Below are 86,440 nucleotides of genomic sequence, written 5' to 3'. Positions count from 1 at the left end.
TGCCGCCAGCGGCCGAACCGGCGCGGCTACCGCGGGCGGGACTGTGAGGACACGACCTAGTGCGCGTCCTGGCGGCGCACCATCTCGTTGATCCAGCTGGGTGCGAACGGCGAGGTGCAGTTCGGCGGGGTCGGGTAGTCCTTGAGCACCTCAAGACGCTCCCCGATGTCCAGCGCGCGGGCGCGGTGCTCGGCGTGCTCGATGCCGATCTGGGCCAGGCAGTGGTTCATCGCCCACTGCAACCGGTCCGGGGCGTCCTTCATCCGCGCCTCGATAAGGTCGAGCAGGCCGGACAGGTCGAGGCCCTCGGGCTTCTTGACCACGCGTTCGCTGGTCAGCGCCCAGCCCGCGCTGGCCACCACCGGGTCGGGGTCGGCGAACCAGGCCTGGCGCAGCCCCTCGGCGTGCGGGCCCTTCTTCACCACGTAGTTCACCAGCCAGTCGTGCACCTTGGGGGTGCGCGCCTCGCGCAGCATGGCGTCCAGCTCGTCCCGGCCGAAGGCCTTCGGGCGGCAGATCAGCAGCGCCAGCAGCCTGGCCGCGGTGTCGCCGGTGGCCCAGAGCTCGCGGGCCAGGTCCTGCTGGGTCTTCAGCCGCTTGGCGATCGCGCGCAGCTTGCCCAGGTTCACCCCGTGGTCGTCGCCGTGCTTCTCGTTCACCGCGCGCATCTTCGGGTCCTCGAGCGCGGCCAGCTCGGCTCGCAGCTCGGCCACCGTCGTCTCCGCCACCGCTGTCTCCTCGCCTCGCCAGTGGCCGCCAGCCTACGAGCAAGGCCCGACAAACCAGGTGATCAACGGGGGCGCGGCGTGGCTCACATCCTGGGAAATGGCTACGGCCCGGCCGACCGGCCGGTCGAGGATGACCGGGTGACGCTCACCAGCGAGACCCCCGTACCGCTGACCTTCCGCTCGCTGCTCCCGCTGGCCTCGGTGAGCATCTCGGTGGGCCTGGCCGTCGCGCTGGCGATGCCGTTCTTCGGGCTGTTCCTGACCACCCAGGTCGGTGTCGGCCCGGTGGGTCTTGGCGGCTTCCTGCTGGTCATGCCGTTGGCGGGGCTGGTGGTAAGCGCGTTCCTCGGCAGGCTGTCCGACCGGCGGGCGATCCGGCGCAACCTGCTGGTGGCCGGCTCGCTGGCGGGCGCGCTGGGCTCGCTGGCCTTCGCCGTGGTGCGCGACTACTGGGTGCTGCTCGGCATCTCGGTGACCCTGCTCGCGGTGGCCTCCTCGGTGCTGGCGCAGATGTTCGCCTACGCGCGGCAGGCCGTGCAGCGCAGCGGGTCGGCCAGGGCGCCGGTGGTGATCAGCAGCCTGCGCACGGTGATCTCGCTGGCCTGGGTGGGCGGGCCGCCGCTGGCCGCGCTGCTGGTGTCCTGGGCCGGGTACACCGGGCTCTACCTGGCCAGCGCCGGGTTCTACCTGCTGGTGGCGGTGTTCACCCTCCGGCTGCCGGAGCTCGGCGGCAGCACACCCGCCCGGCCGGCCGGTGGGGCAGGCGGTCCGGCGCGGCCGCAGCTGGTGTGCGCGGTGCTGGCCGTGGCCGCGTTGCAGGGCGCGCTGTCGCTGGGTGGCAAGGCGCTGCCGCTGTACGTGACCACGGACCTGGGCGGCACCGAGGCCGACGCCGGCCTGATCCTCGGGCTGTGCGCGGCCCTGGAGATCCCGCTGATGCTGGGCTTCGGGCTGCTCGCGGTGAAGCTGGACCAGCGGCGGATCATGCTGCTCGGCGCGGTGGTCTCGGTGGTGTACCAGGCTGGCATGGCGGCCACCGTGGCCACCTGGCAGGTCGCCGCGGCCCAGGCGCTCAACGCGGTGGTGGTCTCGGCGCTGATGGGCGTGGGCATCTCCTACTTCCAGTCGCTGGCTCCGGACCGGCCGGGGTTCACCACCACGCTGTACTCCAACACGCTGACCGCCGGTGGCATGCTCGCCGGTCCGCTGCTCGGCCTGGCCCACCAGCTCGGCTACCGCACCGCATACTTGATGAGCCTGGCCCTGGCCGTGCTCGGGGTGGTGCTGCTGGTCATAACCGGGATGATCGCGCGAAGGGCCGGTGTTGTGCCTGGTGGCGAGACGAGCGAAGAGAGCGGAGCGAGAACATGACCGCGGCGAGTGAGAAGGCCGTGCTGGCCGGTGGCTGCTTCTGGGGCATGCAGGACCTGTTCCGCAGGCACCCCGGCGTGCTCACCACCCGGGTCGGCTACACCGGCGGCGACGTGCCCAACGCGACCTACCGCAACCACGGCAGCCACGCCGAGGCCATCGAGATCGTCTTCGACCCGGCCCAGCTGAGCTACCGGCAGATCCTGGAGTTCTTCTTCCAGATCCACGACCCGAGCACCCGCAACCGGCAGGGCAACGACATCGGCGCCAGCTACCGCTCGGCCATCTTCTACCTGGACGAGGAGCAGAAGCGCGTCGCCGAGCAGGTCATCGCCGAGGTGGACGCCTCCGGCAAGTGGCCGGGCAAGGTGGTCACCGAGGTCACCCAGGCGGGGGACTTCTGGCAGGCCGAGCCGGAGCACCAGGACTACCTGGAGCGCTACCCGAACGGCTACACCTGCCACTACGTGCGGCCGGAGTGGCAGCTCGGCGAGCGCTGACCCTGGGATTACCCTGATCTTTCTGGCGGTGCGCCGCCCTTGTGGGCAGTATCGGGTCGTGTGAGACCTGCTACCACACGTAATCGGACCCTGTTGACGTTGGTCGCCGGCGCGCTGGCCGTATCCGGCGCGGTCGTGGCGCCGGGCGTGGCCTCGGCCGCACCGGCGCCCTCGGTCAACTGGCAGCCCTGTCCGGACGCCGCGGGCGTCGACTGCGCGACCATCGACGTCCCGGTGGACTGGGCCAAGCCCGCCGGTGACAAGATCCAGATCGGGCTGGCCCGGCGCAAGGCCAAGGACCCGGCCAAACGCATCGGCGCGATCCTGATGGACCCGGGCGGCCCCGGCGGCTCCGGCGTCGGCTCGGTGAAGTCGAGCGAGCAGTTCACCGAGGCCGCCCGCGAGCGCTTCGACCAGGTCGGCTTCGACCCGCGCGGGATCAACACCAGCAGCAAGCTGCTCTGCGACCGCGACCTGGCCAGCCAGGCCACCGCGGCGCGGCACCCCACCAGCCAGGCCGACTTCGACAAGTTGGCCGGGTTGAACCGCCAGCTGCACGACAGCTGCCGGGCCAACTCCGGCAAGCTCGCCGACCACGTGGACAACCTGAACACCGTCCGGGACATGGACGCCATCCGGGCCGCGCTGGGCGAGCAGAAGCTGACCTACGTCGGCTACTCCTACGGCAGCCTGATGGGCCAGCAGTACGCGGAGAAGTTCCCGCACCGGGTCCGCGCGCTGGTGCTCGACGGCAACATGGACCACAGCCTGAAGACCGCGTGGGACTTCATGCGCAGCGAGACCGCGCCGGTCGAGCTGGGCTTCGTCAAGTTCGCCAACTGGTGTGACACCACCGCGACCTGCGCGCTCCACGGCCAGGACACCAAGAAGGTCTACGCCGAGCTCAAGGCCAAGGCCAAGGCGGGCACGCTGATCGGCTCCGGCGGCAAGCCGGTGGACTTCTACCAGCTGGCCGGTCAGGCCTTCGGCGTCACCCGCCCGGCGAACTGGAGCCACCTGGCCACCGCGCTGCGCAACCTCAAGGACGGCTCCGGCTCCGAGGCGCTGGAGGCCCTGGCCGGCCCGGTGGCCAACGTGCCGTACCCGTCGATCTGGTGCAGCGACTGGAGCTACCCGGTGCGCGACTACGCCGAGTACCAGCGCCTGCGCGACCGGCTGTCCCGCCAGTTCAGCAACGTCGAGTGGACCCCCTACGTCGACCACGCGCTGACCTGCGTGAACAGCGGCACCAAGACCACCAACCCGCAGCGCCGCCTGGAGATCCGCAACGCGCCGCCGCTGGTGATGATCGGCAACATCCACGACCCGGCCACCGTGTACGAGTGGAACGTGACCGCGGCCAGGCAGAGCGGCGCCCACCTGATCACCTATGAGGGCTGGGGCCACACCGCCTACCGGCAGACCGGTCCGAGCCCGTGCGTGAACGCGGCGGTGGACGAGTACCTGATCAACCTCAAGCCGCCGAAGCGGGGCCTGTCCTGCCCGGCGACCGAGAAGCCCGGCGCGGCCGAGACGGCCAGCCAGGAACCGATGGCCGGCCCGTACCAGGCCGCCTGACCAACGCGGTGGCCACGGACTCGCCAAGCGGGTCCGTGGCCACCGCGGTCACGCAGGCGGACCGATCGGCAGCCGCAGCACGAGCTCCCCGTCGTCGACCTCGCCGGTGAGCTCGAAGCCGAACCGCCGGTAGAACGGCCACGGCTCCCCCTCCCTCGGCAGGTAGCTGGTGAGCAGCTCGGTGCCCCTGTCCGCCCGGACGAGCGCCACCACCAGCCGCAGCACCTGCTCGCCGTAGCCGCGCCGCTGGTGCCGGTGGTCGATCAGCAGCCGCCACAGGAAGTACCGGCCGAGGACGCCGGGACGGCCGGGCGGCACGTCCCAGCTGAGCATCACGAACCCGACCGGCTCGTCCCCGGCGTAGACCGCCCGGTACCAGGGCTCGGCCTCCGGGGCCGCGGCGGCATCCGCCAGCGACTGGGTCACCGAGGCGACGAACTGCTCCTGGTCGGGCCGCACGCGCAGCGCGCACACCGCGTCCCGGTTCTCCTCGGTGATCTCGCACAACCGCACCTCGGTGGTCCCCATGGGGCTACCTTCCCACGTCGGGCGCGCCGGGTTCGCAGTTGCTCAGCGGCCTTCCCGCTCATTGAGCCTGGCGCGGTAGGCCACCCGGTCCGGGCTGTCCGGGCGCAGTGCGCGGTCGTCGCGGAACAGCCCGCGGATGGCGTTGAGCACCGGTTCGGGGGTGATCGAGGCGGCCGCCGCGAGCGCGCCGACGTAGCGGGGCACCGCGATCTCGGCCCGGCGGGTCCGCACCGAGCGCAGCACGGCGGCGGCGATGGCCTCGGGGGTGACCTTGGGGATGGGCTTCATGTCCAGACCGCTGGACAGGGCGGTGTCCACCGCGGAAGGGAGCACGGTGCTGATGCTGACGCCGCGGCTGGCGTACTCGCGGCGGGTGGCGGCGCTGAGGCCGACCACGGCGAACTTGCTCGCGTTGTACATGGCCAGTCCCGGCACCGGGAACTTCCCTGCCAGCGAGGCGATGTTGACGATGTGGCCGCGGCCGCGGGCCAGCATGCCGGGCAGGGCCAGGCGCATGCCGTGCACCACGCCGAACAGGTTGACCTCCACCATCAGCCGGTTGACCCGCTCGTCCAGGTCCAGGAAGCCGCCGTTGGGCATCACACCGGCGTTGTTGACCAGCACGGCCAGCTCGCCGTCGGCGGCCTCGGCCAGGAAGGCGCGGAAGGAGTCCTGGTCGCGGACGTCAAGGTGGTGCGCGGTGCCGCCCAGCTCGGCCGCGGTCTTCTTGGCCAGCGCCAGGTCCAGGTCGCCGATGGCCACCCTGGCGCCCTGGCTGGCGAACGCTGCCGCGGTGGCACGGCCGATGCCCTGCGCGCCACCGGTGATCGCGACCGTGGCCCCGCGCAGGTCCAGCGGCGGGTAGCGGGTCACGCCGCGACTCCCCTGGTGATCGCCGCGCGCACGCGGTCGGGCGCGTGTGAGCGGGCAGCGTCCACTGTGGACTGGACGCGGCGCGGGTCCATGAAGTTGAAGCCCATCGCGGCCAGTTCGGCAGGTCCCGGTTCGACACGGATCACCTTGGTGCCGCGCAACTTCCGGAGTTCGCGGTTGAGGCCGAGGGTCATCCGGCGGCGCAGCAGGCGTTCCAGGCGGGACAGGCCGGTGGCCGGGGCCGGCTGTTCGCTGGTCATCGGGGCCAGCACGACCAGCTCGTCCAGTTCGAGCGGGGCGAGCAGGTCGGCGGAGACCGAGGAGACCGTGCCGCCGTCCAGGTAGTGCCGGCCGGCGATGAGCACCGGCGGGAACCAGCCGGGGATGGCCCAGGACGCGGCGATCGCCTGCCCCAGACCGGCTTTGGGCGCTTCCGGCGAGCCGAAGGCGACCCTGGCGCCGGTGCTGGCGTCGGCGGCCACGATCCAGGTGGCCGGGTGCGCGACCCAGTCACCGACGCTCGCGCTCTGCTCGTCCGCGCGCCGTTCGTCGGCGAGCCGGGCCCCGAGCTCGCGCAGCCAGCCCGCGTCACCACCGCCTCTGGGCAACAGTCCGGCCAACCGCGCGGTCGGGTCGAGCTCGCCGCGCGCCAGCAGTCCGCGCGCGGGCCAGCCCAGGCGGGGCAGCGGTGGCCGTTTTCCAGGGTGGTGGGCCAGGTGCCGGGCGAGCACCGGGTCCTCGGTGCCGCCGTCGAGGGCGGCCACGATGTCGTCGGCGGAACGGCCGGAACCCAGCAGCGCCACCATTTCCGAGCCTGCCGAGGTGCCGAGCAGGACCTCGGCGGTGCGCGGGTCCCAGTCGAGTTGCCGTTGCACCGCTTGCAGTGCGATGGCGGTCCAGGCGAAGCCGAGGGTGCCGCCGCAGCCGATCGCGAGTCCGCGCCTAGGCATAGGAGTAGTCCGAGAGCGGGAAGCGGGAGGCTTCGCGGTGCGCGTTCACGGTGGAGGTCGGGCGGAGCAGGGTGGCCTCGCCGTGCTGGTTGAAGTAGTAGCTGTTCGCGGTGGCGCACTGGCCGAGGGCGAACACCGAGTCGCCCACCCGGTCGGTCATCCGGGCCAGGAACCGCTCGTTGGCCTGCTCGGTGACCTCGAAGACCTGCGCGCCGCGCTTGCGCATCGCGGTGAACAGCCGGTCCATGTGCTTCATCTGGCACTCGATGGTGGTGAAGTAGGACAGGCCGCTGTAGGAGTACGGGCTGTTCAGCGAGACGAAGTTGGGGAAGCCGGGCACGGTCACGCCCTCGTAGGCCTGGAACCGGTTCTCCCGCCACCACTTGCCCAGGTTCTTGCCGTCCCGGCCGATGATCTCGATGGCCGGGAAGTTGACGTCCCACAGGTTGAAGCCGGTGGCCAGCAGCAGCACGTCGATGTCGGTGCGGCGGCCGTCCGCGGTGACGATGCCGCGCTCGTCGACCCGCTCGATCCTGGTCGTCTCCAGGTGCACGTGCGGGCGGGTGAAGGCGCGGAAGTAGGTGTTGGAGAAGGTCGGCCGCTTGCAGCCGAAGGAGTAGTCCGGGGTGAGCTTGCGGCGCAGCTCCGGGTCGGGCACCTGGCGGCGCAGGTGCGCGCGGCAGGACCGCTCGGCCAGCCGGTTGGCGATCCGCAGCCGCCGGTAGTGCACCACGCCGGTGATCATCAGCAGTTCCAGCACCGCGCTGCCGATCAGCCGCACCGCGCGCTGGGCAGGCGGGAAGGCCGCGAACAGCCGCCGGACCGCCGCCGGGATGCGGTAGTCGGGCTTGGCGCTGACCCAGATCGGGGTGCGCTGGTAGACGGTCAGCTCGGCGGCGAGCTTGGCCACCTCGGGGATCAGCTGCACCGCGGTCGCGCCGGTGCCGATGATGGCCGCCCGCTTGCCGGTCAGGTCGTAACTGTCGTCCCAGGCGGTGGTGTGGATGACCTTGCCGCCGAAGGAGTCGATGCCCTCGATGTCGGGCACCTTCGGCTGGGAGAGGAAACCGGTCGCGGTGAGCAGGTACCGGGCCGTGACGCTCTCCCCGCCCGCGATCGTCACCCGCCAGTGGGTCTCCGCGTCCTCCCAGTACGCGCCGGTGACCACGGCGCCGAAGCGCATCGCGGAGCGCAGGTCGTACTTGTCGGCCACGTGCTCGGCGTAGCGCTTGAGCTCGGCGCCGGGGGCGAACAGCCGGGACCAGTGCGGGTTGGGCTCGAAGGAGTAGGAGTAGGTGGAGGACGGGATGTCCACCGCGAGGCCCGGGTAGCGGTTGACGTGCCAGGTGCCGCCGAGGTCGTCCTCCCGCTCCAGGATCAGCAGCCGGTGGAAGCCGAGCCGTTTCAGCTGGATCGCGGCGCCCATGCCGCCAAAACCGGCTCCCACGATCACGGCGTCGTACTGCGCGGCCATAGGTGACCCTCCGTAGCGGAATGGGATGTCACTAGCGGAACGATATGTCATTCCCGCGGTGGCGACAATAGACTGCGACCATGACGTCCAGTGCCACCTCGCCCAGCCGGGCCGAGCGGAAGAAGCAGGAGCTGCGCCGCGAGATCATCGACGCGGCCTTCGACTGCTTCGCCGAACGCGGGTACCACGCGACCGCGATCGCCGACATCGCCACCCGCCTCGGCATCGGGCACGGCACCTTCTACCGCTACTTCCAGAACAAGCGGGACATCGTCGACCACGTCATCGACGACCTGATCGACCGAATCAAAACCGCGCTCACCGAGGAGAACGCGCCCGATGCGGTGTCCACTTTGGACGGTTACCGGGCGCAGACCGCGCGGATCGGCGAGTCGCTGGCCCGGATCTTCCAGCAGGACTCCCGGGTGCCGCGCCTGCTGCTGTTCGAGGCCGCGGGCATCGACAAGGCCATGGCCGACCGGGTGCTGGACTTCTTCGACCTGGCCACCGCGCTGACCGCCGGCTACCTCACCCACGGCGTCGAGCTGGGCTACCTGCGCGCCGACCTGGACGTGGACAACACCGCCAGCGCGATCACCGGCATGATCCTGGCCTCCGCGCTGTCCTCGCTGCGCAAGCCGGAGGGCGAGCACCAGCGCAAGCTCAGCGAGGCGGTGCGGCGGCTGATGTACGACGGCATCGCCGCTCAGCCGGCCGAGCGCTGACCCGAGGTCCGCAGCAGGTCCGCCGCGGCCGAGGGCCAGTCCGGGAAGTCGAACTCGAAGCCCGCCGCCAGCAGCCTGCCCGGCACCACCCGACGGCTCTTGAGCAGCAGCTCGGTGTCGGAGCGGATGGCGAAGGCGCCCAGCTCGGCCATCCACCGGGTCGCGGGCAGCCCGACCGGGATCCGCTGAGCGGCGCGCAGCTCGCGGATGAACTCCCGTTGCGGCAGCGGATGCGGCGCCGCGAGGTTGACCGGGCCGCTCAGCTCCGGCCGGTCCAGCAGGAACCGCACCGCGCGCACCAGGTCCCGCCCGTGGATCCAGGACAGCCACTGCCTGCCGCCGGCGACCGGGCCGCCCAGGCCGAGCTGGGTCATCCGGCGCAGCGCGTGGAAGGCGCCGCCGCGGCCGGGGCTCATCACGATGGCGGTGCGCAGGGCGAGCTTGCGGGTGTGCGGGGTGTCCGCCTCCCGCTGGGCGGCCTCCCAGCGCTTGGCGATCTCCACGCTGTAGGCCCAGTAGCCGGGCACACCGGGTTCGGCGCCGCCGATCTCGCCGGTGGCCTCGTCGTTGGCGCGGTCGAAGCGGTGCGCGTAGATGGTGGCGGTGCTCATCTGCAACCAGACCGGCGGCGGGCTGGCGGCCTGCGCGATGGCCGCGCCGACGGCCCTGGTGGAGTCGATCCGGGAGGCCATCATCTCGCGCAGGTTGGCCGCGGTGTAGCGGCAGCTCACGCTGCGCCCGGCCAGGTTGACCACCGCGTCGCAGCCGTCGATCTCCCGCGTCCACGGGCCTGGCGTGCGGCCGTCCCAGCGCACCTGACGGATGCCGGGAACGGCCACCGGCCGCCTGCTCAGCACCACCACCTCGTGCCCGAGCGCGGCCAGGTCGCGACCGAGGAACTCGCCGATGTGACCGGCTCCGCCGGGGATCACGATGCGCATGCCGCAACGGTAACCGAGTCTTTGAGCACTCGCTCAATATTCCCCTCGGCTGTGACCGGTGACTCGTTTCCGCCGGCCGCTTAATCAGGGGATTGCCACCGCGAAACCGGTTACCCTAACTGAGTGAAGCTGGGGGGCCGAACACGCTTGCCTCCCCAGCCGCTGTCCTGATCGCCACTGGCTCAGACCCGCCGGGAGCCCCACCGATGTCAAGCAGTACCGCCATTTCCGAACCGCGCCAGGAGCAAGCTCCAGCGCGCACCGGGCTCCTGATCGGAGTACTGGTCGCCTCGGCCTTCGTGATGATCCTCAATGAGACGATCATGAGCGTCGCGCTGCGGGACCTCACCGTCGACCTCAAGGTGCCGACCACCACCGTGCAGTGGCTGACCAGCGGCTTCCTGCTCACCATGGCCGTGGTCATCCCGACCACCGGCTTCCTGCTCGAACGCTTCACCCCGCGCCAGGTCTTCCTGGTCTCGCTCTCGCTGTTCAGCCTCGGCACGCTGCTCTCCGGTGTCGCGCCCGGCTTCGAGGTGCTGCTGGCCGGCCGGATCGTGCAGGCCATGGGCACCGCGGTGATGATCCCGCTGCTGATGACCACGGTGATGCGCCTGGTGCCGCCGGAGCGGCGCGGCGCGACCATGGGCACCATCAGCATCGTGATCGCAGTGGCCCCGGCCATCGGGCCGACCATCGGCGGCGCGGTGCTCAACTGGCTGGGCTGGCGCTGGATGTTCCTGATCGTGCTGCCGCTGGCCATCGCCGCGCTGGTGACCGGCGCGCTGCTGCTGAAGGTGGAGAGCGAGACCCGGCTGGTGCCGCTGGACGTGCTCTCGGTGTTCCTGTCCGCGATCGGCTTCGGCGGCGTGCTGTACGGGCTGTCCTCCTCCGGCGAGTCCGCCGGCGGGCACGCGCCGGTGCCGCCGTGGCTGTCGGTGGTCATCGGCGTGATCTCGCTGCTGATCTTCGGCTGGCGGCAGCTGCGGTTGCAGCGGGAGGACCGGGCGCTGCTGGACCTGCGGCCGTTCACCCACCACCGCTACGTCATCGGGCTGGTGCTCTCCGCGCTGCTGTTCATCTGCCTGATCGGCGTCGGCGCGATCATGCTGCCGCTGTACCTGCAGACCGTGCTGAAGACCTCGACCTTCGTCAGCGGCCTCGCGGTGCTGCCCGGCGGCCTGGTCCTCGGCCTGCTCGGCCGCCCGGTGGGCAAGCTGTTCGACAAGGTCGGCGCCCGCCCGCTGGTCATCCCCGGCGCGGCGGCCATGGCGGTGGCCATCTGGCTGTTCTCCGCGCTCGGCCCCGGCTCGCCGCTGGTCGCGGTGATCGGCATCCACGTGCTGCTGATGATCGGCCTCGGCCTGATGATGACCCCGCTGATGACCGAGAGCCTGTCCTCGCTGCCCGAGCAGCTCTACTCGCACGGCAGCGCCATCCTGGCCACGCTGCAGCAGGTCGCGGGCGCGCTCGGCACCGCGGTGTTCATCACCGTGTCCACCCTGGGCAGCGCGCCCGGCTCGACCAGCCCGGACGTGGACGGCCTGCACCTGGCGTTCATGGTGGCAGGCGGCATCGGCGTGGCGGCCTTCGTCGGTGCGCTGTTCGTCCGCTCCTCCGGCAAGAGCGCGGCGGCCACGCCCGTCCACTGAGCGCTTGACCAACCAGAACGGCGGTGGCCACTCGGCCACCGCCGTTGTTGTTTGCGGGCAAAGGTCTGTCGAAAGGCAGACGCGCCGGCCCGAGCCGGGTGATCGAATCGGGGCATGAAAGCGCTGTTCAAGCTTGTGGTCGCAGCCGGTCTGTTCGCCGCGGGCGCCGGGACCGCCACCGCGGACGAAGGACCGGCGTGGCGGGAGTGCCACGACGGGTTGTGGTGCGCCGAGGTCCAGGTCCCCGCCGACTGGACCAGCCCGGCCGACGGCTCGCGGGTCGCGATCCCGCTGCTCAAGATCCCAGCCCGGGACCGGAAACTCGGCGTTCTCCTGGTCAACCCCGGCGGGCCCGCGGCGGTCATCCCGAACTTCGGGTTTCCCGGGTACCGCGACCAGTTCGCCGACCTCGCCGCGCGGTTCGACGTCGTGGTGTTCGACCCGCGTGGCATGGGCGTGCGGTGTCCGACCGCGAACCCTGCCCCCATGCCCGCGCCGGTGACCGAGTCCGCCCACCGTGAGCACACCGCCGCCAACGAGCGGTTCGCGGTGGACTGCGCGGATGCCATGGGCGCGTACCGGGGCCGGCTCAACGCTCGCCAGGTCGCACACGATCTGGACGCCATCCGGGGCAGGCTGGGTGAGCGCAGGCTCAACTACTTCGGCAGTTCGTACGGCACGGTGTACGGGCAGGCCTACGCCGCGCTGTTCGGCCACCGGGTCGGGCGGATGTACCTGGACAGCGTGCTGGACCACACCCGGCGCGACCCGGCTGACTGGGCGCGAGCCGGTGCCGTGACCGCCGAGCACAACCTGCACCGGATGGCGCGGTGGTGCGCCGGGAACGCCGGCTGCGCGCTGCACGGCCGGGACGTGCTCGCCGTGTGGGACCGCGTGCTGTCGATGCCGGCCGTGGACGCGTCCGCGGTCCTCAGCTGGGCCGGGGCCCGGATCGGCGACGACCGGATCTGGCCCACCTTGACCGCCGGGCTCGCCCAGGCCGAGGCCGGCGACCTGTCGGCGCTGACACCGCGGCCCGGTCCGCCCGACTTCGGCCTGGCCCGCACGGCGTTCTGCGCGGACTTCCCGCACCAGGACGACTTCGCGACGGTGCGGCGGCTGGAGGACCGGTTGCGGGCGGTCGCGCCCCGGCTGGGCTGGGCGAAGACCCCGTGGCAGGTCACCGGGCACTGCTCTGGCGTGCCCCGGGTGGGGCTCAACCCGCCGGCCGCGCTGTCCGCGATGCCCCGGGTGCTCATCGCCAACGGCGAGCACGACCCGTTGACGCCCGCCGAGCACGGCCGTCGGGTCGCGGCGCAGCTGCGCGGCACGTACCTGCCCACCGCGGGCAACCACGCGCTCTACCTGCGGGGCAACGCCTGCGTCCGGGACCACGTGCACCGCTACCTGTGGACCGGGGCGTTGCCGGCGCCGGACGCGCGGTGCGGCGCGCCGGGCTGATCAGGACGTGTACAACGGTGGCATGGCTGACCGCCGGGTGCTTGGGCACGCCGCGGGGACCCCGGAACGGGTTCGCGACACCATCGGAGGCGATGCGCTCTTCGCCGGCGCGGCGGCGGTCGTCGTGCTGGTCCTCGGGCTGATCGAACACAGCTCGACGAGCCCGCTCGCCATGCTCACCGCATCGGTCGTGGTGGCCGCTCCCCTGCTGCTGCGCCGCCGCTTCCCGCTGACCGCCGCGCTCGCCTCCGCCGCGCTCGCCGTCGTCATCGCCCAGCCGGACTGGCCCGGTCGCCTGGTCGCCATGGCCGCGTTCGCCTCCGCCGCCTACCACCGGCCGCATCCGCTGGTGCTCGGGTGCTCGGTGGGCTGCTCCCTCGTGCTGTCCGTGGCCGGGGTCCGGCCGCCAGGGGCCACCGCCACCTTCACCGACCTGGTCCTGCTCTGCCTCGCCCCGGTCGCCGTGGGCTATGCCCTGCGCCTGCACCGCGACCGCGCCGAGGCGGCCACCCGCCTCTACCAGGAGGAGACCCGCCGCGCAGGCGCCGAGGAGCACGCCCGCATCGCCCGCGAGGTGCACGACGCCGTCGGCCACCACCTCACGGTGATCCGGATGCAGGCCACCGCCGTCCGGCACGTCACCCGTGATCTTCCCCCGGTCGCCGACCAGGCGCTGGCCTCGATCGCCGAGTCCTCGGCCACCGCGCTCACCGAGATCCGGGACGTCCTGGCCACCCTGCCCAGCAACGGCGCCGCACTGGCCGACCTGGACGCCCTGGTGGACCACGCCACCGGCCCGAACCGCACTGTCACCCTCACCAGAGACGGCGCGGCGCCCCTGCCACCGCTGCTCGACCACGCCGGCTACCGGCTGGCCCAGGAGGCCCTCACCAACGCGCTGCGGCACTCCGACGCGACCCACGTGGACCTGCGCGTCCAGCACACCCCGGACGCCGTCGTGATCACCGTGGCGGACAACGGCTCCAGCACACCCGGCGCCCCGGCCGAAGGCGCCGGGCTGCGCGGCATGCGCGAGCGGACCCGGCTGCTCGGCGGCACCCTGGAGATCGCGCCGAACCAGCCGAGTGGCTGGCTCGTCCAAGCCCGGCTGCCACTGCGGGAGCGGCCATGATCCGCACACTGATCGCCGACGACCAGGAACCGGCGCGCTGGGCCCTGCGCCTGGTCCTCGACGCCGAACCGGACATCGAGGTGGTGGACGAGGCCGGCGACGGCGCCGAAGCCGTCGAGAAGGCCCGGTGGCTAGGGGTGGACGTGGTGGTGCTCGACCTGCGGATGCCCCGGCTGGACGGACTGGCCGCCATCCGCCGGATCGCCGAGTCGGTCAATCCAGCGCCCGCTGTCGTCGCGCTGACCACCTTCGACGTCGACGAGTATCTTTTCGGCGCGCTCCAGGCCGGCGCGGCGGGGTTCGTGCTCAAGGACAGCGAACCAGCGCTGCTCATCGACGCGGTCCGCGCGGTGGCGAAGGGACAGGGGCTGATCGACCCGCAGGTCACCCGCCGCACCATCCGCCGGTTCGCCGAGATCGCGCCCCGGCGCGCACCGGCTGGGCTGGACCTGCTCACGCCTCGTGAGCACGAGGTGCTGCTGCACGTGGCGCGCGGGCTGAGCAACGCCGAGATCGCCCGTGCCCTCACCGTCGGCGAGGGCACGGTGAAGACCCACGTGGCGCGGGTGCTGGCCAAGCTCGGCCTGCGCACCCGGGTGCACCTGGTGATCTACGCCTACGAACACGGCCTGCTGAACGTGCCCCGATGACGTGGCCGAAGATCTGTCGAAAGGCAGACGCGGCTCCCCTCCCGCACCGACAGGCTGGGGGCATGCAGAAGATGATCAAGGCGGCCTGCGTGCTGCTCACCGTCCTTGGCGCGGTGGCGGGAACGACGCCGGCGGCTGCCCAGGAGTCCGGTGGTGAGCTGTCCTTCGTGGACTGCGGGGACGGCTTGCGGTGCGCTGCGATGACGGTGCCGTCGGACTGGGCTCGTCCGGACAGTGCCCGGATCACCCTCGGCCTGGCGAAGCTGCCCGCCCGTGACGACGCGCGCAAACGCGGTGTCCTGGTGATCAACCTCGGCGGCCCGCAGGCGCAGATCTCCGCGTTCCGCCAGCCGGGCCTGCGGGACCGGTTCGCGGAGTTGACCGAGTTGTTCGACGTCGTCCTCTTCGATCCGCGTGGGTTCGAAGCGAGCAGTGGCATTGTGTGCCCGCTTCCGGCGCCCGCCGAGGCCGACTACGTGTTCCCGGACCAGGTCGCCTACGAGGCACACGCCGACCGCAACGGCCGCTTCGGCCAGGAGTGCGCCCCCGCGGCGGGACCGCTGGCCGGCAAGCTCAACGCCTGGCAGGTCGCACACGACCTGGAGGCGATCCGCGCGGCGCTGGGCGAGCGGAAACTGCACTACTTCGGCAACTCCTACGGCACGGTGTACGCCCAGGCCTACCTGGAGTTGTTCCCGCGCCGGGCCGGCCGGATGTACCTGGACAGCGTCATGGACCACACCAACACCTCGCTGCCGGACTGGCTCGGCCAGCGCGCCGCGGCGAATGAGCGCAGCCTGCACCGGTTCGCCGACTGGTGCGCACGGGAGTCGAACTGCGCGCTGCACGGCCGCGACGTGCTGACCGTGTGGGACGAGGTCATCGACCGAGCCGCGCGGCAGCCGATCCCCGCACCCGGAGCCGGACCGGGCAGCACGGTCAGCGCCACCCAGGTCGTCGCGCGAGCCGACGTCAAGTCGGCCCGACGATGGCCGGCGTTCGCCGCGGCGCTCGCCGAGGCACATGCCGGCGACGCCACGAAACTCGCCCAGAAGCTGGTGTTCCCGCCCGGCCCCGGCGCGATGCGGATCGCCACCTGCGCGGACTTTCCCTACCCCGGCGACTACCACGCGGTGCGAACGCTGGAGACCTCGCTGCGTGCGGTGGCGCCACGACTGGGCTGGCGGCAGGCCTGGATCTGGGCCATGAACTGCGCGCGGCTCCCCCAGGCCGGGACGTTCCCGCCACACCGCCCGCACTTCGACGGGGTGCCGCCGGTCCTGATCGCGGGCGGCGAGTACGACGACAACACCCCGCCCGAGTGGGGACGGCACCTCGCCGGCCAGCTCCCCGGTGCCCGCTATCTCACCGCCGAGGGCGACCACGCGCTGTACGTGGACGGCAATCCCTGCGTCCGTGCCCACGTGCACCGCTACCTGACCACCGGCCACCTGCCACCGAAGAACACCACGTGCGCGGGCGCACTGGCCTAGTAGGGCTTTGTTAGGTGTTGGCACAGGTGTGATCTTCTGGGTTGGTGACGCCGGAGGAGATGGCCGAGGTTCGCCCAGTGATCGAGGGATTCGCCGCAGAGATGTTCGGCGGGTTCGACCGCCGTGACCAGCGCGGGAAGGGCGAGCTGTATCTGCGCGGGCTGCTGCTGGACGGCAAGCGCAAGTCAATGCAGCCCATGGCCGGGCGCCTGGGTGTCGACCACCAACAACTCCAGCAGTTCCTCACCACCTCGACGTGGTCCCCCATCGAGGTCCGGCGACGGCTGGCGGTGTGGGCCGCAGGGTTCGTTGACCCGGATGCGCTGGTCATCGACGACACCGGCTTTCCCAAGGACGGGACGTCATCGCCGGGTGTGGCCCGGATGTATTGCGGGGCATTGGGCAAACGCGGCAACTGTCAGATCGGGGTCAGCGTGCACGCGGTCACCGACTGGGCCTCCACGGCGGTGGACTGGCGGTTGTTCCTGCCCGTCTCCTGGGACGAGACCCAGGCTGAGGACGAGTACGCGGCGGCGGAGATCTCGCGGAAACGGGCCCGCTGCGCGATTCCCGATGAGGCGCGGCACCGGGAGAAGTGGCGGCTGGCGCTGGACATGATCGACGAAACCATCGACTGGGGCATGCCGCCGCGGCCGGTGGCCGCCGATGCCGCCTACGGCGATGCCACCGCCTTCCGCCACGGGCTGACCGACCGCGGCCTGACCTACGTGCTGGCGGTCTCGGCCTCCACCAGCGTCCACCCGGGCGAGTCAGCTCCGGTCCCACCGACCTGGTCCGGCACTGGCCGCCCGCCGGTGAAGACGACCTACCCGGACAAACCCGTCACCGTCAAGACCCTGGTCACCCGTGCCGGGCGCTCAGCAGGGCGGTTCGTGCTCTGGCGTCACGGTTCCCGCAAGACCAGCGGCAACCCGACCGCGGGCATGCGCTCGCGGTTCCTCGCGCTGCGAGTCCGCCCGGCCAACCGCAACATCCCCCGCGGCCCCGACGGCAGCCTCCCGGAGTGCTGGCTGCTGGCCGAGTGGCCCACCGGGGCCGCCGAGCCCACCGACTACTGGTTGTCCACCCTGCCCGCCGACATCCACCTGCGGGACATGGTTAAGCTGGCCAAGATCCGTTGGCGTGTCGAGCACGACTACCGCGAACTCAAAGACGGCCTGGGCCTGGACCACTTCGAAGGCCGCTCCTGGCTCGGCTGGCACCGGCACGCCACCCTCGCCTCGGTCGCACAGGCGATCTGCACTCAGCTGCGCCACAACCCAAAAGCCCCTGCGCGGGCATGACCCTCTATGGCGTCCTGCGCTACCTCCAACGATTACTCGCAGCCTGGACTGGCCACTGCTACACCTGCCGACAACCCGTTCCGGCCAGCGCACACCAGATCAACGACACCTAACAAAGCCCTACTAGGCACCGCCGCGTGCCATTCCGGAATCTGCCGATCAGGTCGGCCACCGCCTCCGCAGGAGTTCCCGCGGAGGCGGTGGCATTGATCTTTTCAGCGCACGGGCGCCGGACGGCAGGCCGCGAACCACTGGTTGATGTCGAAGTCCGGCGTCGTCACATCGATGAGCTTGTCCTGGCCGAGGTCGCAGCCGGGCGAGGTCAGCCGGTAGCGCCCGGTCGGACCGGTCACCCGCGACTTCCCGGCAGCGTCGGTCCTGGCGGTGAACTCGTGCCCGTTGTGCACATCGGTCAGCCGCAGCTCCCGGTCCGCCAGCCCCTCCCCCGGGTCCGGCGAGCCGTTGCCGTTGGCGTCCTGGAACAGCTCGCCGGTGGCGCTACCGTCCAGCCCGGTCACCTTGGCCTGCGGGTCTCCGCTGGGCTCGCCGTCGTTGTACTCCTCGCCCTGGCTGAAGTCACAGGCCTGGTGCACGAAGCCGCGCCCGGCGCTCTTCGGCCGCACGGCCCCCCGTGCCCGGTACTCCCTGGTCTGGCCCGGCTGCACGGTGGTCCCCGCGTCGTGGGCGAGCTCGCCCCACGCCTGGTCCGAGATGTCCAGGGCGAGCCCGTTGTCGCCGCGGTCGCAGGCGATGGTGACGCCGGTCAGCGGCCGCGCGCTGATGTTGGTCAGGGTGACGGTCACCTCGCCCTCGCTGCCTGCCGGGTAGCTCGCCTTGTCCAAGGTGAGCTTGGCTTGCAACGACTCCGACAGTGGGCGCAGCGCCCGGACCGGCACCACCGTGTCGGGCACCGAGCCGTCCAGGCGCAGCGCGGTCGAGAAGTTGCTGACCCAGCCGTCCGGCAGGCTCGCCGTCGACAGGCCGTGCGTGCCCACGGGCACCTCGGGGAAGGTGTAGCGGCCCTCGGCGTCGGTGACCGCGGTGCGCACCGCTAGCTCGTCCTGCACGCGCAGGGCCATGGTGGCCCCGGCCAGCCCCTCCCCCGGCGTCGGCGAGCCGCTCCGGTCGGCGTCGCCGTAGACCTGTCCGCTGACCGACACCTTGGTCTCCGCCGGAACCACCCGCACCAGCGCGGTTCCCTGGTCATCGGCGGGGTTGACGTCGCGCGGCGAGAGCGGGCCCAGCGCGAAGTGGGCGTCGCCGTTGAACTGGCCGAGCCTGCCCCGCAGCGTGTACTCCCTGGTCTGCCCCGGCAGGTAGCTCGCGCCCAGCCCGGTGGGACCGAGGTCGCCCCAGTCGGCCATGTTCTCGATGTGGAACCCGGTGCCGGAGATCGCGCGTTCGTGCTTGCGCAGGTAGTAGGCGCCCTGGTCACCGACGTTGGTCACGGTGAGCTTGACGGTCAGCGGGTCCCCGGCCAGGTAGGTACCGCTCGGCACGGTGACCGTGCTGCGGATGTCCGGCCCGGACGCCGCGCTCGCCGTGCCCACGGCCAACCCGTTGGCCAGCAACGACAACACGACCGCCCCGGTCAGGATCCGGGCGGGTGAGAATGCCATGCGATGCCCCCTCGTTCGCTTCTGCCACTCACACCCCGGCGATGCGACCGAGGTTGTCCACAGTGACCCACGTCACTCCCCCGGTTCCGGGTAGACCATCACCAGCACGGCCCGGTCCGCGCCGGTGCGCCCCTGGTAGAGGTGCGGACGGGCGGCGTCGAAGCGCACCGAGTCGCCCGCGTCCAGCTCGACCGGCGCGTCGGCCGGACCGGTGGTCAGGCCACCGCTGGTGAGCACCAGGCACTCCTGGACCCCGGCCGCGTGCGCGCGCGAGTCCTGCCTGGCCTGGGCGACCTCGATGTCGTAGATCTCCACCGTGCCGCGGGCCCGCAACCGGTGCAGCAGCCGGGCGCTGACCGCCTCGCCCAGCACCTCCGGCCGGTCATCCGCGGCGCGCACCACCTCCACTGCGACGGCAGGCCGGTCCAGCAGGTCGCCGAGCGGCACCCGCAGCGCGGTGGCCAGCGCCCACAGCGTGCTCAGGGTCGGATTGCCCTGCCCCTGCTCGATGCCGTGCAGCGTGGTCTTGCTGATGTCGGCGGCCGCGGCCAGGTCCGCCAGCGAGATCCCGGCGGCCGAGCGCAGCCGCTGCACGTTCCCACCGACGACTTGCGTCAGCTCCATGCGTACCAGCATAGTGGTATCCACGTACCAGCACAACGAACGGAGGAGTGATGACGGTGAGCCGGCTCCGGGAGATCCCCGGCATCGGGGTGGACCTGCTGGCCGACGCGGCGGACGCCACCGCCGACCCGGACCTGCTGCGCCTGGAGAACCTGGACACCGACCTGCGTCCACCGGCCATCGCCTTGGCGCACACCAGATCGGCGATCGAGGAGGACGCCGCCAACAGCTACCTCCCGTTCCAGGGCAGGCACTCCTTACGCGCGGCCGCGGCGGCACACGTCGGCCGCCTCGCCGGCCGCGAGTACGACCCGGACACCGACTGCGTGAGCGTGGTCGGCGGCCTCAACGGCATCCTCAACACCCTGCTGGCCACGGTGGAACCGGGCCAGGAGGTGGTGCTGTGCGACCCGGTCTACGCGGGCCTGGTCAACCGGGTCCGGCTGGCGGGCGGCCGCCCCCGCTTCGTCCGCACCGAGCCCACCCCGGCAGGCTGGCAGGTCGACCCAGCCGCACTGGCCGCCGCGGTCGGCCCGGACACCGCCGCCGTGCTGATGATGGCCCCGGCCATGCCCAGCGGCCTGGTCCTGGACCACCGGCACTGGGCCGCGCTGGCCGAGGCCTGCACGCGCCACAACGCCTGGCTGATCTACGACGCGGCCATGGAACGCATCCGCTTCGACGGCCTGCCACCAAGCCACCCGGCCGCACACGAGGGCCTGGCCGACCGGGTGATCACCGTGGGCTCGGCCTCCAAGGAACTGCGGATGACCGGCTGGCGGGTGGGCTGGGTGGTCGGCCCGGCCCCGATCCTGGCCGACATCCGCCTGGTGGGCCTGACCAACGTGGTCGCCCAGGTCGGCCTGGCCCAGGAGGCAGTCGCGGCCGCACTGACCGCCCCCGACGCCGAGTCCGACGTGGCCGCCGCGACCGCCGAGTGGCAACGCCGCTGCGAGACCATGCTCGCCCAACTCGACGGCTACCCGGTGATCCGCCCGCACGGCGGCTGGTCCCTGTTACTGGACACCCGCCCCCTTGGCCTCACCCCAAAGGAGCTCTCCGGCCGCCTGTTCGAACACGGCCGGATCGCGGCCACCCCGATGAACTGGTGGGGCCCCAGCGGCGAGCACTACTTACGCCTGGTCTTCGCCAACGAGCCCGTGGCCCGCCTCAGCGATCTGGGTGAGCGGTTCCGCCGGTCCCTCTAGCCCCACCGCCGTGTTGTGGGGTGTGTAGCGGGAGCCCCGGCGACGCGCGGAGGGAACGGCTGCCCGAAGCCGACCTGTCCAACGTTCACAGCACCATCAACCAGTGGCCCGGCCGATGGCCTCCCTGGGATGCCGTATCGCCACCGGGCGCACCGATCCAGGACTGCGGCACCTAGAGGCGCGGTGGTTCGACACGGCCACCCCCGACAGTGGCGCAGCGCGCCGACGCCAAAGCCGTGCCCGCCCAACGGGTCGCGGTCGCCCGACACCGCTGGGCCGAACCCTCCGCGTGCCGCCCGGCCGGCGCGCTACCGCAGCGCGCCCGCGGTGGTGCCGGCTTGGATCTGGCGCTGGAACACCACGTACGCGATCAGCACCGGCAGCATCGCGATGGTCAGTCCGGCGAACAGGCCGCTCCAGTCGCCGCGGTAGCCCTGGCTGGTGGACAGCGCGGCCAGGCCCTGGGCCAGCACGTAGTCGTCCGGGTCGGGGTTGAGCACCAGGGGCAGCAGGTACTGGTTCCACAGGCCGAGGAAGTTGAAGATGGCCACCGAGACCAGGCCCGGCTTGGCCATCGGCAGCATCACCCGGAAGAACACCCCGGCGTGCGAGCAGCCGTCCAGGAAGGCGGCCTCGGCGATCGCGGTGGGCAGGCCACGGAAGAAGGCGTGCAGGAAGAAGATGGTGAACGGGGTGGCGAAGGCGGTGTAGACCAGGACCAGGCCGAGCTGGGTGCCCAGCAGGCCCAGCTGCTGCACGGTGAAGAACAGCGGCACCAGTGCCAGGAAGGTGGGGAAGAACATCGAGGCGACGAACAGGTAGTAGACGAACCGGTTGCCGGGGAAGGGATAGCGGGCCAGGGCGTAGGCGGCGAGCGAGCCGAGCAGCATGGTCAGGGCGAGGGCGCCGCCGACCACGACCGCGGAGTTGAGGAAGTAGCGGCCGATGTCGGCCTCGGTCCAGGCCCGGCCGAAGTTCGTCCACTGTGGACTCTCCGGCAGCGACCACGGGCTGGACAGGATCTCCCGGTCGGTCTTGAGCGCGCTGAGCACCGCCCACAGCAACGGGAACGCGGTGACCAGCGTCCAGGACAGCAGCGCCAGGTGCAGCGGGATCCTTCTCATGCCACCTCCACCCGGTCCCGGCGGCCCGCACGCAGCGCCAGCACCGCGAAGACCAGGGTGCCGAAGAACAGCGCCACGCCCATCGCGGCCGCGTAGCCGAACTTGCCGTAGCTGAAGGCGGTCCGGTACAGCGACAGCCCGATCACCTCGGTCGCGCCGTCGGGCCCGCCCGGTCCCACGGTCATGATCTGCACCAGCGCGAACCCGTCCAGCGCGGCCATGCCCAGGTAGACAAAAGCCACCTGCACGTTCTCCCGCAGCAGCGGCAGGGTGATCCGCCAGAACGAGGTCCACCGGCCGGCCCCGTCCAGCAGTGCGGCCTCGTAGTACTCGCGCGGGATGCCGTCGATGGCCGCGCTGAACAGCACCAGGTAGAAACCCACGCCGGACCAGATCAGCACCGCCAGCACCGCGAACAGCGCCAGTCCCGGCTCGGCCAGCCAGCTGCGCGCCAGCCTGTCCAGGCCGACCGCGCGCAGCGCGCCGTTGATCAGGCCGCTGTTCGGGTTGTAGGCGAAACCCCACAGCACGGCCACGATCGAGACCGACAGCAGCTGCGGGAAGAAGAACACGATCGAGTAGAACCGGGCCCCGCGCACCCCGGAGCGCCCGCTGCGGCCACCGAAACGGAGCAGGGTGGCCAGGAACAGTCCAATCGCGACAGTGGCCACCGGCAAGGTCAGCAGCAGCACCAGGTTGTTGCGCACCCCGGCCAGGAACAGCGAGTCCTCGGCCAGCTGGGCGAAGTTGGCCAGGCCGACGAACCGCGCGGTGCCGCCGACCCCGTTCCAGTCGGTCAGCGACAGGTAGAACGCCTGCGCGTACGGGGACAGCACGAACACCACGTGCAGCACCAGCGCCGGCAGCAGGGCGCAGGCGAGGAAGCCCAGGGCGGGTCCGCCCGGCCGCGCCCGCGAGAGCCGGCGGACCTGCCCTGAGCCCCGCCGCCGGAGCCGCGGGCCCGCCATCAGCGGGTGTACTTCTTGACGCTGCCGTCCTTGGCCAGCGCGTCGGCCGCCTGCTGCACCCGCTCGGTGAAGGCCACCGGGCTGAGCCTGCCGGTGATCAGCTCACCCACCGCGTCATCGGCCGCCTTGCGCAGCACCGGATACCAGCCGCGGTGCCGGAAGCTGACCAGTTCGGCGCCCGCGGCGTTGACCGCGGCGCTCACCGAGCCCAGGCCGCTGGAAAGGGTCAGCCCGTCGGTGGCGCCCGCGACCGAGGGCAGGGTGCCCGCGGTGCGCGCGAACTCCCGGCAGGCGTTGCGGGAGAACAACATCCGCAGGAACTCCAGGCCGCCGGCCACGTTCTTCGCCTTGGCCGGGACCAGGTAGGACTCGGTGCTGGAGGCCTCCACCGCGGCCGGTTTCAGCTTGTCCGACGTGGTGCGCGCGGGCACCACGCCCATGGTCATCTGGAAGCCCTGCGGGGTGACCGCCTGCTGTTCGCTCTCCAGCCAGGACCCGGACGGGATGAACGCCGCCTTGCCCTGGCACCAGGCGGCCTGCGCCTCGGTGTGCGACAACGCTTCCGAGCCGGGCATCAGGTAGCCCCGCCCGGCCAGTTCGGCGAAGGCCTCGGCCGCGCCGCGCACCGCCTCCTGCCGCCAGGCCCCCGGTTCCAGGTTGTCCAGCGCCTTGATCAGGTCCATGCCGCCGGTCTTGGCGGCCATGGTGAGCAGCGGGTCGGTGACGTAGTCGGGGTACTTGCCCTGGTAGGTCCACGGCGCGACACCGGTCTTCTTGATCTCCGCGCAGAGTGCGAGCATCGCGTCCCAGGTGGCCGGGTAGGTCCAGCCGTGCTTGTCGAACAGGGACTTGGAGTACCACAGGCCCCACACGGTGAAGGTGTAGTTGAGGTGCACGCAGGTCCCGTCCCGGCTGCCGTCCTCCACCACTCCCGGCAGCAGGGTGGCCCGCACGGTGGTGTTCGGATCATCCCAGGACGGGGCGTCGAGCAGCTCGGCCAGGTTGGTCAACTGTCCGGCGGCGGCCAGCGCGGAGAGGTCCAGTGCGCCCGCGCCGGTGTTGTCCACCACGTCCGGCGGGGTGTTGGCCACGAACCGGGGCCGCAGCGCGTCGCCGACCTGCTGGATGCCCTTGTGGTCGATCGCCGCGCCCGGATACCGCTGCCGGTAGACTTGCTCGGCCGCCTTGACGTAGTCGTCGCCGTAGCCGCCCTTGAAGACCACCACTTCCAGCGGCGCGTCCGCCTTCACCCCGAACGGGTTCTGCGGACTCCGCTCCCCGCGTGCAGCCGGCCCGTCCCCGGTGCCGCCGCCGGTCACGCAGGCGCCGAGCAGGGGCGCGGACACCCCGAGCGCGGCGGCGGCGCGCAGCAGGGTCCGGCGGGAGATGTTGCTCGTTGTCATCTCGGGCACCCTTCTGGTGGAGGGATTTCCGGCTCTGATCGTGACCCAGCCCGCGCGCGGTGTCGATGGCCCAACCGGTCAGGATTCAAGAAGCGCGGCCACCCGCCCGCTACCTATGGTGACCAGCATGAACACCAAGTTGCAGGTCAGCGCCATCATGCTCGGGATACAGGACGTGGAGCGCGCCAAGCGCTTCTACGTCGAGGGCCTCGGCTGCACACTCGAACTGGACCACCCCGGCTTCGCCACCTGCCTGCTCGGCGACGGCGGCATCAAGCTCGCGCTCTACGAATGGGATGCCGTGGCCAAGGACGCCGGCGTTCCCGCGGCGGGCTCCGGGTTCCGCGGGTCCTCCTTGCACTTCATCACCGACTCCAGGGAGGTGGTGGACGAGGTCATCCAGGCCGCGGTGGCCGCCGGTGGCGCGGTGGTCAACGAGCCGACCGCGGCCGAGTGGGGCGGGTACTCGGGGTACTTCAGCGATCCGGACGGGCACCTGTGGAAGGTCGCGACCGCGTCCTGAGCGCCGGCGGAGGCAAGGCTGCCGGGGCTGTCGCCGATCGGCCCCGGCCTGCACAATGGACCCATGTCGAACACTCGAAAGGGACATGGCGCGTAGATCGCCTGCCCAGGTCAGAGGAGACGCACCGCGCCGCAGGCCCGGTGCAGCCGCCACACCCATGCCGCCAGGCCTGTCCCGGCGTGGCCGGGCACAGCTCGCCCGGCTCGAACGCACCCGGCTCTGGCCGGAGGCCACCGTCGAGGCGTTGCGCGCCAAGCGGAACTTCGTCCGCGACCCCACGCACCGGTTGTGGGATCCCCAGTACGGCTGCGGATTCCAGGAGTGCTGCCCGGATCCGGCCGAACTGCGCCACGTCCTGAACCTCGTCGTCGCGGTCCTGCCGCCACGGGACGCCAGGCTCATCCGCAAACGCCTGGCGGCGCTGGACGAGCTGTGGTGACCGGCCGGGACTGTCCTGCTTGGACAGTCCCGGCCGCTCGTGATCACACCGATCCTAACTGTTCGAGCACACCAGCCGACCGTCGAACCGGTCGGCATTTTGGCGACCCGTGGGTATGCTCCGGCAACATCAAGACGACGTCCGCGGACTTTGTTTCCTAAGTCCTGTCGGCATTCGAGTAAGAAAGTCGGTCAATGCTGCAGATTCATCGGGACTCGCGTTCGGTCGAAGATCTGCCCTACGAGCTGGTGGAGCGGAAGGGTGTCGGTCACCCGGACACCATGTGCGACGCGATGGCCGAGCGCATGTCGCGCTACTACTCCCAGCACTGCCTGAAGGAGTTCGGCGGGGTCGCGCACCACTGGTTCGACAAGGTGACCCTCTACGGCGGCGGCGCGGACATCGACTACGGCCGTGGCGAGATCACCGCGCCGTACCGGGTGAAGGTCTTCGGCAAGGGCGCCTACCGGGTGGGCAGCACCGAGATTCCGGTGCAGGACATCATGTTCCGGGCCGCCTCCGATGTGCTCTCGCAGGTCACCACCGGCTTCGACCCAGCCAAGCACCTGGTGGTCGAGCTGGGCGTCGTGGACCACCACGGTTCCGGCCGCGGGGTCTCCCGGTACCAGCCGCAGTCCATCGATGACCTGGTGAAGGTCCGCTCCGGCGGGCTGGTCTCCAACGACACCAACCTGCTGCACGGTTTCGCGCCGCTGTCCCGGCTGGAGAACCTGGTGCAGGGCCTGGAGCACCTGATCAACGGCTCCGACTTCAAGCAGCGGCACCCCGACAGCGGCTGGGACGTCAAGGTTTTCGGCAGCCGCCGCGGCGACAAGTTCAGCCTGGTCGTGAACATGCCGTTCCTGGCCGCGCACATCGAGTCGATGGACCAGTACTGGGCGCGCAAGGCGGTCATCCAGCAGGAGCTCAACGAGTTCATCCAGGGCCTCGGCATCGCCGACTACGAGCTGCTGATGAACGCCACCGACCGCAACGGCCGCCCCTACCTCACCGCGCTCGGCTCCGTCGCCGACACCGGTGACGTCGGCGTGGTCGGCCGCGGCAACCGGGTCAACGGGTTGATCACGCCGATGCGCCCGATGAGCATCGAGGCGCCGGCAGGCAAGAACCCGCTGGACCACACCGGCAAGATCTACAACGTGATGGCCATGCGGCTGGCCCAGCAGGTGCACGAGAAGTGCGGCGGGGCGACCCAGGTGCACATCTTCACCTCCAAGGAAGCGCCGCTGGAGAGCCCCGACGAGGTCGTGGTGACCGCGCCGGACCCGGACGAGGCCGTGGTGACCGCGCTGGTCGAGGAAGCCATTGCCAACACCGGTGAGCTGACCGTCGAGCTGATCGAGAAGGGCATCACCCTGTGGTGAGTCCCGCCCAGGTGCGGCCGCTGCTCGCGGAGGTGCTGCGCACGGGCCGCCGCCAGGACACCGGACCGCTCGGCGGGCCGGTGCCGGGCGGCGGCACGCACTTCGTGACCATGGTCAAACCTGAGGTGCTGCAAGGGGAAAACGCCACCGAGGTGCTGGGCGAGGTCGTCCGGGTGCTCGGTGACGGCAAGGTGGACATCCTGCGCTGTGCGGTGACCACGGCCAGGGAGTTCGGCGAGCGGGGCTACCTGCTCCAGCATTACCCCCGCCTGCACCGGGTGGCCGCTGACGGGTCCGCCGCGCTGAGTTCTGGTGCCAGCCGGGCACTGGCCGCGCTGCTGGACTCCTCGGCGGCCACCGGCGCACTGGGGGCCTTCGAGGCGATGACCCTGGACCCGGAGCTGGACCCGGCGGCGCTGGAGGCCCGGTGCCGCCAGGCCGGGATCCACAAGCTGGGCTCGGGCTCCTACGCCTCGGTGGTCCAGCTGCACGGGCGCGCTGTGGTGGTGCTCAACGGGTTCCTGCCGGTGCTGGCCGCGGGCTACCGCGGCAGTGCCGGGCTGGTCGGCCTGCTGGAGTGCCACAGCGAGCGCGAGATCGAGGACCTGCGGGACAACCTGCTCGGCGAGCTGCACCCCGGCAAGGCCGATCCGGCCTCGCTGCGCGGCGCGGTGCACGCGCTGGTCGGCGGGCCGGGCGGGATCGCGCTGTCCGAGGGCCGCAACGCGGTGCACCTGTCCGCGGGCCACCTGGAGGGCATGTTCCAGAGCTGGCGGTACTTCAGCGCCGCGGACGGGCAGGGCCTGGACGCCACCGTGCTGGGCCGCGCGCTCGCCGGGCTCGGCCTGCCGATGGAGGCGGTGGCGGCGCTGGCCGGGGACCACAACGTGGCCGAGCAGTCCGGGGAGACGGTGTCCCCGCACGGCGCCACCGAGGGTCTCAGCCGTGAGCAGACCCTGGACGCGGTCCGGCGCTGGACCGCTAGCCGCGGCTGACCAGGTCCAGGTTCGCCGGGAACCGCGCCCAGAAGCGGGAAACCCAGCCGAGGTACCACGGGATGAACTGGGCGTCGCGCTGCGCGAGCAGCGTCACGTGGTGGTACCTCGGCAGGAACCAGATCGCGCCGAGCCTGGCCAGGTCGGCCGGGTCGGCAAGCGGGAGCGCCGGGTTGGCGCGCAGCAGCGCCAGGAACCGGCGCACCGCGGGCGGATCCAGCTCGAAGTCGCCCCGGCCCTTGCGGCAGGACAGCCACAGCGCCTTGCCGAGGTCGGCGGGCCGGTGGGAGAACCCGGTCTCGTCCCAGTCGATCACGGTCAGCGGGCGGGACTCGTGCCAGATCAGGTTCCGGCCGTGCAGGTCACCGTGGTACAGCGCGGGTTCGCCGGTCCCGGTCAGCCGGAGCGCGCCGGCCAGCAGGTCGCCGAGGTGCTCGTCCATGGCGCGCAACAAGGTGTCCCACTCGCCGGTGAGCATCTCCTTGGCCGCCAGGTGTTCCCGCTCGCCCTCGGTCAGCCAGGGCGTCGCGTAGTCCCAGACCAGTTCGGCCGGGACCGCCGCGGTGCCTGCGGCCAGCTCGCCGAGCACACCGGCCAGCACGTCCAGGTGCCGGGCCGCGTCCTCGGAGGCAGCGCCGGGCACGAACGGGCGGATGACCACCAGCCGATCCGGTGCGGTGTGACCGATGTCCAGCACCGGCGGGTACCAGTCGGCGCCCCTCAGCGCCTCGTCCACCCGCTGGATCCGCTGGTGGTCGGTCTCGGCCGAGGTGGCCGCACAGTGCACCTTCACCGACAGCACGCGGTCGCCGTCAGCGAGCCGGTAGGAGCGGTTGACGCCCCTGCCCTCCAGCTCCACCGCCCCGCCCGCGTCGATGAGCCGCACCGCGCGCTCGATCACGGGCCGGACTCCCCCACCACCAGCTCCGCGCTGGTCCACCGCTCCACCGCGGCCACCAGGTCGGCCACCGGTTGCGCGCTGTCAAGGCGCAGCACCGGGCAGGTCAGTCCGGCCAGCCACTTCTCGTCGCTGGCCAGGCTGCGGCTGGCGGTGTCGTCGTCGTATCCCCTTGCCCAGTCGAGGAACTCGTGGTGCGCGGCCTCGTTGCTGCCGCCCGGCTTGATGCTGTCGCCGTAGCGCAGCACCTCCCGCTCCAGCAACCGCGCCATCCGGGCCTGCTGGTCGATGGTGAGGAATACCACGCCCTCCAGCCGGGCCGGGATCACCTCGCCCCAGCCCTTCACCGAACCGGAGAGCACCCAGGAGTCCCTCGGCAGGAACACCGCCCGCATCAGCGCGATCCGGTCCTCCATCGGCCGCTTGTGCAGATAGGGCGGGGAGGTCGGCAGCCAGAGGTAGTCATCGGCCTCGGCGTGCGGCACCGAGTGCAGGGAGGCCAGTGCCCGGCCCAGGGTGGTGGTGCCCGCCCCGCTCGCCCCCGTGATCAGCAGCCGATGCCAGCGCATGTGCCGTCCCTCGTCCCGTCCTGGTTCGCTATACAGCCTCATCCGGCCCGTGCTAAGGATAGATCACCAGGCCGGAAGGGCCGAGGCCGTCGCGCTTTCCGTTCGCGGACAACCACATCGTTGGGGGCAACACTATGTGCCGGATCTACGGCTACTTCGGACATGGGTTCCACCCCACCGCACTAGACGGCGCGCGGGACGCCCAGCTCTCCGGCGGACCGGACGTCCAGCGGCACACCAGCGGCGCGGACTGGGGCATCGGCTGCAACCGTCTGTCCATTCAGGACCCCAGCACCGGCAGGCAGCCCTTCCGCAACGCCGAGGGCACGGTGCACGCGGTGTTCAACGGCGAGATCTACAACTTCCGGGCCATCCGGGCCGAGCTGGCCGCGCGCGGCGTGCACGTGGACGGCGACTCCGACGGCTCGGTCCTGGTGCCCTACTACGAGCTGCACGGCGACCGCTTCGCAGAGCGGCTGGAGGGCATGTTCGCCATCGCCGTGGTGGACCTGCGCCGGGGCCGCGAGCTCAAGCTGTGGTGCGACCACCTCGCGGTGAAGAGCCTGTACTACGCGCTGACCCAGGACGGCATCGCCTTCTCCTCCGAGCTACGCGGCCTGACCGCGCTGGTGGAGAAGCCCCTGGACGTGGATCCGCTCGCGGTCGACGACTACCTCAACTGGCAGTGCCAGCCCAACGGATCCTCCTGGTACACCGGGGTTTCCGCGCTGCACCCGGGCGAGGCGCTGGTCTACGACGGCCAGACCGCGCGCACCCGGCGGTGGTGGCAGGAGACCGAGCCGGTCACCGACGAGGGCAACGATCCGGAGCGCCTGGCCGCGTTGCTGGCGCGCGAGGTGGCGCAGATGTCGTTGCAGTCCGCGCCGATCGCGGTGCAGGTCTCCGGCGGCCTGGACTCCAGCGTGCTGGCCACCCTGCTCAAGCAGCGCCGCGGCGACGTGACCGGCTTCCACGTCACGCACGAGGGCACGCACGACTCCGACGAGCTGGCCTATGCCAGGGATGCGGCCGCCTTCGCCGGGATTCCCCTTGAGGTGGTGGAGATCCGCGAGGCCGAGCTGCCGGAGCTGATCCCGGCCACGGTGGCCGCCCTGGGCGCGCCCAACGCCACCCCGCACGCGCTGAGCGCCTACGCGCTGTTCCGGGAGATCTCCGCCGGCGGCTTCCGGGTCTGCTTCGTCGGTGACGGCGCGGACGAGCAGTTCGGCGGCTACCGCCGCTACAGCACCGCGCTGGCCGCCGACGAGGACAGCTGGGCCGCCCGGTACCTGGACCGGCTTTCCCTTGTGCCGGAAGCGGAGTACCGGCGGCTCTACACCCCGGAGTACCGCGAGCTGCTCGACTCCAGGGGCAGCAGCAGGCAGCGCGCGCTGGAGCTGCTCACCCTCCCTGCGCCCTCCCGGCTGGAGCAGCTGCTCAGCTTCGACCGGCTGCACAAGCTGCCCAGCCTGAACCTGCGCAAGCTGGACCACCTGTCCATGGCGCACGCGGTCGAGGGCCGGGTGCCCTACTGCCAGCCGGAGGTCACCCGGTTCGCCCGGCGCACCCTGGATGCGTGGAAGGTCAACGGGTCCAGCCGCAAGAAGATCCTCTGGGACGCCGGCGCCCGGTCCATCCCGGCCTCGGTCTCGGCCAGGGAGAAGCAGCCGTTCACCTTCCCGGTCAGCGCCTTCATGGCCCCCGGCGGCACGCTGTGGGACTTCGCCCGCGAGGTGCTCGCCCGGCCCCGGCTGTGCTCCTCGGGCTTCCTCAGCGAGGCCGCCGTGCGCCAGGTGATCACCGAGCACGGCGCGGGCCAGGACCACTCGCGGCTGCTGTGGGGCCTGATGGTGCTGGAGATCTCCCTGCCCTGACACAACAAAACGGGCCGGGCAGTAGCGACAACCGCCACTGCCCGGCCCGTTTTGCCGTGCTGGAACTACTTCCGGCCAAGCTCCGGGATATTCAGGTCGCCCTCCAGCTCGCGCAGCCGGTGCACGTCGAACATCCGGCGCACCATCGGCGTCTGCCAGCGGTGCACCACGGTCTTGCCGTCGTCCACCTCGTCCAGGTAGGCGAGGTCGTTGGGGCGCAACGGGTCCAGCAGCTCGGTCGGCACCCGGCCGGGGAAGATCTCCGCGCAGTGGTGCAGCGCGAAGTAGGCCTCCTTGGTGAAGCCCAGCTGCCCGGCCCGCGCGGCCAGGTCGCTGAAGTCGTGGTCCCCGGCCAGCAGCGCCAGGATGTCGACCAGCTTGTAGAGCACCAGGTCCTTGAGCGCGAGCACCTCGTTGCGGTGCGCGGCCTCCCTGGCGAAGTGCAGGCAGCTGAAGATCAGCATGTCGGTCGGGGAGATCACGCTGAGCCCGTTGAGCTCGATCCGGTTGTCCAGCAACGCCGATACCGCGGCGTCGCTGCGGTTGCCGGTCATCAGGTCGATGGAGAAGTGCACGTCCAGGCGGTGGCACTCCAGCACCGAGGCTTCCGGCGTGGGCTTCATGTAGGAGTAGGTCTGGTGCGAGTGCATGGCCATGAACATGACCTGCCGCCGCGCCGCCGGGCGCACCGAGCTGGTCTCGTAGTCCCAGCTGCCCTGCACGTACCCGGCCTCCTGCAACGCCGCGGTGGCCGCGGGCAGCTGTTCCCGGTCCACCAGCAGGTCGTTGTCGTGGAAGGCGCGCATGCCCGCCGAGGGGTAGGCCATCGCGGCCACCGCGGCGCCCTTGAGCACCGCGCTGCGCACCCCGGCCGCGCTCAGCGCCGCCTGCACCTGCGCGGTGCGCGAGCGCTGCTCCTCGGCCATCAGCTCCTGTCCGGCCGCGGTGACCTTGAGCGACTTGATGAAGTAGGAGGAGCGCAGGGTCTGCCGGTGCGCGATGACGAAGCGCAGGATGTTGTGCCAGGCCACGCCGATGACGCGGTGCACGGTCAGCATGCCCAGCACCTGGTTCCAGTCCAGCGGGGTGTTGAGCAGCTTGAGCATCGCGTCGGCCTCGTCGGGCCGCGGATCCGGCAGGGACAGCAGGAGGACGAGCTCCGTCTCCTGGGACACCGGTTCGGTCACGGTCTTACCACCCTTCGGGACGGAAGTCGTGCAGGAATGCGGCGAGGTCGCCGTCGAGCTTGCGGTCGGCGGCCGCGCTGGCCGCCTCGTCGGCGTGCTGGGTGGCGATGCCGAGCGCGCAGGCGGCCAGCATCGAGGCGTCGGTGGCGGTGTCGCCGATGGCCATGGTGGCGCTGAGGTCCGGCTCGTTGAACCGCCGCCGCAAGTGCCTGCGCAGCGCGGCGGCCTTGGAGGTGCCGCGCGGGCGCACCACGTGCGCGCCGAACGGGCCGATGGTGACCGCCTCGCAGTCCAGCCCCGCCACCAGCTCGGGCACCGGGACGCGGCTGCGGAAGATGGTCACCGCGGTGAACCACGGGATGTCCGCGGTGCCCTTGCCGGTGACCTCGATCTGCCGCCTGGGCACCCGGTAGGCCATCGCGAACTGGGCCGCGGCCCGCGCGCTGCTGGCGTAGAACTCGCCGGAGCACTCCGCCACCAGGTCGGTGGCGGAGTCCTCGGCCAGTGTGCGCAGCACCTCGTTCGGGCAGCTCAGCGAGAAGGACAACTCGTTGACGCCCAAGGCGATGCGCACGTTGCCCTCGCTGAGCAGCACCTCGTCGTCGACCTCGGCGAACAGGTCGTCCAGGTGCCGCAGGTTGCGGAAGGAGCGGGCCGCCCTGCCGGTGATCACCAGCGGCAGCACCCCGCGCTTGCGCAGTGCCCGCAGGCCGGCCACCACGCCCTCGTAGGGCTCGTCGGCCTCGTCGATCAGCGTGCCGTCCAGGTCCAGCGCGGCGTACCGGATCCTCACGTCGCCGCGACGGTGGTCGGGACCCGGTCCGCCCCGCGCACCGCCTCCAGCCAGTCCCGCAGCTCGGGCACGCCCGGGATGTTGAAGTGCCCGTGCAGGTAGTCCGGGGTGCCGACGATGTACGGGTACTCATCCGGCACGCCGACCCGCCGGAACGGGACGCCACGGCCGGTTTCCGCGATCGCCTCGGCCACCGCGGTGCCCAGGCCGCCGATCACCGAGTGGTCCTCCAGGGTGATGATCGGCAGTCCCTCGGCCACCAGCCCGGCCACCGCGGCGGCGTCGAAGGGCTTGATGCTGGGCATGCTCACCAGCCGCACCCGCAGCCCGGACTCGGCGAACTCGTCCACCCAGTCCCTGGCCACCGGCAGCATGTTCCCGGTCGCGATCAGCGCCGCGTCCCCGCCGTCGGTGACGGTGATCGCCTTGCCCAGCTGGATCTTGGTGCCGGGGGCGTGGATCTCGGGCAGGGCGTGGTTCTCCAGCGCGAAGCGCACGTACACCGGGCCGTCCACCTCGTGCGCCTGGGCCAGCAGCTGCCGGGTCTCGGCCAGGTCGCCGGGGCAGAGCACGGTCATGTTCGGCAGCGCCCGCATGATCGCCAGGTCCTCGATCGCCAGGTGCGCGATGCCGGAGGCGCTGCGGGACAGGCCGGAGCTGGTGCCGATCAGCCGCAGCCGGGTCTTGGCGAACGCGGCGTCCACCCGCACCTGGTCGAAGGGCCGGTAGAGCAGGAAGGTGCTGCAGTTCCACAGGTAGACCTGCTTGCCTGCCGAGGCCAGCCCAGCGGCGACCGAGATCGCGTTCTGCTCGGCGATGCCCACGTTGAGGAACCGCTGCGGGTAGGTCTCGATGAACGGCTCGGTGCCGTTGAGCTTGCCGTCGGCCACGATCAGGTAGGTGTCCCCGAACTCGCGGCCCTTCTCCAGCAACAGGTCTCCGACCGCCTGGCCGACCGTGGTGGTCATCGCAGGCCTCGCAGACTCACGACCAGCTCGCTGAAGGTCAGCCGCCGGTAGTGCCAGTCGGGCTCGTGTTCCATCATGGCAACCCCCTTGCCTTTCACGGTGGTGGCCAGGACGACCTTCGGCCGGTCCTGCGGCGCGCGCAGCGCCTCCTCCAACTCCTCGACCGAGTGCCCGTCTACCCGGTGCACCTGCCAGCCGAAGGCGGCGAACTGCTCGTCGAGCTTGCTCTCGATCACCTCGCTGGTGACGAAGGAGCCCTGCAGCCGGTTGTCGTCCACGATGACCACCAGGTTGTCCAGCTTCAGGGTGGGCGCCAGCATGGCCGCCTCCCAGATCTGGCCCTCCTGGCACTCGCCGTCGCCGACCAGCACGTAGGTGCGGTAGTCCCGGTTGTCGTGCTTGGCCGCCAGCGCCACCCCGATGCCGATGGAGATGCCGCGGCCGAGCGGGCCGGAGTCGGCTTCCAGGCCGGGCAGGCCGTAGCGGGCCAGGATGGCGGGCACCTCGCCGCCGTCGACGTTGAAGGCGTCCAGGCGCTTGCGGTCGAAGAGCCCGGCCGCGGCCATGGCCAGGTAGATCGCGGCCGCGCAGTGGCCCTTGCTCGGGATGAAGCGGTCCCGGTCCGGCCAGTCCGGGCGCTCCGGATCCAGCTTCAGCACCCGCATGAACAGGGTGTGGATGATCTCGATCGCGGACAGGTTGGACGGGATGTGCCCGGTCTCGGCGTGCGCGGTCATCCGGATCGCCTCGCGCCGGAGCTGCTGTGGCGTGGTCATCGCCCGTTGCCTCCCGCTCTGGCCTCGTGGCCCTTGATGCCCTGGCTGGCCCGGCGGCGGCGCATGGTCTCGGCCAGGGAGAGCGGGTGCGCGTCGTCCCAGGCGATGGTGTTGGCCATCATCTCCCGCACCACCGGCGTCATCCGGTCCAGGTAGCCCTCCTGGCGCATGAACCGCCAGGAGGTGTGCCCGCCGGTGGGCTCGTCGGCGGCCTGCAGGTTGACGTGCAGGGTGCGGCGCTCGACCCCGGCCGAACCGGAGCCCCGGTGCAGGGCGTGGTGGTTCATGAACAGCACGTCGCCCGCCTTGGCCCGCACCACCTTCTCGCCGGGCAGCGTGCCGGTGCCCTTGCTCTCGGCCTGGGCGCGTTCTTCCTCGGTCAGCGGCCGCTTGTGCGAGCCGGGGACCACCCGGAAGCAGTCGTCGTCGGTGAGGCAGACGTTGAACTGGACGTGGGTGCTGCGGCCGTCCGGTGAGTACCGGTCGGTCTCCATGTTGTCCTTGTGCCAGTTCAGCTCATAGTCCACTGTGGACGGTTCCCACAGCGCGTGCGCGGTCCAGAAGCGCAGTCTCTCACCCAGCACCGCGTGCACAAAACCCATCACGCCGGGGTGCTCGAACACCTCGGCGAAGACCGGGTCGTACAGGCTCGGCTCGAAGATGTGGCTGACCCCCCAGGTATCGGTCTCCTGCTCGGTGCGCAGGGTGTACCTGGTGTCGTAGTCCCCGGGTTTGGCGCGCACCGCGGCCGCGGCGCGGTCCACCGCGGCCCGCCAGGTGGCGCGGGTGGACTCCTCGATCACTCCTGGGACTAGGACGAATCCTTCGTCCACGAATCCGTGAACGTACTGGTTCATCTTGCCTCTCCACAGTGGACACAATCCTTGGGTGCGTCGTTCGCATCCTGCCAGTCAGCCCACTGTTTTCCCACCGTCGCGCGACAACGGCGGAGATCACTGTCCATAATGGACGATCAGCCGACCATCGGTCCCCTGGTGTCCCAGCCCAGTTCGGCCGTGCCCCGGAAGAACCGGCCGTTGGACCGGCCGGCGGGCAACCTCAGCAGCTCGACCAGGTTCGCCGCCGAGGGCTCCGGCTCGTGCGGGGCGTCCTCGGTGCCCATCTCGGTCCGGATCCAGCCAGGGCAGTAGGCGAAGGCCGCCAGGTCGCCAGCGGCGTCGCTGAAGTGCCTGGCCACCGACAGGACCAGCGAGTTGGCCGCCAGTTTTGAGGCGCGGTAGGCGAAGGAGGCCCCGTCGGCGTCCTGGAGCCTGCCCATGCCGGAGGAGACGCAGACGATCCTGCCCCTCCCCCGCGCGATCATGTGCGGCGCGTAGGCCTGCACCAGCGCCACCGCGCCGAAGAGGTTGACCTCGAAGGTCTGCCGCAGGTCCTGCGCGGAGAGCGCGAACAGGTCGCCGTAGCCGCGCCGGGGATCGTCCAGGTACACCCCGGCGTTGCTGACCAGCACGTCCACCTCGGCCGGGTCGAACGGGCTTGCCACCTCAGGGTTTCGCAGGTCGAGCACCCGGTAGTCATCCACGTCCGGATGGTCGGGCGAGGCGGCCAGTCCCGCCCCCAGCACCCGGTAGCCCGCGGCGCGCAACGCCCGGCACAGGTGCCGTCCCAGGCCGCGGGAGACTCCGGTCACCAGGGCGTTGGGCATACCCCGAGACTAGCCCGTGTCCCGTGGATCTCGCACGCGATCGCCGGGCCCAGGCCGCCCCTGGTGGCACCGCCGGAACGGCCACGTACAACCCGGTACGAGGCCGTTCCGGCGGTGCCACCAGGAACGACCTGGACTCCGGCGCTCACGCACGAGATCCACGGGACACGGGCTAACCGGATTTCCCTTCTGGGGCACCGGAAACCAGGTCGAACCCGGGCCGCATGCTGTAGGCCCTGGCCTGCAACGTGTACAGCTCGCTGTAGCGCCCGCCCGCGGCCAGCAGCTCCTCGTGCGTGCCCTGTTCCACCAGCTTTCCCCGGTCCAGCACCAGCACCAGGTCGGCACCGGCCACAGTGGACAGCCGGTGCGAGACCACCAGGGTGATCGCCCCGGTGTGCTCGGCCAGCTGCCGGGCCCGGCGCATGTAGCGCTGGAAGATGGCGTGCTCGCTGGGTGCGTCCAGCGAGGCGGTGGGTTCGTCCAGCATGAACAGCAACGGATCCGTGCGCATGCTGCCCCTGGCCAACGCGGTCTTCTGCCACTGGCCCTCGGACAGGTCGAGTCCGCCGTAGACCGGGGACAGCCGGGTGGCCAGCCCGTCCGGCAGCCTGCGGACCAACCCGTCGGCGTCGGCGGTGTCGATCGCCCTGGCCAGCGCGGCCTCGTCGTTGAGGTGCGCGATGTCGCCCAGCCCGACCGCCTCGGCGAAGGTCATCTGCGGGTAGCGGCCGAAGTCCTGGTACGCGGCGCTGGTTCTCGCCCGCCAGGCTTCAGTGTCCAGTTCGGACAGTTCGATCCCGTCCACCGTGATGGTGCCGGAGTCGGGCTGGTAGAACCGGCTGAGCAGCTTGACCATGGTGGACTTGCCGGAGCCGAACTCACCGACCAGCGCGACCACACTGCCCGCGGGCAGCTCGATGCTGACCTCGTCCAGCACCACCTTGTCGGTGCCGGGATAGGTGAACCGCACGTTCTCGAACCGGATCCCGGACTCCAGCCTGGCCGGCGGCTGCCGGTCGCCCCGGCGGGCATTGGCCTCGGCGGCCAGGTAGGCGCGCAGCCAGAGGTAGGGCTCGACGTAGATGCCCACGCTCATCGTGGTGGTCAGCTGGCCCACCGCGGTCTGCACGGTCTGTTGCAGGGTCAGCGTCAGCGTCACCACCAGCACCACGTCGCCGGGGGTCGCCGCGCCGGTGGCGGCCTGCCGGGCCACCAGCCACAGCAGCACGATGAACCCGGTCACGAACACCGTCCAGCCCAGCGCGCGCAACCAGGCCGCGCTGACCCTGGCCCGGTAACGGCCCCGCGTCACCTCGGCCATCGCCGCGGCCTGGAACCGGCCCACCGAGGGACCGGCCTGCCCGGTGCGGATCTCCTTGCCCGCGGCGGCGTCGGTGGCGATGTCGAAGAGCTGCTGCTGCAACCGGAAGTACTCGGCGGTGTCGATCTCGGCGTCGGCCTCGCGCTCACGGGCCAGGCCGTCGCACCACAGCGGGGCCATCGCCAGCACCAGCAGCACCAGCAGCCAGGCGCTGACCGTGCCCAGCAGCACCAGCGTCAGGATGAGCTGCACGATGGTGAAGCAGGCGCGGACGGCGTTCCACATGCCGCTGACCATCCGCTTGGGCGCGCCGCGCAGCACGGTGATCCGGTCCAGGTAGTCGCTGCGCTCCAGGTGCTCGATCTGCTCCAGCGAGGCGATGTCGCGCATCAGCCGGTCCTCGATGACCACGCCGACCCGCTCCACGATCAGGAACAGCCCGACCAGCCCGTGCAACCGGTTGAACACGAACACCGCAACCGCCGCGGTGGCCGCCACCACCGCGGCCACGATCGCGGGCGTCACCTGCCGGGCGATCAGCTCGTCCACCGCGTCGCGCATGGCCAGCGCGATGGCGATGTTGGCGATCACCAGGCCGATCTCGATGCCGAAGACGGTGAGGGTCAGCCCGCGGGCGTGCCGCCAGGACAGGCCCAGGATCTCCGTCCACAGCCGCACGTAGCGGATCACAGCGTGTCTCCCTCGTCGACCAGGTTGTCGAAGCCCTGGTTGAAGCGTTCGGCCTGGATCGTGAACAGCTTGGCGTACTTGCCGTCGTAGGCCATCAGCTCGTCGTGCGTGCCGGACTCCACGATCCGGCCGCCGTCGAGCAGCACGATCCGGTCGGCCAGCCGCACGGTGGACAGCCGGTGCGAGATCAGCACCACGCCGGCCCGCCGCTTGTTCCTGGCGAGCTGGTGGAAGACCTCGAACTCGGACTTGACGTCCAGGTGCGCGGTCGGCTCGTCCAGCACCAGCAGCCGCGCCCCGTTCTGCAGCGCGTACATCGCCCTGGTCAGCACGACCTTCTGCCACTGCCCGCCGGAGAGGTCCACGCCGCCGGTGCGCGCCCTGGCCAGCGGGGTCTCCCAGTGCAGTGGCAGCCGTTCCATCAGCTTGTCAAGGCCGGACTCGGCGGCGGCCCGCTCGGCCCGTTCCCGGTCGGCCGGCACCGCCGCGTAGCCCAGGGCCACGTTGTCCAGCAACGACAACGGGTAGCGCACGAAGTCCTGGAACACGATGCAGGAGCGGCTGCGCCACTGCCCCATGTCGGTGCCGGCGAGGTCGACCCCGTCCACCGTGATCCGTCCGCCGGTGGGCGTGTAGAGGCCGCCGAGCAGTTTGATCAGCGTGGACTTGCCAGCGCCGTTGAGGCCGACGATGGCCAGCAGCTCACCGGGGCGGATCTCCAGGTCCAGCCGGTCCAGCACCGAGGATCCCTTGCCGGGATAGGAGAAGGAGACCTCCTCGAAGCGCACCAGCGGCGCCTCCTGGTGCTCGGTGGCGGCCACCGGCGAGTCCGAGGCGGCCCGCTCGCTGGCGATGGAGTGCGCGCGCAGCTCCGCGTAGGCCCGGCAGCCGGGAATGGCGCCCTCGATCTCCAGCGCGTCGGCGAAGCCCATCAGGTTCAGGATCGACCAGCCCGCGCCCAGCACCGCGGCCGCGGCGGCCACGCTGCCGCCGGGCTGGGCGGCCTCCCAGACGCTCAACGCGAACGCCGCGATCAACGGCGGCCCGGTCACCACCGCGATCTGCCACTGGGCCAGCACACTGCGCAGCCCGGCGGTCCACTTCGGCGAGAGCATCGCCATCAGGTTCTGCCGCCAGCGGTCCACCGCCCAGCCCTGCAACCCGAAGGTGCGGCTCTCCTTGCCGTCGGTCCACTCCACGGCCATCCGCCGCCAGTGGTCGGCCTCGATCCCGGAGAGCACGCCCGCGCGCTCGATCTCGATGTGCTCCATGAACTGCCGCCGCCAGATGAACCGGCTCACCAGCGCCGGGATGATCACCAGCGGGGCCAGCCACCAGGCGAAGCTGGTCAGCACCGCGGCGGCGGCGAACACGCCGATCCACCGGGCCATCAGGTCCAGCTGCGCGGTCGCCCCCGTGCCGGGCGGGCGTTCGGCCCAGAACTCCGGATCGGCCCTGGCCAGCCGGAGCAGCTCGCGCGTCCTGGACTGCTCCAGCGGGCCGATCTCCTTGCTGGAGACCGCGAGCCGGGTCAGATCGGCCTGCCGCGCGGCGTCGATGCGCTGCCCGACCAGGTAGTCAACCGGCAGCGCGACGGCCTGACCGAGCCGCCCGGCCAGGATGATCACGCCAAGGGCGACCAGCGCGAAGGTGGTCGACCGGCCGCCGAGCAGCGCGCCGACCAGGTCGTTGATCACCAGCGCGGTCAGCGCGGGCACGAAGCTGACCACCAGCAGCACCGCGACCAGACCGCCCACCGCGACCGGACCGGCATGGCGCAACTCGCTCAGCAGCATCAACCGATCACGCAGGATCGACACGATCTTCACCGGTTGTTGGTCCTTATCTGAACGAGTGGCCATCGCGCACCATGCTAGATGACCGGAGTCGAACGGCGAACCGCGCTGATTGTTTCCCAGAACGCCCGTCGTTATGGTTCGGACCGACCCGGAAACACATTTGTCCGGTCCATTTCTTGCTCATTCTTCACGGCATTCGACTGAAATACAGGAGGTGGTCGCACGTGACCGCGGAATTGACCGGTGGGATAGGTCGGTACACCGTCCGCTCACGTTTCGCGCGCACCGGGCTGACGTGTCCGGCCCCCGTCGCCGAGCAGCTGCACCGCCTGGCCGCGCCCTACCTGGTCATCGAGCAGGGCGAGGCCGCGCCCGGCGAGTGGCAGATGATCGCCGGCCAGGAACCCTCGACGGCCGCGGTGCCGGAGTCGGTGACCGCGCAGGGCGAGGTGGCCGTGGAGTACGCGGTCGACCACCAGGCCAAGCAGCTGTTCCACCTCGCCCCGGTGAGCGAGGCCTGGGTGGTGCAGTCCCTGCTGCGGGCGACCAGGGCGGTGCACCGCTCCGCGGCCAGCCGGGCCGGCGTGCTGCTGCTGCACGCCGGACTGGTGCAGCTCAACGGGATCGGCGTGGCCCTGGTCGGCTCCAGCCGGGCGGGCAAGACCTCGCTGATCATGGCCAGCGTGCTCAACGGCGCGGGCGTGATGGTGTGCAACGACGACGTGAGCCTGGTGGCCGAGCACGGCGAGGTGACCGGGGTGGGCTGGCCGCGCTCGATCTCGGTGCGGCTGGACAGCATGGACCTGCTCTTCGGCCGGGAGCGCTCGGTGGCCATCCAGTCCGAGCTGACCCACCCGGCCAACCAGACCCTGCTCAGCCTGCGCGAGTCCGGCGTCGAACCGCACGGCACCGCGCTGCTCTACCCCTGGGAGTACGCCGACCTGCTCGGCTCCAAGATCGGGCAGCACATGAAGGTCGACGCGCTGGTGCACCTGAGCCTGGCCGACGACCCGGCGGAGGCGGAGTTCCGGCCGATGGCCCAGGCGGAGAGCGCGGAGCTGCTGGGCAACCGGCTGCTGGACCTGCCCAACAAGCACCTCAACATCTTCGGCCACCAGCCCGCCCCCGGCAGCGCCGAGCGCACCCTGGCCGCGGTGAACTCGCTGCCGTCCTTCCGGTTCCGCTACGACTTCGCCGATGTGCGCAGGCAGGCGGACCGGCTCGGGGAAGAGCTCGCCAGCAGGCTCTGAACCCCGCACCGCCCGCCTCGCCCGCGCTGGTCAGCCCGCGAGGTGGGCGGTGTCGCCCAGCACCCGCACCTGGCGGTTGTGGAAGTAGTCGTCCTGGCGCAGCACGGTGATGCTGCCCGAGGGACCGTTGAAGTTGGCGTAGCCCGCCGACTCCAGCGGGAACTTGATCCAGTTGGCCACCACGAAGGTCAGCGCGCCGCCGTGGGTGACGATGATCTGGTGCTCGGCCGGGCGGGCCAGGATCTCGTCCATGACCTCATAGATCCGCACCGCCATGTCGCCCTTGGTCTCCGCGCCCGGGATGTTCTCGTCGTGGAACATCCGCTCCCCCTCCGCCGGCGGCGGCACGAACCGCTCCCGCAGCCAGGGGTCCGGCCTGCCCTCGGCCTCGCCGTAGGACTTCTCCCGCAACCGCTTGTCCTGCACCGGTTCCAGGCCGAACCGCGCGCCGATCGCCTGCGCGGTCTGCAGGGTGCGCTTGAGGTCGGAGGTGTACAGCTCCACCTCGGCGTCTGCCGGGATCTGGGCCCGCAGCGACTCCGCGATCGCCGCGGCCGCCGCCCTGCCCTTCTCGGTCAGCTCCGAGTCGTGCCAGCCACCCACCAGGTCCTGCACGTGGTGGGTGGCCTCGGGATGGGCGACCACGTAGACGGTGCGCACTGAAAGGTCTCCGTTCTCAGGTGTTCGACTTGTTGTTCTCGCCCGCGGGCGCGGACTGGCCGCTGGCCCACTCGCGCAGCGGCAGGTGGTGCTCGGTCGAGCCCCGCCGCTCCATCACGGTGAGCAGCTCGCGCAGCGGGGGCAGGCCGTCCTCGGCCTCGCGGGCGCGGAAACAGTACTCGTTGTCGATCTCGGCGTTCCAGCTCATCGTCTCGTGCAGCTCGCCCCTGAGCAGCTCCAGGAACCGCGCGCGGCTGGGGAAGTCGGCGACCTGGTCGCGCCGGATGCGGATCTCGGCGTAGGCGGCGTCGATGAGGTCCAGCCAGGTCAGGATGGCCTCCGGCGCGTCCGCGGGATCGCCGATGCCGTAGGCGTTGAGGTGCCGGAACCGCTGGGAGAGCTCGGCGAGCGAGTCCGGCAGCCTGGTCAGGAAGCGGCTGAGGTACTTCGGGTTGCGGTTGGTGTTGCCGTAGGCGTGGGTCAGGCCGCGGAAGGTGTCCACGCCGAGCTTGCGCGCGGCGACCAGCGCGGTCTCGTAGTCCTGCTGGGCCCACATGCCTGCCAGGTCGCGGAAGTCCGGGTAGCTGCCGACCGCGGTGCGGTAGGCGGTGAAGGCGAGCTGGTCGCGGTGGATGCCGGCCCGGATCCGCTCGAACTCCTCGGCGTTCTGCAGCGCCACCCCGTAGCTGAGCCGGGACATCAGCCGGAAGTCCACCGAGGCGGCGGCGAAGCTGGAGGACTTGCGCGCCCGGTTGACCATGTGGTCGTAGAGCTTGTCGTGCGAGTCGAGCATGTGCTCGATCTGCGCCACGGTCCAGTACTCGACGTCCACCCCGAGCAGGCTCTCCGGCAGGTAGTCGAAGCTGGCCTTGACCCGGTCCCCGCTGGTGTAGAAGCGCATGTGCGCCTCCTTGGGGAAGGTGTCCCGGTGGAACCGGTCGTCGGCCTCGCGCGCGATCACGCAGAAGTCGAAGTCCGAGGACGGCGTGCCGGAGCCGTCCACCAGGGACCCGCCCAGCACCAGGATGTCGCTGTCCACCAGGTGGATCTTCTCGCTGATGGCCTGTTCGTCGAACTCGTCCATGCCGGGCACGACCGAGACGTGCTTGCGGAAAGAGTGCATCCCTACCACCTCTCTTGACTTCGGCACTTCAGCGTTCGGCGGTCACGGCACGGCGGAAGTCCGCGGCCAGCCTGGTCACGTCGGCGGCGTTGCCCACCGAGGAGCGCAGCAGCGGCAGCTTGGCGATGTCGGCCAGGAACGCCTCCAGCGTCGGCGGCGCGACCGGGTCGGCGCCGGTGACCCCGAGCCAGTCCTCGCCCTGCAGGTTGTCGTCCACGGAGAAGCAGTTGCGGCTGAGCACGTCCGCGGCGTGCTCCAGGCTGGCCTCGCCGAAGGCGTACGGCGCACTGGGGTCGACCCTCGGGAAGAGCACCCCGGCCAGCGGGGCCTCCGGCACGATCGGCACCTCCAGGTAGCGCTCGACCTCCCTGGTGCTCATCTTGAGCTTGTCCTCGCCCATGAACCGGTCCCAGTCCGACCCGGCCGCCGGGAACCCGGCGTGCAGCGTCCAGCCCTGGAAGTCGGTGACGCCCATGACGTCCAGCGAGCCCTTGTTGATCGCCAGCGGCAGCGGGCAGGCGGTGGCCCGGTACTGCGCGCCCTCGCGGTCCAGGTGCATCCGGTCGTTGCCCATCCAGCCAGCGAGTGAGAGCAGCCGGGCCAGCGCGATCGCGGTGGTGGACTTGCCCGCGCCGGAGTCGCCGATGACCAGGTAGGCGCCGCCGTCGTGGGTGAAGGCCGAGGAGTGCAGCACCAGCGAGCCGCTGGCCTTGGCGAAGCGGGTGGCCAGGTCGCGCACGATGCGGGTCAGCCACCGGTGTCCCAGCGGGGTCTCCGGCCGCACGATGGTCACCCGGCCCTCGGTGCGCAGCAGCGCGGCGGACTCGGTGTGGTTGACATCCCGCAGCACGAACAGGGTGCCCTCGGCGGTGTCGAACCGGGGCAGCCGGTAGTTCCTGGTGAGCTCGTAGTCGCTCTCCCGGCCGGTGGCCGAGACCGAGCGGATCAGCTCGTCCACCTCGGCCTGCGGGCGGGCGTGGTCGACGATGGTCAGCTCCGCCACCGGGCCGTCGGCGGCCTCGCGGACCTGGAACATCCCGGCCGGGTAGAACGTGTCGGCCAGCAGGTCCGCCGCCTCCGGCCGGTTCGTGGCCACCGCGAGCACGTGGCCCCACACGTCCAGGCGCCGGGTCGTGGCACCGGCCGGGATATTCGTGGTGAGCTGCCTGAGTTCCACCGAAGCGCTCCTATTGTGGGTTCAGTGTGGGTTTCGCGGCCCACATACACGAGAAATCAAGAATGTGCGACCCGGCGCACTCGTGCTCACCGGCGGGAAGCCTAACCCGCACCGTGTTCGACCGCGGAACTTCCACGGTCGAACGCCGGCCGGGCCGCGCGAATCCCGGTATAGCCGAGTGGTCCGGCTTTCCGGATCGGTGAGTTCGCATCATATCGATCCGCCGGCTCAGGCCGCGTGCGCCGACAACAGCCGGGCCAGCCCCCTGGGCATGACCCGGATCATCGCGGCCAGCGCCCCGTACCGCTTGCTGGGCACCACCAGCGGCCGGTTGCGGCGCAGCCCGCGCAGGCTGTCGGCGACGATCTTCTCGCTCGGGGTCCAGAAGAACTCCGGCACGTCGTCGACCCCCTCGGTCATCTCGGTGTGCACGTAGCCGGGGCACACCGCGGTGATCCGCACCCCGAGCGGCCGGGCCCGCACGGCCAGGCCCTCGCTGAAGGAGAGCAGGAAGGCCTTGCTCGCGCCGTAGGTCACGCTGGGCGGGAAGCCCGGCAGCAGCCCGGCCAGGGAGGCCACGTTGACGATGCCGCCGGCCTTGCGCTCGATCATGCCGGGCAGGGCGGCGTTGATCAGGCGCAGCGGTGCGACCGCGTTGGTGGCGACCACGTCCTCCTCGCCCGCGGGCGCCCCCTCCCCCAGCACGGTGTCCCCGCCGGGGATGCCGGCGTTGTTGATCAGCAGGTCGACCGGCCGGTCGGTGTCGGCCAGGCGCTTCTCGATCTGGCGCAGGTCGCCGTCGTCGGTGAGGTCGGCCGGCATGGTCTCCACGGTCACCTGGTACCGCTCGCGCAGCTCGGTGGCCAGCAGCTCAAGGCGTTCCGCCCGGCGGGCCACGATGACCAGGTCGCAGCCCCTGGCGGCGAGCACCCGCGCGTAGGCCTGCCCGATCCCGCTGGAGGCCCCGGTGACCAGCGCGGTGCGGTACTCGGTCACGACCGCTCCTCCACCGGGCCGGTGTCCTGGCCCAGCCGGAAGGCGATGTGCCGCAAGGACAACGGCGACATCAGGTCGGCCGCGGAGATCCCGGTGTAGCCGTTCTTGGCTAGCCGCCCCAGCACCGCGGGGATGTCCAGGAACCGGCCGCCCGCAGCGGCGTAGCAGTCCGCGAGGTCGATCCGCGCCTCCGGGTAGGTGGCGGCCAGCGCTTCGGCCAGCGCCTCCTCGGCCGGGGTCTGCGCGGCGCCGTCGCCGTGCCGCCCATCTCCTTGGCGCACAACGGTGTGCTCTGCCCAGTCCGCTCCCTCCGCTGGCGCGTCGGCGTAGCAGCGGTACCAGCCCGGGGCCATGATCAACGGGTTCAGGTAGAGCTGTTCCAGCAGGAAGTCGCGCAGCTCGGGCGGTCCCAGGTCGGGGTCCTCGACGACCACGTGCGCCAGCAGCCGGTCGCCGTCCGCGCCGGGTTCCACCACGACCTCGGCCTGGGTGACCCCGGGGCAGGACTCCAGGGTCTCCTTGGTCAGCTCCAGGCTCACCCAGTCCTGGCCGACCTTGGCCCAGCCCGGGTTCAGGGTCGCGGTGGCGGTGCCGGTCAGGCGAGCGCCGAGGGCGTCCCGTTCCTTGAGCACCCCTTCGAGCCCGGCGAGCAGCTCCTTCGACTCCGCCAGGCTGAGCAGGTGGTCCCCGGCGCGCAGGCCCACCTCCATCACGTCATCGGCCGGGTTGACGTGCACGTAGAGCGTGTCGCACAGCCCGTCCCAGGTCTCGGCCGCCACCTCGTCCGGCGGGAACGCCGAGGGGTCCTCGGTGACCTCCGCCGAGTTGTGCGGCCGGTAGTTCAGGTGCAGCGCCGCGTTGGGGCGCAGGCCGCGCCGGGCCACCTCGCGGGCCTCGACCTCCAGCAGCACGGCGGGCTCGAAGTGCCCGTACCGGAACGCCCGCAGGCCGGCCGACCAGGTGCGGCGCAGCAGCGTGCGCAGGTCGGGGCCGCCGGAGGTGTCCACGATGATCTGGCCCATCAGCGCGTAGCAGCCCACGCTGGCCGCCTGCGCCTCGTCGAACCGGTTGGAGATCACCGTCTCGATGGCGATCCGCTCGCTGCCGGAGCGCTGCGCCACCAGCACCGCGAACGCGGCGGTGACCACGGTGAACGGGCTCAGCTCGTACTCCGCGCAGACCTTCTGCAGCTCCGCCAGCAGCGAGCGGGAGCGGTGGATGACGTAGTGGGTGCGCAGCTGCGGCAGGTCGCCGCAGTAGGGCGCGAGCAGGTTCGCCGAGGCGGCCGCCTCCGGCTTCGCCCAGTGCGCGCGGGCCCGCTGCGCGATGGCCTGGTACTCCTCGGTGGCCTCCATCGCCGCCTGGTCCAGCGGGTGCCAGCGCGGCTCGCCGAGCTCGGCGGGCCGGCCCTGCGCCGCGGCCGCCAGCAGCTCGCCGAGCTCCTCGGCCACGATGTCGGCGCCGCGGGCGTCCACCGAGATGTGGTGCACGAAGGCCACCAGCACCACCGGCCGCGCCTCGCGGGTGAACACCACCGCGCGGTAGGGCCATTCCCGGTCCAGGTCGAACTCGTCGCCGATGAGCTCGACGGCCAGCTCGATCGCGGCCTCCGGCTCGACCTCCTCGTCCGGCAGCTCGTGCACCACGACCACGGGTGCTTCGGCCGTGCACACCGACTGCACGGGTTCCGTTGTGGAGTAACGGGTTCGCAGCGCCTCGTGCCGGTCGACCAGGGTGGCCAGCGCGGCCTCGACGTCACCGAGGGCCAGCCCCTCCGGCACCGGGCAGGCGCGCTTCATGGTCAGCGACATGGACAGGAATCGCTCCTCGGGATCGAGTTGCTGTTCCAGCCAATGCCATTGCTGGGCCCAGTTCAGCGGTCCAGATCGAACGACGGTGACAGACACAAGCCCTCCTCGGGACTGACTGATCCTTCTTCGCCCCGCGCGAGCACCGGGCAGGTGTTCGGAGGCCACTGTGGACAGCGGCAACGGCTCCGCGATCCGTTGTCCGCCATGGGTGAGGTAGTTCGCGGGCAGTCCGCGCCCGCCGGAGGGCCGGTTGCCGTCCCTGGTTCCCAGCGGGGTGCCGTCCCGGTCCTCGCGGTAGATCATGGCGGTCGGCGCCCGTTCGGTGAACAGCGGTTCGGACGGGTCCGCGCGCACCCGTTCGGCCTCGGCGGCGAGCAGGTCACGCACCAGCCGGGTGCCCTGGCGCGGGTCGAGCGGGCAGTGCTCGGGCAGCCGGTCCACCACCAGCAGCTGGTTGGGTTGCTCGTACGGAGCCAGGTGCGGTTCGATCCGCGCCCGCCAGTACCTGGCCTCGTGCCCGCCGCGGTCGGCGACCAGGAACACCAGCTGGCAGCCCCGGCGCTCGTCCTCGATCGGCACCACCGCCACCGGCCGCCCGCACCGTCGCGCCTTGCGGGCCAGCGCCTCCGGGTAGAGGGTGTGGCCGAGGCGGTGCACCGCGGCGCGCCTGCCGAGCACGTGCAGGTTGCCCTCGCCGTCCCGGAAGCCCAGGTCGCCGGTGCGGTAGACCTCCTGCCCGAACGGCGCCACCGTGCCGTCCTCGGCGAGGTAGCCCGCCATCAGGCCGGTGGTGCGCACGCAGATCTCGCCGGTCTGCCCGGCCTTGGCCTCGCCGTCACCAGCGCGGATCTCCACCCGCACGCCATCAAGCGGCCGCCCGCAGCCGACCGGGTTGGCCACGCAGGACAGCGCGATGTTGCCGGCCTCGGTGCTGCCGTAGCCGTCCAGCAGCGGCGCGCCCAGCAGCCGCCGGAACCGCTGCGCCACCGAGGGCGCCAGCGGCGCGCCGCCGACACACCACATTCGCACCGCGGCAATACCGGCGCGCAGTTCTTCCCGGCGTTCGAGCACATTGAGCAAACTGTGGTAAGTGGCCGGGGTCGCGTCCACCACGGTGGCCTTGACTTCACCGGTCAGACCACGGTCGAGGCGGCTCAACGGGGTCACTTTGAGCGAGCAGCCGACCGCCCACCAGAGCAGCACCAGCGAAAGTCCGTACTGTTGCGAAAAAGGCAGCAGCGGCAGCAGCACGTCCTCCCGCCGGTATCCCATCCGCCGCCGGGTGGCCTCGATATTGCGCCGGACAGACTCGCCGGAGCGAACGATTCCCCTCGGTTCGCCACTCGGTCCGGAAGACCAGCAGACAAGACCGTCGCCGCGCCTATACCAGTTCGCGAAGGAAAGTCCACCGGAAACGCTCCCGGCCCCGGTCAGGTCACCGATGCGCAGGCAGGTGGTGCCCGGCGCGCTACCGGCGGGCAGGAAGTCCTCAGCCGAGTCGTGCAGCGCGAAACGGGCCCTGGCCATCCCGGCCGCCCGCGCGCGTTCTGCCTGGTGGTGGCGGGGATCGAGCAACACGACCGAGGCGTCCAGGTGCAGCAGGGCGAACAGCGCCACCGGGAAGTCGGCCGAGTTGTCCGCGCTGAGCAGGACCCGGTCGCCACGGGTGAGACCGGCCGCGCTGAGCCGGGCGGCGAGGCCGAGTGCGGCGCTTTCCACCTCGGGCAGCGACCGGTGTGAATCCGCGGTGACGATCCCCGCGCACACCTGCCCCCGCGCACCCTCAGCCATGTCACACTCCGTGGTTGTATTTCGACGCAGGCGAACACCGGAGCGTCTGTCAATACCGTTCGGGTTCCTCCTCGAACAAACCCTTAATGCCGAATAAGCAATCAGATCGAGGAAGAACAGTCAAGCGCGCCTGCCCGCACTGGACGCGGTCAAACAGCGGCAGTAGGTTCTCGCCGGAGCCGATTGGAATGCATCCTCTACAGCGGCACGCGCGGCGTGAAAAAGAACGGACCAACGCTGATGACTGAATGCGCGACCAGCACGTCGATTGACACGAGCCGATGGCCGGAACACTTGGTCGTCGGCGACCCGAGCCGCGTCCCGGTGCTGTCCGTGCCGGTGCACCTGGCCCTGGACGCCGCGGCCCGGCGCGCGCCCGGCGCCCCCGCCGCGACCGACCACCGGTGTGCCCTCGACTACGCCGCGCTGGCCGAGCTGAGCAGGCGGTTCAGCGGCTGGCTGTGGGAGCGCGGCCTGCGCCCCGGCGACCGGGTGGTGGCCCGCGCCGAGTCCTCGGTGGACTTCCTCGCGCTGCTGCACGGCGCGCTCCGGCTCGGCGTCACGCTGGTCCCGGTGCACGTGCAGACCCGGCCCTACCAGCTGCTGCCGCTGATCGCCGACGCCGACCCGGCGCTGGTGCTGGCCTTCGACGCCGAGATCCCCGACCTCGCCGGGGCCGGGGCCAAGGTCGTCGGCATCAACCAGGCCTGGGGCGAGGCGGCGCACACCCCCGCCCGCACCGAGACCGACGAGACGATCCCGGAGGCCCCGGCCTTCCTGCTCTACACCTCGGGCAGCTCCAGCCAGCCCAAGGCCGTGGTGTGCAGCCACCGGCAGGTCGGCACCGCGCTGGCCGCGGTGGCGGAGCAGCTGCGCTACCGCGCCGACGACGTGGTCTTCGGCAGGCTGCCGCTGGCCTTCGACTATGGCCTGTACCAGATCCTGTTGTGCGCCAACGCGGGCGCGCACCTGGTGCTGGCCGACCACGCCACCAACGCCGAGCTGCTGCCGATGATGCGCGACGCCGGCGCGACCGTGCTGCCGGTGGTGCCCACCCTCGGCCGGATGGCGGTGGCCCTGGCCCGCAGGGGCACCCAGGTGGACACGCTGCGGCTGATCACCAACACCGGCGAGGCGCTGACCCGCGCCGACCAGGTGGGCCTGCGCAAGGCCTTCCCCAACGCCGAGCTGGCCCCGATGTACGGCCTGACCGAGTGCAAGCGCGTCTCCATCCGGCCGCCGACCGCGGTGGACCTGCCCACCGACTCGGTCGGCCCGCCGCTGCCCGGCACCCAGGTCGCCATCCTGGACGAGCAGGGGAACCCGTTGCCCCGCAACCAGACCGGGCAGATCGTGGTGCTCGGCCCGCACGTGGCCGACGGCTACTGGCGCGCGCCCGGACCCACCCGCGAGCGCTTCGCCACCTGCGTGGCCACCGGGCGGCGGGTGCTGTTCACCGGCGACCACGGCCACCTGGACGAGCACGGCGAGCTGGTGATCGGCGGCCGGCTGGACGACGTGTTCAAGAACTCCGGCGTCCGGGTCAGCGGCAGCGAGATCGAGGCCGCCGCCGCGGACATCCCGGGCGTGCGCGCCGCGGCGCTGGTCCGCCCGCCGGGCAAGGCCGGGCCGCTGCTGTGGGCAGAGGGCGAGATCGAACCGGCCGAGGTGCTGCGCGAGCTGCGGCTGCGGCTGGAACCGGCCAAGGTGCCCGCCCGCTGCCAGGTGCTGCCCAGCCTGCCCACCACGGCCAACGGCAAGCTCGACCGCAAGCAGCTGCTGGCCAGGGCGAGCGAGGAGTCGGCATGAGCGACCCGGCCGCGCTCGCCCGGCGCTACGGCACCCCCGCCTACCTCTACGACCTCGCCCAGGTGCGGGCCGCGCACGCGAAGCTCTCCGCCGCGCTGCCACAGCCCAGCACCCTGCACTACTCGCTCAAGGCCAACCCGCACCCGGAACTGGTCCGCCAACTGGCCGAGCTCGGCTGCCACGCGGAGGTCTCCTCCACCGGCGAGCTGGACACCGCGGTGCTGGCCGGGGTGGCCGCGCCGGACATCCTGCACACCGGCCCCGGCAAGACGCCCGCGGAACTGCGGCACGCGCTCAGCCTCGGCGTCCGCCGGTTCTCCGTGGAGTCCGCCGCCCAGCTGCGCCTGCTCGACGAGATCGCCGGGCAGCGCCAGGTCCGGGTGTCCTGCCTGCTGCGGGTGAACGCCGGCCGCGGCGCGGGCGGGAAGCTGCGGATGGGCGGGGTCTCCCAGTTCGGCATCGAGCTGGACCAGCTGCTGGCCGAGCCGGCTGCCTTCCGGGGCACCGATTTCGCCGTGGTGAACGGTCTGCACCTGTTCCCGGTGTCCGGAGTGGACGATCCGGCCGCGCTGCTGGAGACCTTCGCGATCAGCGCGCGGGCCGCCCGGCAGGTCGCCGAGGCCGGCTTCGAGCTGGCCGAGGTGGACCTGGGCGGCGGGTTCGCCACGCCCTACCTGCGGCCGGGCGACCCGGTCGACTACCGGGTGCTGCGCGGCGAGCTGGAGTCCCTGCTGGAGGCCGAGCTGCCCGGCTGGCGCGAGCAGCGGCCCCGGATCTCCTTCGAGTCCGGCCGCTACCTGGTCGGCTCCTGCGGCACCTACGTGTGCGCGGTGACCGATGTGAAGGCCAACGGCGAGCGCACCTTCGTGGTGCTCGACGGCGGCATCAACCACCTCGGCGGGCTCTCCGGCATCGGCCGGATGCTGCCCACCAGGGCGGTGGCCGAAACCCTGACTTCGCGCGCAGAATCCAGCCCCAGGGTTCCGGTGGACCTGGTCGGCCCGCTGTGCACCCCGGCCGACGTGCTGTCCAGGAACCTCGAACTCCCCGAGGTGCGCGCCGGGGACCTGATCGCGATCCGCAACGCGGGCGCCTACGGGCTCAGCGCGAGCCTGCTCGGCTTCCTCAGCCACCCGGCGCCGGTGGAGGTCGTGCTGGACGGCGGGACCGTCCGCTCGGCGAGCGCGATCGCGACCGTGCGCACCGAAGTCCATGCCGCACAAGACCGAGCAGGAGCGATGAGTGGTGACCCGAACTAAGTCCTTGCCCACCGGAGAACGCAGCGGCCACGACCTTTCGAACGTGGTGGCGGTGGCCGCCGAGCACGCCGCCGAGGTGGACAGCGGCGGCCGGTTCCCGGTCGAGGCGCTGGCCGCGCTGCGCGCCAGCGGCCTGATGGGCCTGCTCGTGCCGGTCGAGCACGGCGGCCTCGGCGGCGGGCTCACCGACCTGGTCGAGGTGGCCGGTGAGCTGGGCGGCGCCTGCCTGTCCACCTCGCTGATCTGGACCATGCACTGCCAGCAGGTGGACGTGCTGGTCCGGCACGCCCAGCCGGAGCTGCGCGAGCGGCTGCTCCCCCGGATCGCCGCCGGTGAGGTCTACCTCGGCTCGGTGACCACCGAGTCCACTGTGGGCGGGCACCTGCTCACCAGCGAGAGCCCGCTGCACGCCGAGCAGGGCCACTACCGGCTGACCAGGCGCGCGCCGATCGTCACCGGCGCCGCGCACGCCGACGGCTTCCTGATCAAGATGCTCGCCTCGCCGGAGGCGGCCGCGCAGGAGGTCAGCATGGTCTACCTGGACCGCGCCGACCTGGACATCGAGGTGCGCGGGGCCTGGGACACCCTCGGCATGCGCGGGGTGGAGAACCTCGAGCTGACGCTGACCGGCCAGGTCACCGACGAGCGGCTGATCGGCGGCCGCGGCAAGTTCCGCGAGATCGCGGTGGAGTGCATGGGGCCGATCGCGCACCTGAGCTGGTCCGCCTCCTGGCTGGGCGCGACCAGGAAGGTCTGGTCCGCGCTGCTGGCGCACCTGCGGCGGCCCATCAGCAAGATCGACCTGCGGGACTCGCTGACCGCGGTCCGGGTGGCCCGGGTGCGGGCCAAGCTGGAGGCGGTCAGCGCCTACCTGCACACGGTGCGCGCCGAGGTCGAGCGGCACCGGGCGCAGGGCAGCTCGCTGGGCTCCCCCGCCACCCAGATCCACCTGAACACGCTCAAGGTGCTGGCCGCGGAGGAATGCCTGGCCGCGGCCACCGCGATGATCCAGCTCGCCGGGCTGGACACCGGCTACCGGCGTGACTCCCCCGTGCCGTTGGAGCGGCTGCTGCGCGACCTGACCGCGGCCAGCCTGACCTACTCCGACACCCGGCTGCTCACCGCGAACGGCGCGCTGAGTGTGCTCGACCCCGCCGTGACTCTGGCCGGCGCCAACTGATGGAAGGACTGGACATGGAATGGGAACCCGGCTTCGAGAAGATCCTCCGGCAGCACCTGCCCGCACTGGGCGCGGAGGCGGAGCTTCCTGAGGCGGCCGGCCTGGCGGACCTCGGCCTGGACTCGCTGCAGACGGTGGACCTGCTGCTGGAGCTGGAGGAGCACTACGGCATCAGCTTCCCGGACGAGGAGCTCTCCGCGGAGACCTTCGCGACCGCGGGCGCGCTGTGGAAGGTGATCTCCGGGCTCGCGGATCGATCCTGAACCACCGCACGGCACAGCGCCTGTGCACTCCCGCCTCCCGGGGGTGCACAGGCGCTTTTGTGTTGGCCTGCTTAAGAATTCCGCGCATGACAGTGCGGCCGGTGTCGCTGGGACACCGGCCGCACTGGTTCGAAAGCAGAGCCAGGCTCAGCTGGCCTGGACCGCGCCCTCGATGAACCCGGTGAACTTCTCCAGGCCGACCGACTCCGGCGCGCCGAAACGCGGGCGCTTGAACAGGAACGGGCACACCTCGTCGAGCACCCCGGCGTGCTTGCGGTCCAGCGCCACCTTCGCGACCCTGGCCGCGTTGGCCAGCACACCGGCGGCGTTCGGGCTGTCCTCGACCTCCATCCGGATCTCGATGTTGAGCTGGGAGTCCAGCACCGAGGTGGCCTCGATCCGCAGGAAGCAGGTCTTGGTGTCGCCGAGGAACTCGACGTAACCGTTGGGACCGGCCATCACCTTGGTGGCATCGATGCCGGCCGCCTTGAGCGCACTGCCCTTGGAACGGATCTTGCCGGCCGCCCGGACCGGGTCGGACAGGTTGAGGAAGTCGGTGTTGCCACCGATGTTGAGCTGGTAGGTGTTGGTGATCGCCAGGTTCCTGGACTGCAACAGCTCCAGCAGCGCGGTGTGCAGCGTGGTCGCGCCCAGGTGGCTGCGCAGGTCATCGCCCAGCAGCGGCACCGAGTTGGCCTCGAACAGCGCCACCAGCTCGGGGTCGTGCGCCACCGGCTCCGGCGTCGCGTTGACGAAGGCCACCCCGGCCAGCGCCGCGGCGCGGGCGTAGGCCTGCACCGCCGCGGTGGCGCCGGTGGGCAGCACGCACAGCAGCACCTCGGCCCGCACCTCGCGCAGCCGCTGGGTGACGTGCTCGACGGTGATGTTCGCGCAGTCCGGGTGCGGGTCGATGGCCGCGGCCAGCTTGCCCTCGATGCCGTCCAGCAGCGGCCCGGCCTCCACGGTCAGGCCCTTGGGCTCGACGTGCACGTGCGCCACCGCCGCGGTGGGCGCGGTGACGATCGCCTTGGCGAAGTCCAGGCCGACCTTGCGCTTGTCCACCTCGAACGCGGCCACGAAGTTCACATCGGAAAGGCGGTAGCCGCCGATTTCCTGGTACATGATGCCGTGCAGCTGTTCGGAACTGCGGCCGGCCAGCTCGACGGTTTGCGCGATGCTGGAAGCACAGCCGCCGACCCCGGCCAGGGCGACTCGCACCTCAGCGGAACCGGTGGGTTTGGCGTCAGTCATATTGCGATTCCTTTGTCCTGATGGCAGCTGCTACAGCGGCAGACGGATCCGACGTCGTTGTTCGAAGACGTACCACTCCCGGAAGCCCATTTCCTTCAACTGCTTCCGGACCAGCTCGTGCTCTTCCCCTACTCGTTCCGGGTCGTGCGCATCCGAGCCGAAGGTCATCTTGACCCCCCGGCGCTGGGCGCGTTCCAGCAGGTCATCGGCTGGATACCAACCACCGCAGTCCTTGGTCTTGCCTGAGGTGTTCACCTCGACGACCACATCGGCCGCCACGATCGCGTCAAGCATTGTGTCAACCGCGGGCGTGTCGATTTCCGCGATTTCCGGACAGACCGCCTTGATGACGTCGATGTGGCCAAGGATATCGAACATTCCGGCACTGGCCGAACGTGCGACCAGGTCGCAGTAGTCTTCCTTGGCCTTCCGCAGGTCAGCCTTGCTGGCCCCTTGCCAGCGCTCCCTGCGGAACAGGTCGACACCGTCGAGCACGTGCACCGAACCGATCACATAATCCAATGGATACCGCGCGTAGATGCTCGCGTAAAGCTCCGCGTGCTCCGGGAAGTAGTCGGACTCGACGCCGACCAGGACTTTGATCCGATCGCGGTATTCCGCGCGCAGCCGGATGGCCTCGTCCAGGTAGGCCGGGAACTCCGACTTCGCCATCGCCACCCCCGGCAGCGGCTGCTCGGCCGGGTCGGCGAAGAACGGGGAATGGTCCGACACCCCGATGATGTCCAGGCCGTGGCTGATCGCCGCCTCGATGTAGCTGCGCAGCTCGCCGCGCGCGTGCCCGCACCGGGAGTGGTGGGTGTGCAGGTCGAAGGTGGTCATAGCGCGGTGTAGCCCCCGTCGACCATCAGGTTCTCCCCGGTGACGTAGCTGGCCTCGGCGGAGAGCAGGAACGCGATGGTGGAGGCGATTTCCGAGGGGTCGGCGGTGCGCTTGAGGATGTGCTTGCCGCCGATGTCCGGGTGCTGGTCCGCCTGCGCCCTGGTCAGGCCGAGCTCCTCGCGGTGGTAGCGCTCGTTGTTGGCGTTCCAGACCGTGCCCGGGTTCACCGCGTTGACCCTGATCCCGGAATCGGCCAGATCCAGCGCCATGCACCGGGTCATGTTGGCCACCGCCGCCTTGGTGGCGTTGTAGGTGAGGTATCCGGGCTGGGCGATGTGGCCGGAAATGGACGCGATGTTGACGATCGAGCCGCCACCGGCCCGCGCCATGTGCGGCGCCGCGTGCTTCACGCACAGCGCCTGCCCCATGATGTTGACGTCCATGATGCGGCGCCATTCGTCCACGGTCGCCTCAAGGCCGCGCATGATGAACACCGCGGCGCAGTTCACCAGGAAGTCAACCCGGCCGAACTGCTCCGCGGTCCCGGTGACCGCGGCGATCACCGACTCCTCGTCGGCGACATCGGTGTGGGAATACCAGACCCGCCCACCGGCCTCGGTCAGTTCCTCCTCGGCGGCCTTGCCGTAATCGTCGCTGACATCCGCGATGGTGACCGCGACACCCTCGGCCACCAGCCGGTCCACGGTCGCGCGGCCAATTCCCTGGGCGCCACCGGTGACGATCGCCACCTTGCCGTCAAGCCCCTGCATTCTCTCGCCTTCCACTGCCGGTGTAGTGCGCGGTCACTCTTTTTCCAGCCGGTTCGCCAGCTCGTTCCACGTTTCCGCGTTGACCCGCGCCAGCTTCGCGATGATTCCCGAGCAGTGCTCCGGGAAGTCGTTGACCAACTGGTCCACCTGGGACAGGTCGACGGTGTGGAAGTTGAGCCAGCGCAGCAGCTGACGGCCCTTTTCCTTCGACCGGATCGAAGGGTCCTTCTGGAGGATGTCCATGATCTGGCCGCGGTCCGGCACCTCCCGGCGCGGCGGGGCGGCGACCTCGGCCCTCGGCTGCTTCTTCGGCTGGCTGAGGCCGCGGTGCCTGGCCGGCACCGGATCCTCGCCCTGCCGCAGGCGCTCGCGGACGTCCCACACGGTCGACGGGGACACCCCGGCGGCCCTGGCGATCTCCCGGACCGAGGCCTCGGGGTTGCCCCGCATCAGCTCGCTGGCCAGCTGACGACCGGCGGAGGCGTTGAGCGGGCGCACCCGGCCGTCCCGGCTGACCCTGGCGTTCGACTGCGGATTTTCCTCGCTCGAACGCCGGCGGATCGCGGCCACGGTCTTGGCCGAGAGGCCGGACAGGGTGGCGATCATGCGGTCGGACCACTGCGGCCGGATACCGATGATCCGGGTGGCCGCGGCCGTGCGGTCGTTCAGCGACAGCGGCAGGCCGTGCGTGACATTGGCTTCCACCGCGAAGACGAAGGCGTCCTGCTCGCCGCCTTCGAAGAACCGCACCTCGATCTCGTCCCAGCCGCGGAGGATGGCCGCGCTGAGCCGGTGCATGCCGTCGATGACCCGCATGGTGGAGCGGTGCACGATGATCGGCGGCAGCGGCGCCTCGGATTCGGCGAGGACTTTGACGTGTTCCTTGTTCTCACCGCTCAGCCGGGGCGAGTCGGACGGCCGCAGCGAGCTGATCGGGATAATCTCGGTTGGACTTCGCTCCAGCTGACGAATGCGCCACGAGTTCGGCGCGACTTCTTCCAGACCGGAGCCGGACCCCAAAGGTTGAACAGGGTCAGAAATACTCATGAATTCCCCAAAGGCTCATGTGTGACGCACAAGTACGAGTCAATCCGGCACCGCGGATCAGCTCCGCGAAACTGGTCTGCTACTTCGCACCCGCGCCACCTGCCCCGGCGGCAACCTGTCGTACCCCATCACTAACCATCCCCAGTTCGTGCGCGCGAAATGGGTGACGTGATCGCACTCGTGGAATCACCGGACCATCGCGCCCAATATCACACGATAGTTGCCCAGACAACCCAGTTGCACGAATTCACCCCGATGGCTGCAACCATAATCGAGCGATGATCGAGTTGACCAGAAGTGCACCATTGACGAAATTTTCGAAAACTTCCGGGACTTCCGCCCTCGAACCCGGTAAGGTGCCCACCTTCAAGTTGTACAGCGTTTACCGGCACCTTGCGCACGGACCTGGTGACGCTCCGCGATCTTGACCCGCCCCGCAGGCGCGCCACGGACCAGCGACAAGTGACCGATCGCACTTGCCTTGCGGGGGACAAGCCGGACGCATCGGGCAGCGCGAGCACGCTCGGTATTGAGAAGCGAATACTCAGTACTGCGAAATCGGCTCCGGCGTACTGCTAATGGCCCTTGACCGCAGGCCTGCCGGTACTCGACCGCGTCACCAGTTCGGTGGAGACCTCGAGGTGCCGCGCCGGTCCGCCGGGATTGGCCATGCGTTCCACCAGCAGTTCCACGCAGTGCTGTCCGATCTCGGCGAAGTCCTGGCGCACCGTGGTCAGCGGCACCGGCAGGTAGGCCGCCTCCGGGATGTCGTCGAAGCCCACCACGCTGACCTCCTCCGGCACCGGCCGGCCTGCCTCGTGCAGCGCGCGCAGCAGCCCCAGCGCCATCTGGTCGTTGGCCGCGAACACCGCGCGCACCTCGGGATCGGCCGCCAACTCCTTGCCCCGCTCGTACCCCGAGGCCGGTGACCAGTCGCCGCGCACCGGTTCGGGCACCGGGGCCCCGGCCGCGCGCAGGGTGTCCCGCCAGGCGGCTTCACGGCGGTGGGCGGCGTGCGAGTCGCAGGGGCCGGAGAGGTGCCAGACCGTGTCATGGCCCAGGGCGAGCAGGTGGTTGACGGCCTGCCGGGCGCCGTCGGCCTGGTCGATGTCCACGCCGGGGTAGCCGTGCGCGCGGTCGCCGTCGGCGACCACCACCGGCAGCGCGGAGGGCAGGCTCAGCGCGGGCGTGTCGAGGATGCGGGACTCGATCAGCACGATGCCGTCCACCGACTGCACGGCCAGCCGGTCCACCGCCTCGGCGATGGCCTGTTCGGTCCGCGCGCGCACGCCCATGAAGTTGACCGAGAACCCGGCCTCGCCCGCGGCGGCGGTGATGGCGCCGAAGGTGCGGGCGTTGCCGAGGTCGCCGATGTCAAAACTGACCACGCCGATCATGCCGAAGCGGCCGGTGACCAGTGCGCGGGCCGCGGTGTTGGGCCGGTAGCCCAGTTGCGCCATGGCCGCGCGCACCCGTTCCCTGGTGGCCGGGTCCACGTTGGGGTGCTCGTTGGCCACCCTGGACACCGTCTGCGCGGACACCCCGGCCAGCCGGGCCACATCGCCCTGGGACGGGCGGCGCACCGAGTTGACCCGGTCCCTTCTGACCATGCCGGACATCATCCCAGTCCCTCTTGACACCGCGCGGCGGCACTCCCAGACTGTCCGCACCCTATCGATGTTTACGTAAACATATCCTGCGAGGCGGACCGTAGTGAGTTCTCAGCGCAGGCGCACCGCACTCACCGGGTACGCGTTCTTCGCCCCCTTCCTGCTGGTGTTCCTGGCCACCGTGGTGCTGCCCCTGGGGTATGCGGGCTACCTCAGCCTCTTCCACGAGCGACTGGTCGGCGGGCGGGTCTTCGTCGGCCTGGACAACTACCTCAAGGCGCTCACCGACCCGGTCTTCGGCGCGGGCCTGCTGCGGGTGACCGGTTTCCTCGCGGTGCAGGTGCCGCTGATGCTCGGCCTCGCGGTGGCCGCGGCGCTGGCCATCGACAGCGGCAGGCTGTGGCGGCCGGGGCTGTTCCGCGCCGGGGTGTTCGTGCCCTACGCGGTGCCCGCGGTGGTGGCCGCGCTGATGTGGGGCTACCTCTACGGCACCGACTTCGGCCTGGCCGGACAGCTCGGCAAGATCCTCGGCCTGCCGCTGCCGGACTTCCTCGGCGGCTCCTGGCTGCTCGCCTCCATCGGCAACATCGTCACCTGGGAGTTCGTCGGCTACAACATGCTCATCTGCTACGCCGCGCTGCGCGCGATCCCGCCCGAGCTCTACGAGGCGGCCGAGGTCGACGGCGCGGGCCCGCTGCGGGTGGCCTGGAGCGTGAAGCTGCCCGCGCTGCGCCCGGCGCTGCTGGTGGCCACGGTGTTCTCGGTGATCGGCAGCTTCCAGCTGTTCAACGAGCCCAGCATCCTGCAGAGCCTGGCCCCGGCCTCGATCACCACCGGCTACACGCCCAACCTCTACGCCTACAACCTGGCCTTCGACGGCCTGCGCTTCGACTACTCCGCCGCCATCGCCGTGCTGCTCGGCCTGGTCACCGTGGTGATCGCCTACGTCGTGCACACGGTCACCGAACGCCGGGAGCGCCAGGGATGAAACAGCGCCGACCCTCACTCGCGCTAACCCTGCCCATGCTGCTGATGCTGGGCTACGCGCTGCTGCCGCTGGTGTGGCTGTTCATCAGCGCGACCAAGTCCGACGCCGACCTGTTCAGCTCCTTCGGGCTGTGGTTCGGCGGCGAGTTCTCCTTGTGGGACAACATCAAACGGGTGCTGGCCTACGACAACGGGATCTACCTGAGCTGGTTCGGCAACAGCCTGCTCTACGCGGTGGCCGGGGCCGGGGGCGCGGCGCTGATCGCCACCCTGGGCGGCTACGCGCTGGCCAAGTTCGACTTTCCCGGCAGGCGCGGGCTGTTCCTGCTGGTGCTGGGCGCGATCTCGGTGCCGGGCACCGCGCTGGCCCTGCCCACCTACCTGCTCTTCGCCGAGGCGGGCATCGTGGACAGCGCGTGGGCGGTCATCCTGCCCTCGCTGGCCAGCCCGTTCGGCCTGTACCTGATGCGCGCCTACGCCCTGGAGGCGGTGCCGGACTCGCTGCTGGAGGCGGCCAGGCTGGACGGCGCGGGTGAGCTGCGGATCTTCGGCACCATCGCGCTGCGGCTGCTGGCCCCCGGCCTGGTCACAGTGCTGCTGTTCGCGCTGGTGGCCACCTGGAACAACTACTTCCTGCCGTTGACCATGCTGAGCACGCCGGAGCGGTTCCCGCTCACCGTCGGGCTGCGGCAGTGGAACGCCCTGGCCAACGGTGGTTCCGGCGGCGGCGAGGCGATGTACCCGTTGCTGCTCACCGGCAGCCTGCTGGCGATCGTGCCGCTGGTGGTGGCTTTCCTTTTCCTGCAACGGTTCTGGCAGTCCGGACTGGCCACCGGCGCGGTGAAGGGATGAGGATGCGCGCGCTGTTGCTGGCCGTCCTGCTGCTGGCCGGCTGTGCCGCCCCGGTGGAAGACGGGGTGCGGCTGACCTTCTGGACCTGGGTGCCCGGCATGGACGCGGTGGCCCGCAAGTTCGAGGCCATCCACCCCGGGATCCGGGTGAAGGTGGTCAACGCGGGACAGACCAAGGACACCTACACCAAGCTGCAGATCGCGGTGCGCGCCGGGCGCGGCGCGCCGGACCTGGCGCAGATCGAGTACTCCGCGCTGCCGCAGTTCGCGGTCACCAAGCAGATCGCCGACCTCTCCGCCCTCGGCGCGGACTCCTTGCGGGACCGGTTCACCGACTCGGCCTGGGCGCAGGTGACCATCGGCGGCCGGGTCTACGGCGTCCCGCAGGACACCGGCCCGATGGTGATGTTCTACCGCAGGGACGTCTTCGACCGGCTCGGCCTCACCCCGCCGCGCACCTGGGCGGAGTACGTCGAGACCGGCCGCCGGATCAAGGCCGCCGACCCGCAGGTCCGCCTCGGCTTCCTGGACCCCGGCGACCCCGGCACCATGGACGGGCTGCTGTGGCACGCGGGCGCGACGCCGTTCCAGTTGCGGGACAACACTTCGGTGACCCTGGACCTCACCGGGTCGCCGGGCGCGCGGGCGGTCGCGGACACCTGGTCCACGCTGCTGCGCGAGGAGCTGGTGGCGCCGGTGCCGAGCTGGACCGACGAGTGGTGGAAGGCCGCCTCGGCCGGGCGCTACGCCACCTGGCTGGCCGGGGCCTGGGCGCCGGCGAACCTGGCGCACGCGATCCCGGAGTCCAGCGGGAAGTGGGCGGTGGCCCCGATGCCGAAGGACAGCCCTGGCGAGGCGGAGAACGGCGGCTCCTCGGTCGCGGTGGTCGCGGGCAGCGAGCAGCAGGCCGCCGCGCTGACCTTCGCCACCTGGCTCAACGCCGAACCCGAGGGCGCCGGCCTGCTCAACCGTCAACTGGGCCTGTTCCCGGCCACCCGCGCGCTGCTGCGTGATCCGGCCTTCCTGGACCAGGAGCTGCCCTTCTTCGGCGGCCAGCGGGCCAACCGGGTCTTCGCCGCGGCCTCGGACGGGGTGCGGCCCGGCTGGCACTACCTGCCGTACCAGCCCTACGCCAACACCCAGTTCAAGGACACCGTGGGCCAGGCCATCGTCAACCGCACCGCCCTCGGCCCCGCGCTGGCCGACTGGCAGCGCCGCATCGCCGACTACGGCCGCGAGCAGGGTTTCACCATCACCACCGGAGGATGAGCACCGGCATGCTGGCTCTGACCGAAGACGGCTTCACCCTGCACGGCAAGCCTTTCCGGCTGATCTCGGGCGCGCTGCACTACTTCCGGGTGCACCCGGACCAGTGGGCCGACCGGCTGCGCAAGGCGCGGTTGATGGGCCTGAACACCATCGACACCTACGTGCCGTGGAACCTGCACGAGCCGCGCCGCGGCGAGTGGCACTGGGACGGGATCGCCGACCTGCCACGGTTCCTGGACCTGGCCGCCGCCGAGGGGCTGCACGTGCTGCTGCGCCCCGGCCCCTACATCTGCGCCGAGTGGGACGGCGGCGGACTGCCCGCCTGGCTGCTCGCCGAGCCGGACATCCGTTTGCGCTCAACCGATCCGCGTTTCCTGGCCGCGGTGGCGGACTACTTCGCCGAGCTGCTGCCGAAGGTGCGGCCACACCTGGGCGGGCCGGTGCTGGCGGTGCAGGTGGAGAACGAGTACGGCGCCTACGGTGAGGAGACCGCCTACCTGGAGGCGGTCGCGGAGATGCTGCGCGAGGGCGGGGTGGACCTGCCGCTGTTCACCTGCGACCAGCCCGGCGACCTGGTCAGGGGCGTGCTGCCGGGGGTGCTGGCCACCGCGACCTTCGGCAGCCGGGCCACCGAGGCGCTGACCCGGCTGCGCGAGGTGCAGCCCAGCGGGCCGCTGGTGTGCGCGGAGTTCTGGGACGGCTGGTTCGACCGCTGGGGCGGCGTGCACCGGACGCGCACGGCCGAGGACGCGGCGTCCACTTTGGACGAACTGCTGGGCGCGGGCGCCTCGGTGAGCATCTACCTCTTCCACGGCGGCACCAACTTCGGTTTCACCAACGGCGCCAACGACAAGGGCACCTACCGGCCGACGGTGACCTCCTACGACTACGACGCCCCGCTGGACGAGGCAGGCGACCCGGCGCCGAAGTACCACGCTTTCCGCGAGGTCATCGCCCGCTACGCGCCGGTGCCCGACGAACCGGTCCCGGCACCCGGCCGCAAGCTGGCGGTGCCGGCGATCGAGCTGACCGAGTCGGTGTCGCTGCTGAACTCGGTGGCCGCGCTCGGCGGCGGGCAGCGGTTCCTCACCCCGCCGACCATGGAGGAGCTGGGCCAGGCCAGCGGGTTCACCCTGTACGAGACGGTGCTGGCCCAGGACGGGCCGATCACCCTGGAGGTCAGCGCGTTCGGCGACCGGGTGCAGGCCTTCCTGGACGGTCAGCCGGTCGGCGTGCTGGAACGGGAGAACCACGAGCACACGCTGCGCTGCCGGGTCCGGCCGGGCGCGGTGCTGGGCCTGCTGGTGGAGAACCAGGGCCGGGTCAACTACGGGCAGGGCATCCACGACCGCAAGGGCCTGCTCGGCCCGGTCCGCGCCAACGGCACCGAGCTGCTGGGCTGGACCGCGCACCCGCTGGAGCTGACCGAGCTGTCCGGACTGGACTTCCAGGACGGGCCGCCGGGGCTCGGCCCGGTCTTCCACCGCGGCGTGCTGGAGCTGGCCGAACCCGCCGACACCTTCCTGGACCTGACCGGCTGGACCAAGGGCAACGCCTGGGTCAACGGCTTCCCGCTGGGCCGCTACTGGTCCCGCGGCCCGCAGCGCACGCTCTACGTCCCGGCCCCGGTGCTGCGGCCGGGCCGCAACGAGATCGTGGTGCTGGAACTGCACGCGACCCGGGCTCCGGTGGTGGCCCTGCGCGAGCATCCTGATCTCGGCGAACTGGAGGAATGACGTTTCGGCTGGTCATGAGGCCTGGGCCAACACCTGCTCTGTGTGTTACTTTTGGTTACAGTAACGACGAGTAACAGGTACCCGGCTTCTAAGGAGTCTTCATGACCAGCCAGGCCGTCGCGCAGAGGTTGCTGGACTCGTCGCAGGCGCTGTCCTACGACCCCACGACCGAGGTCGACTGGGACACTCCACTGGATGAGGCCCACCACGGCATGAGCCCGGAGTGGTGCAGCCTGTACGGCACCGCGTACTGGGCGGAGATGACCCCCGAGCAGCAGCGGGAGCTGACCCGCCAGGAGTCGGCCTCGGTGGCCAGCACCGGGATCTGGTTCGAGATGATCCTGCAGCAGATGGTGCTGCGTGACTTCTACGCCAAGGACCCCACCGACCCGGCCTTCCAGTGGGCGCTGACCGAGATCGCCGACGAGTGCCGCCACTCCATCATGTTCGCCCGCGGCGCGGCCAAGCTCGGCGCGCCCGCCTACCGGCCGAGCAGGCTGGTGGTGGAGCTGGGCCGGATCTTCAAGACGGTGGCCACCGGGGAGTCCGCCTACGCCTCGATCCTGGTCGCCGAGGAGGTCCTCGACGTCATGCAGCGGGACTGGATGCGGGACGAGCGGGTGGCCCCGTTTGTCCGCACCATCAACAATATCCACGTGGTCGAGGAGTCCCGGCACATGAAGTTCGCCAGGGAGGAGACCAAGGAGCGGCTGCGCGGCGCGAGCTGGCTGCGCAGGCAGGTCGACGCGCTGGTGGTCTCCATCGTGTCCTACTTCATCGTCACCAGCATGGTGAACCCGAAGGTCTACGCCAACGCCGGACTGGACACCAAGCGGGCGCTGCGCGAGGCCAAGGCCAACCAGCAGTACAAGTCCATGATGCGCTCCAGCTGCGCGGGCCTGATGGAGTTCCTCAACTCCGCCGGTCTGCTGACCAAGCCCGCCACCTGGTTCTACCAGCGCGCGAACCTCATCTGACCGATGGCCTTCGCGATCACCCAGACCTGCTGCAACGACGCGTCCTGCATCGCGGTCTGCCCGGTCAACTGCATCCACCCGACCCCGGGTGAGCCGGGCTTCGGCACCACCGAAATGCTCTACGTGGATCCGAAGGCCTGCATCGACTGCGGCGCCTGCGCGGACGCCTGCCCGGTCGACGCGATCTTCCCGGTCGCCGACCTGCCAGGCCCGCTCAAGCCCTACGCCCGCATCAACGCCGACTACTACGCCGACCGGCCGCCCGCCCTGGCCAGCGCCGAGCACGCGCCGATGTTCCACGACTGGGACCCGCCGGAGTTCGCCCGCGCCATCCCGGCCGACTTCCCGGCGCTGGACGTCGCGGTGGTGGGCACCGGTCCGGCCGGCATGTACGCGGTGGCGGACCTGTTGCTGCACACCAACGCCAGGGTCACGCTGATCGACCGGCTGCCGGTGCCCGGCGGGCTGATCCGCTACGGCGTCGCGCCGGACCACCCGTCCACCAAGAAGATCGGCGAGACCTTCGCCCGCTTCCACGACCACCCGCGGCTGCGGCTGCGGCTGGGCGTGCGGGTCGGCGCGGAGGTCACCGCGGCGGAGCTGGCCCAGCGGCACGACGCGGTGATCTACGCCGTCGGCGCCTCCTCGGCGCGCTCGCTGGAGATCCCGGGCGAGCAGCTGGCCGGCAGCCTGGCCGCCACCACCGTGGTCGCCTGGTACAACGGCCATCCCGATGTGCCCGCGGACGCGGTGGACCCCTCGGCGGAGCGGGTGGTCGTGGTGGGCAATGGCAACGTGGCCCTGGACGTGGCCCGCATCCTGACCGCCGACCCGCGCACCCTCGAAGGCACCACCATCGCCCCGGAAGCGTTGGCGCGCTTGCACACCAGCAAGGTCCGCGAGGTGGTGCTGCTGGCCAGGCGCGGCCCCGAGGTGGCCGCGTACACCGTCCCGGAACTGCTCGCCCTGCTCCAGCGCACGGACGTGGACGTGGTGGTCGACGACGCCGACCCGCGCACCGCGCAGGCCATCGACGCCGCCGCACCGCTGGACAAGGCCGGTCTGCTGCAAGGCCTCAAACGCGAACCCGTGGACCTGGCCGCCCCTCCCCCGCCGGGCCGCCGCCGCATCGTGCTGCGGTTCCACTCGGCGCCCCGGGAGGTCCTCGGTGACACCGAGGTGCGCGGCCTGCGGGTCACCGGCCCGGACGGTGAGGTCGAGATCGCCACCGGCCAGGTGGTCCGGGCGGTCGGCTATCGCGGCATCCCGGTGCCGGGACTGCCCTTCGACGAGGACAGCGGCACCATCCCGCACCACGAGGGACGGGTGGCGGACCGGCCGGGGACCTACGTGGTCGGCTGGATCAAACGCGGGCCCAGCGGCGGGATCGGCGCGAACAAGGCCTGTGCCGGCGAGACGATCGGGGCGCTGCTGGCGGACGCGGTGGCCGGCAGGCTGCGGCCACGACGGCGGCGGCTCACCTCGCGCCTGCTGGGCCGGACGGCGAGCTGAACGCGAACGGGGCGGGGTGGCAGTCGCCGCCCCGCCCCGGTGTTCGCGTTGATCAGGTGCCGATGCAGGACACCACGCTGAGCGCGCCCTCGGCGGTCTTGGTCGCGACCACCTTGCCGTCCACGGTGATCTTGCAGGTGAGCGTGCCACCCTTGGCGCCGGAGGTGGCCATCAGCGAGCCGCCCTTGATCAGGCCCTTGTTCTCCAGCTGCTTGGTCCAGGGCAGGCTGGTGGCCTTCTCCTGCTGGGACTTGCCCAGCTCGCCGTAGGTGATGTCCACCTCGGTGGCGGTGCCGGTGATCTCGTACTCGACCTTGGCCACCCGCTCCATCTCATTGTTCACCTGGTTGAACGCGGCGCCGAAGACCGCGGCCCAGGCGATGCAGACCAGCAGGCCGATCGCGGAGACCGCGATGCCGGCGATCGCCATGCCCTTGTTGTTGGCGCGGCCCTTGTTGACCCGGATGAGTCCGATCACGGAGAAGATCAGGCCGAGGATGACCAGCGGCCAGGCGATGACCCCGATGAACGGGATCCAGGAGAGGAGCAGTCCCACCAGGCCCAGCACGAACCCGGTGATGCCCAGCCCGTTGCTGGGCTGCTCGACCTGGGTCTGCTGGTACGACTGGTAGGGGTTGGGATCGGACACTTACCGGTTCCTTTCGAAGCCCCACGGCGGCGCTGTGGGCGTTCTGGACAAGAGCGACAATCTCGCAGAGCATGGCCATCTCGTCGCTAACGCGCGGCTAACCGCGCCTGTCGTCACCCGTTCGGCGGTAGCTCCGGCGGCAGCTGACTTCTCCGGAGCAGGGCGGCACACCAGTGGAAGTGGCCGTCGCTGCCGTCGGCGGAGAACAGGTCGTAGGTGGTGAGGGCGTAGACGGCCTGGTAGAGCGCGAGCGTCCCGGCCGGGTGGCCGAGCTCCCTGGCGAACAGGCCGGTGAGGGTGGCGGTGTGCTGCTCGGCGTGCGGTCCGTACATGTCCCAGATGGCGGCGGTGACCGCGGCCTCGAACGCGGGATCGCCCGCGGTGGTGAAGAAGCCGAAGTCGAGCACGGCGGTGGGCCTGCCGGTGTCGTCGACGTGGATGTTGGGCGGGACGAGGTCGCCGTGGATGGCGGTCACCGGTGCGTCGGGCAGGACCGCGAGGGCGGCCAGAACCCGTTCCACCACAACGGAAAGCCCCGGCACGTGGGCGGCCAGCACCTCGCCGTGCCTGCGGACGGCGCGCTGGAGCAGGGCGGCCAGCGCGTCGGGGAAACGCGTGTGGCCGCGCCAGAGCGGGCGATCGTCGCCGTGCACGGTGAGCTCGCGCATGGCCTCGGTGCCGGGCACGGTGGCAAGGGCGCGCAGGACGGTCAGCAGCGCGCTGGTCTCGGTGGCGGGCAGGTCGCGTTCGGCGGCGGTCATCACCGGCTCGGCGCGGAAGGGCGATCCGGTCAGCTCGCGTTCGTAGGTGACGAAGACGCCGTCGTGCAGCTCGGTGTCGAGGATCTCCGGGGTGGCGAAGGGCAGCCGGTGGCGGGCGATGTCGGCGTAGACCCGGCGGGAGAGCTCAAGATCGGTCGGCGACCGGCCGCTCCACACCTTGGCGACCAGGCCCTCCTCAAGCCGGTAGACGGCCCCCTCAACCCCGGCGGCGAGAGGGCGCGGCGCGCGGTGGCCGCGACGGGTGAAGTGTGCGAGCCACTCGTCGGCATGGCGCTGGTGGTATTCGACCATGGGAGAAGTAAACCCGCCCTCCCCCGCTAGGCCGAATGCAGTCACTTGGTGGCGCAGCCCGTTTACAACGTTGCAGAATGACCTCCGGCACCACCACTGGGGACTCCTGAGGGGGAGATCAATGCGCACCACCCTGCGCGCGAGCGCGCTTGCGCTCGCGTTCGCCACCATGTCCACGATCGTGCTGGCACCGGCTGCCGCGGCCGCGGCTCCGGACTGCACCTGGCAGGTTTCACCGGTCACCGCGCCGGACGGCTACGACCCGGCCTACCTCCAGGTCACCGGCGCCGACGGCAAGGGCAACTACTCCGGCTACCACGCCAGCTCCAACCCGGTGCTGGTGCGCTGGCAGCAGGGCGTGCCGCACATCCAGAAGAACCCGGCCGGTATGCGGTACGCGACCTCCGGTGACATGAACGCCGCGGGCGTGCAGGTGGTCAACGGGCTGCGCACGGGCACGAACGTGCGAGTGCCCCTGACCCACTCCCCGGAGACCGGCTACCGCGAACTGCCGGTCCCGCCGGGCATGTCCGACGTGCGCGCGGTCGCCATCGCCGACAACGGGGACGTGGTGGGCGACGCCCACCGCGAGGACAACCGGCGCAACGTTGCCGTGCACTGGCCGGCCTCCGGCGCCGCGCCCGTGGTCATCGACCCGCCGAGCCTGCGGCTCGCCTCGGCCTACGAGATCGAGGACGACGGCACGATCCTGCTCGGCGGCGGCTACAACGCGGCGGTGTGGCGCGACGGGCAGCTGATCGCGCCGGCGGAGCTCAGCAACGGCGTGCTCAGCGCCGGTCTGGTCAACGGCAAGGTCTACGGCACCAGGTTGCAGGACGGTCGGTCCTGGGTGTGGGACGTGCACACCGGGAACGTGACCTACCGGGAGGGCGCCAGCACCACCAGCGCGGTGAACCGCAACGGGCTCATCGCCGGGCAACTGGGCGACAGCTTCGGGCCGGTCGCGGTCTGGCAGGACACCCAGTTCCTCGGCGAACTGCCGCTGCCCGCGGGCGCGACCGAGGCCCGGGTGTCCAAGATCTCCGACGACAACACGGTGTTCGGCTACACCATCGGCGAGCGCCGCGGCGCGTTGCGCTGGCACTGCGCCTGAGCACAGCGGCACGGCCGGGGCTCCCTCCGGCCGTGCCCGCTGGCGCGGTCGGGGATCAGCGGCGCAGCCGCCGCCAGGTGAACGTGGCCAGCACCGCCGCGCTGATCGCCGAGCCCAGCACCACCAGCGTGGTGAGCGAGGCGGATATCCCGATCACCAGGATGGCCAGGCCGAGGGCGTAGGCGGCCAGCACGCCGAGCAGGGCCAGCGCCGCGTGCCGGGTGCGGGCACTGGGCGCGGACAGGCCGAGGAAACGGGCCGCCAGGCGTGGATCCTCCTCGGCGAGCCGCCGTTCGATCTCGTCCAGTGCGCGCTGCTCGTGATCTCGTAGTGCCATTCGCGGCCTCCGCCCGTGTTGCTCACGGGTACTACCTCGATCAGCCGCCAGTATCCACCCGAAACCGGGAACACCGCTAGGTCGTGTCGGCTTTGCGCGCACGTCGCCGGACTGGCAAGCACCACCGGGCTCTAGCCGACGCTGCGGTGCAGGTGCGCGACCAGCGCCGAGCGGCGGGGCACGCCGAGCTTGCGGTAGACCCGGGCCAGGTGGGTCTCCACGGTGCGCTCGGACAGGAACAGCCGGGTGGCGATCGCCTTGTTGGTCAAGCCTTCCCCGGCCAGCGCGGCCACCTCGGACTCCCGCCGGGTCAGCGCGCCCGGCGCGCTGTGCGCCGGTCCCGGACCCGGTGGCGCGCAGCGGCGGCCCAGGCGGCGCTGGTGGCGGGTGGTCTCCTTCAGCAGCAGTTCCGCGCCGGAGCCGGTGAACAGCGCGGCGGCCCGGTCCAGCTCGGCCAGGGCCTGTTCGCGCTCGCCCGCGGCGTCCCAGCCGAGTCCGGCCAGCAGGCGCGCCCTGCCGGTCTGCACCACGTCGCCCGCGCTGTGGAAGCCGCGGGCGGCGGTGGTCGCGGTGCGCGCGGCCGCGGGTCCGTCGGCGGTGGCGAGCTGCATGCGGGCGCGGGCCAGGTGCGCGAAACCCCAGCCGCGCGGGCGGTTCCGGTCCGCGACCCGGCTCGCGCGCTCGGCCCACTCCCCCGCTTCGGTCAGCGCGCCGCGGGCCAGTGCCGCCTCGGTCAGGGTCTCGTAGTGCTCGGGCCGGTAGGCGTGCAGCAGGCCGGGCAGCTCGGGGCCGCCGAGGGCCTCGACCTCGGCGCGGAAGTCCACCGGCTCGCCCAGCGCGAACCGGGCGGCGGTGCGGCTGAACAGCACCCAGGCGCCGAGCTGGAAGTCGCTGTCGTAGGCGCCGGGGTGCACGTCCTCGGACTCGGCCAGCGCGGTCTCGATCTGGCCGCGCCAGCGCGCGGTGGTCAGCAGCGCGGTCAGCCCGATCAGGTAGGGCGGCAGCGCGCCGACCAGCCTGGCCGCCTCGATCGCATCCCGCGCGGTGGTCGCCGCCTCGGGCAGTTTGCCCAGTGCGGCAAGGGAAACCGCGCGCGGGGTGAGGAACTCCGAGAGCAGCAGGTGCTGGTGCCGCTGACGGGCCAGGTGCAGGCCGCGGTCGAGGTGGCGCAGCGCGTCGGTGTGCCGGTCGTGGCTCTGCTCGGCCATGGCCACCCACATCAGCGTGTTCCACAGCGGCAGCACCTGCTCATCCGGCAGCTGGTCCAGCGCGGTGGCGGCCATGTCCAGGTTCGCGATCGCCTCGTCGCCGCCGTCGGGCGGGGCGAACAGCACCGCCATCGCGCGGGCGGCGATCTGCAGCGAGGGGTCCCGGCACCAGATCGCGGCGGCCCAGGCCAGCCGGGTGGCGGCCAGCGCGGACTTGTAGCCGCCGCGGCGGAACTCGATCAGGCCCCTGGTCAGCCACAGCACCGCGCCGGCCGGGGTGTCGGTCATCGGGGCCCGGTCCAGCTCCCGCCGCACCAGGGTGTCGGAGTCGGCGAGCTGGCCGCGCCAGCGGTGCAGCAGCGCGCAGCGGCCGACCGCGGTCTGCCGGAGGTCGTCGTCGCCGGGGGTGTGCGCGAGGATGTCGTGCAGCACGCTCAGCGCTTCTTCGACGTTGCCGGTCAGCGCGATGCTGGTGGCGTAACCGAGTTGCAGCCGCAGCCGGTCCTCCCCGGCGTCAGCGGTGGTCAGCCGCAGCGCGGCCCGGTGCAGGCTGGCCGCGGCGGCCGGGGCGTGCAGCTGGAGGTTCTCCGCCGCGGTGGTGAGCACCTGGATGGCGGAGGTGTCGCCGACCTTGCCGCAGCGGGCCAGGTGCGGGGCCAGCTGGGTGGGCGGGGCGCCGCGGGCGCGCAGCAGCTCGGCCACCCTGCGGTGCGCGGTGGCCTGCCACAGCGGGCTGGCCGACTCGTACACCGCGGCCCGCAGCAGCGGGTGCCGGAAGGTCACCGAACGGTCGGGTTCGTTGGCGCGCAACAGGTCCGCGGCCACCAGCTGCTGCGCGGCGGCCAGCGTCTCCGGCAGTCCGAGGCCGGCCGCGGCGGCCACCAGCTCCGGTTCGATCGGCTCGCCGATCACCGCGGCCGCCTTGGCCACCAGCCGGACCTGCTCCGGTAGCCGGGTGAACTCGGCCAGCAGCGCGGACTTCGCCGGCGCGGGCACCTGCTCGGCCAGCTGGTGCGGGTGCAGCGCGGACTCCGGCGCGCGGGCCAATGCCTGGAGGTACAACGGGTTTCCGCCGCTGGCCTGGTGCAGCGCGGCCGCCCGCAGCCCGCCGACCGCCGGTCCCAGCAGCCGCCTGGCCTCGGTCAGGTCCAGCGGCCCCAGCTCGATCCGGCGGCTGCTGCCCGCCGGGACCGCGCGGGTGAGCACCGCGGCCACCGCGCTGGGCAGCTGCCGCGGCCGGTAGGCGGTGATCAGCAGGATCGGCCTGCGCGGGCGGTGCCGCAGCAGCTGGGCGAGCAGCTCGGCCGAGGCCGGATCACACCAGTGCACGTCGTCGAGCACCAGTACCAGCGGGCGGTGCTCGGCCAGCAGCTCCAGCGCCCTGATCACCGCGCGGTGCAGCTGGAAGCGTTCGGCGTCCAGGCCCAGCCCGTCGGCCGCCCGCCCGGCACAGGCCGGGAACACCGAGGCCAGCCGGGCGCGCAGGGCGGCGGGCAGCGGGTGGTCGGCCAGCAGCGGGTCCAGCGCCTCGACGAACATGCCGAAGGCGGGCCGCGGCTCGAACTCCACGCCCCGGCCCCAGCCCAGCAGCACGCCGTCCGCGCGCTCGCGCAGCTCCTCCAGCAGCCTGGTCTTACCCAGCCCAGGCTCGCCGACGACCTCCGCGACGCTCAGCCGTCCCCCCGGCAGATCGTCGAGCAGCCGGGTCAACTGCCGTAGCTGGTTGTCCCTGCCCACCAATGGCATCTCGTCCCCTTTTCCCCGAGGACGGTTTACCAGAAGTGCGGTGAGGTCCCACGATCACCGAGACGATGCGCGCGCACGCAACAACGCCACCGCCATGGGCTTCCCTGACCGGGCGCGCACCTCGAACCGGGCGGTGGCCGGGCCGATCGGGGTGACCACGATGGCCGGCTCCACCGGCCCCGCACCCGTGCGCACCGCGGGGCCGACCGGTACCGACGGACCTCCAGACCTGCCCGGAAGTCCACCCGGGAGCGCCTGGGCTCAGGGCTCTTCGTCCTCCGCGTACAGCGGTTCGTCCCGGGTGCGTCGCCAGTGCACGACCCCACCGATGGCCAATGCCCACAACGGCGCGCTGTACAACCAGCCGAGCACCGGACCTCGCCTCCCCACGATCACCGGACCAGGGCAGAGTAGTGCCGGGCGCGGGCCACCGGACAGAGCACCATCGGGTGAAACCGACCGCCCGCGACGCGCGGCTGCCCGCGCAGCGGATGATGTTGTCTCGATAACCGTGCCGAATGATCAGGGGGAACGCGCGATGCGCTGGGAGAGTTGGGTCGCCATCGGGGACAGCTTCACTGAGGGCATGTGCGATCCGGCCCCTGGCAGCAGGCCCTGCCAGCCCGGCCCGGACGCCCGGTACCGGGGCTGGGCGGACCGGCTGGCCGCGATGCTGGCCGAGACCGAGCCGCGCGCCCGGTACGCCAACCTCGCGGTGCGCGGCAAGCTGATCGGCGAGATCCACGCCGAGCAGGTGCCGGTGGCGGTGGCCGCCCGGCCCGCGCTGGTCACGGTCAACGGCGGCGGCAACGACCTGCTCCGCCCCGGCAGCGATCCCGACCAGGTGGCCGCGGCCTTCGAGGACGTGGTGGCCGACCTGCGCGCGGCCGGCAGCCAGGTGCTGGTGTTCACCGGCTACGACCCGCACCAGGGCTCCCTGCTGCGCCGGATCAGGGGCAAGATCGCCGTCTACACCGCGCACGTGCACGCCATCGCCGCCCGCCACGACTGCCTGCTGGTGGACCTGTGGGCCTTCCGCTCCTGGACCACCGACTGGCGCTACTGGTGCCCGGACCGGGTGCACCTGGCCACCGAGGGCCACCGCAGGGTCGCGCTGCGCACCGCCGAGGTGCTCGGCCTGCCGGTGACCGAGGACTGGCGGGCGCCGCTGCCCGGGGTGCCGGAGCCGTCCAGGGGACAGCGGCTCTACGCCGACCTGCGCTGGGCCGGGTCGCACCTGGCGCCGTTCGTGGTGCGGCAGCTGCGCGGGATCTCGATGGGCGCGGGCGTGCCGCCGAAACGACCGGTGCTGACCGAGTTCGCCGAACACTGAGCCTTTGCCAACCTGGTGAGGGGGCTGGCCAGCGGTTGTGCGGCGTAGCGTGCGGCCCGGGAGTGGATGTGCCAGCGCTGCGGCCGTCGTGGACAGCTTGGTGGGGGCGGTGGTAAAGGTGGTGCCCACCGTCCTGGGCGGACGGATCGATCGCCTCGCCTTCGCGGTTGGAGTGTCCGACACTCCTACGCCCGACCTGTTCCCTAGGCCGTGTCGTCAAAGCCCCGTCTGCGGGAGTCGTGATCGGTTTGGCCGCTGGTGGCGCGGCCGGGACGCCCTCATACCGGACGTATTCGGGCGTTCCGGCCGTGCCGCCAGCGGCCGAACCGGCGCGGCTACCGCGGGCGGGGCTTTGACGACACGGCCTAGAGTCCGGCGGGTGAGTGAGAACGAAGCGTTGGATCGGACCCGCCGAGACTACGACGAGGTCGCCGAGTTGTACGACAACATGGTGCGACAGGGCGACCAAGTCATCGATGCGCTGTCAGCAGGGATGATCAACGCCTTCGCCGACCTCGTCCGCGCCGGTGGGTCGGTGGGTGCTGTGGTCGATGCGGGTTGCGGTCCCGGACAGTGGACCGATCACCTGGATCGAGCCGGTATCCGGGCTTACGGGATCGATCTGTCACCGGCCATGGTCGCGATCGCCCGCCGGTATCGTCCCGACCTGCGCTACGAGGTCGGTTCTATGCTCCATCTCGACGCAGGGGACGAGTCGATCGCGGGCATCCTGGCGCACTTCTCGTTGATCCACACGCCGCCGGACCTGCTTCCGCGCGTCCTGACCGAGTTCGCCCGAGTGGTAGAGCCGGGCGGACCTCTGCTGATCGGTGTGCAGATCACCGACACCGCAGACGCCAACGGTTGGGTCCCGTACGACCACAGAGCGTCACCGGCGTATCTGTGGACCCTCGACGCGCTCGCCGACCGACTGCGCGAGCACGACTTCGCCGAGCTCGGACGCCTGCGAATCGTTGCTCCGGCGGCAGGCAAGCCCCCCGCCGGATACCTGCTGGCGCGCCATGACGCCAAAAGTAACGAATGAATTTTGCCGACCTGGGCGGGCAGTCAGCGGTGTGCAGCGTGGCGTGGCCTCGAATGGGCGAACCTCCTGGTAGACGGGCGATTGCCTAGATCAACACGTCCCACCAGGAGCTTCAACGTGCTGTCCTACCCGTCCGGGATGACCGTGTCCAGCCGCGCCCTCGGCGTGCTCTCCGATGCGCTGCGAGCGCAGCGCAACCAGCGCCGAACCCGGTGGCGGAAGCTCTCGCCCGGCCGGCAGGCGCTGCTCGTGGTCGCGCACCTGCGTAAGGGCGAGACCTACGCCGACCTGGCCTGCGGCTTCCGCATCGGGACCTCGACGGTGTACCGGTACATCCGTGAGGCGCTCGAACTGCTCGCCGCGATGGCTCCCACCCTGGCCCAGGCGATCGAGGTCGCCCGCCGCAAGGCGTTCGTGATCCTCGACGGCACTTTGCTGCGCATCGACCGGGTAGGCATGACATCGGGCTATGACCGGGCCTTCTACTCCGGCAAGCACAAGGCCCACGGGCTGAACGTGCAGGTCGTCGCCGACCCGATTGGCCGGCTGGTATGGATCTCGCCGCCGCTGCCCGGCGCGAGAGATGACATGGGCGCTGCCCGTGAGCACGGGATCATCGAGGCGCTGGCCACCCACGAGATCCCCGCGGCGGCCGACACCGCCTATCAGGGCGCCGGGCCGACGGTCGCGGTTCCGCAGCGGCGCCGTCGGAAGGATCTGGGCACCGGCCGCTGCCGGCGCCTGTCCCGGAAGCAGAAGGACGTCAACACCGCCCACGCCCGCCGCCGTGGACCCGGCGAGCGGGCCAACGCCGAGCTGAAGAACTGGCGGGTCCTGCGGAAGATCCGCTCCAGCCCGAACACCGCCCACCGGCTCATCGCCGCAGTTCAGACCCTCATGATCGCCAGCGCATGATCAGGTTGGCAAAGGCTCACTGATTCCGCACTCGATCCGCACGCATTGCGACCGCGCCATTACAGGTTGACCTCCATTCATGCTTTTCCTGGTTCGCGGGGCAGGAACTGGATTTCTTCCAGGCAGCGGCGGCCATTTCCCGGCGCGCGACGCCTGATGTCGGCGGGGTCATCAGGGAGCGACGCGGAAACGATGCCGCCGAACCCGCGCCCGCCTTCGATAGCGGGGCTGGGCGCGTCGTGTCCACCGGCCGCAGGGGGCCGGTGGACATCGGAAGAGCGGGACGGCCGATGCGGGGCCGGCCGTCCCGCCCCCCGATCACCACTTCGGCACCTCTGTCCGGTCCGCCAGTTCCCGCAACGACTGGGCGATCCCATTGGCGGCCACGTCAAAGGCCGCGCCGAAGCCGACTCCGAGCGCGCCCCCGACCATGACCGCGTTCGCCGCTGACCGGAGCTCGCGGGCCAATGTGTTGCGCCACACCACTTCCGCCTCGCCCATGCCGAACTGCTGCCGCTGCGCGGCCGTCCGCGCCCGCAGCAGGTCCAGCTCCTGCTCTGCCTCGGCCAGCGAGACCTGGAGCTGTCCCAGCTTCTTCAGTTCGGGCAGACCGGCCAGCAGGAACCGGATCAGGTGCTGCCGGGCCTCCGCGCTGGGATACCTGGTGAACCGGAACCGGTCCAGCACCGGGGTCAGCCGCTCGGCCCACAGCCGGTCAAGATCAGCGGCTGGCAACGCCGCGGTCAGTGCGCTCAGCCTGGCCAGCTGCGTGCTGGGTGAGCGCGGCGGGCACTCCTCGATGGGCGCACGCTGCCAGTTGCCCCGTCGGGGGTTGCCCTGCTGGGGCAGTTCGCCGGCACAGCGCTCGAGGTGCTCGCTGAACATCCTGCGCACCGACCGGAACCCGTCACCGGACTCAATGCCGGACGGACGGCCGCCGGGGTTGAGGCGGCGTCCCAGCCGGATCAGGCAGTCGGCCACCGAGGTGCCGACCTCGACCAGGTCGAGCCTAGGATCGGTGCGGCAGGAATCCGCGGCAACCCGCAAGTCCGCCAACGCTTTCCGCACGATCGTCAGCCGGTCCTGAGCCCGGAGCACGGCGGCCAGCTCGGGCAGTTCCCGCGCCACCGCGACCGCCACCACGTCCGGTGCGGGGTCGGCGGGCCGGAGGTGCGGCCGGAGCGCGGTGGCGATCAGCTCGTGTTCCGGCCGCCGGGTGGAGCGGGCGGGAGACACCGGCCCGCTCGCCTCCGTCTTGTTGCCCATCCTCCTACCTTCACCGGCTGGACCGATCTCCCGCCGGCGATGTCCTGTTCCTGCCAGCGCGACTAGCCCAGCACGTCGAGCAGCTGGGCGCAGCGGATCAGGCCCAGGTGCGAGTACGCCTGCGGGTGGTTGCCCAGCGAGCGCTCGGCCACCGGGTCGTACTCCTCCGGCAGCAGCCCGGTCGGCCCGGCGCAGTCCACCATCTGCTGGAACAGCTCCTCGGCCTCGGTGCGGCGGCCGGTGAGCAGGTAGGCCTCGATCATCCAGGCCGCGCACAGGTGCCAGCCGCCCTCCGAGCCCGGCAGGCCATCGTCGCGGTGGTAGCGGTACACCGTCACACCCGACCGGAGTTCCGCCTCGGTCGCGGTGACCGTGGCCTGGAACCGTTCATCCGCAGGATCAATCAGTCCCGAGAGTCCAATGTGGAGTGTCGCGGCGTCCAGGTCGGTGCCGTCGTAGGCCGTGGTGAAGGACTGGACCTCCTCGTTCCAGCCGTGCTCCAGCACATCCGCGGCAATGTTGTCCCGCAACGGGATCCAGCTCGGATCCAGGTCGCGACCGTAGGTCTCCCCCAGCGCGATCGCGCGGTCCAAAGTGACCCAGCACATGACCTTGGAGTACACGCGGTGCCGCGGCGCGGCGCGCTCCTCCCAGATGCCGTGGTCGGGCTCGTGCCAGCGGCGGGTGACGGCTTCCGCCATGGCTTCGACCATGCGCCAGTCGTCGTCGGTGAGCTTGCCCCTGGCGTCGCTGAGCTTCTTCACCAGGTCCACGACCGGACCGAAGACGTCGAGCTGGACCTGTTGGTTGGCCAGGTTTCCGACGCGGACGGGGCGGGAGCCCGCATAGCCGGGCAGGGTGTCCAGCACGGCTTCCGGGCCGAGGGTGGTGCCGTGCAGGGTGTAGAGCGGGTGCAGGCGTTCCGGGCCGGTCAGGGTGGCCAGCACCCGGTGCACCCAGTTCAAGTAGGACTCGGCCTCGGCGAGGGATCCCAGTGATACCAACGCTTGCGCGGAGAGAGCGGCGTCGCGGACCCAGCAGTAGCGGTAGTCCCAGTTGCGGACCCCGCCGATCTCCTCCGGCAGCGAGGAGGTGGCCGCGGCCAGGAAAGCGCCGGTTTCGCCGTGCTGGAGGCCGCGCAGGGTGAGCGCGGAGCGGGCCACCAGATCGCGCTGGGTGCGGGGCAGGTTCAGGGCGGCGAGCCACTCGGTCCAGTACGCGTCGGCGCGGGCGCGGCGTTCGGCTTCCGGGGCGGCGGCGGTCAGATCGCTGGTGCCGCAACGCAGTTCCAGCACCACCGGGGCATCCGGGCGGACCGTGATCACGGCCTGGGCGGTGTCGTGCTGGCCGTCGGAGACGATCTCCCAGTCGACGCCGGGGGAACGCAGCACGATCGGGTCGGTGGTGCCCAGCACGCGCAGGCCACCGGGTTCGGCCACCAGCGACACCGGGACCTGGCCGAACTCCGGCCGCGGCGCGAAGGTGACCAGCGCGGTGGTGTCACCGGAGATCACCCGGATCAGGTCGGTGCGCTGCGGCTGCGCGTAGTGGTCCAGGTAGTCGGTGACCAGCAGCTTGGACCAGCGCGTTTCCACCGTCATGGTGCCCGGCACGTAACGCTGGCCCAGCGGCAGGCCGTTGCGCTCCGGCTTGATGGAGAAGTGGCCCGCGGACGGCCCGCCCAACAGGTCGGCGAAGACCGCGGCCGAGTCGGGTTCCGGGTGGCACAGCCAGGTCAGCCGGGCGTCCGGGGTGACCAGGGCGACCGAGCGCTCGTTGGCCAGCATGGTCAGGCGTTCGATCGGCACCGCCTGCTCACCGTAGAGCCAGTTCCGCCGTTCCTCCAGCAAGAAGGCCAGCACCAGGGCGACCTCGGGGGTGTCCGGGAGGCGGTACTGCGCCGCGGTCTGCCCGTCGCCGACCTTGATGCCCAGGTCCGGTCCGGCCAGGGCCTGGAAGGCCTTCTCGTCGGTGACGTCGTCGCCGATGAACAACGCGGCCGAGGCGGCCACCTGGTGCCGGAGCACGTCCAGGGCGTGACCCTTGTCGGTGCGGATCACGGCCAGCTCGATCACCGCTTTTCCTTCGGTGACCTGGATGTCCGGCCAGGTGCACGGGCCTTGCCGGACGGCGGCGAAGACGCGTTCGCCGACCTCGGGATCGGCGCGGCGGACGTGCACGGCGACCGAGGCCGGCTTGAACTCCAGGTGCACGCCGGGGGTGTTCGCGGTCAGGGCTTCCAGCGCGCGACGGACCCTGGTGAGGCGGTCCTTGGCGGCGGGGGCGAGCTGGTGCACGAAGCCGACGTCGAACTCCGAGCCGTGCGAGCCCACCAGGTGCACCTCGGCCGGCAGCCGGGACAGGGTGGCCAGGTCCCGCAGCGCCCGGCCGGAGATGACCGCGACCGTGGTGGACGGCAGCGCGGCCAGCGACCGCAACGCGTTCACCGACTCCGGCAATGGCTGGGCCCGCTCGGGATCGGCCACGATCGGGGCCAGGGTGCCGTCGTAGTCGCAGGCGATGAGCAACCTTGGCGTGCGGGCCAGCTGCACGACCGCCCGGCGCAGCTCGGCGGGCAGCGCGGCGGCCGCGGTGCGCTCGGGCACCACGGTCAGCCCGGCGGCGGGCGCCGCCACCGGCGGACTCGACGTGCGGGCCACCCCGGCGTCGCTGAACTGACCCACGGGAACTCCTTCACCACGACCGCGACCCCGTGTCGCAGGCGGCGACACTAACGCGGGGCCGCACCGGATTCTGGCTAGTTTCGAAGGCGTTCATACGCCGCCGCCGCAGTACTGCGGACAGGAGTTCCGGTTCGTTCTCCGGAACCGGGAAAGCCCGTTCCCACGACTGAGCCCGGCCGCGATTTCCGCGACCGGGACTCAAGTGTGGAACCAGTGACTAGTCCGCGCCGGACTCGATCGCGGCGAAGTCGAGCAGCTCGTCGTCGCCGTCGGTCATGCCGCGGGAGGCGATGGCCTCCGCGCCGCCCTCGGGCATGTCGCCGACCAGCTCGGTCGGCGGCACCTGCTGGACACCGAGCAGCGCGGGGTGCGTGCTGCCGACCATGCCCAGTCCGGCGTACTGCTCCAGCCGGGCGCGCGAGTCGGCGATGTCCAGGTTGCGCATGGTGAGCTGGCCGATCCGGTCCACCGGGCCGAACGCGGAGTCCTCGGTGCGCTCCATGGACAGCTTGTCCGGGTGGTAGCTGAACCAGGGGCCTGCGGTGTCCAGCACGGAGAAGTCCTCGCCGCGCCGCAGGCGCAGGGTGACCTCGCCGGTGACCGCGTTGCCGACCCAGCGCTGCAGCGCCTCGCGGATCATCAGCGACTGCGGGTCCAGCCAGCGGCCCTCGTAGAGCAGCCTGCCCAGCTTGCGGCCCTCCGTGTGGTAGCTGGCCAGGGTGTCCTCGTTGTGGATGGCGTTGACCAGCCGCTCGTAGGCGGCGTGCAGCAGCGCCATGCCGGGGGCCTCGTAGATGCCGCGGCTCTTGGCCTCGATGATCCGGTTCTCGATCTGGTCGGACATGCCGATGCCGTGCCTGCCGCCGATGGCGTTGGCCTCCAGCACCAGGTCGACCGGGCTGGGGAACTCCTTGCCGTTGATCGAGACCGGCCGACCCTGCTGGAAGCCGATGGTGACGTCCTCGGTGAGGATGTCCACCTCGGGGTCCCAGAACTTCACCCCCATGATCGGCTCGACGATCTCGATGCCGGTGTCCAGGTGCTCCAGCTGCTTGGCCTCGTGCGTGGCGCCCCAGATGTTGGCGTCGGTGGAGTAGGCCTTCTCGGTGCTGTCCCGGTAGGGCAGGTCGTGGCTGAGCAGCCACTCCGACATCTCCTTGCGGCCGCCGAGCTCGGTGACGAAGTCGGCGTCCAGCCACGGCTTGTAGATCCGCAGGGAGGGGTTGGCGAGCAGCCCGTACCGGTAGAACCGCTCGATGTCGTTGCCCTTGAAGGTGGAGCCGTCGCCCCAGATCTGCACGTCGTCCTCGAGCATCGCGCGGACCAGCAGGGTGCCGGTCACGGCGCGGCCGAGCGGGGTGGTGTTGAAGTAGGTGCGGCCACCGGAGCGGATGTGGAAGGCCCCGCAGGCCAGCGCCGCGAACCCCTCCTCCACCAGGGCCGCCTTGCAGTCGACCAGCCGGGCGACCTCGGCGCCGTAGGCGGTGGCCCGCCCTGGCACGGAGTCGATGTCGGGTTCGTCGGCTTGGCCGATGTCAGCGGTGTAGGCGCACGGGACAGCGCCCTTGTCACGCATCCACGCGACAGCAACCGACGTGTCGAGGCCGCCGGAGAAGGCGATCCCGACACGTTCTCCGACAGGCAGTGAGGTAAGCACCTTGGACACGAGTGAAGTATATGCATGCCTCTGTATGACTATGCAAGTGTGAGGTTGAACCGGCAGTCTTCGGGGTGACCGGACTAACTCATGGCCTTGATCAGGGTTTCCCAGGAGCGCAGGAACTCGGGGTACTCGGCGGCGAACTCGGCCAGCGCCCGCTCGCCCTCCGGACTCAGCGGAGTGAGCTGGTAGCTGACCGTGACCAGGGAGCCGGTGCCGTTCGGCTCGACCTCCACCGTGACCGTGCCCGCCCGCGAGCCGGGGGTGACCCTGGCGTAGCTGATCCGGCGGTCCGGCTGCCGGTCCAGCACGATCCAGGTGGTGGTCTCACCGTCCACAGTGGTCTCGAACACGGTGCCGGGCTCGGTGTCATCCACTGTGGACACCGGGAACCGGGGCTGCCAGCCGGGCACCCAGCGTTCCTCGCCGCGCGCGGTGAACAGTGGGAAGGCTGCCGCCGGGGGCAGCGGAAGCGGGAACTGGCCGGTCAGGTGCCGCGTAGCCGTCATCCGGACCAAGGTAGTCGGGGTCGCGCGGGGAGTCTTGCCAAATTGCCGCGCGACGCAAGCGGGTCCGGAAGTGCTCGGACCGGTCACCGGCGGCAGGCTACCGAGCTGATCCGGGCGGCCCACCGCTGATCCACACCGCCCAGCGTTAGCTGCTAACATGTTAGTGGCTAACACTGGGAGGTCGTGGTGGGGTTCACGTCTGTGCTGGTGGTGGGGGCAGGGCCGACGGGGCTGACGCTGGCCTGCGCCTTGCGCGCGGCCGGAGCAGGCGTGCGGGTGGTGGACGCCGCGCCCGGACCGGCCACCGGTGTGCACGCGCTGACCGAGCGGCTGGCTGACCTGGGCGTCGCGGTGGAGTGGGGCCTGCGGGTCACCGAGGTGGTGCCGGGCAAGGACATCGTGCTGGTGCGGGCGGGCGCGGAGGTGCTGCGCGCGGGCTGGGTGGCCGGGTGCGACGGCGCGCACGGCACCGTGCGCGCGGCGGTCCGGCGGCCGGACTACCGGTGCGGGCGGGTGCTGCTGGCCGGGAGCGCGGCGCACGGCCGGGGCGGGGCCGGGATCGGGGACGCGGAGAACCTGGGCTGGAAGCTGGCCGCCGTGGTGCTCGGGCGCGCGGCCGAACAACTGCTGGAGACCTACGAGGCCGAACGGCGGCTGGCGGCCAGGCCGCGGCGGCTGCTGACCGGACCGGGGCCGGTGTCCTACCGGCGCGGCCCGCTGGCCGGATCGCGCTCCGGCGGCGTGCTCGGCCGCGCGGGTGACCGGGTGCCGGACCTGGCCTGCCACCGCGCCGACGGGACCCCCACCCGGCTGCACGAGGAGCTGGGCGGCCGCTGGGCGCTGCTGTCCGCCTTCGCCAACCAGTCTCCGATGATCCGCCCCTGGCTGGGCGAGAGCGTCACCGACCTGCGCTGGCCGCGCACCGAGCTGGCGCTCATCCGCCCGGACGGCCACCTCGCCTGGCACGGCCGCCGCCTCGAAGGTCTGCGGCGGTGGCTGACCAGGGTCCTCGGGCGAGTGGTGGCACCAGCGCCGATACTGGGCCGGTGAGCGAGACCGACTGGCGGGCCCGGAAGAAGGCGGACACCCGGCGCGCGATCCAGGAACACGCGCTGCGGCTGATCATGGCCAAGGGCTTCGAGGCGACCACCGTGGAGGAGATCGCGGCCGCCGCCGGGGTCTCGCACATGACCTTCTTCCGGCACTTCCCGCGCAAGGAGGACGTGGTCGAGGTCGACGACTACGACCCGTTGATCACCACGCTGCTCACCGAACGGCCCGCAGGAGAACCGCCGCTCACCGCGGTGCACCGGGCGGTGCGCGCCGGGCTGGCCGAGGTGCTGCCCAAGGACCAAGAGACCGTGCTCATCCGCACCAAGCTGGTCATGGCCACCCCGGCCCTGCGCGCCCGCAACTACCTCAACGTGGAGTCCACCACCGACCTGTTCGCCGCCGCGCTGGCCACCCGCGCCGGACTGGCCGAGCCCGATCTCGCGATCAAGGCCCAGGCCGCGGCCGCGGTGGCCGCGCTGACCACCGCGGTCACCGCCTGGGTCGCCAGGGACGGCGAGCCGGAGCTGACCGCGCTGGTGGACGAGTGCTTCGCCGCGCTGGGCGTGCCGGTGGTCAGGGCAACAGCAGGGTGATCCGGTCGGCGTGCCGCTCCACCGCGGCGCGGCTGTAGAGCAGCGGGAAGTACTCGCCGTCCCGCCACTTCCCGGCCAGGTCCCGGTAGTGCCGGTTCGCCTGCACACCGGACTGGCCGGGGGTGTTGATCGCGCGGGCGGCGTCCCAGTTGCCCACGTCCAGCACCATCCGGAACGAGGCGCCGCTGGTCTGCCGGAAGTCGGTGCGGCGGTAGGAGGACTGGTTCACCGTGTCCTTGGAGCCGCCGCGCGGGAACGGGCCGACGTCGAAGCGGGCCCGGTCCGCCGGGGACAGCGCGGGACTCAGCGGGTGCTGGAACAGCGTGTGCTGCAACCGGCCCCACTGCCAGGCGGCCGGGTCCGGGCCGAGCAGGGTCTCCAGCTCGCGCCAGGCGGCGGCCAGGGTGCCGGTGACGAGCTTGTCCCGCTTGACCACCGGGTCCGCGCCGAACCACTTCTCCGGGTGCGCCATGGCCTCCAGCAGGTTGCGGGTGTCCGGGACGGGGATCAGCGGCGCGGCGGCGGGAGCCACGGCCTGGGCGAAGGCCGGGTTGAGGTGCCTGCTCAGCCACACCTCGAACAGCGCGGCCCGCCCGGACTCCGCCGCCAGCACCGCGTCCCAGCCGCGCAGCAGCGCCAACGCCTTGCCGGACAACGGATCCGCCGCCGGCACGGTGGCCAGCACCTTGGTCAGCTGGCGGGCCGGGATGGACAGCTGGTCGTTCTGCAAGCGCTGGGCGTCGGCCACGGTGAACCGCTTGTCCGCGTTGAGCACCTCGGTGATCCGGTTGTGCCGGTACGGCAGGCCCCACTCGAAGCCGATCGGGTGCGGGAAGCCCGGCGGCAGGTTGTACTGGTTGGCCGTGGCCACATAGCCCTGGGCCGGGTTGTAGGCGTGCGGCAGGTCGTCGCCGGTGTGGAAACCGGTCCACTCGAACCGGCCGTCGCCGGGCGCGGGCAGCAGGCCGTCGTAGCCGGAACGCTTGGGCGACAACCCGCCCGGCACCCAGCCGATGTTGCCGCTGGTGTCGGCGTAGACCTGGTTCTCCGTGGGCGCGCCCCAGTTGCGCATGGCCGCCTTGAACCCGGCGAAGTCCTGCTCGTACATGTACCGCACGCTGCCGAAGTAGGGCGCCATGCCGGGTTCCAGCCAGGCCGAGCGGACCGCGAAGGCGTGTCCGTTCCCGCTGGCCAGCACCGGTCCGTGGCGGGTGAACGGCAGCTCCACCTCCACCGGCTCCCGGCCGGCCACCGCGATCTTCTCCCGCAGCACCTTGATCGGCTCCCAGCCGTCGCGGTACCGGTAGCGGCCGGGGTCGGCCGGGTCGAGCTGGTAGACGTAGAGGTCCTCCTGGTCCATCCGGAAGATGGTCAGCCCGAAGGCGATCCGGCCGTTGTGCCCGATGGAGACGCCGGGCAGCGCGGGCTCGTTCGCGCCGATCACGTTGAGGCCGGGCGCGGAGAGGTGGCTGAGGTAGCGCAGCGAGGGCGCGGCGTAGGCGCGGTGCGGGTCGTTGGCCAGCTGGGCCCGGCCGGTGCCGGTGCGGCTGGGCGCGATCGCCCAGTTGTTGCTGCCCTCGCTGACCTCCTCCCTCGGTGTGGCGACCACCGCGCCGCCGGTGAAGCTGACCTGCTGGGTGGCCAGGGTGAACACCCGCAGCACGTCGGCGGGGACCAGGCACGGGTCGAGTCCGCCAGGCGACTGGATCGGCCGATCGGGCTGCAACCGCTGCCGCAGCTTGTCGGTCTCCGCACCAGCCGCGCAGGCGATCCTGGCCCTGGTCACCTCGTCGGTGAGGTTGCCGGTCAGGCCGTGGCTGCGGATGCGCACCACGTCCTCCGGCGACCACCTGGCCGGCCGGTAACCGAGGCGGCGGAACTCCTCCGGCAGCGCGGCCGGGGTGCGGGCCAGGTGGTCCAGGTAGGCGTTGATGCCCTGGGTGAACCGGGTGGCGATGCCGCGGGCCCGCTCGCCGTAGGCCGCCCACTCCCGGTCCAGGTCACCGCGGTAGAGGAACAGCCGGGTGGCCCGGTCCTGCTCGACGTAGTCCGGGCCGAGCACCTCGGCGAGCTGCCCGAGGCCACGCCGCCGCCACAGGTCGATCTGGAACAGCCGGTCCCTGGCGGCCAGGAAGCCCTGGGCCAGGAAAGCGTCATCCTGATGGGTGGCGAAGACGTGCGGCACGCCCCAGGTGTCGGTGACCACCCGCACCGGCCCCTTGACCCCGGGGATGCGGTGCACGTCGAGCGCGGGCGCGGCCGTCGCGGGCGTCAGACCAGCGCCGACGCTGACCAGTACGAGCGCCACCAGCAGGAACCGTCTCATCGTCCGCCCCTTCCTCGCCACCGTCTCCAGACACCTTTCCGCATCCGGCGGCGCGGTGTAATACCCGATGGTCCCGGGAATCCGGCACCCATGACCGAACCGCAGGCCTTCGCCGAGCTACCGCCGGAGCGGGAACCCGATCCCGACGATCCGCACGCCGCCGACTTCGAGGATCCGGAGGACTTCGCCGAGGCCGTCGGCCCGGACCCGACACCGCAGCAGGTGGACGAGTACCAGCAGCAGTTCGGCAAGGGACCGACTCAGGAACCGCCGGACTGACGCTGCTGCCGCGCCAGGAAGTGCGCTGTGTCCACAGTGGACGGATACAGCGCGCGGTAGTGCCGGTGGCTGTCCGCGTACACCTCGGCCCGCGCCGGGTCGGGCTCGAGCGTGGCGGCCACCGGGTTCCACCGTCGTGCGTCCACCCGCTCGCCGAGCGCCCCGGCGGCCAGCATGGCGTTGCCGAGGCAGGCCCCCATGGTGTGCCGGGGCACCTCCTGGGCGCGTCCGGTGACGTCGCTGACGATCTGGGTCCACAGCGAGCCCTGCGCGCCGCCGCCCACCGCGA

At 71.3% G+C, this 86,440-nt stretch carries 75 protein-coding genes (1 of these 75 cut by a window edge); 34 read left to right on the top strand and 41 right to left on the bottom strand.

The features are described 5' to 3' along the window. Window positions 1–56: 56 nt before the first annotated feature. On the bottom strand, window positions 57–728 hold the full coding sequence (locus tag M8C13_RS31610; RefSeq protein ID WP_252484412.1) for a DNA alkylation repair protein: 672 nt from the start codon (window positions 726–728) through the stop codon (window positions 57–59). Window positions 729–806: 78 nt separating this feature from the next. On the opposite strand from M8C13_RS31610, the gene M8C13_RS31605 reads away from it, so the two are divergent. From M8C13_RS31605 to M8C13_RS31595, 3 genes are all read left to right on the top strand, one after another. Further along, a complete protein-coding gene (locus M8C13_RS31605; RefSeq protein WP_252484411.1) occupies window positions 807–2,099 on the top strand; it encodes a sugar efflux transporter in 1,293 nt (430 codons plus the stop codon). Next, complete coding sequence (gene msrA, locus M8C13_RS31600; protein WP_252484410.1) at window positions 2,096–2,599, top strand: peptide-methionine (S)-S-oxide reductase MsrA; 504 nt, start codon at window positions 2,096–2,098, stop codon at window positions 2,597–2,599. Before M8C13_RS31605 ends, msrA begins: the two co-directional genes overlap by 4 nt. A 93-nt stretch (window positions 2,600–2,692) precedes the next feature. Continuing rightward, window positions 2,693–4,177 carry an alpha/beta hydrolase gene (locus M8C13_RS31595; RefSeq protein WP_252484409.1) on the top strand — a complete coding sequence of 495 codons (1,485 nt, stop codon included), beginning with the start codon at window positions 2,693–2,695 and terminating at the stop codon, window positions 4,175–4,177. A 48-nt stretch (window positions 4,178–4,225) separates the two neighbouring features. Here M8C13_RS31595 and M8C13_RS31590 read toward each other — a convergent pair whose 3' ends face one another. The 4 genes from M8C13_RS31590 to M8C13_RS31575 are packed head-to-tail and all read right to left on the bottom strand — an operon-like array spanning window position 4,226 to window position 8,002. Further along, on the bottom strand, window positions 4,226–4,705 hold the full coding sequence (locus M8C13_RS31590; RefSeq protein ID WP_252484408.1) for a GNAT family N-acetyltransferase: 480 nt from the start codon (window positions 4,703–4,705) through the stop codon (window positions 4,226–4,228). A 42-nt stretch (window positions 4,706–4,747) separates the two neighbouring features. Further along, the gene (locus M8C13_RS31585; RefSeq protein WP_252484407.1) at window positions 4,748–5,578 is read right to left on the bottom strand and encodes an SDR family oxidoreductase; all 831 of its coding nucleotides are present in this window, start codon (window positions 5,576–5,578) and stop codon (window positions 4,748–4,750) included. Further along, window positions 5,575–6,528, bottom strand: coding sequence for a patatin-like phospholipase family protein (locus tag M8C13_RS31580; protein WP_252484406.1), 954 nt, complete (start codon window positions 6,526–6,528; stop codon window positions 5,575–5,577). The genes M8C13_RS31585 and M8C13_RS31580 overlap by 4 nt, the downstream gene beginning before the upstream one ends. Next, window positions 6,521–8,002, bottom strand: coding sequence for an NAD(P)/FAD-dependent oxidoreductase (locus M8C13_RS31575; RefSeq protein WP_252484405.1), 1,482 nt, complete (start codon window positions 8,000–8,002; stop codon window positions 6,521–6,523). The genes M8C13_RS31580 and M8C13_RS31575 overlap by 8 nt, the downstream gene beginning before the upstream one ends. An 80-nt stretch (window positions 8,003–8,082) precedes the next feature. On the opposite strand from M8C13_RS31575, the gene M8C13_RS31570 reads away from it, so the two are divergent. After that, on the top strand, window positions 8,083–8,727 hold the full coding sequence (locus M8C13_RS31570; protein WP_252484404.1) for a TetR/AcrR family transcriptional regulator: 645 nt from the start codon (window positions 8,083–8,085) through the stop codon (window positions 8,725–8,727). Here the strand turns inward: M8C13_RS31570 and M8C13_RS31565 are convergent. Further along, window positions 8,709–9,668: a TIGR01777 family oxidoreductase gene (locus M8C13_RS31565; RefSeq protein ID WP_252484403.1), complete on the bottom strand. Its 960-nt coding sequence runs from the start codon at window positions 9,666–9,668 to the stop codon at window positions 8,709–8,711. The genes M8C13_RS31570 and M8C13_RS31565 overlap by 19 nt on opposite strands. 206 nt (window positions 9,669–9,874) lie before the next feature. Between M8C13_RS31565 and M8C13_RS31560 the strand changes: the two genes are divergently transcribed. The 6 genes from M8C13_RS31560 (at window position 9,875) to M8C13_RS31535 (ending at window position 17,360) form a co-directional block, all read left to right on the top strand. After that, window positions 9,875–11,320, top strand: coding sequence for an MDR family MFS transporter (locus M8C13_RS31560; protein ID WP_252484402.1), 1,446 nt, complete (start codon window positions 9,875–9,877; stop codon window positions 11,318–11,320). 114 nt (window positions 11,321–11,434) lie between these two features. Next, on the top strand, window positions 11,435–12,781 hold the full coding sequence (locus tag M8C13_RS31555) for an alpha/beta fold hydrolase (RefSeq protein ID WP_252484401.1): 1,347 nt from the start codon (window positions 11,435–11,437) through the stop codon (window positions 12,779–12,781). Between the two features lie 22 nt (window positions 12,782–12,803). Then, complete coding sequence (locus M8C13_RS31550) at window positions 12,804–13,913, top strand: sensor histidine kinase (protein WP_252484400.1); 1,110 nt, start codon at window positions 12,804–12,806, stop codon at window positions 13,911–13,913. After that, entirely contained in the window at window positions 13,910–14,563 is a 654-nt protein-coding gene (locus tag M8C13_RS31545) for a response regulator transcription factor (protein ID WP_252484399.1), read from the top strand. The genes M8C13_RS31550 and M8C13_RS31545 overlap by 4 nt, the downstream gene beginning before the upstream one ends. Before the next feature lie 62 nt (window positions 14,564–14,625). After that, entirely contained in the window at window positions 14,626–16,056 is a 1,431-nt protein-coding gene (locus tag M8C13_RS31540; RefSeq protein WP_252484398.1) for an alpha/beta hydrolase, read from the top strand. Window positions 16,057–16,100: 44 nt separating this feature from the next. Further along, entirely contained in the window at window positions 16,101–17,360 is a 1,260-nt protein-coding gene (locus M8C13_RS31535) for an IS701 family transposase (protein ID WP_374213211.1), read from the top strand. 215 nt (window positions 17,361–17,575) lie between these two features. Here M8C13_RS31535 and M8C13_RS31530 read toward each other — a convergent pair whose 3' ends face one another. Continuing rightward, window positions 17,576–18,979 carry a carboxypeptidase-like regulatory domain-containing protein gene (locus M8C13_RS31530; RefSeq protein WP_252484397.1) on the bottom strand — a complete coding sequence of 468 codons (1,404 nt, stop codon included), beginning with the start codon at window positions 18,977–18,979 and terminating at the stop codon, window positions 17,576–17,578. Between the two features lie 72 nt (window positions 18,980–19,051). Then, window positions 19,052–19,603, bottom strand: coding sequence for a helix-turn-helix domain-containing protein (locus M8C13_RS31525; RefSeq protein WP_252484396.1), 552 nt, complete (start codon window positions 19,601–19,603; stop codon window positions 19,052–19,054). 50 nt (window positions 19,604–19,653) lie between these two features. Here M8C13_RS31525 and M8C13_RS31520 point away from each other — a divergent pair, with 50 nt between their 5' ends. After that, a complete protein-coding gene (locus M8C13_RS31520) occupies window positions 19,654–20,811 on the top strand; it encodes a pyridoxal phosphate-dependent aminotransferase (RefSeq protein ID WP_252484395.1) in 1,158 nt (385 codons plus the stop codon). A gap of 308 nt (window positions 20,812–21,119) precedes the next feature. Here M8C13_RS31520 and M8C13_RS31515 read toward each other — a convergent pair whose 3' ends face one another. From M8C13_RS31515 to ngcE, 3 genes are read right to left on the bottom strand one after another with little or no spacing between them, the layout of a single operon-like run. Beyond that, window positions 21,120–21,935, bottom strand: coding sequence for a carbohydrate ABC transporter permease (locus M8C13_RS31515; RefSeq protein WP_252484394.1), 816 nt, complete (start codon window positions 21,933–21,935; stop codon window positions 21,120–21,122). Further along, the gene (locus M8C13_RS31510) at window positions 21,932–22,903 is read right to left on the bottom strand and encodes a carbohydrate ABC transporter permease (RefSeq protein ID WP_252484393.1); all 972 of its coding nucleotides are present in this window, start codon (window positions 22,901–22,903) and stop codon (window positions 21,932–21,934) included. The genes M8C13_RS31515 and M8C13_RS31510 overlap by 4 nt, the downstream gene beginning before the upstream one ends. After that, window positions 22,903–24,306, bottom strand: a complete 1,404-nt coding sequence (ngcE, locus tag M8C13_RS31505; RefSeq protein ID WP_252484392.1) for an N-acetylglucosamine/diacetylchitobiose ABC transporter substrate-binding protein — start codon at window positions 24,304–24,306, stop codon at window positions 22,903–22,905. Before ngcE ends, M8C13_RS31510 begins: the two co-directional genes overlap by 1 nt. 127 nt (window positions 24,307–24,433) lie before the next feature. Here ngcE and M8C13_RS31500 point away from each other — a divergent pair, with 127 nt between their 5' ends. From M8C13_RS31500 to M8C13_RS31485, 4 genes are all read left to right on the top strand, one after another. After that, window positions 24,434–24,829, top strand: coding sequence for a VOC family protein (locus M8C13_RS31500; RefSeq protein ID WP_252484391.1), 396 nt, complete (start codon window positions 24,434–24,436; stop codon window positions 24,827–24,829). A gap of 157 nt (window positions 24,830–24,986) precedes the next feature. Continuing rightward, entirely contained in the window at window positions 24,987–25,268 is a 282-nt protein-coding gene (locus tag M8C13_RS31495) for a hypothetical protein (protein WP_252484390.1), read from the top strand. Window positions 25,269–25,462: 194 nt separating this feature from the next. Beyond that, a complete protein-coding gene (locus M8C13_RS31490; RefSeq protein WP_252484389.1) occupies window positions 25,463–26,653 on the top strand; it encodes a methionine adenosyltransferase in 1,191 nt (396 codons plus the stop codon). Continuing rightward, window positions 26,650–27,648, top strand: coding sequence for a hypothetical protein (locus tag M8C13_RS31485; protein WP_252484388.1), 999 nt, complete (start codon window positions 26,650–26,652; stop codon window positions 27,646–27,648). Before M8C13_RS31490 ends, M8C13_RS31485 begins: the two co-directional genes overlap by 4 nt. On the opposite strand, the gene M8C13_RS31480 is transcribed toward M8C13_RS31485, so the two are convergent. Next, on the bottom strand, window positions 27,635–28,549 hold the full coding sequence (locus M8C13_RS31480; RefSeq protein WP_252484387.1) for a phosphotransferase: 915 nt from the start codon (window positions 28,547–28,549) through the stop codon (window positions 27,635–27,637). The genes M8C13_RS31485 and M8C13_RS31480 overlap by 14 nt on opposite strands. Then, a complete protein-coding gene (locus M8C13_RS31475; protein WP_252484386.1) occupies window positions 28,546–29,115 on the bottom strand; it encodes an AAA family ATPase in 570 nt (189 codons plus the stop codon). The genes M8C13_RS31480 and M8C13_RS31475 overlap by 4 nt, the downstream gene beginning before the upstream one ends. Window positions 29,116–29,249: 134 nt before the next feature. Here M8C13_RS31475 and asnB point away from each other — a divergent pair, with 134 nt between their 5' ends. Next, on the top strand, window positions 29,250–30,989 hold the full coding sequence (gene asnB, locus M8C13_RS31470) for an asparagine synthase (glutamine-hydrolyzing) (protein WP_252484385.1): 1,740 nt from the start codon (window positions 29,250–29,252) through the stop codon (window positions 30,987–30,989). Between the two features lie 65 nt (window positions 30,990–31,054). Here asnB and M8C13_RS31465 read toward each other — a convergent pair whose 3' ends face one another. The 8 genes from M8C13_RS31465 to M8C13_RS45590 all read right to left on the bottom strand — a co-directional run bounded on the left by M8C13_RS31465 (window position 31,055) and on the right by M8C13_RS45590 (window position 40,222). After that, window positions 31,055–32,176 (bottom strand): nucleotidyltransferase family protein, encoded by a 1,122-nt coding sequence (locus M8C13_RS31465; protein ID WP_252484384.1) that lies wholly within the window; start codon window positions 32,174–32,176, stop codon window positions 31,055–31,057. A gap of 4 nt (window positions 32,177–32,180) precedes the next feature. Then, on the bottom strand, window positions 32,181–32,969 hold the full coding sequence (locus tag M8C13_RS31460; RefSeq protein WP_252484383.1) for an HAD hydrolase family protein: 789 nt from the start codon (window positions 32,967–32,969) through the stop codon (window positions 32,181–32,183). Further along, window positions 32,966–33,937: a transketolase family protein gene (locus M8C13_RS31455; protein ID WP_252484382.1), complete on the bottom strand. Its 972-nt coding sequence runs from the start codon at window positions 33,935–33,937 to the stop codon at window positions 32,966–32,968. Before M8C13_RS31455 ends, M8C13_RS31460 begins: the two co-directional genes overlap by 4 nt. After that, window positions 33,934–34,713 (bottom strand): transketolase, encoded by a 780-nt coding sequence (locus tag M8C13_RS31450; RefSeq protein ID WP_252484381.1) that lies wholly within the window; start codon window positions 34,711–34,713, stop codon window positions 33,934–33,936. The genes M8C13_RS31455 and M8C13_RS31450 overlap by 4 nt, the downstream gene beginning before the upstream one ends. Then, window positions 34,710–35,570 carry a phytanoyl-CoA dioxygenase family protein gene (locus M8C13_RS31445; RefSeq protein ID WP_252484380.1) on the bottom strand — a complete coding sequence of 287 codons (861 nt, stop codon included), beginning with the start codon at window positions 35,568–35,570 and terminating at the stop codon, window positions 34,710–34,712. Before M8C13_RS31445 ends, M8C13_RS31450 begins: the two co-directional genes overlap by 4 nt. Before the next feature lie 116 nt (window positions 35,571–35,686). Next, window positions 35,687–36,379, bottom strand: a complete 693-nt coding sequence (locus M8C13_RS31440; RefSeq protein WP_252484379.1) for an SDR family NAD(P)-dependent oxidoreductase — start codon at window positions 36,377–36,379, stop codon at window positions 35,687–35,689. A 172-nt stretch (window positions 36,380–36,551) separates the two neighbouring features. Then, window positions 36,552–38,393, bottom strand: coding sequence for an ABC transporter ATP-binding protein (locus M8C13_RS45595; protein WP_252484378.1), 1,842 nt, complete (start codon window positions 38,391–38,393; stop codon window positions 36,552–36,554). Beyond that, window positions 38,390–40,222 carry an ATP-binding cassette domain-containing protein gene (locus tag M8C13_RS45590; protein ID WP_252484377.1) on the bottom strand — a complete coding sequence of 611 codons (1,833 nt, stop codon included), beginning with the start codon at window positions 40,220–40,222 and terminating at the stop codon, window positions 38,390–38,392. Before M8C13_RS45590 ends, M8C13_RS45595 begins: the two co-directional genes overlap by 4 nt. 194 nt (window positions 40,223–40,416) lie before the next feature. Between M8C13_RS45590 and M8C13_RS31425 the strand changes: the two genes are divergently transcribed. After that, window positions 40,417–41,442: a hypothetical protein gene (locus M8C13_RS31425; RefSeq protein WP_252484376.1), complete on the top strand. Its 1,026-nt coding sequence runs from the start codon at window positions 40,417–40,419 to the stop codon at window positions 41,440–41,442. Between the two features lie 30 nt (window positions 41,443–41,472). On the opposite strand, the gene M8C13_RS31420 is transcribed toward M8C13_RS31425, so the two are convergent. The 5 genes from M8C13_RS31420 to M8C13_RS31400 form a co-directional block, all read right to left on the bottom strand. Further along, window positions 41,473–42,102 carry a histidine phosphatase family protein gene (locus M8C13_RS31420; RefSeq protein WP_252484375.1) on the bottom strand — a complete coding sequence of 210 codons (630 nt, stop codon included), beginning with the start codon at window positions 42,100–42,102 and terminating at the stop codon, window positions 41,473–41,475. 16 nt (window positions 42,103–42,118) lie between these two features. Further along, the gene (locus M8C13_RS31415) at window positions 42,119–43,225 is read right to left on the bottom strand and encodes a nucleotidyltransferase domain-containing protein (RefSeq protein ID WP_252484374.1); all 1,107 of its coding nucleotides are present in this window, start codon (window positions 43,223–43,225) and stop codon (window positions 42,119–42,121) included. 28 nt (window positions 43,226–43,253) lie between these two features. Further along, complete coding sequence (locus M8C13_RS31410) at window positions 43,254–44,402, bottom strand: hypothetical protein (protein ID WP_252484373.1); 1,149 nt, start codon at window positions 44,400–44,402, stop codon at window positions 43,254–43,256. A gap of 228 nt (window positions 44,403–44,630) precedes the next feature. Beyond that, complete coding sequence (locus M8C13_RS31405) at window positions 44,631–45,398, bottom strand: SDR family oxidoreductase (protein ID WP_252484372.1); 768 nt, start codon at window positions 45,396–45,398, stop codon at window positions 44,631–44,633. After that, complete coding sequence (locus M8C13_RS31400; RefSeq protein WP_252484371.1) at window positions 45,395–49,000, bottom strand: class I adenylate-forming enzyme family protein; 3,606 nt, start codon at window positions 48,998–49,000, stop codon at window positions 45,395–45,397. The genes M8C13_RS31405 and M8C13_RS31400 overlap by 4 nt, the downstream gene beginning before the upstream one ends. A gap of 324 nt (window positions 49,001–49,324) precedes the next feature. On the opposite strand from M8C13_RS31400, the gene M8C13_RS31395 reads away from it, so the two are divergent. The 4 genes from M8C13_RS31395 to M8C13_RS31380 are packed head-to-tail and all read left to right on the top strand — an operon-like array spanning window position 49,325 to window position 53,511. Further along, window positions 49,325–50,809, top strand: a complete 1,485-nt coding sequence (locus M8C13_RS31395; RefSeq protein ID WP_252484370.1) for a class I adenylate-forming enzyme family protein — start codon at window positions 49,325–49,327, stop codon at window positions 50,807–50,809. Then, window positions 50,806–52,068, top strand: coding sequence for a type III PLP-dependent enzyme (locus M8C13_RS31390; RefSeq protein WP_252484369.1), 1,263 nt, complete (start codon window positions 50,806–50,808; stop codon window positions 52,066–52,068). The genes M8C13_RS31395 and M8C13_RS31390 overlap by 4 nt, the downstream gene beginning before the upstream one ends. Next, entirely contained in the window at window positions 52,052–53,248 is a 1,197-nt protein-coding gene (locus M8C13_RS31385; protein WP_252484368.1) for an acyl-CoA dehydrogenase family protein, read from the top strand. The genes M8C13_RS31390 and M8C13_RS31385 overlap by 17 nt, the downstream gene beginning before the upstream one ends. Before the next feature lie 14 nt (window positions 53,249–53,262). Further along, a complete protein-coding gene (locus tag M8C13_RS31380; RefSeq protein WP_252484367.1) occupies window positions 53,263–53,511 on the top strand; it encodes a phosphopantetheine-binding protein in 249 nt (82 codons plus the stop codon). Between the two features lie 147 nt (window positions 53,512–53,658). On the opposite strand, the gene M8C13_RS31375 is transcribed toward M8C13_RS31380, so the two are convergent. The 5 genes from M8C13_RS31375 to M8C13_RS31355 form a co-directional block, all read right to left on the bottom strand. Continuing rightward, window positions 53,659–54,762 carry an inositol-3-phosphate synthase gene (locus M8C13_RS31375; RefSeq protein ID WP_252484366.1) on the bottom strand — a complete coding sequence of 368 codons (1,104 nt, stop codon included), beginning with the start codon at window positions 54,760–54,762 and terminating at the stop codon, window positions 53,659–53,661. 30 nt (window positions 54,763–54,792) lie between these two features. Next, window positions 54,793–55,602: a histidinol-phosphatase gene (locus M8C13_RS31370; protein WP_252484365.1), complete on the bottom strand. Its 810-nt coding sequence runs from the start codon at window positions 55,600–55,602 to the stop codon at window positions 54,793–54,795. Then, window positions 55,599–56,372, bottom strand: coding sequence for an SDR family NAD(P)-dependent oxidoreductase (locus tag M8C13_RS31365; RefSeq protein WP_252484364.1), 774 nt, complete (start codon window positions 56,370–56,372; stop codon window positions 55,599–55,601). Before M8C13_RS31365 ends, M8C13_RS31370 begins: the two co-directional genes overlap by 4 nt. Window positions 56,373–56,405: 33 nt before the next feature. Beyond that, entirely contained in the window at window positions 56,406–57,419 is a 1,014-nt protein-coding gene (locus M8C13_RS31360) for a ParB N-terminal domain-containing protein (protein WP_252484363.1), read from the bottom strand. A gap of 575 nt (window positions 57,420–57,994) precedes the next feature. Beyond that, window positions 57,995–59,029: a LacI family DNA-binding transcriptional regulator gene (locus tag M8C13_RS31355; protein WP_252484362.1), complete on the bottom strand. Its 1,035-nt coding sequence runs from the start codon at window positions 59,027–59,029 to the stop codon at window positions 57,995–57,997. 103 nt (window positions 59,030–59,132) lie between these two features. On the opposite strand from M8C13_RS31355, the gene M8C13_RS31350 reads away from it, so the two are divergent. The 6 genes from M8C13_RS31350 to M8C13_RS31325 all read left to right on the top strand — a co-directional run bounded on the left by M8C13_RS31350 (window position 59,133) and on the right by M8C13_RS31325 (window position 66,361). Next, the gene (locus tag M8C13_RS31350; protein ID WP_252484361.1) at window positions 59,133–60,017 is read left to right on the top strand and encodes a carbohydrate ABC transporter permease; all 885 of its coding nucleotides are present in this window, start codon (window positions 59,133–59,135) and stop codon (window positions 60,015–60,017) included. Next, on the top strand, window positions 60,014–60,868 hold the full coding sequence (locus M8C13_RS31345) for a carbohydrate ABC transporter permease (protein WP_252484360.1): 855 nt from the start codon (window positions 60,014–60,016) through the stop codon (window positions 60,866–60,868). The genes M8C13_RS31350 and M8C13_RS31345 overlap by 4 nt, the downstream gene beginning before the upstream one ends. After that, entirely contained in the window at window positions 60,865–62,136 is a 1,272-nt protein-coding gene (locus tag M8C13_RS31340) for an ABC transporter substrate-binding protein (RefSeq protein WP_252484359.1), read from the top strand. The genes M8C13_RS31345 and M8C13_RS31340 overlap by 4 nt, the downstream gene beginning before the upstream one ends. Continuing rightward, a complete protein-coding gene (locus M8C13_RS31335) occupies window positions 62,133–63,872 on the top strand; it encodes a beta-galactosidase family protein (protein ID WP_252484358.1) in 1,740 nt (579 codons plus the stop codon). The genes M8C13_RS31340 and M8C13_RS31335 overlap by 4 nt, the downstream gene beginning before the upstream one ends. 101 nt (window positions 63,873–63,973) lie before the next feature. Next, a complete protein-coding gene (locus M8C13_RS31330; RefSeq protein ID WP_252484357.1) occupies window positions 63,974–64,849 on the top strand; it encodes a diiron oxygenase in 876 nt (291 codons plus the stop codon). Window positions 64,850–64,852: 3 nt separating this feature from the next. Then, window positions 64,853–66,361: an FAD-dependent oxidoreductase gene (locus tag M8C13_RS31325; RefSeq protein ID WP_252484356.1), complete on the top strand. Its 1,509-nt coding sequence runs from the start codon at window positions 64,853–64,855 to the stop codon at window positions 66,359–66,361. A gap of 52 nt (window positions 66,362–66,413) precedes the next feature. Here M8C13_RS31325 and M8C13_RS31320 read toward each other — a convergent pair whose 3' ends face one another. After that, window positions 66,414–67,010 carry an MmpS family transport accessory protein gene (locus tag M8C13_RS31320; protein WP_252484355.1) on the bottom strand — a complete coding sequence of 199 codons (597 nt, stop codon included), beginning with the start codon at window positions 67,008–67,010 and terminating at the stop codon, window positions 66,414–66,416. 113 nt (window positions 67,011–67,123) lie between these two features. Continuing rightward, window positions 67,124–68,083, bottom strand: coding sequence for a phosphotransferase family protein (locus M8C13_RS31315; protein WP_252484354.1), 960 nt, complete (start codon window positions 68,081–68,083; stop codon window positions 67,124–67,126). A gap of 121 nt (window positions 68,084–68,204) precedes the next feature. Here M8C13_RS31315 and M8C13_RS31310 point away from each other — a divergent pair, with 121 nt between their 5' ends. Continuing rightward, window positions 68,205–69,197, top strand: coding sequence for a hypothetical protein (locus M8C13_RS31310; RefSeq protein ID WP_252484353.1), 993 nt, complete (start codon window positions 68,205–68,207; stop codon window positions 69,195–69,197). A gap of 55 nt (window positions 69,198–69,252) precedes the next feature. Here M8C13_RS31310 and M8C13_RS31305 read toward each other — a convergent pair whose 3' ends face one another. Then, a complete protein-coding gene (locus M8C13_RS31305) occupies window positions 69,253–69,534 on the bottom strand; it encodes a DUF3040 domain-containing protein (RefSeq protein WP_252484352.1) in 282 nt (93 codons plus the stop codon). 131 nt (window positions 69,535–69,665) lie between these two features. Beyond that, window positions 69,666–72,488: a helix-turn-helix transcriptional regulator gene (locus tag M8C13_RS31300; protein WP_252484351.1), complete on the bottom strand. Its 2,823-nt coding sequence runs from the start codon at window positions 72,486–72,488 to the stop codon at window positions 69,666–69,668. Window positions 72,489–73,026: 538 nt separating this feature from the next. On the opposite strand from M8C13_RS31300, the gene M8C13_RS31295 reads away from it, so the two are divergent. The 3 genes from M8C13_RS31295 to M8C13_RS31285 all read left to right on the top strand — a co-directional run bounded on the left by M8C13_RS31295 (window position 73,027) and on the right by M8C13_RS31285 (window position 75,781). Beyond that, window positions 73,027–73,821 (top strand): SGNH/GDSL hydrolase family protein, encoded by a 795-nt coding sequence (locus M8C13_RS31295; protein ID WP_252484350.1) that lies wholly within the window; start codon window positions 73,027–73,029, stop codon window positions 73,819–73,821. A 379-nt stretch (window positions 73,822–74,200) separates the two neighbouring features. Next, entirely contained in the window at window positions 74,201–74,866 is a 666-nt protein-coding gene (locus M8C13_RS31290; RefSeq protein ID WP_252484349.1) for a class I SAM-dependent methyltransferase, read from the top strand. Between the two features lie 117 nt (window positions 74,867–74,983). Next, the gene (locus tag M8C13_RS31285; RefSeq protein WP_252484348.1) at window positions 74,984–75,781 is read left to right on the top strand and encodes a transposase family protein; all 798 of its coding nucleotides are present in this window, start codon (window positions 74,984–74,986) and stop codon (window positions 75,779–75,781) included. A gap of 318 nt (window positions 75,782–76,099) precedes the next feature. Here the strand turns inward: M8C13_RS31285 and M8C13_RS31280 are convergent, their stop codons facing one another. The 4 genes from M8C13_RS31280 to M8C13_RS31265 all read right to left on the bottom strand — a co-directional run bounded on the left by M8C13_RS31280 (window position 76,100) and on the right by M8C13_RS31265 (window position 81,900). Next, on the bottom strand, window positions 76,100–77,047 hold the full coding sequence (locus M8C13_RS31280; protein ID WP_252484347.1) for a hypothetical protein: 948 nt from the start codon (window positions 77,045–77,047) through the stop codon (window positions 76,100–76,102). 62 nt (window positions 77,048–77,109) lie between these two features. Beyond that, a complete protein-coding gene (gene otsB, locus M8C13_RS31275; protein WP_252484417.1) occupies window positions 77,110–79,653 on the bottom strand; it encodes a trehalose-phosphatase in 2,544 nt (847 codons plus the stop codon). Window positions 79,654–79,948: 295 nt separating this feature from the next. Then, window positions 79,949–81,397 carry an argininosuccinate synthase gene (gene argG, locus M8C13_RS31270; protein ID WP_252484346.1) on the bottom strand — a complete coding sequence of 483 codons (1,449 nt, stop codon included), beginning with the start codon at window positions 81,395–81,397 and terminating at the stop codon, window positions 79,949–79,951. Between the two features lie 74 nt (window positions 81,398–81,471). After that, window positions 81,472–81,900 carry an SRPBCC family protein gene (locus tag M8C13_RS31265; protein ID WP_252484345.1) on the bottom strand — a complete coding sequence of 143 codons (429 nt, stop codon included), beginning with the start codon at window positions 81,898–81,900 and terminating at the stop codon, window positions 81,472–81,474. A 186-nt stretch (window positions 81,901–82,086) separates the two neighbouring features. Here M8C13_RS31265 and M8C13_RS31260 point away from each other — a divergent pair, with 186 nt between their 5' ends. Both M8C13_RS31260 and M8C13_RS31255 read left to right on the top strand, forming a co-directional pair. Beyond that, a complete protein-coding gene (locus M8C13_RS31260) occupies window positions 82,087–82,950 on the top strand; it encodes an FAD-dependent monooxygenase (protein ID WP_252484344.1) in 864 nt (287 codons plus the stop codon). Further along, complete coding sequence (locus tag M8C13_RS31255; RefSeq protein WP_252484343.1) at window positions 82,947–83,546, top strand: TetR/AcrR family transcriptional regulator; 600 nt, start codon at window positions 82,947–82,949, stop codon at window positions 83,544–83,546. The genes M8C13_RS31260 and M8C13_RS31255 overlap by 4 nt, the downstream gene beginning before the upstream one ends. Here M8C13_RS31255 and M8C13_RS31250 read toward each other — a convergent pair. Then, window positions 83,527–85,872 carry a penicillin acylase family protein gene (locus M8C13_RS31250; protein WP_252484342.1) on the bottom strand — a complete coding sequence of 782 codons (2,346 nt, stop codon included), beginning with the start codon at window positions 85,870–85,872 and terminating at the stop codon, window positions 83,527–83,529. The genes M8C13_RS31255 and M8C13_RS31250 overlap by 20 nt on opposite strands. A gap of 90 nt (window positions 85,873–85,962) precedes the next feature. Between M8C13_RS31250 and M8C13_RS31245 the strand changes: the two genes are divergently transcribed. Continuing rightward, on the top strand, window positions 85,963–86,151 hold the full coding sequence (locus M8C13_RS31245; protein WP_252484341.1) for a hypothetical protein: 189 nt from the start codon (window positions 85,963–85,965) through the stop codon (window positions 86,149–86,151). Here the strand turns inward: M8C13_RS31245 and M8C13_RS31240 are convergent. Then, window positions 86,133–86,440, bottom strand: partial view of an FGGY-family carbohydrate kinase gene (locus M8C13_RS31240; RefSeq protein ID WP_252484340.1) — the 3' portion only. It continues 1,183 nt past the right edge of the window; 308 of the gene's 1,491 nt are visible here — the last part of the coding sequence; its start codon lies off the right edge, out of view — the gene reads right to left on this strand; its stop codon occupies window positions 86,133–86,135. The genes M8C13_RS31245 and M8C13_RS31240 overlap by 19 nt on opposite strands.

The organism is Crossiella sp. SN42, from assembly GCF_023897065.1.
In the GTDB taxonomy this organism is placed as follows: Bacteria; Actinomycetota; Actinomycetes; order Mycobacteriales; family Pseudonocardiaceae; genus Crossiella.
The sequence above is the reverse complement of the archived record's forward strand: the minus strand, read 5'-3'. Positions and strand labels throughout refer to the sequence as shown.

Coding starts and splice junctions, on each gene's coding strand:
- M8C13_RS31380 (WP_252484367.1), top strand. CDS start 53,263: ATGGAATGGGAACCCGGCTTCGAGAAGATCCTCCGGCAGCACCTGCCC.
- M8C13_RS31540 (WP_252484398.1), top strand. CDS start 14,626: ATGCAGAAGATGATCAAGGCGGCCTGCGTGCTGCTCACCGTCCTTGGC.
- M8C13_RS31580 (WP_252484406.1), bottom strand. CDS start 6,528: ATGCCTAGGCGCGGACTCGCGATCGGCTGCGGCGGCACCCTCGGCTTC.
- msrA (WP_252484410.1), top strand. CDS start 2,096: ATGACCGCGGCGAGTGAGAAGGCCGTGCTGGCCGGTGGCTGCTTCTGG.
- M8C13_RS31530 (WP_252484397.1), bottom strand. CDS start 18,979: ATGGCATTCTCACCCGCCCGGATCCTGACCGGGGCGGTCGTGTTGTCG.
- M8C13_RS31340 (WP_252484359.1), top strand. CDS start 60,865: ATGAGGATGCGCGCGCTGTTGCTGGCCGTCCTGCTGCTGGCCGGCTGT.
- ngcE (WP_252484392.1), bottom strand. CDS start 24,306: ATGACAACGAGCAACATCTCCCGCCGGACCCTGCTGCGCGCCGCCGCC.
- M8C13_RS31575 (WP_252484405.1), bottom strand. CDS start 8,002: ATGGCCGCGCAGTACGACGCCGTGATCGTGGGAGCCGGTTTTGGCGGC.
- M8C13_RS31310 (WP_252484353.1), top strand. CDS start 68,205: ATGCGCACCACCCTGCGCGCGAGCGCGCTTGCGCTCGCGTTCGCCACC.
- M8C13_RS31335 (WP_252484358.1), top strand. CDS start 62,133: ATGAGCACCGGCATGCTGGCTCTGACCGAAGACGGCTTCACCCTGCAC.
- M8C13_RS31360 (WP_252484363.1), bottom strand. CDS start 57,419: ATGAGTATTTCTGACCCTGTTCAACCTTTGGGGTCCGGCTCCGGTCTG.
- M8C13_RS31345 (WP_252484360.1), top strand. CDS start 60,014: ATGAAACAGCGCCGACCCTCACTCGCGCTAACCCTGCCCATGCTGCTG.
- M8C13_RS31330 (WP_252484357.1), top strand. CDS start 63,974: ATGACCAGCCAGGCCGTCGCGCAGAGGTTGCTGGACTCGTCGCAGGCG.
- M8C13_RS31440 (WP_252484379.1), bottom strand. CDS start 36,379: ATGCCCAACGCCCTGGTGACCGGAGTCTCCCGCGGCCTGGGACGGCAC.
- M8C13_RS31455 (WP_252484382.1), bottom strand. CDS start 33,937: ATGACCACCACGGTCGGCCAGGCGGTCGGAGACCTGTTGCTGGAGAAG.
- M8C13_RS31300 (WP_252484351.1), bottom strand. CDS start 72,488: ATGCCATTGGTGGGCAGGGACAACCAGCTACGGCAGTTGACCCGGCTG.
- M8C13_RS31315 (WP_252484354.1), bottom strand. CDS start 68,083: ATGGTCGAATACCACCAGCGCCATGCCGACGAGTGGCTCGCACACTTC.
- M8C13_RS31390 (WP_252484369.1), top strand. CDS start 50,806: ATGAGCGACCCGGCCGCGCTCGCCCGGCGCTACGGCACCCCCGCCTAC.
- M8C13_RS31490 (WP_252484389.1), top strand. CDS start 25,463: ATGCTGCAGATTCATCGGGACTCGCGTTCGGTCGAAGATCTGCCCTAC.
- M8C13_RS31250 (WP_252484342.1), bottom strand. CDS start 85,872: ATGAGACGGTTCCTGCTGGTGGCGCTCGTACTGGTCAGCGTCGGCGCT.
- M8C13_RS31245 (WP_252484341.1), top strand. CDS start 85,963: ATGACCGAACCGCAGGCCTTCGCCGAGCTACCGCCGGAGCGGGAACCC.
- M8C13_RS31415 (WP_252484374.1), bottom strand. CDS start 43,225: ATGCACTCTTTCCGCAAGCACGTCTCGGTCGTGCCCGGCATGGACGAG.
- M8C13_RS31510 (WP_252484393.1), bottom strand. CDS start 22,903: ATGGCGGGCCCGCGGCTCCGGCGGCGGGGCTCAGGGCAGGTCCGCCGG.
- M8C13_RS31500 (WP_252484391.1), top strand. CDS start 24,434: ATGAACACCAAGTTGCAGGTCAGCGCCATCATGCTCGGGATACAGGAC.
- M8C13_RS31365 (WP_252484364.1), bottom strand. CDS start 56,372: ATGCAGGGGCTTGACGGCAAGGTGGCGATCGTCACCGGTGGCGCCCAG.
- M8C13_RS31375 (WP_252484366.1), bottom strand. CDS start 54,762: ATGACTGACGCCAAACCCACCGGTTCCGCTGAGGTGCGAGTCGCCCTG.
- M8C13_RS31590 (WP_252484408.1), bottom strand. CDS start 4,705: ATGGGGACCACCGAGGTGCGGTTGTGCGAGATCACCGAGGAGAACCGG.
- M8C13_RS31570 (WP_252484404.1), top strand. CDS start 8,083: ATGACGTCCAGTGCCACCTCGCCCAGCCGGGCCGAGCGGAAGAAGCAG.
- M8C13_RS31325 (WP_252484356.1), top strand. CDS start 64,853: ATGGCCTTCGCGATCACCCAGACCTGCTGCAACGACGCGTCCTGCATC.
- M8C13_RS31565 (WP_252484403.1), bottom strand. CDS start 9,668: ATGCGCATCGTGATCCCCGGCGGAGCCGGTCACATCGGCGAGTTCCTC.
- asnB (WP_252484385.1), top strand. CDS start 29,250: ATGTGCCGGATCTACGGCTACTTCGGACATGGGTTCCACCCCACCGCA.
- M8C13_RS31305 (WP_252484352.1), bottom strand. CDS start 69,534: ATGGCACTACGAGATCACGAGCAGCGCGCACTGGACGAGATCGAACGG.
- M8C13_RS31355 (WP_252484362.1), bottom strand. CDS start 59,029: ATGGTCAGAAGGGACCGGGTCAACTCGGTGCGCCGCCCGTCCCAGGGC.
- M8C13_RS31475 (WP_252484386.1), bottom strand. CDS start 29,115: ATGCGCTGGCATCGGCTGCTGATCACGGGGGCGAGCGGGGCGGGCACC.
- M8C13_RS31545 (WP_252484399.1), top strand. CDS start 13,910: ATGATCCGCACACTGATCGCCGACGACCAGGAACCGGCGCGCTGGGCC.
- M8C13_RS31445 (WP_252484380.1), bottom strand. CDS start 35,570: ATGAACCAGTACGTTCACGGATTCGTGGACGAAGGATTCGTCCTAGTC.
- M8C13_RS31400 (WP_252484371.1), bottom strand. CDS start 49,000: ATGGCTGAGGGTGCGCGGGGGCAGGTGTGCGCGGGGATCGTCACCGCG.
- M8C13_RS31265 (WP_252484345.1), bottom strand. CDS start 81,900: ATGACGGCTACGCGGCACCTGACCGGCCAGTTCCCGCTTCCGCTGCCC.
- M8C13_RS31495 (WP_252484390.1), top strand. CDS start 24,987: ATGCCGCCAGGCCTGTCCCGGCGTGGCCGGGCACAGCTCGCCCGGCTC.
- M8C13_RS31560 (WP_252484402.1), top strand. CDS start 9,875: ATGTCAAGCAGTACCGCCATTTCCGAACCGCGCCAGGAGCAAGCTCCA.
- M8C13_RS31555 (WP_252484401.1), top strand. CDS start 11,435: ATGAAAGCGCTGTTCAAGCTTGTGGTCGCAGCCGGTCTGTTCGCCGCG.
- M8C13_RS31295 (WP_252484350.1), top strand. CDS start 73,027: ATGCGCTGGGAGAGTTGGGTCGCCATCGGGGACAGCTTCACTGAGGGC.
- M8C13_RS31370 (WP_252484365.1), bottom strand. CDS start 55,602: ATGACCACCTTCGACCTGCACACCCACCACTCCCGGTGCGGGCACGCG.
- M8C13_RS31280 (WP_252484347.1), bottom strand. CDS start 77,047: ATGGGCAACAAGACGGAGGCGAGCGGGCCGGTGTCTCCCGCCCGCTCC.
- M8C13_RS31515 (WP_252484394.1), bottom strand. CDS start 21,935: ATGAGAAGGATCCCGCTGCACCTGGCGCTGCTGTCCTGGACGCTGGTC.
- M8C13_RS31520 (WP_252484395.1), top strand. CDS start 19,654: ATGACGGTGAGCCGGCTCCGGGAGATCCCCGGCATCGGGGTGGACCTG.
- M8C13_RS31450 (WP_252484381.1), bottom strand. CDS start 34,713: ATGACCACGCCACAGCAGCTCCGGCGCGAGGCGATCCGGATGACCGCG.
- M8C13_RS31525 (WP_252484396.1), bottom strand. CDS start 19,603: ATGGAGCTGACGCAAGTCGTCGGTGGGAACGTGCAGCGGCTGCGCTCG.
- M8C13_RS31550 (WP_252484400.1), top strand. CDS start 12,804: ATGGCTGACCGCCGGGTGCTTGGGCACGCCGCGGGGACCCCGGAACGG.